Here is a 114,255-nt window from a genome sequence, read left to right on the forward strand (position 1 = left end):
TATTCTATGACCGGCTGATATTCCCACGTCCTGTTGTCATATTGCTTCTGTTCGGTGTACTGCTCGTGATTGCCAGCCTGCGCCTGGATCAGTTCCGGCTGGACGCCTCCGCAGAATCCCTGGTTCTTGAAAACGACCGATCGCTGGAACAGTATCGCGAGGTCAACCGGCGCTTTACCACCTCTGACGACTTCCTGGTGGTCACCTTCACCCCCCGGGAGGAACTGTTCAGCGACGACGGTCTTGCACTGCTGAAATCCCTCCGGGATGAACTGGAAGCGCTGGACAACGTCAGCTCCACCAACAGCATACTCAACGTCCCCCTGCTCCACAGCCCGGACCTGACCCTGGACACCGTGGACTCGGAGATCAAGAACATCGACGAGGATGGCGTTGCCCCGGAAACCGCCCGCAAGGCCTTGCTCGACAACCCCCTCTACCCCAACCTCCTGATCAGCGAGGATGCACGCACCACCGCCATCCAGGTCAACCTGCCGACCCCGGAACGCTATTTCAAACTGCTGCGCGAGCGCAACAGCCTGCGAGACAAGGTCGACAGCAACGAGGCCACCCCGGAGGATCGCCAGAAACTGGAAGCGGTAAGCCGTGAGTTTATCGAGTTCACCGAAGCCCAGGGGGAGGAGCGCGACCGCACCATTGATGAGGTTCGGGGTATTCTCGATAAGTACCGTGACGGCGCCGAGATCTACCTGGGTGGCGTGCCAATGATCGTCGCCGACATGATTCGCTTTATCGAGAATGACCTGTCCACCTTCGGTATCGGGGTGCTGATTTTCCTGCTGCTGACACTGGCGGTCATCTTCCGCCAGTGGCGGTGGGTTCTGGTGCCATTGCTATGCTGCAGCTTTACCGTCTGGCTGGTGATCGGCTACCTGAGCTGGGCCCGCTGGCCGATCACGGTGATTTCCTCCAACTTCGTCTCACTGCTGCTGATCATGACCCTGTCGCTGACGATTCATCTGATCGTCCGCTACCGGGAATTCCAGCACGATAACCCGGAGGCCGCGCCCAGGGATATCCTTCGCAACACGCTACTGGCGATGATCAAGCCCTGTTTCTACATGGCCATCACCACCATCGTTGCCTTCGGTTCACTGACGTTCAGCGGTATTCGCCCGGTCATCGACTTTGGCTGGATGATGACCATAGGCCTCGCCGTGGCCTTCCTTATCACCTTCGTGATCTTCCCGGCGTTGCTGATGCTGTTGCCACCACCGGTGGACGAGCGGGTTCGCTCGGACCGGATACCGTTTACGGATATGTTTGCCCGGTTTACGGAGAACTATGGCAAGACCGTTGTTTTCGGCTCTGTCATCATCGCCGTACTCTGTGTAATCGGCCTCAACCGCCTGACCGTGGAAAACAGCTTTATTGATTACTTCAAATCCTCCACAGAAATCCACCAGGGCATGATCACCATCGACGACCGCCTGGGGGGCACCACCCCCCTGGACGTGGTGATCACGGACGACAAGCCCCCTGAAAGCGACGGCAGCGACGACCCGTTTGCCAGTGATTGTGATCCGTTTGTAGACGACTGCGAGGAAGCGGAGGAGTACCGGGACACCTGGTTCACCTACCAGAAGATGGAGCGGCTCAGTGAGGTTCACGATTACCTGGACAGCCTGCCGGAAACCGGCAAGGTCCAGTCCATCAGCACCACGCTCGACATACTGGCCCAGGTCAACGGTGGTGAGCCTCTGGACGCACTGGAACTGGCCTTCGTGCCCTCCGCGGTGCCGGATGACCTGCAGGACATCCTGCTGACCCCCTACATCAGCGAGGAACATGACCAGGCCCGTTTCAGTATCCGCATACTGGAAACCTCGCCGGATCTGCGCCGCCAGGAGCTGCTGGACGGTATTCGCAATCATCTCACCGGAGAAATGGGCTTTGACGACGACCAGGTGCAGCTCACGGGCATGACGGTGATGTACAACAATATGCTGCAGAGCCTGTTCGATTCCCAGATCAAGACCCTGGGCGTGGTGTTCCTGGCCATCATGATCATGTTCCTGATTCTGTTCCGTTCCATCAAGCTGGCGCTGATCGGGATGGCGCCCAACCTGATTGCGGCAGGCTCGGTGCTGGGCCTGATGGGCTGGCTGGGCATTCCGCTGGATATGATGACGATTACGGTGGCGGCGATTACGGTGGGGATTGCGGTGGACGATACCATTCACTATATCCACCGTTTCAAAACGGAATTCGAGAAGGACGGTGACTACATCGCCACCATGCACCGCTGCCACCGCAGCATCGGGCAGGCGATGTTCTTTACCTCGCTGACGATCATTACCGGGTTTTCCATTCTGGTGCTGTCGAACTTTATCCCGACCATCTACTTCGGGTTGTTCACCGGCTTCGCCATGTTCATGGCCCTGATTGGTGCGCTTACCCTGTTGCCACGGCTTATCGTGCTCGTTAAACCGTTTGGTGTTAAGGGCTAGGTTTGGAGTTGCCCTCCCCACCCAGCCTGCAAGTTAAGGTGGTAGTCGCACCGGCGCCCTTCCTTCCCGGAAACGCTACAAGCACATCCCTGTGCGCTTGACTTCGGCCGTCCCTGGCCGAAGACATTCCGGGAAGGAAGGGCGCCGGCGCTCCTGCATCTTTCGTGATATCGCCTTTGAAACGCCATGGCGCTTCCACGGAGTTTGAACGAAGCGGCGGGGCAAGCGTTCAGAAACCGTGGAGCGCCAGGGATGGCGCGACCGAGCCCTACAGGGACGTATTCACGGGCGTGTTTCTGAACGCTTGCCCCGCCGCTGACGACTCCTAGCTATCAGGCTTACAAACCAGCAGGCTACAGGCAATAAAAAAACCGCCAAAGCCACAGGCCAAGGCGGTTTTCGTAAAACCCCGGATTCGATCCGGGGGATAGTCAGTACAGCAGTCGCTTACTGCATCTGCTGCTGTTGCTGCGGTTGCTGCTGCATCTGCTGTTGCTGCATCTGCTGCTGTTGCTGCTGCATTTCTTCCATACGCTTGTTCAGCTCATCGCGCTGCTCTTCAGTGAACACGGCATCTACCCTGGCCTGCATCAGAGTAGACAGTGCAGTCATCTCGCCCGTTACTTCACCCAGCTTCTCGGCGTTGTCGCGAATAGTGCCTTCGTCATAGTCCGGCTTGATCTCACCCTGGATCTGCTGCTGCAACTGCTGTGCTTCGCCCTGAAGCTCCTCAATCTCAGTCTGCATTTCCTCGATGATGCCGCGAATTTCCTTTTGCTGATCATCGCTCAGACCAACCATCTCTGCCAGCTGATCGACCTGGTCCGGTTGCCCTCCGGCCTGGCCCGCCTGGCCAGACTGCTGCTGCGCCATAGCGGTAGAAGACAGCCCAAGTGCAATCAGGGCGATTCCGAACAGTTTCACAAGCTTCATAGATATCTCCAATAATCGTTTGATTAATTCACTTCGTGTTTCCAAGCCCTACACCCTAAAACAAAACAATGAAGAATTTCACCCCGAACCCCCTTCTTTTTGTACATACTTCACATCGTCATTGCCGAAGCTCCCGCCACAGGCGGCTTCAGAGAAATGTGAAAATTTGGTCATTCACGTCCATAATGGCGCCATTCAGCCATTTCCGGAGTATCACACATGGCCATCAACTGGTTTCCAGGGCATATGCACAAGGCCCGCAAGGAGATCAAAAAAGTAATGCCCCAGATGGATCTCATCATTGAGGTGGTCGACGCACGGCTGCCGTTCAGCAGTGAGAATCCGCTGGTGCCGTCGCTGCGGGGCGATACCCCGGTGATCAAGGTGCTTAACAAGCGTGATCTTGCCGATCCGGATATCACTGACCGGTGGCTGGCCTGGCTGGAGAAGGAGCGGGGCGTACGTGCCATTACCATGACCCACAACCAGCGGGCGGAGGCGCTGGATATCCTGCGCCTGGCGGGTGAGATGACGCCAGGCCATGACCGTCAGAAGCGGGCGCTGCGGGTGATGATTCTGGGGATTCCCAATGTCGGCAAATCGACGCTGATCAATACCCTCGCCGGGCGGCCTGCCGCCAAAACCGGTAATGAGCCGGCGGTCACCCGTGCGCAGCAGGCCATCAAGCTGCCGGACAATGTATTGCTCTACGACACCCCCGGCTTCCTCTGGCCCAAGCTTTCTCCGGAAGCCTGTGGTTACCGCCTGGCCATCAGTGGCGCTATCCGCAGTGCGGTTATCGAGTTCGAGGATGTCGCCCTGTTCGAGGCGGATTATCTGCTGGAAGCCTATCCGGAGCTGGTCATGGCGCGCTACGGCTTTGAGGAAAGGCCACGGGATGGGCTTGCGCTGATGGATGGCATTGCCCTGAAACGACGCTTCCTTGGCCGTGGTGGCGTTCCCGACCTGCACAAGGTGTCGGAAATACTGCTGAATGAATTCCGGTCCGGGAAGCTGGGCCGCATTTCCCTGGAGACGCCCGAAATGATTGAGCGGGAAGCCCGGGAAGAAGCCGAACGCCAACGCGCCAGGAACGAGAGCCCCTGACCCTTCCTTCAGGCTTTCTTCGGTCCCTTACCAAGGTCAAATATCGCCCGGGCCTCAAAGCGCCTAGACTGGTGGTTATAGTCAGAGATAAAAAGGATCTGCCCGGCTCCCGGTGCAGGCCTTGTTAAGGAGGAAGGTATGAGACGGGTTGTAATCACCGGCATGGGCATTGTTTCCTGCCTGGGCAACTCCACGGATGCGGTTCTGGAAAGCCTCAAGGCGGGTAAATCCGGTATCCGGTTCAACGAGACCTATCGGGACATGGGCTTTCGCAGCCAGATTGCGGGGTCCATTGATGCAGACACCTCGGTCATCGACCGCAAGACGCGGCGATTCATGGGCCAGTCCGCGATGTACAGTTTCCTTGCCATGGAACAGGCCATCGCCTCCTCCGGGCTGACAGACGACATGATTTCCAATGACCGTACCGGCCTGATCGCCGGATCGGGCGGCGCGTCCAGTGCCAGCCAGGTGGAAGCCGTGGACATCATGCGGGAGAAAGGCGTAAAGCGCATCGGGCCCTACATGGTGCCCCGGATCATGACCAGCACGGTATCGGCCTGCCTGGCCACGGCGTTCCGGATTCGCGGCGTCAACTACTCCATGTCGTCAGCCTGTGCTACCAGTGCCCACTGTATCGGCCATGCCGCCGAACAGATTCAGGCTGGCAAGCAGGACATTGTGTTTGCCGGTGGTGGCGAAGAGGAAGACTGGAGCCTGACCATGCTGTTCGACGCCATGGGCGCCCTGTCCACCAAGTACAACGAAGCCCCTGAAACCGCCTCCAGGCCTTTCGATACCGGCCGCGACGGCTTTGTGATCGCCGGTGGCGGTGGCATGGTGGTGGTTGAGGAAATGGAGCATGCCATAAAGCGTGGCGCGCCCATCATCGCGGAACTGGTCGGTTACGGCGCCACGTCCGATGGCCACGATATGGTAGCCCCGTCCGGGGAAGGTGCCATGCGCTGCATGCAACAGGCGCTGTCCACGGTGAACACCGGGGTGGACTATATCAATGCCCATGGCACCAGCACGCCGGTGGGCGATGTGGCAGAAATGAAAGCGGTCCGTAACGTCTTCCGCGACAAAATACCACAGATCTCCTCCACCAAATCCCTGTCCGGCCATTCACTGGGTGCATCCGGGGTACATGAGGCGATCTACTCACTGATCATGTTGCAGAACGGGTTCATCGCCGGCACCAAAAACCTGGCGAACCTGGATGAAACCATTTCCGGCATGCCAGTGGTGGGGCCGGATTCAGTCCCCGCAGAGCTGAACACGGTGATGTCCAACAGCTTCGGGTTTGGCGGCACCAATGCCTCCCTGGTATTCCGGAAAGTCTGAAGCCTGCCGACCGGTTCGGACATCGCCACAGGCGTCCGAACCGGTCTTTTATATACCCGAACGGTATATGCATATCGTTGTCAAGGACATTAGTCATTGGCAAAGCCCACCGTTCGTAATACAGTACGGTTTTGACATGAATCAATAATGGATGGTTCATCTACCATGGCTCAACCTATCAGACTTCACCAGGTATCCCCTCTGAAGGCGTCTTGCCACCAGTGCAGTCTCAGCAATCTTTGCCTTCCGCTTGCGATAGAAGAAAACGAACTCGACCGGCTGGAAGATATTGTCCAGCAGGGCCGTATTTTCAACCGTGGTGAGCACATCTTTGACCAGAGCACGCCTTTCCGCTCCTGCTTTGCGGTCAAGAGTGGCGCGATCAAGACTTCCATTATCAGCGAGAACGGCGAGGAGCAGGTAACAGGATTCTTCATGCCCGGTGAGCTGGTCGGGCTGGACAGCATGGGCAGCAAACACTATGCCTGCACTGCCAGGGCCCTGGAGCGAACCAGTGTGTGCGAGTTTCCGGTCGATAAACTGGAAGAACTCACAGGTAAACTGCCTGACCTTCAGCACCACATGTATCATCTGATGAGCCAGGAAATTCAGGGCAGCCATCAGCTGGCCATGCTGCTGAGCAAGAATACGGCCGAGGAACGGATTGCAGCACTGCTATTGTCCCTGTCCAGCCGCTTTCAGCGTCGCCGGATGTCGGCCACCAACTTCAGCCTGCCCATGGCCAGAAACGACATCGCCAATTTCCTCGGCCTCGCCGTGGAAACCGTCAGCCGGGTGTTCACCCGTTTCCAGAACCAGGGCATTATCAGTGCCCGGGGGCGGGAAGTGGAACTGCTGGATGTGGAAGCCCTGCAGACGGTTACGCGGGAATTCTCACGGCAGAACAGCTGACCTCAATGCTCTGGCAATTCACGAACTGGCGAGCCTCAGCTGGCCGGTTCGTCGGTCAGTTCCTTCTTCCCGTTCAGCGACAGTAACTCCAGCTCCTCGGCCAGGCCTGAACGCCAGGGCAGTTGCTTGACGCCGAACGTGTTGCGGATTTTGGTGCAGATCATGGCAGTGTTGGCCGGTTCCAGAGCGGCCCAGGCCGGCATTTCATCCACCACACGGATCCTGTCGGGAATACCATTCAGCCCGGTGATGGCCAGGCCGAGCTCGTAAAGAGAGATATCCTCCGCGCCGGCATACTGGTAAGTACCCCACACCTCGGCACCGCAATCTATCTGCTGGACAATCGCGGTAATCACCCTGGCAAGATCACTGACCGTTACTGGCTGACCGTGGCACTTTCCGGGCAGCTTGATAACGTCGGAGCCGGCCGCCACCGACTGCACCTTGCGAATAAAGCGCCCCAGGCTCCAGCCGGTTCGCAGGATGATATGCCTGGGCAGAAGAGTCCGCACCGCCTGTTCACATTCCCATTGCCAGTTACCCAACTCGTTACAGGGCTGGCCGGGATTGGAGGCAATGTAGGGGTTCTGTTTGCGGCCATCGAACACGTAGCAGGTCGACAGCTGGAGCAGTGCAATGCTGCGGTCACGGGCGTATTCGGCCAACGCTACCGGAAGCGAAAAGGCGACCTTGTGAGCGGACTCCGGATCCTGTTCCGCAACTTCCGGGTCAGCCAGCCACAATGCGTTCACGATCAGGTCAGTATCGTGGGGAATCCAGCCTTCCAGCGCGGTGAGGTCCGCTGTTTCCAGCTCACTGATCAGCAATGGGCTGACATGAAGCGAGGTTTTTCTCAGGCGCTCCAGCAATACCCGCCCCAGGGGGCCATAATCATGAACAACAAGAACGTGCACGAGCGCTCACTGCCTCCGGTTTCGGTGGTTTATATTCATCCAACACTGTAATCGTTCACATCCGCTGTTGGAACGCATACCCGGGATTTCACTGATATGACGGACAACGGTGACCACTCAAGCCAATGGTACTTCCGCCCCAACCCATAGAATACGTATCGGAAATCAAGCAGGCCTGACGAGCATACAACAACAGGATCCCACATGCTGAAACAACAAAGCCATATCGTTGCACCAATACCGGATGAACTGCGCACCCGCGCCCTGTACACCGTCGACGAACTCCGTAAACGGGGCAAGGCCGACAAGGAGGCCATCGACAAGCTGTTCGAGCTGATCGTCGAGATGACCGATAACGGCCTCGACTTCTTCTTCCTGGAGCCCCTGCGCCGTCTCAACGCCAGCAGCATGCTCATGGGCATGGCCAGAATGGGCATCAGCAGCATGCTCAAGGGCAGCAAAATGGTCGTGCACAAGGTACTGAAGAAACTGGATGACCGCAGCCTGGCTGCCATTCTCGATTTTATCGAGGAAATCATCCACGAGCCGGAAGCCGCTTCCTGACCTACTCCACGGGATCGCTGTCGTTGCCATACAGCCTGGGCACCCGGGCTGTAACGCCGGTAAGCAGCTCGTAGGCAATAGTGCCGGCGTGCCGTGCCACTTCATCGACACTCACGTGCCTGCCCCAGAGCTCCACGGTATCGCCTTCAGAGGCCGCCGGAGCGTTGGTCAGGTCCACCGCCAGCATGTCCATGGACACCCGGCCAATCAGGCGTATGCGATTACCTGCCACCCAGGCCGGAGTATCCGTGCCGGCGTGGCGGGGATAGCCGTCGCCATAGCCGATGGCCACGATCCCCATCCGGGTGTCCTGTTCCGCTATCCAGCTGCAGCCATAGCCCACCGCCTCGCCGGGCCTGAGGGTGCGCACGGCTGTCAGCGGCGCTTCCAGTGACATTACCGGCTTCAGGCCGAGTTGCGGCCCCGTCTTCTCCAGCATGGGAGAAGCGCCGTAAAGCATGATGCCGGGGCGGCTCCAGTCAAACATTGGCTGCCCGGGCAGGAAATGGGCAGCGGAATTGGCTGCGCTTTTTTCCAGTAACGGCCAGTCAACCACGGCCTCGGCAAACCGGCGGGTCTGCTCATCGGTAAAGCCGCTGGCGGCATCGTCCGCGCAGGCAAAGTGGGTCACGAAACCAGTCACCTTTTGCGCCAGGCCCCGGCTTCCCAGCCGTGCCATGATCGACCCAAGCATCCCTGGAGGAAAGCCCAGCCGGTTCATGCCGGTGTTTACCTTGAGCCAGAGCGCCGGCACCTGCTCGCACTGCGCCAGCCAGTCCAGCTGGTAGTCACTGTGCAGCACCACCTCAAAACCTTCACGGGCACAGATGCCCACGTCATCAGCACAATGCATGCCCTGCAGCAGAACCACCGGATGATTGACACCGGCCTCACGTATGGCCAGGGCTTCTTCGAGACAGGCAACGGCAAACTTCGGTGCCTCGTCCGCCAGCGCTGTTGCCACTTCACCTATACCATGGCCGTAGCCATCAGCCTTGATAACCGCCATGACCCGGGCCTGGCCGGCCAGGCGGCAGGCCAGGCGATAGTTGTGGCGAAGTGCCTCGGTATCAATGCGGGCGAGGGTTTTCCGCGGCATCAATAATCCCCGCCGTAGTCACCGTGGGCCAGGTCCTCAAACTTGGTGTACTTGCCGATAAAGGCCAGGCGAACCGTACCAATGGGACCATTACGCTGCTTGCCGATAATGATCTCGGCAATGCCCTTGTCGGAAGTATCCTCGTTATAGACCTCGTCTCGGTAGACGAACATGATCACGTCGGCGTCCTGCTCGATGGCGCCGGATTCCCGCAGGTCCGAGTTTACAGGCCGTTTGTTGGGGCGCTGCTCGAGGCTACGGTTAAGCTGTGACAGTGCCACCACCGGACAACTGAGTTCCTTCGCCAGCCCCTTCAGGGACCGGGAGATTTCAGATATCTCGGCGGTACGGCCTTCGGTATTGCCCGGCACCCGCATCAGCTGCAGGTAATCCACCATGATCAGGCCCAGCTGGCCGTCATTCTCCCGGGCGATACGGCGGGCCCGGGATCTCATTTCCGTCGGGCTCAGGCCGGGTGTGTCATCAATATAAAGCGGTTTGTCCTTCAGCAGGCTGACGGCGGACGTCAGCCTGGGCCAGTCATCCTCCTCCAGCTTGCCGCTGCGGATCCGGCTCTGGTCGATACGCCCCAGTGACGACAGCATACGCATGACCAGCGCATCCGCGGGCATCTCCATGCTGAACACCAGAATCGGCGCCCCGGTGCTGATCAGGGCGTTCTCGACAATGTTCATGGCAAAGGTGGTCTTACCCATGGATGGACGGCCCGCCACAATCAACAGATCCGCCGGCTGCATGCCTGACGTCCATTCATCCAGGTCCTTGAAGCCGGTGGTCAGGCCCGTGGTGGTTTCGCCGGATTCAAACAGTTCCTCAATCCTGCTGAGCGCCTTGGTCAGTATCGGATTGATGGTCTGGGGACCGGTCCCCTCCTTGACCCTGGATTCCGCAATCTTGAAAACATTACGCTCCGCCTCATCAAGCACTTCACTGCTGGTGCGCCCGAGTGGATTGAACGCGGAGTCTGTTATGGCGCCGGACACCTCCACCAGCTGGCGAAGTATGGAACGCTCCCGGACAATTTCCGCGTAGGCCCGGATATTGGCGGCGCCCGGCGTCTTCTCGGCCAGTTCCGCCAGGTAGGACAGGCCGCCGGCGTCTTCAATATCCCCGGCTCTCTCCAGAAACTCGGTCAGCGTTACGACATCCAGGGGCTCACTCTCACTGGCAAGACGCTCGGCAGCCCCGAAGATAAGGCGGTGGTCCTGCCGGTAAAAATCCACAGCAGAGATAATTTCAGCGATTTCATCAAAGCGGCGGTTATCCAGCATCAGGCCACCAAGAACCGCCTGCTCGGCTTCCACGGAGTGAGGCGGAACCTTGATACGGCTGGTTTCAGGGTCGCTGTTTACCGGTTTGAAATTCGGGTTGGCCATGGAAACATCTTCATCTGGGCATCACATCCGCAACATTTTACGGGGATTGTCGATGCGATGGGAGAGCTAGGGTAACGACAAATCATACACCACAAAGCAACAGGCCCGGAATCCACCAAAGCGGATTCCGGGCCTGTATGGCTACCGACGGGCTGAAGCCCGGCGTTACCGCATGAGGAGCAATTTACTCGGCAACAACGGCCAGGTTAATCACAACGCTCACGTCGGAGTGCAGCTGAAGCTCGATCTCGTACTCGCCAACCACACGCAGCGGGCCTTCCGGCAGACGAACTTCACTTTTCTCGACTTCTGTACCGGCAGCGGTAATTGCATCAGCAATGTCGCGCACGCCGATAGAGCCAAACAGCTTGCCTTCTTCACCAGCCTTGGACGTGATGGTGACAGACGCACCTTCCAGAGCCTCGGCACGAGCCTGGGCGGCAGACAGCTTCTCGGCTGCTGCTTTTTCCAGCTCTGCACGGCGCTCTTCGAAGGCCTTCAGGTTGTCGGCAGTTGCCGGAACAGCCTTGCCATAGGGCAGCAGAAAATTACGACCGTAACCGGCCTTGACCTTGACCTTGTCACCAAGTGAACCAAGGTTTGCTACTTTTTCGAGCAGAATAACTTCCATCTCGTTAACCTCTTCGTGCTTTATTCAGCCGGGCCGGAGGGCTTTATTCGTCTCCGGATATCCAGCCAGCTATCCACAAAAGCCAGAACTACCAACAGAATCATCAGGGTTGGACCAAGCAGTACCAGCGCCAGATAGAACATGATCAGCCACTGACCGCTCAGGTTTTTACGACCCACAACGCCATGAACCAGGGCCAGGGCTGCCAGAATCAGCGGCAAGCCTCCCGCCCAGCCCAGCAGCATGGAATTCAGCCCGAGAACGGGCCCTGCCAACATGGTAATCACACAGATAACCGCGATTGCCGGTGACAGCCGAAGCGAGTGGAACTCGGTCCGGAATCCGCCCGGGTTATACAACCCGGCCTGCCAGGATCTCGCCAGCATGGTCATACCCACTCCGATTACCAGGTAGGTACCGGCCATGCTCGCGTTCATGGTCTGCCGAATGACTGTTTCCAGCCTGTCGCCAAGACTGCTTGCGACTTCGGCGTTGTACTCTTCGTAAAACCTGACCCCGGTCTGCACCAGATCGTTCAAAAGATCCGGATACAGCAGGGGCAGCATCATGCCTGTCACAATACCCAGGAAACTGCCTGCCAGGAGCGCTTTCTCCCAGGACAGGGTCGTTCGCAGAATGGAGGCAATCAACATTACCTGAAGCAATACCGCCAGTGCTGTCGGGTCCTGCCCGAACCAGCTCCAGCCCAGTGCCGGAAGCAATGCCCAGAGGCCGATGTTAAGCCCCTGGCTAATACCCAGCCTGAGAATGACCAGGCCAACTACCGCTGCACCAATCCAGAACAACAGGGGTATCGCAGTGGTAACTGCCGCAACCCCGCCTGCCTGCAGAGGACCGCGCATTACAAACTGTGCCAGTGCACGCATGGTCCCGGGTCCTGTTTATTCTGTTACTTAGTTATCGTGGCTGTCCGAATACGGCAGCAGTGCCAGGTAGCGGGCACGCTTGATAGCGGTAGCCAGCTGACGCTGATAGCGTGCCTTGGTGCCGGTGATACGGCTGGGCACGATTTTGCCGGTCTCAGTGATGTAACCTTTCAGGGTGTCCAGATCCTTGTAATCGATCTCTTTGACACCTTCTGCCGTGAAGCGGCAGAACTTACGACGTCTGAAAAAACGAGCCATAACTTAACTCCTCAACTCCGGTGATGGTTTTACTCTTCTTCGTCCTGGGTTTCAGCCTGCTGACGGGACTCGTCAGATTCAGCTGAACGACGCGGACGATCATCGCCGCCACGACGATCTTCACGGGACTCGGAAGCTTTCATCGGGGACAGGTCCGTATCGGCACCATCGCGGCGCAGGATCATGTCGCGGATGATGGCATCGTTGAAACGGAAGTTGTGAGTCAGCTCGTCCATCGCGGCCTGTGAACATTCAACGTTCATCAGCACGTAGTGAGCCTTGTGAATCTTGTTGATCGGGTAAGCCAGGTGACGACGGCCCCAATCTTCCAGGCGATGTACCTTGCCGCCATCTTCATTGATGACACCGGTATAACGCTCGATCATCGCGGGCACCTGCTCGCTCTGATCCGGGTGTACCATAAATACGATTTCGTAGTGACGCATGAGTTCTCCCTACGGTTTAAACAGCCTCCAGCAAAGCACAGAAACAGACCGGGCCAATGCAGGAAGCAAGGAGGTGGCAGACACAGCTGCCGGCTTCTGGTATCCGATGCCCCGATTTCAGGCAATACAGAACCGCCCCCTGAAAAAGGGGGTCACGTATTCTAGGCGTGTGGAGGGCACTATGCAAGCCGCTGGCGCAAAGCTTCGTAGAGGCAAACACCGGTGGCGACGGAAACGTTGAGACTGTCCACGTGGCCCAGCATGGGAATGTTGATCAGCAGGTCACAATGCTCGCGGGTCAGCCGCCGCATACCCTTGCCTTCGGCACCCATCACCAGCGCGACCGGGCCGGTAAAGTCCGCCTGGTAAAGGGTACTGTCTGCCTCGCCTGCAGTGCCGATCAGCCAGACACCATCATCCCTGATGGTTCGCATGAACCTTGCAAGATTTGTCACCCGCACCAGTGGCACTGTTTCCGCAGCCCCGCAGGCGACTTTGCGAACCGTTGGAGACAATGACGCGGACTTGTCTTTCGGCACCACCACAGCCTGCACGCCTACTGCATCGGCGGTGCGCAGGCAGGCCCCCAGATTGTGGGGATCAGTGACGCCGTCCAGAATCAACAGAAACGGAGGCTTGCCAGAAGCGGCCAGCATGGCGAACAGATCGTCCTCGCTCCATTCGCGGCTTTCGGACACGGCGGCCACAATGCCCTGGTGAACCCCGGCAACCCGCTGATCCAGCTCCTTCCGGTGCACCACCTGCCAGCGCACCCCCAGCTCGTTCAGCGCATCAGTAACGGTTTTAACCCGGCGATCTTCCCGGCCGGTCTGGATCCAGACCTGCTGCAACCGTTCCGGCTCACGCTTGAGAACGGCTTCAACCGCATGCCAGCCAAAAATAAACTCTTCAGACACGGCTTATTTTCCTGACTTGCGAGGCTTTCGTTTCTTGTCGGCTCCGGCAGCCTTGCCCGTTGCCTTCTTGCCCTTACCCTTGCCGAGGGCCAGCTTGGCGGCTTCCGCCACCAGCTTGTCACGGGCTGACAACTCACCATCATCCTCGAATGTGGGTACCGCCTCCCCGGAGCCCTGGGACTTGCCGGCTGACTTCGGCGCTGAACCTTTCCGGCGACGGGGCTTTGCCGGTGCATCCGCGGTGTTGTCGCGGCCACCCCTATCCCCTTTATCCCGGGCACTCCTGGACCCTCGTCCAGCAGCGGCTTTTCCACCCTTGCCCCTGCCTTTACCCTTGTCTCTGGGTTCGCGCTTGGTGATTTCCAGGGCATCCCGGTCCGCTTGGCGGTGCTGGGGATCACTCACCAGCTCAAGATCAATCTTGCGGTCTTCCATGCCCACCCGCACCACTTTCACCCGGACATCGTCACCCAGGCGGAAACTCATGGCGGTACGCTCGCCAATCAGGCGGTGCTTGGCGGAGTCATGATGGAAATAGTCACCGCTCAGCGTCGATACATGGACAAGCCCTTCGATATAAACCCCGGACAGCTCCACGAAGAAACCGAATGGTACGACCGCGGCAATAACGCCATCGTACTCCTCGCCGACATGATCCTTCAGGTACTCACACTTGAGCCACGCCATGACATCGCGCGTGGCATCGTCGGCCCGGCGCTCGGTCATCGAGCAGTGCTCACCCAGCTGATGCATACGGGGTGTATCGTAGGGGTAATCCGCAAGCTCCGGGTCCCGTTTTGGCGGAACAACCACATCCTTGCTGCCTTCCTCGCCATGCACCACGGACTTGATACCACGGTGCACGATCAGGTCCGGATAGCGGCGGATCGGCGATGTGAAATGGGCATAGCTGGAAAAGCCAAGGCCAAAATGACCGCCCTCATCAGGGCTGTACACCGCCTGACTGAGAGAGCGCAGCATCACGGTCTGGATTACGTTGGCGTCAGAGCGGTCGGAAATGCTGGACAACAGCTCCTGGTAATCTGCCGAGGTCGGCTTGTCGCCACCGCCCAGCTGCAGGCCCAGCTCGCTGAGAAACAACCGCACTGCATTAAGACGCTCTTCCGAGGGGCCGTCGTGAACGCGATACAGCGACGGCACCTTGTGCTTCTTGAGGAAACGCGCGGTGGCGACGTTGGCCGCCAGCATGCATTCCTCGACAATCTTGTGGGCATCGTTGCGCTGGACCGGAACAATTTCCTCGATCTTGCGGTTTGCATCGAACACCACCTTGGTTTCCGTGGTCTCAAAATCGATGGCACCCCGCTCGGTTCTGGCCTTGCGCAGCAACTTGTAGAGGTTGTAGAGATTATGCAGGTGCGGCAGAACGTGAGCGTACTGCTCCGACAGCCGGTACCCCGGCTCGGAATCCGGCCGCTCCAGCATGTCGCTGACCTTGTTGTAGGTCAGCCGCGCATGGCTGTGCATCACCGCCTGATAGAAGGTGTAACCACTGATGGCCCCGGCAGCGCTGATGGTCATGTCTGCCACCATACACAGCCGGTCCACGCCCGGGTTCAGTGAACACAGGCCGTTGGACAGCTTTTCCGGCAGCATCGGCACCACATGGTCGGGGAAATACACCGAATTGCCACGATTGATCGCCTCCTCATCCAGGGGAGTCCCGGGGCGTACGTAGTGGGACACATCCGCTATGGCCACCAGCAGGCGATACCCCCCGCGCGGACGGGGCTCGCAATAAATAGCGTCGTCAAAATCACGGGCGGATTCGTCATCAATGGTCACCAGGCGCAGGTTGCGGATGTCCACCCGGTTCTGCTTGTCTTTCTCGGTGACTTCCTCGGGAATGCCCGCCGCCTGCTCACCCACTGCCGGCGGCCAGCTGTGGGGGATGTCATAGGAGCGGATGGCAACGTCGATCTCCATGCCCGGTGCCATATGCTCGCCCAGCACTTCGACCACCTTGCCGGTGGGCTGGGTACGCACGGTGGGCTGGCGCAGGATGTCCACAACAACGTACTGGCCGTGGCGCGCGCCGTTAATATGTTCGGCGGGGATCAGAACCTCGTGGTTGATGCGGGCATTTTCAGGCACCACGAAGGAGATGCCGCTTTCCTGGAACAGGCGACCAACGGTCTGGTGGGTACGGTATTCCAGCACCTCGACAATCACACCCTCGCGGCGGCCACGGTCGTCCACCCGGTCTACCCGCGCCGCGACCCGGTCGCCATGAAAAACCTGGCGCATCTGGCGGGCCGTCAGGAACAGATCCGAGCCGCCATCATCCGGAACCAGAAACCCGAACCCGTCCTTGTGCCCTGTCACCCGCCCCGTTACCAGGTCAGCCTCTTCAATGGGCAGATAGGCTCCACGGCGGTTACAGATCAGCTGCCCGTCGCGACACATGGCGATCAGCCGCCGGCGCAGGGCCTCTATGCCCTCTTCAGAGTTCTGCCCCAGTTCCTCGCACAGGGTTTCATGAGTGGCCGGCGCGCCCCGCTCTTTCAGGTGATCGAGAATAAACTCGCGGCTCTGGATCGGGTTGTCGTATTTGCTGGCCTCACGCTGGGCGTAAGGGTCATTATCTGTCTTTTTCCTGGAAACCATTCGTATCCTTAATTCCGACTTCCCCATGGAAACCGGTCGTTATTTTGCATTTGCCGGAGAGTATAACGCCGCCAGCGGCTGCCTGCCTAACCGGCGAACAAAAATAGGTGCAAAAACCGGCATTGGCCGGCAAAAAATATTTGACAGCGTTTTTCCGAATGATTAAAGTACGCGCCATCGGTTGACGGCATTGCCTGTCGCCGGGGCAGAAATACCGGAAATTCAACAAGCTAACGCTTTTGAATCCCCACCGGAGAGACTGCAAATCACCTGCCGAGGTGGTGAAATTGGTAGACACGCTAGCTTCAGGTGCTAGTGGGGGCAACCCCGTGGAGGTTCAAGTCCTCTCCTCGGCACCACTTCCTCCCTCAGGAAGTGTTGAATTACTGTTAAATTTCCGAAATCCAGATACGCACATGTCGCAGCCTTTCCTTGGCCTTGATGCGACAACTCCCCGGTGTTACCCGAGGAGTCTCCGGCCTACTCCACCAGCCCTGTAAGATATTCGGAAAGCCGCTGATAGGTGTAGTCGACCCTGGCATAAGCTGCAGAGGGCATCCTTTCAAACACCCTGCCACAGTCCCGGCTGCCGCCATATTCGTTCAGAAAGGCGGTGGCGATCAGGTTGGGCTGGTCCTCCACATAATCATTCGAGGCTTCAGAGGGGTAGTAGAATGCCCAGTCGAAACCGTCAGGGTTGTCGACGCCCAGGGTCTCGTCCTGAAAACCGAACCGGAGCAGACGCCCCCGCTCATCGCGGTCATCAAACTCCAGCGCCAGGGAATCAAACCCGTCCGGCTGCGTGATAGAGCCTGATACGGTAAATGGCTGCCTGGCGGATACCACCAGTGGAGCATCGCGGTCATCTTCTTCAATTGTGCTCTCGCAGTCGTCCATGCTGCCCAAAGTTACAACCTCTTCCTGATCCTCTTCCCCCTCAACGCTGACGGTGCGAGTGAAGCCGAAAAAGGGGTCGCGATGCTCGTCTTCATCGGGCTCCAGCACTGAAAGGTTGTCAGGTTCCAGCACTTCAGTCTTCCCGTCTGAGGTTGCGGTCACAGACTGAACCTTTGCATCAGCCACGTCCCACTCATAGGTTATATCCGCGGGACCGCCCAGCTCCGTGGAGGAGGGCCCGAGTTCCGGATGGCAGGTGGTGGCACTTTCAAACGTTGCCTCACCCTTCTGCCAGTCAAATACCAGGCGCTCGTCGGCCCCTTCATCTTTGTAGAATATGGCACTCTGCTCGGACAGGGAGATGCCCGGGATCCACTGAATACCGGTATCGGCAATCTTTCCTCCTGCTGCGACCAGGCGGGCAATTTCTCTCAGCGACGGCTTCATGCAACCGTGCGCCGTAACAGACTTCACCCGGCCATCTTCCGAGTAATCGAATACCAGCTCCGCCGAAACGCTCAGGTTGGACATGGATGCCGGCAGGCCACCTTCATCCTCACTCTGTGCCAGCACCGTTTGCCGCTCAAGTATCACAGGATCCTCCAGCTCAATAGGCACTTCCGGCAAACCCAGGTCGTCAACATCGACGTTCTCGTAGTTACCCTGGGGCGCGGCTTCGTCAACCGCCTTGACCACGTCCAGCGCGTTCCGGACAAAAGATACGCCCAGCAAATAAGCCGCCTCCTTGCTCAAATACCACTCCAGACCGTCGCTATCGCGCAATTGTTCAGCAGTGCTCTCCGGAAACTGACTCCCCAGAAAGCGGGCGAACGCACGGGCATAGGCATGGGCCCGGTGGTCTCCGGATTTTACGTAGTCGCTGACCAGGTTCACATTCCCCAGCGCATCGGACAACTCGTTAGTCGTGGCGGTCAGATCCTGCACACCGATTACCCGGCGCTGGCGCACCAATGTGCTGAGCGGTGTGACATTACGAACGCCCGGAGGTGCGCTGAGGATGTAGGCGACGTCCACATCCACCTCGCCGATACGGGTTTGTTCCAGCGTCTGGCCGGGGAGAGTGACCGCAAACAGCGGATAATCCCGCGGATCAATGTCGGGTGATACCAGGGGATCCTGCACCAGCTCGGAGATGTCGAGGGCAAACTTGCCATCTTCGCCGGTCATGGCCGTGGGTTCGCCATTTTCAAGGGTAATTTCCGTGCCGGAGCTGTTCTCAATGGTCATCGGCCCCGCGGTGTACTGGCCGTCGCCGTCCATATCCAGCCAGACGCGGGCATTGCGCAGATAGCCGTCAATCACGCGCCCGGTATAGGGTGCCGGCTCACTGAAGTTTTCAGCGTCAAAATCGCGGCCGTCCACCGGTGACTCGTCGGATTCCTCACCGCAACCGGCCAGGGCAAGCGTAAACAGGGTAACTGAAATGGGGAGCAGGCGTTTCATTGCGGCAACCATTATCCTTGTTAGAGGTTGTGCCGCTACTTTAGGGGATGTTCACCCGGGGAACCTTGATAGGTTTGGCAATTTGTAAACTTTGGTAACGAAAACGCGTGGACGGGAACCCCCGTCCACGCGCCATCGAAACACGGCGCGGCTCAGAACGAGCGTGCAACGATCTCTTTCATGATCTCGTTGGTGCCGGCATAGATGCGCTGCACCCGGGAGTCGGCCCAGGCCCGGGCAATGGGGTATTCCCACATATAGCCATAGCCACCGTGAAGCTGGACGCATTCGTCCATGACCTTACATTGCAGGTCGGTGGTGTGCTGTTTCAGCATGGCGGCGGTGGGGATATCCAGTTTCTTTTCCAGGTGCAGCTCCAGGCAACGGTCACAGAACACCCGGGCTGCGGTGATCTCCGCTTTCATCTCCGCCATCTTGAAGCGGGTGTTCTGGAACGCGATCACCGGCTTGCCAAAGGCCTTGCGTTCCTTGACGTAATCCAGGGTCCATTGCCAGGCGGCTTCTGCTGCGGCGACCGCGGTCAGCGCCACCTGCAAACGCTCGGCGGGCAGCTCCGACATCAACTGGAAAAAGCCCTGGCCTTCCATGGAGCCCAGCAGTTTGTCGGCCGGCACCTTCACATCCTGAAAGAACAGCTCGGAGGTATCCTGGGCCTTCATCCCCACCTTGTTCAGGTTCTGGCCTTTCTCGAAACCTTCCCAGGCGCTTTCCACCAGCAGAAGACTGGTGCCCTTGGCGCCTTCTTTCGGATCCGTCTTGGCCACCACAATCACCAGATCCGCCAGCTGGCCATTGGTGATAAACGTTTTGGAGCCATTGAGCACGTAGTGGTCGCCGGTGTCGCTCTTCACCGCCGTGGTTTTTACCCCCTGGAGATCGGAGCCGGCGCCAGGCTCGGTCATGGCGATGGCACCGATCATCTCCCCCGTGGCCAGTTTCGGCAGGTAATACTGTTTCTGCTCTTCGGAGCCATAGTTGAGGATATAGGGGGCAACAATGTCCGAATGCAGAGTCCAGCCGATGCCGGACAGGCCGGCCCGGGATACCTCTTCCATGATCACCGCGCTGTAACGGAAATCCGCACCTACCCCGCCATACTCTTCCGGCATGGTGGGGCAGAGAAAGCCAAGCTCCCCGGCCTTGGTCCACAGCTCGCGGCTGACCTGGCCGTCCTTTTCCCATTGTTCGTGGTACGGCGCTGCTTCCTGCTGCAGAAACTTGCGGACGGAATCCCGGAAACCTTCAAGGTCGGCATCGAAGAGTGTGCGTGGAATCATGGTGAACCTCGGTGAATGACTGTCTTGTGGTTGTCGTTCACCAAGTCTCGGGGGAGCGGGGTTTTCGCTCAATGATGAAAAACATCAATCGGGCTGGCCAAAACCATCGCCGGGCAGATCAGTCGGAGTGCTTCGCTTTCAGCCGTTCCTCGCCCCAGCGGGGCACCAGCGCCTGGGGCAGCCCCAGGTGATCCAGCAACCGGGCGACGATAAAATCCACCAGATCATTTACCGACTGCGGCTGGTGATAGAAGCCGGGGCTGGCCGGCATGATGACCGCACCCATGCGGGTCAGGCGCAGCATGTTTTCCAGGTGAACCTCGGAATACGGGGCTTCCCGGGGTACCAGAATCAGTTGCCGGCGCTCCTTCAGGGCGACATCACCGGCACGCTCAATGAGGTTATTGCTGGCCCCGGTAGCCAGCGCGGAAAGGGTGCCGGTACTGCACGGACAAATCACCAGCGGCGCTTTCTCACCGGATCCGGAAGCCGGCGGCGAAAACCAGTCTTCCCGCCCGAATACCAGCACCTGCCCCGGATCGGCGCCGGCATAACTGGCAAGCGCTTCCTGCATGGCGGGGGTGTTTCCTGGCAGCTTCAGCTCTGTTTCAGTAGCAATGACCACCTGGGCGGCCTTGCTGACCATCACATGCACCCGGCAGCCTGCGGCTACCAGGCACTGGAGCAGGCGCAGGCCATACTGTGCGCCGGAGGCGCCGGTAAAAGCCAGATTGATCACCCGCTGGTTTTCTGATGCTGCTGTCATGCTGAGGTTTCCCGATTGGCTGGAGGCAAGCGCCCTGTCAGCCGGTTTTACGTTCAAGTTCCGCGATCAGCTTCTGATGAATGCCACCAAACCCACCATTGCTCATGATGACAATATGGCAGGGGCCAGACACCTGTTCCAGAACCCGGCCAATCAGGGCATCAACGGTGGACTCCACGCAGTGCCGCCCCGGCGCTTCCGTGGTGGCGTTGTGGCCTTCGATCAACGCGGGCAGCCAGTCCATCTGATTCAGGTTGGCCCAGATCACCCGGTCGGCCGCTGCCGCGCTGGGCAGCAGGGTTTGCTTGTGTACCCCCTGCTGCATGGTATTGGAACGGGGCTCGATCAGGGCAAGGATCGTCTCCTCCCCCACCTTGTTGCGCAACCCTTCAAGGGTGGTGGTAATGGCGGTGGGGTGATGGGCAAAGTCGTCGTAGACATGAACACCGTCGATCTCCGCCAGCAACTCCATCCTGCGTTTGACCCCGGAAAACCGGCACAGAGCGGCAACCGCATGGTCCGGCGTCACCCCCACATGGCGAGCCGCAGCGATGGCGGCCAGGGCGTTACGGACATTGTGCAGCCCGGTCTGCGACCAGCTTACCGTGGCAACCGGCTGCTCGTGGTGAACCACCATGAAGCGGCTGCCATCCTCTGCCAGTAACTCGGCACGCCAATCCGCCATGTAGGGCACTTCACTACCCACCGATGTAGCCTGGACGGGACTCCAGCAGCCCAGTTCCAGGGCCCGGTCGAGATGGGTGTCCAGTGCCGGGCGTATGATCAGCCCCCGGGAAGGAACGGTTCGGACCAGATGGTGAAACTGGCGCTCGATAGCCTCCACATTGTCGAAAATATCGGCGTGATCGAACTCCAGGTTGTTGAGGATCAGGGTGTGTGGCCTGTAGTGAATGAACTTCGAGCGCTTGTCAAAAAAGGCGCTGTCGTATTCATCCGCTTCAATCACAAAGAAGTCGCTGTTTCCCAGCCGGGCTGACACCGGGAAATCGTTGGGCACGCCACCCACCAGATAGCCGGCCTCGAAGCCCGCCTGCTCCAGGATCCAGAGCAGCATCGCGGTTGTGGTGGTTTTGCCGTGGGTGCCGGCCACTGCCAGCACCCAGCGATGGCGCAGTACCTCCCGGGCCAGCCATTCCGGACCGGACATGTAGTCGATATTCTGGTTCAGTACCGATTCCACCTCCGGATTCCCTCGGGACATGGCGTTACCAATCAGTACCAGGTCTGGCCGGGGCTTGAGGTTGTCAGGATGGTAACCTTCCATCAGGCCGATACCCTGGGCTTCCAGCTGTGTGCTCATAGGTGGATAGACCCCCTGATCGGAGCCGGTCACGGTGTGCCCGAGTTCCCTGGCCAGCACAGCCAGGCTGCCCATGAAGGTGCCACAGATTCCCAGGATATGAATATGCATTCGGTTATCGACCTCTTGGATGAAACCTGCAAAGCGTCCCGTATAGAGCACAGGTCGTCAAGCGTTCCTTACGACGTTTGATGCCATGAAAAAAAACAGCGATTGGCGTATCATCTGCCGCAATCGATGAAACTGCAGGAGGCACCAGCCGGAAATGGCCACCAGAAACGCATTCTATGCCCAGTCAGGCGGTGTGACCGCCGTCATTAACGCCAGTGCCTGCGGGGTCATTCAGACCGCCCGCAAGTACCCGGACCGGATCGGAAAGGTCTACGCCGGGCGCAATGGTATTATCGGCGCACTGAAAGAAGAACTGATCGATACCAGCCTGGAAACAGACGACGAGATCCAGGCCCTGATCCACACCCCCGGCGGTGCGTTCGGGTCCTGTCGCCACAAGCTGAAAAATTTCTCCGAGAACAGGCGGGAATACGAGCGGCTGATCGAAGTGTTCCGCGCCCATGATATCGGCTATTTCTTCTACAATGGCGGCGGAGACTCCCAGGATACCGCCTACAAGGTATCGCAGCTTGCCGAAAAGATGGGCTATCCGATTACCTGCATCGGCATTCCCAAAACGGTCGACAACGACCTGCCCTTTACCGACTGCTGCCCCGGCTTTGGCTCTGTGGCCAAGTACATTGCCACATCTACCCTGGAAGCCAGCCTGGACATCCGTTCCATGTGCGAAACTTCCACCAAGGTATTCATCCTTGAAGTCATGGGGCGCCATGCCGGCTGGATTGCGGCATCGGGCGGCCTTGCCGGCAAGGGAGAGGGCGAGCCTCCCCACGTTATTCTGTTCCCGGAAGTTCCGTTCGAGCGGGAGCGCTTTCTTGAGCGGGTGGATTTCTGCGTCAAGGAATACGGTTATTGCGTGGTGGTCGCCTCCGAAGGCGCCCAGTACGAAGACGGCCGCTTCCTGGCGGACGCCGGCGCCAAGGATGCCTTCGGCCATACCCAGCTTGGTGGCGTAGCCCCTGCCCTGGCCAACATGGTGCGCCAGGCCCTGGGCCACAAGTACCACTGGGCGGTTGCCGACTACCTTCAACGCAGCGCCCGCCATATCGCCTCCGCCACGGATGTCGAGCAGGCCTACAAGGTTGGCGAGGTAGCCGTGGAGATGGCCATGGCCGGCAAACAGGCGCTGATGCCCACGATTGTCCGTGAACAGTCACGGCCCTATCGCTGGCATATTGGCGAGGCGCCTCTGGCAGACGTTGCCAACCAGGAAAAGAAAATGCCGATCCACTTCATTACCGATGACGGCTACGGCATCACCCAGGATTGCCGCGACTACCTGGAGCCGTTGATTTACGGTGAGAGCTTCCCGCCCTTCGATAATGGCCTGCCACGCGTGGCGAAGCTGAAAAACCAGTTGATTGAAAAGAAACTGAAGGCCGACTTCCAGCTCTGACCGGCCTGCCGGCACAACCAGCAGGCAACAAAAAGGGGCGCTGCCGGATTATCCGGGGCGCCCCTTTTTTTCTGGATTGGAGCTCAGCCGGCGAAGGTGCCAGCCCTTTCCAGGTATTCGGAAAAGTGATCAAAGCCGCCTACATGCTCCTGGCCCACGAAAATCTGTGGAACCGTATAAACCGGCTTGCCAATGGTTTTCGAAAGGTCTTCCTTGCTGATCCCCTCTTCAACGATGTCGACGTAGCGATAGGGAAGATCGTTAATTTCGCAAAGCTGCCTTGCACGCGTACAGAAACCACAGGAAGCGCGGCCAAAAATAGTGACTTGCTCCATAATTCAACTCCTGGTCCGGAAAATAGGCGGGCCATCACAGCCTCGGATAAGCGCCATTATGATCGCATGTTTGGCGAAAAATAAAATTGATGGGCTGAATGATACCGATAGCAACAGACGATATACCCTCTGCTGACGCTTATCCTTCCAGCCCGGGCCTGATCAGGTCTTGAGGCGGCTCAGCTCGGAATCCAGCGTGCGCACCTGCTCATCCAGAGTTCGCCCGCTGCTGCTGACCCGTTGCGAGAGAGCCCGCAGATCATTGGCGGCATCGCCGATACGGGTGAGGTTCTGGTTGATTTCTTCGCTGACGCTGCTCTGCTCCTCTGCCGCTGTCGCCACATGGGTCACATGCTCCACGATCGTTGCGATACGCTCGACCACCGAAGCCAGTGAGTGGTCTGCCTCACGGGTACCATCAACCGCCCGGGTTGCCCGGTCAACACCACTCTGGATCACATTGACCGCACCATTCACGTCCGCTTGCAGGCCATCAATCATCTGGCTGATTTCGTCCGTCGATTCACGGGTGCGGGAAGCAAGGGTTCTGACCTCGTCCGCCACAACGGCAAAACCCCGGCCCTGTTCCCCGGCCCGGGCCGCTTCGATAGCGGCGTTCAGGGCCAGCAGGTTGGTCTGCTCGGCAATACCACGGATGACTTCAAGAATGCGGTTGATATCCTCACTGCGGGTGGCCACATGTCCGATAGCGGTGCTGGCCTCGTCCATATCCCCGGCCAGCGCACTGACACCATCCAGGGCTGCAGTCAGTGTATCCTGGGTGAAGCGGATACCGTCCTGGGCCATCTGGGCGTTTTCCGCGGCTTCCCCCGCAAACCCTGCAACTTCGCCCGCGGCTGCTGACATCTCGTTCATGGCGGTGACAACGCTCTCGATATCCTGGTGCTGACGCTCGGTCTGGTCGTCGGTTTCTCCGGCAATCGCGCCCACATCGGCGGCCTGCTGGCTGACCTGGCTGTTGACCTCTTTCAGGTCATTGATCATTTCCCGCAGCCGGCCGAGGAAGCGATTGAAGCCGCCGGCGAGCTCTATCAGTTCCTGATGGGTGTCGATATCCAGCTCCCGGGTCAGATCACCCTCCGCGCTGGCCAGATTTTTCATGCGGTCGCGAATCTCATTGAGTGGCCTGGTGACCGACCTCACCAGCACCACCAGCACCAGAATCGCGACAATCGATACCAGCACACCCACCATGGTCTGCCGCCCTGCGGTGGCATCGACCTCGCTGGACAGCAGTCCGGTAATCTCGGCCACATCCGCAAGGGCTATGTCACGGGGCAGCTCTATCAGCAGCGACCATTCGGTATCCGGCAGGGCAATTTCGATGGGGTACGACACCGCCAGGGTTTGCCCGTCGTCGTAGGTGCCATCGCCACGGTGCAGGGATGTGTATTCATCGGCCTGTTCCGGCAGCGCATCCGACAGTGGCCGGCCCAGGTGCTCGCCGTAGTGGCTGGAGGCAGCAATCAGCCCCTTGTTACTGAGCAGGGTAACCCGGGACTCACCATCATAAAGCTCCCGGCTGACCCTCTGGACGGTTTCCTGCAGCGTCGACAGGTTGATATCAACCCCGGCCACACCCGCGAACTCGTCGCCCCTGAGGATGGGCACCACCAGGCTGGTCATCAGCTCGGAATAGCCCTCCTCGATTTCATATTCGTAGGGTTCCATGATGCAGGGCTTCCCGGAATCTCTGGAGCACAGGTACCATTCCGCCTCGCGAATTCCGAACTCGTTACGCTCGTCCAGATACTTGGTGGCGGGGTCTTCGGTGCGGCTGAACCTTACATCTCCCTCCGGTGTACGGTAGTAATAGATCTCCAGCGTGCCTTCATCACTGCTGTGCTCTTCCACGCCGTCTGTGAAGTAACGGTCCTGGCCATCATAGGCATCGGGCTCGAACTGGGCGTAGATGGAACTCAGGCTGTTCTGCTCCTCCAGTATTGCCCCGATGGTTTCCTGCAGGTCGATACGGCTGATACGCCCGGAGCTGTCGGCCTGGATATTACGGCTAACCACATTGCGGACAACTTCCGGCGTCCGGTAGGCTGTTGCAAACAGGCCGCTGACCAACTCGCCATACTGGCCTGCGGTGGCGCTCAGACGTTCGATGGCCATATCCTGAACGGTTTCACGGGTTTCGGAGGTAATTCTCTGTTCCATCTGCCCCAGGGACAGCTGCGCGGTCACGACGATACTGATTCCCATAACCAGCAGCAGGGTGATAACAAGGGCGTAAAGCTTGAAGCGAAGGGACAGCTTTTTCATCGGTACGACAACCTGTCTTGATACGGAAGTACATTTTCAGCGTAGTGCCCCTGGAGGCTCCGGCGCCATTCGGGCTTGACGGTATTCATTTCGAGGAGTCACATTGGCCTATCTAACCCTTTTCATGACCGCTCTGGCCGCCGCAACACTGCTGCCGGCCTACTCCGAATTACTGCTCGGCGGTATGGTCACGCAAGGCTATTCCCTGTGGTGGATCTGGTTCTGGGCCACCGCAGGTAATACCGCCGGCTCGGTGATTAATGGGGTTATCGGCAGGCAGGTAGATCGCTTTAAGCACAAACGCTGGTTTCCCATCACTGAAATCCAGCTGGAGAAAGCCCGGGTTCGCTTCAATCGCTATGGCCAGTGGTCCCTGCTCATGGGGTGGTTGCCCATTGGTGGCGACGCCCTGACCCTGGTGGGGGGCATTATGCGCGTCCCCTGGCTCAACTTCGTGGTGCTGGTGGGTATCGGAAAGGGTATACGCTACGCCTTTGTTATCTGGCTGGTACTGGAGGCGTCCGGAGCCCCCGGGTCGCCATAGAGGTATTCACGCAGCAGGTCCTCGCCGTTGAACTCGGCGTTGAGTACAGCAATAAAGGTGTACACACCGATCAACTTGCGGTTGAGAAAGACAAATTCCTTCGGCGGCACCTTGAAGTAACGGCTGATGGCAGACTTCGCCGCCTGGCGGGCAACCCGGGATGGCAGATCGCTCTGTTTCCAGCGGTACTGCCCCTTGTCGTTGATGGCATACTCCGGCCATGCACTCCGGTCCCCCGATAGAGGCTCGAGCACGGACATACAGACCGAACCGAACTTTTCCAACACATCCGTTGGCCATTCCCGGCTCATGAAGCGGAGCTTCACGCCACCATCAATGACCGCCTCAAGGTCTCCCTCGTAGGAGGCCCGGATCATCTGGATAACCGGATCAAGAAACGTTGCCGAATAGGCCTGCACCGCACCAAAGTCCAGCAACACGATCTGATCATGCTCGTTGTCGGCGCCACTTTCACCGGCAATACGGATGCGATAGTTGCCGAAGTTCGGATCCGTCTGGATTTCTCCCCAGACAAACAGCTCCCTGAAAAACAGTTCCAGCGCAGCGCGGCCCAGCTCACTACGGCGTTCCAGGGGCAACTCCCTGACCGCCACTGAACTCACGGAATGCCCGCGTTCGTAGGTAGAGGCAATCACATGGGCCGTGCAATATTCTTCCAGGACGCGGGGCACCACAAAACGGGGATCACCCGACAACATCTGCCGGAATTTCTCCGTGGTGGTGGCCTCAAGGCGATAGTCCACTTCCCGGTGCATCATGTCCCGCACTTCTTCCAGCCAGTCGTTGAACTCCGGGCCAAAAGAAACCAGCCGCGCAACCCTGAGCAATTGGGCAACCGAATTCAGGTCACTGTCGACTGCCTCGTCGACACCCGGATACTGGACCTTCAGCACCAGCTCCAGCCCGTCACTTCGCCGCCGTGCCCGATGAACCTGCCCCAGGGAAGCGGCACCGATCGGATCGGGGTCCACCTCCAGTTCTGCCAGCCGCCGGGTACCCAGCTCGTCTTTCAGCACCCTCTCAATGGACGGCCATTCCAGCCAGGTGGTCTGGTCCTCGAGGGTGTGCAGCGCTTCGGTCACTTCTTCCGGCAGGAAGTGCTCGCCATACAGGGCCATCACCTGTCCGATTTTGACCACGCTACCTTTGAGCTTGCCAAGTTCGTCCACCAGGAATTCAGCCTGGCTGGACAGCATGGCGCGATGCCTGGCATCCCGCTTGTCCTTGCTGCCAAACCAGTTGGTGGCCATGTGGGAAGCCATCCGCGTACCGGCAAAGAGTCCGGCCCTTGTAAGGGAGAGCCGGCGCTCGAAGCTTCCGGTCTTTATACGTGCGACGGAGGTGCTTTTGGGTCTGGATGCCATCAAAAACCTGCCCGGTTCAGTAATTGTCAGCGTTATCGGCCTTTATACGCATTATACGGATACCTCCTCACTCAAACCTAACCCACGCGCCGTCAAAACCGTGACGTTGAGGCCAATGCAAACGCTTTCCCTCATGTTTACTCATGAAAAGGGCTAGCGGTTTACGTTTTTACACAGATCCTTTGATTAAAGGCGTTTAGTATGGAAACGCGGACTGCAGACGTACCGCTGATGACCAAAACAACAACAGATCCCTGAAATGACACAAGCTACCAGCAGAACACCGGACACCGAACTGTCGCAGTTCCGGGTAAAAGGTGAAATCCCTGTTCCCATGCTGATCGGGCGCCTCACACTGGCGGCCATACCAATCCTTTTGCTATTTACGTGGCGCTCTCTGGAACGCGGGCTCACCGGGTCTGCCGCGATCCTGGTCATTTTCGCGGTGCTGCTCAGCCTGAACGGTATTGCCTATCTTGCCAGCCATAACAGCACGCTACAGCGTCGCGGATTCATTACGATTATTACGGTGCTGTTTACCTACCTGGCTGTCAATGCGGTAGAAGATGGCTCCGCCATTATCTGGCTGTTTGCCTACCCGCCCATCATCTTCTACATCAGCGAGGCGAGAGTGGGCGTGATCGCCTGTGCCGGCGGGCTGGCCGCGGTAGCGGCTCTGTTCAGCCCGCTGGGTGACATGGTGTTCGATTCTCCCTACAGTACCAGTTTCCGGCTGACCATGCTGGCGGTGCTCGGCTTTGAAATGTCCACCTGCTATGTCCTGGATCAGAGCCGGCGGCGCAGCAAACTTGGATTGCTCAAACTGGCCGCCGAGTTCGAGTATGCCGCCAAACACGATGCACTGACAGGGCTGGCCAACAGGCGCGAGGCCCATGAGCAGCTGGAGGCGGAATATCAGCGCTATCTTCGTAACCGGCGCCCGTTTTCAGTCCTGCTGATGGACATTGATCTGTTCAAGTCTGTTAACGACTCCTATGGCCATCATGTCGGCGATCAGGCCATCATCATGGTCGCGCGCACACTACAGGAACAAAGCAGGAAAGTGGACACCCTGTCTCGCTGGGGTGGTGAGGAATACCTGGTACTTTTACCTGAAACCGACACATCTGATGCCGTCCAGACTGCCAACAGGATACGCCAGAAAATTGCCTCGACACCGGTGAATGCCGATGGCCACAGCATCAACACCACCATCAGCATCGGCGTTGCGACAATCGAGGGGTCGGAGTCTGTTGACCGTTTGCTGCAGCGGGCGGACGAGGCCCTCTACCGTGCGAAATCCGGAGGTCGCAACCAGGTGTGTGAGTACTAGGAAACTCTGCGAACAGTGTCGTGGCCCAGACTGGCGGCAAGTTCTCCGGACAGAACGCGGGTCACCTCGCCGATGCCTGTCCCGGGAGCGAAGTCACTGACCTGGCACATGCGCATGCCGGCGTAGCCACAGGGATTGATGCGATGAAACGGCTCCATATCCATTGCCACATTCAGCGCCAGACCATGAAAAGAGCAGCCGCGCTTCACTCGCAGGCCGAGAGACGCGATTTTCGCGTCATCAACATACACACCCGGCGCATCCGGCCGTGGTGCGGCATTTATTCCGAACTCCGCCAGGGTCTGAACAATGGATTTCTCAATCACATCCACCAGCGTTCGTACTCCAAGCCGATGCCGGGTCAGGTCGATCATCAGATAGACCACCAGTTGCCCGGGGCCGTGGTAAGTAACCTGGCCGCCCCGGTCAACCTGTATGACCGGAATATCACCCGGAGCAAGAATGTGTTCGGCCTTTCCTGCCTGCCCCTGGGTGTACACCCGTGGATGCTCCAGCAACCAGATTTCATCGGGAGTTGAAGCATCTCTTCCGGCGGTGAACGCCTTCATCGCCTCCCAGGTTTCCAGGTATGGCTGCTCGCCGAGCGTACGAACAATCAATTCGTCCATCAGTTCACAACACCATGTGCACCCGGCCACTGTCTTTGAGCTCTTCGAACAGTGCCTTGAGCTGCGGCTCGCCAGTGGCAACAATGGTCAGGTTCACTGAAGAGAAACGGCCCCCCCTGCTCTCCCTGACAAAGACATCTTTCTCGGAAATTCCGGGCGCGTGCTGTTCCACAACGGCCACCACAAACTCAACGAAATCGGGAGCGGAGTCCCCGATCACCTTGATGGTGTAGTCACAGGGAAACTCGATTTTGGGTGCCTTTGGCTCACTCATCGCAGAATTCTCCCGGCCGTTACTCAAATAACTGCATGAAGAACAGCTTGATGGCGTCCCAGATGCGCTTGAACAATCCTCCTTCTGGCACATCACTGAGGGCAAGCACCGGCAGATCAACCACCACGTCATCGTCCAGCTTCACGGTTACCTGTCCCAGTTCATCTCCTTTGGCCACCGGTGCCTTGATTACCGAGTCCAGCTCCACGGTGGAGTCCAGAGAGTCGCGGGAGCCTCTCGGAATGGTGACGTGAACGTCCTCCATAAGGCCAACGGAGAGCTTGTCGCTCTCACCACCCCAGATCCTTGCCTCCAGCAACTCCTGGCCGTCGCGGAAAAGGCGTTCTGTCTGGTAGTAACGGAAGCCGTAGTTCAGCATTTTCTGAACTTCCTGGGCACGGGCAGCCGAACTGTCGGTACCCATTACCACGGCGATCATGCGGGTATCATTACGCTTGGCCGATGCTACCAGGCAGTAGCCCGCTTCTTCAGTGTGGCCTGTTTTCAGGCCGTCAACGCTGTTGTCGCGCCACAGCAGGCTGTTTCGGTTTGGCTGTCGTATGTTATTGAAAGTGAAATGTTTCTCCGCATACAACGGATAGTTTTCCGGGTAATCGTTGATGATGGCCTTGGCCAGCAGTGCCAGGTCGTACGCGGTCGAAAAGTTATCGGGTGATGGCAGGCCGGTGGCATTGGCAAAACTGGTATCGTCCATGCCCAGGATTTCCGCCTGCTGGTTCATGATATCGACGAAGGCGTCCTCGCTGCCGGCAACGAACTCGGCCAGGGCAACAGACGCGTCGTTACCCGACTGGATAATGATTCCCTTCAGCAGGTCCTCCACGGATACCTGGGTGCCTTCCTGCACGAACGTGCGCGACCCTTCAGTGCGCCATGCGTCTTCGCTGATGGGAACCATGTCCGACATGGATATCCGGCCCTCATCCAGCTCACGCTCGACGATATAGGCTGTCATCATCTTGGTCAGGCTTGCCGGAGGCAGGCGCTCATTACTGTTTGACTCCATGATGATGCGCCCGGAAAGCGGGTCCATCAGAATGTAGGAGCTCGCTGCTATCTGGGGCGGCGAGGGAATCAGCACAGACTGCGCCATGACCGGCGTTGCCACCGTCAGGGCGAGAAGGATAACAGCGGTAAAGGCGCGTAACAGGTTGTTTATTGCCATGGGTCCATTCGATATCAAGTAGGTGACTGGTTCAATGTGTGTCGGTCAGCAATATTGACTGGCCGAATCCTTTGTTTTCAAGCAGGTTCTGGGCTCTCAGCGCTTCATCTTCATCACTGAACGGCCCGACCTGAACTCGGTGGAAGCGACCGGAAGCGGTTTCCACTTCCCTCACTCTCATGGGATCCTCAATACTCTGCCGAGCCCGCTTCAGTAACACTTCCGCCGGGCTGCGCTGGCTGAACGAGCCCAACTGGACAAACAAAGCCTTGCTGCCCTTCGCGGATTCAGCCAGGCGTTCTGCCGGAACCGTTGCCTTGCCGTCGGGAAACGGTTTGCCTGCCAGAGTCATCGAGCCATCCTGTTTGACGGTTATAGCGGCAACTTCCACCCTCGCGGTGCCCTTACCCTGGTAGCCGAGCTTCTTGGCGGCTGCATAGGACAGGTCGATCAGGCGATCACCGTGGAAAGGGCCGCGGTCATTCACCCTGACGATCACGGAACGTCCGTTATCAAGGTTGGTTACGCGGGCATACCCCGGAATCCTGAGACTTTTATGGGCCGCCGACATCTCATACATGTCAAAAACCTCTCCATTGGAGGTTTTATGCCCGTGAAACTTTTCCCCGTACCAACTGGCAACGCCCCGCTGGACATAACCGTCGTTACTGCTCCGGACAGTGTACTCCTTGCCCCAGACCTTATAGGGCGACTTGTTACCGGCGTTCCTGGGTTCCTCATACTCTGGCTTGGCGTCTTCGAGCCCGGACACATCAAAATTGCCGGGCGGTGCCTTGTCCTGGGACATGGTGTACCTGGAGGAGTGGTCCGGTTCCGGCGATGAAGCGCATCCTGCCAGAACCAGTGCGCCTATTACGACCGACAGGAAATGACGTATCCTCACGTGTTGCTACCTACCCCGTTTTGTTGTTCTGACTGACCGGCCTTTTCGCCCAGTGCATTGGCCAGCTGGAATACCGCCATGGCGTAAAGATGACTGTGATTGTAGCGGGTTATCACATAAAAGTTATGATATGTGAGCCAAAGCTCCGGCCCGCCTGCACCGGCAAGACGGACTGCCCTGGCTTTGGCATCATCGTCCATGCCTTCGTCCGGGGCCAGCCCGGCTTGCCGGTAATCATTGACTGTCAGGCCTGGCTTCAGTTCCCGGGTCAGCAGTGGCGAGTCTTCCGGCAGCACGTTCCGTACCTGTTCCGCAACGGGTTCCCCCGGTTGCCAGTGGTGGGCGCGGAAGTAATTGGCCACACTGCCGATAGCATCCACCGGATTGTTGAGAATGTCGGCGACGCCATCATCATCAAAATCGACGGCATAATGCCGGTAGCTGCTGGAAATGAACTGACCATACCCCATTGCGCCCGCATAGGAGCCAATAAGCTCTTCAGGGTCAAAGCCCTGCTCGCGGGTCATCAGCAGATACTGCGCCAGCTCACTGCGGAAAAAACGGCTCCGCGGGGGATAGTCGAACGCCAGCGTTGCCAGCGCGTCCAGAACCCTGTGCTTGCCCTTGTACCGGCCATACCAGGTTTCCACGCCGATGATCGCGGCGATAACCTCTGCCGGCACCCCGTACTCGGCCTCTGCCCGCTCGAATGCTTCCCGGTACTGCTGGAGGAATTCGACACCCTGCTCGATTCTTTCCTGCCGCATGAAGATCTCGCGGTACTGGTGCCACTCCAGCGTTTTCTCTGCCGGCCGGCTGATAGCATCCAGAATCGACTCCTTGCGCTCGGCTTCGGCCAGCAGCGATTCGACCCGACTGGCCTCAAAACCAAATTGCTCTACCATGTCCTGAATAAAGGCCTGGCCCTCGGAGGTTTCGTGATACTGGGCCATTGCCAGTGACGGCAACAGAAAAAGAGCGGCTGCCAGCCCATGACGCACCCTGTTAATGACTGATTTCATCTGTATCCCTGAGAGGCTGAGGCCGCCAAGATTACCATGGCGGCCAGGCTGGCAACCATTACCCGCTGTCCATACTGGCGCGGCTGCCCTCATGCAGTAATCATCCGTCTGTGAGTCTGTATGGACATAAGCACCCCAAAGGCAGCCATCAGCGTGACGCTGGAGGTGCCGCCAAAGCTGACGAGGGGTAGGGGAACCCCCACTACCGGAAGCAACCCGCTGACCATCCCCACATTGACAAATACGTAGAGGAAGAAAGTCATCGTCAGCGCTCCCGCCAGCAGACGGCTGAACGAGTCCTGAGCCGTGGCGGCGATATACAGACAGCGCAGGATAATCAGCAGGTAAAGCACAAGCAACGCAAGCACACCGATAAAACCGAATTCCTCGGCAAGCACAGCGACAATAAAATCGGTATGGCTTTCCGGCAAAAACTCCAGGTGGGACTGGGTTCCCTGAAGCCAGCCCTTGCCATCCATGCCACCGGACCCGATAGCAGTCTTGGATTGCATGATGTTCCAACCCGCACCCAGTGGATCACTCTGCGGGTCGAGCAGGGTTAATACCCGCTGCTTCTGGTATTCGCGCATCCCAAAAAACCACATCAGTGGCGCTGTTACCGACACCATGGCGAAAAAAGCCCCGATCAGGCGCCAGCTTATGCCGGCAAAAAATACCGCGAAAACCCCCGCGGCCCCGACCAACAAAGAGGTTCCAAGATCAGGCTGGAGGATAATCAACACCATGGGCACCAGGGCGACCAGAAGCGCTACTCCGAGGTGCCGTAGTCGGGGGGGCAGGTAATGGCGCGACAGATACCAGGCAACCATCATGGGGACCACCAGTTTCATCAGCTCTGAGGGCTGAAACCGCGGCAACCCCGGAATGGCCAGCCAACGCTGGGCACCCTTGGCGCCCACCCCCACAAGCAGTACAGCGATCAGGCCAGCGAGACCGAGCGCATACAACCAGGGCGCCCAGCGCCGGAATACAGCAGGGTCAAACTGGGCAAAGACCAGCATGACAGCCAGGGCAATACCCATACGGATCCCCTGGGCCTTTACCACCGCCATGTTCTGGTCTGCACCGCTGTACAACACCACCAGACCTCCGGCAATCAGTATCAGCAGCAACAGCATCAGCAACGGATCGATATGCAGCGCAGACCAGATGCCCCTGGAGCGGGATAAGGGATGCGTTGCAGAGTGGTTGAATATGCCGCCGGCCGCCATCAGTTCGCCCCCTCTTCAGGCTCGCCTACGATAAGCGCCTCACCTTCTTCCGGGAAACCCAGCAACCAGGCATCGAACAACGCCCGCGCGACTGGAGCTGCCGTACCACTGCCACTGCCACCGTTCTCCACAATGACAGCAACGGCAATCTGCGGATCATCCACCGGCGCAAAACCAACAAACAGGGCGTGATCCCGCAAACGCTCGCGCACCTCTTCCTCTTCGTATTCTTCATCCTCGGCAAGGCTGAACACCTGAGCCGTCCCAGTCTTGCCCGCCATGCGATAGGGTGCATCCTTGGCAGCACCGCGGGCCGTGCCTTTGCTGCCATGCATCACTGCCTCCATGGTATCCACTATAAACTCCCAGTCGCCCTGATTCTTCAGCTCAATGGATTTGTGAGTGCCGGAAGGCAGCACATCATCGGTGGCACGGTCCCCCATGACATCCCTGAGGAGCCGCGGCTCATGCCAACTGCCACGGTTAGCAATAACCGATGTTGCCGTGGCCAGTTGCAGGGGTGTTGCCAGCATATATCCCTGGCCTATACCCAGGTTGACCGAATCGCCGGGATACCAGGGCTCATTGTGCACGGCACGCTTCCAGTCCTTTGAAGGCAGCAGCCCGCTCAGGGCGCCCGAGACGTCCAGCGTAGCATCCTCACCAAAGCCGAAGGCGGAAAGATATTCGTGCATGGTGTCTATGCCCATTTCAACGCCCACCTGGTAAAAATAGGTGTCAGTGGACTGAGCCATGGAATCCATCAGGTTGACCCAGCCGTGGCCTGTGCGCTTCCAGTTCCGGTAACGCCGACCGCCCTCTTTCAACTGAAAGTAGCCCGGATCCCAGATTGTTTTCTCACGGGTAGTAACGCCACTGTCCAGCGCAGCGACGGCCAGCATGGGTTTGAGCGTCGAACCGGGCGGGTACTGCCCGCGGAGGGCGCGATTAAACAGGGGCCTGTCAATGCTTTCACTGAGCGAACGATACGCCTCGACGCCAATACCGGTCACAAATTGATTGGCATCGAATCCCGGTACACTGGCCAGGGCCAGAATCCCGCCACTGGAGGGTTCTATCGCTATGATGGCACCACGCCGGCCATCCAGCAGTTCGTGGGCCAGCCGCTGCAGCCGCAAATCCATATGCAGGCGTATGTCTTCTCCGGGGACAGGATTCTGGCGCTCCAACACCCTCAGTGTTCTGCCCCGGGCATTGGTTTCAACATGCTCATAGCCCACCCGACCATGAAGAAGCTCTTCATAGAAACGCTCAACACCGGATTTGCCAATGTAGTTGGTGCCGGCATAGTTGATCGGGTCGATTCGCTGCAGCTCCTCACGGTTGATCCGCCCGACATAGCCCAGGGCATGGGCCGTCAATTCGCTATGGGGATAGTAGCGAACCAGCTCGGCGGATACCTCAACGCCGGGCAACTCGTGACGGTGAACCGCAAGCCGGGCAATTTCCTGTTCAGTCAGGTCATATCGCAGGGGCAGTTCCTGGAACGGCCGGCGGGGCTCCAACAGACGCCGCCGGAACCGCTCCATATCTTCATCGGAAATGTCCAGCATGCGGTGGAGCTTGGCAAGTGTTTCTTCCATATCGCCAACACGTTCAGGAACCAGGGTGACACTGAACACCGGGCGGTTTTCGGCAAGAAGCTGGTCATTGCGGTCGTAAATCAGCCCCCGGGGAGGTGCGACCGACTGGACCTGAACCCGGTTTTTATCAGACAGGGTGGTGTAAATGTCGTGTTCGACCACCTGTAGCTGGTACATCCTGGCAATCAGCAGCCCCAGCGATATGACGACCAGAATCATCATCACCAGGGTGCGACGCTGGAAAAGGCGCCGCTCGGCGGCAGTATCCTTGAATTCTCCCCAGGGCATATCGGTTTCCTAGGCCCGGTGATATGGGTGATTACGGGTGACAGACCAGGCCCGGTAAAGCTGTTCGGCAAGCAGAATGCGAACCAGCGGGTGTGGCAGGGTCAGTGGAGACAGCGACCAAGACAGGTCAGCCCTGGCCCGACAGGCTTCGGCAAGGCCGTCAGGGCCGCCGACAAGGAAACTGATATCCCTGCCGTCCTGCTGCCAGTTTTCAAGCTGGCCGGCGAGTTTCTCTGTGGACCAGTTACGGCCACCGACTTCCAGAGCAATCACCAGGTCACGGGAACCCAGGGCCGACAGGATCGCATCCGCCTCTTTTTGCATCAACCGGGGAATGTCCGGGTTCTTGCCACGATGAGGCATCGGTATTTCCACCAGCTCAATGGGCAGCTCCGGTGGCATCCGCCGCGCATATTCTGCATAGCCCTGGCTGACCCACTCGGGCATCTTCTGCCCTACACAGACCAGACGTAACCGCATGTCTATTCGCTACCTGCAGCACCCAGATCCGGAGCATCGCGCCAGAGGCGCTCAAGATCATAAAATTCACGGGTTGCGGGCATCATGACGTGAACCACCACGTCGCCGAGATCAACCAGAATCCAGTCACTGGCGTTGGCGCCTTCCACATTACTGGCCTTGACCCCCTGCTCCTTTGCTTCCGACACCACGGAATCCGCGAGGGATTTCACGTGCCGGTTGGAGGTCCCGGAAGCCAGCACCATGTAATCCGTGACGCTGGTTCTTCCCCTGACATCAATAATACTCACGTCCTGCGCCTTGACATCCTCAAGCGCACCCACGACCAGTTCTTTCAGTTGCTCTGCCTGCATAATCACCCTGTTGGCGGGCAGCGGCGAAGGCGGCCACCCGAAAAGTCATATTCAGACGGGATTGTAGCACTAAAAGTTCCCGACAGGTCATGCACCGTAGAGTCTACGATGACGAATTTCCTGCCACACGCTGTCCGGCAGGAGATACCGGGGCGACCGACCGGACAGAATACGCTCACGGACACCTGTGGCCGAGATATCCAGCAGGGGCGGATCGAGCTCCAGAATATGACCGCAAGGCGCACCATAGAGCGCTTCCACACTGTCAACACGGCGCTCCTGCAACAGGCGCTCGGGTACACTCCCCGGCGCGAGACCAGGCCCGGGTCTTCGCACGACCACGATATGCGCCAGCTCGGGAATACGCTGCCATTCCTGCCAGCGGTCAAAGCCGGCAAAGGAGTCGGTACCCAGAACCATCGTCAGTGGCTCGTGCGGCCCCAGTTCTGCACGCACCTGGCGCAGGGTCTCCGCCGTGTAGGAGGCACCATCACGCCCGAGTTCACGGTCATCCAGCGCCAGGCCCGGCTCATCGGCAATGGCCAGTTTCAGCAGGGCCACCCGTTGTTCACTGGTGGCGCCAGGCTGATCACGGTGGGGCGGCACATGGCAGGGCATCAACGACACCTCGGGCACACCCAGCCGCTCCCGCAGCTCTACCGCCAGCCGCAGGTGGCCATGGTGAATGGGATCAAAGGTACCGCCATAGATTACATGCATGCAGAATCAGGTCCGGATGTGGCCGTCGCCAAACACCACGTATTTCTGCGATGTCAGGCCTTCAAGGCCGACAGGGCCCCGGGCGTGGATCTTGTCCGTGGAAATGCCGATCTCCGCACCCAGGCCGTATTCAAAGCCGTCCGCGAACCGGGTGGAGGCATTCACCATGACCGAACTTGAATCCACCTCTGTCAGGAATCGGCGCGCACGGGTGAAATTCTCGGTAATGATGCTGTCCGTGTGCTGGGAGCTGTATCGGTTGATATGTCCGATAGCACCGTCCAGACCGTCAACCACCTTTATGGCGAGAATCGGCGCCAGATATTCGGTCATCCAGTCCTCTTCGGTAGCGGCAACCACATCCGACAGGATTTCCACGGTCCGCTCGCAACCGCGCAGCTCCACGCCCTTTTCACGGAACGCGTCCGCCAGCAGTGGCAGAATGTCGCTGGCAATTTCCTGGTCCACCAGCAGGGTTTCCATGGTGTTGCAGGTTCCATAGCGCTGGGTTTTGGAGTTGACGGCCACGGCCAGGGCCTTTTCCGGGTCGGCATGGCTGTCGACATACACGTGGCAAATACCGTCCAGGTGCTTGATCACCGGTACCCGGGCATCCCGGCTGATCCGCTCGATCAGGCCCTTGCCTCCGCGGGGCACAATAACGTCCACGTACCGGGGCATGGTAATCAGCTCACCTACGGCCGCCCGGTCTGTGGTCCTGATAACCTGGACGGCGTTCTCGGGCAGCCCGGCCTCCGACAGCCCCCTGGCCAGACACGAGGCAATGGCCTGGTTGGAGTGGATGGCCTCGGAACCTCCCCGCAGAATCGTGGCGTTACCGGATTTGAGGCACAGGCTGGCGGCCTCCACGGTGACGTTCGGCCGTGACTCGTAGATAATGCCGATAACCCCGAGAGGCACGCGCATGCGCCCGACCTGAATGCCTGAAGGGCGGTAGGTCATATCGGTGATTTCGCCGATCGGATCTGGCAGGGATGCCACCTGGCGCAACCCTTCGATCATCGCGTCAATACGGGCCGGCGTCAGCTCCAGCCGGTCCAGCATGGCCGCATCCAGGCCGTTACTGCGGCCGGCTTCCAGATCCCGGGTATTCGCTTGCGCCAGCTCACTCCGCGATGCATCCAGAGCATCGGCCGTTGCCAGCAGTGCCTGATTACGGACTGCTGTTGTGGATCGGGCCACTGCGGTTGCCGCCTGCCTTGCCTGCTGTCCCACATCAGCCATGTACGCTGCTATATCCATCCGATTACCTTCAGTTTTTAAAATCGATTGTGCGAATCAGGGCCTAACTTTACCTTTCCCGTTTCAAGTACGCATCCCAAGCGATTATTATACCGCCCTGACACACGTTATTACGCGGGTCATTGAACAGTACCTGCTGTATGCTTTCAAAACACGGATGCCCGGGAGAGGACGGATACCATGGCCCATATGGCCGAAAAATTCCTGCTAAGCCGCCTGTCGAGAACGGGGTTCCTGATCCTGCTCGCAATTACCGTATTCGCGGCGATTCAGAGGGAGCCTGTAACCGCTGTTACAGCCATCGTTGGTGCCGGCCTGGTGTTTACCAGCAACGCCTTCCATCCCGGCCGCTTCCGGCAACCCTGGCCGGCCATACACCGCCTGCTGTTTGTGGCCCTGCTCCTGCTTCTGTTTACCAGCCTGTGGACAGGGCCACGGAGCCTCACCCACTGGCTATACGTGGCACCACTGGTGGGATTCGCCCTGCTGCCGGTAGCCTGGAGCGCCGGCATTACCGTTCTGATCGCCATTATGGCCATTTTCGCCAGCCACTGGTCCGGCGGCATTCCGGAACGCCATCAGCTGATCAGCGCACTGCTGCTGACCATTATGCTGTCCGGGCTGCTGGTCTTTCTCCGGGAATACAAATCCCGGCAACTGGCGCCCCTGCGCCGCACCGACGAACTGACCCAGGCCGCCAGCCGGGAGTACCTGTCCGCCGACCTGCACAAGGAAATCCAGCGCAGCGAGCGGGAAGGCACGGACATGTCTGTCATCATGATCGGCCTGGACACACACCTGAGCGACAGCAATCCGGATGCCGACATCCGCTCCATACTGCCACGAATCGGCCGTTACCTGCACTCGCAACTGCGGGATTTCGACACCTATTACCGCGTGGCGGATCTGCAGTTCCTGATCATCCTGCCCGGTATTGCCACCACCGAAGCAGCCACCCTGGCAGAGACCATTCGCCGGGGGCTCAGCACCCTGCTGGCTTCCCACCAGTTGGACCTGACCGTCAGCGCAGGGATTGCCGGGCTGAATATTGGCGATAATGCCGACAGCCTGCAGCAGTCCGCTGCCAATGCCCTGAGGCGTGCCCAGCAACAGGGTGGCAACAGGGCCCAGTCCTACAGTACCTGGTCCCACACGAGTCCAGCGGCGCGCACAGAAGAAACCGGAGGCCCCCTGTCATGACCGAAACACGCCTCCGCAGCTTTACACATCTGGCCGGTTATCTGTTTGCCAGTGTTTTTATCGCCAGCCTGGCGTTTCAGAATCTTCGCTATGGTTTCTACGAACTTTTCTTCCTGGCATCCGGCATGGCACTTCTGACCATTGCCGGTGCGGGCTATACCTTTATCTGTCGCCGCCACCAACTGTCGGCCCCGGGGCACCTTATCATCCTGTCTGCACTCAACGCCGGCCTGGTCGCCGCCATGTACGCTCTCGATCCACCGGGAATCAGTCACTGGGTCATGCCGCTGGTGCTTCTGAACCTGCTGATCCTGCCCCTGCGCCAGGGCATGATCCTGTCCCTGTTGCTACTGGCCGCCCTGATGGTGTTTCTGCTGCTGACACAGACGGTTACCCATGCCATCACTGTCAGCTCCGGAGTGTTTGCCCTGATCGCCGTGGCGGCGCTGTATATCTGGCACTATGATCACATGGCACAGTCCGCGGAAGACCTGGCGATCACAGATCCGGTAACTGGCGCCCACAACGCCCGCTTCCTGGATGAAACACTGCAGAAGGAAATCAGCCGCGCCATCGAGATGTCCCACCCGCTGTCGGTCATATCCCTGGCGATTGACTACGCCGATGAAGCCGAAGATCTCCATGGTAAAGACGGCATGCAGCGGCTTCTGCGGGATCTCACACAGCACCTGTTCGGGGTTATCCGGGCCGGAGACACCCTTTACACCCTTGAAGACGGCGAGTTTTTCCTGATTCTGCCTTTCACACCGGAGGAAGGTGTTCGCGTAATTGCCGAACGTATCCGCCGTACCATCGCAGAGCAGACCTGGCCCCCGGCGGGCAAAGTCACCGTCAGCCTTGGCTGCACCACCCGCGCCAGCTCGGATACCCGCACCGCCGACCTGCGGAAACGGGTTCGGCAGGCACTGGAGGAAGCCAGGAAACGCGGGGCCGACTCCGTCTGGTATAGCCAGGGAGAAGTTCGCCAGCCATGAGTTCCGAGTGGCTCCAGGCACTGACGGCATGGCTGGGCAGCAACCCTGGTTGGGTCTCGGTCGCTCTTTTCACCACCGCCTTCCTTGAATCACTTGCCCTGGCAGGCATTCTGATTCCCGGTGTGGCCATTATCTTTGCCGTGGCGGCCCTGGCCGGACAGGTTTCGATACCGATTCTGGAAGTGCTGTTCTGGGCGGGCGCCGGTGCGGTTGCCGGCGACAGTATCAGTTTTGCACTGGGCAGACTGTTCCAGGGCCGGCTGGACAAACTGTGGCCTCTGAACCACTTCCCCGGATTCATCGCCAAGGGCGAGGCTTTCTTCCATATGCACGGTGGCAAAAGTGTGGTCATCGGGCGCTTCGTCGGGCCGATACGCCCGATCATTCCCCTGGTCGCCGGCGCCTTCCTGATGTCCTGGCGACGATTTCTGGCTTTCAACCTGTCATCGGCCATTGCCTGGGCACCAACCTATGTCCTGCCGGGCTATCTGGTCGGCAGCGCCGTCGCCAGTGATTTCGAGCCCCCTGCACACTTCTACCCGGTCATCGGCATCAGCACCGGCGTTCTGTTGCTGATCTACCTGCTGCTGATCCGCTTCCAACTCGGGCTTGGCCACAGCAGCCGGCTGTACCATTGGCTTGCCGGCCTGATGGCCCGCTACCACACCACTCACCGCTTCTGGCGGCTTTACACCAGCCAGCGTCCTTCACAGGCCGGCGAATTCCCGCTGCCCTCCCTGTCGCTGGCACTGGGGGCCGGGGCATTGTTCATGATCCTGGGACAGCTGGCCACAGCAACCCGGGTGTTCACACCGTTCAACAACCTGACCCTGGAGTGGTTCGTACAGCTGCGCAATCCATTACTCGATCCGGTGATGCTCCTGCTGACGCTGTTGAGTGACCCGCCGGTTTTGCTGGCAGCAGCAGTCCTGGCGGCACTGGCCCTCGGTATGCGGGGCTTCTACGCAGCGGCGCTGCATATTGCCGGTGCCGCACTGCTGGCGACGGTAACAGTTTGGGCATTCAAACATCTGTCTGCCGTTCCAAGGCCAGACATTGTGCTTGGCCCGCCCGCCTCCGGTGCCTTTCCAAGCGGGCACACCACTGGCATTACCCTGTTCTCGGCGCTGACGGCCAGCTTCGTTGCCCGGGAAAGCCGGCATCGCCAGCGTTGGCGTTATTATCTGTTATTCAGCCTTCCCATTGTTCTGGTGGTGGTGAGTCGCCTGTACCTGGGGATTCACTGGTTTACGGATGTGCTTGCGGGACTGCTCCTGGGGCTGTCCATCTCCGGGCTGACAAGAGCCAGCTACAGCCGCTATGACAACATTCCCCTGACAACCGACAGTTCGACACTGGCGGCAGGTATTGCCTGGGTGCTCTACACCATCTGGTATATTGGCCATCACTGGTCGGAAGCGGTTCTTATGTACAGCCCAGCAGGCTGAGTGCGGGTCAGTTCTGCTCCAGCGCTTCCAGCAGGTCGAGCAACCGTTCCAGGCGCTCCAGAGGATCCTGCAGTTCAACCAGCCGCTGCTTTTCCTGCTTGTCCAGCGGAAGCAGCTCCGTCAGGCGCCAGCCAACATCCCTGGCGTCGTCATAGTCGACATCCATGCCCAGCTCGCGGATCACCGGATGGCGGAACAGCGCCTTGAGGACCGAGGGCAGCTCGGTAAAGCGCTCGGGAACCCTCAGTTCTTCTTCCGCCAGCAAACACTCCACATCCCCCACGTTCAGGCCGTCCGGCTGCTGCCAGGCACGCACCACGGTTACCTTGTCCTGACCTTCAACGGTAATACCCAACAGGCCATTTTCCATCTGCTGGAAATCGATAATGCGCACATACGTGCCAATATCGTAAAAGGCGGCTGCGGTGCCGGTTTCCAGCCCTTCCCTGAGCAATACGACAACAAAGCCCCGGTCTTCCTTCAGGCAACGGGTCAGCATATCGATGTATCTTGGCTCGAACAGCTGGAGGGGAATGCGCCCCCCGGGCAGTACAACGGAGTTCAGTGGAAAAAGAGGTACATTCATTGTTGGTATTGTCACCAGTAAACAGGCTCCGGAAGACTGAACATCCTGTCAATTTCTCAGTGTATGGAAAGCAGGCGATGGACTTCGTCCACCCTTGCACGGGCTTCTGTCAGCAGTTGCAGGCTGCGGGAAGCATTCAGTTCAAGTTCACCCAGTCGACGATAGGCAGGAACTTCATCAAATGGCGGCAGGCTGCCATTCTGGCTGGAGCCGATCATGGCATGCAACTGGGCCACGATCACAATATCCACCAACTGGGGGGATGGTTCACGACTCTCATGCTCCCAGTCCTCGGCATGGCGAGTGGCTTCGAGAAAGCTCGGAGGAAATGACCAGCTTTCCAGGATGGCCGTGCCGACGTCAGCACGAAGCTCGCTGATGGCATGCTCCAGGTTGGCCTGATCAGCAAACAGGTTGACGTGGTGTTCCGCCTGAACCAGCACCGGCACCACCCCGATATCATGCAGCAGACCGGCGAGCAGGGCCTCTTCCGGATTGATCGAGGTGGCGCTGTCGGCCAGCACCCAGCAAAGCGCCGCAACCTCCCGGGAATGCCGCCAGAGCTTGTCCATCTCCTTCTGCAGCGACGCCTGCCGCGTTTTGAATACCTCCCGCATGGAGAACACCGTTACAAGCTGGCGTGTGGTGCGCATACCCAGCCTGACGACCGCTTCACGAACATTCCTGACGTCACTGAAACCCCGGTAAAGCGGGCTGTTACAGGCGCGTACCAGCTTGGCCGCCATCGCCGGATCGGCGGAAATCGCGCTGGCCACCTGGTCTGCCGTGGATTCCTCACGGTCCACGGCCCTGCGGACTTTCCAGGCCACATCGGGAACGCTGGGCAGGCTGAGCTGGTTGGAGCGCAGCTCGGCATAGAACTCCATCAGCAGATGATGTTCTTCGCTGCCATCGTCACCAAGCCCCTCACCGGAATCCATCTCTACCTGAGGTACCGGTGCCGAACGCAGGAGCTGGTTCAGGATATCCTGCTGGATGACCAGAAACTCGCTGGCTTTTGTCGCCGTCACGTCGTACATGCGCGGCTGCAGCCTGGCAATGGGATTGAGGGCCTTGTCGCTGTCTGCATCGATGGTGGACTTGCGGCCGTCGATGGATTCAAGCTCCACGCTGCCGGCAATCAGGAATATATCCAGCCCATCGCGCACACCACGCTCGACCACCCGCTGCCCCGGGCCATGGGTTCTGCGCTCCGCCCGGCTTGCTAGCAACACAAGCTGGTCGTCCGTCAGCCTGTTCAGGGGCTGGAACTGTTTGAGACGACGCAGCGGCAGGCTTTCCTGGCCAGCCATAGGACTACTCCTTGATCAGTTGTTCATTAACTCTGTTACACATTGTAAGCACGGATGATCAAAACAACCATGCGATCAAGGGGTAATCTGGTATCCTTTTGCCTTCCTTTTTGACCCGGATTCAGAAGAGAGACCAGAAAACCATGCCCCAGTATCGTTCCCGGACATCCACCGCAGGCCGCAATATGGCTGGCGCACGTGCCCTTTGGCGCGCCACCGGCATGAAGAATGAAGACTTCGGCAAACCCATCATTGCCGTTGCCAACTCCTTTACCCAGTTTGTTCCCGGCCATGTCCACCTCAAGGATCTCGGCCAGCTGGTCTGCCGGGAAATCGAGGCCGCCGGCGGTGTCGCCAAGGAGTTCAACACCATCGCCGTGGACGACGGCATTGCCATGGGCCACGACGGCATGCTGTATTCCCTTCCCTCCCGGGAAATCATCGCCGATTCCGTGGAATACATGGTCAACGCCCACTGTGCCGACGCCCTGGTGTGTATCTCCAACTGTGACAAGATCACTCCGGGCATGCTGATGGCCGCCATGCGCCTGAACATCCCCACGATTTTCGTGTCCGGCGGCCCCATGGAAGCCGGCAAGACCAAACTCTCGGAGCACAAGCTCGACCTGGTGGATGCCATGGTCATTGCCGCCGACCCGAACGCGGATGACGAAACTGTCGCCGAGTACGAACGCAGCGCCTGCCCCACCTGTGGCTCCTGTTCCGGCATGTTTACCGCCAATTCCATGAACTGCCTGACGGAAGCCATCGGTCTCGCGTTACCCGGTAATGGTTCCCTGCTTGCCACCCACTCTGACCGCGAGCAGCTGTTCCTGAAAGCTGGACGACAGATTGTAGAGAACGCACGGCGCTATTACGAAGAAGATGATGCCAGCGTGTTGCCGTTGAGCATTGCTTCCTTAGAAGCGTTCGAAAACGCCATGATCATGGACATTGCCATGGGAGGCTCCACCAACACCATCCTGCACCTGCTGGCGGCAGCCCAGGAGGGTGGGGTGCCGTTCACGCTCAACGACATTGACCAGTTGTCACGCAAAGTGCCACAGCTGTGCAAGGTTGCCCCCAACTCACCGAAATACCACATGGAAGATGTACACCGTGCCGGCGGCATCATGGGCATCCTTGGCGAGCTTGACCGGGGCGGACTGATTAACACCGGCCTGCCAACAGTACACAGCAAAACCATGCGCGAAGCACTCAAAACCTGGGACATCATGCAGGAACCGCCACCCGAGGTGGTGGAATTCTACAAGGCAGGCCCCGCCGGCATCCCCACCCAGACCGCTTTCAGCCAGAGTACCCGCTGGCCTTCCCTGGACGGCGACCGGGAAAACGGCTGCATCCGTTCTGTTGAACATGCCTACTCCTCCGAGGGCGGCCTGGCGGTGCTCTTTGGCAATATCGCGCTGGACGGCTGCGTGGTCAAAACCGCTGGTGTGGATGAAAGCATCTACGTATTCGAGGGCAAGGCACGGGTTTTCGAAAGCCAGGATACCGCGGTAACAGGCATTCTCAACGACGAAGTGGAACCGGGCGAAGTTGTCATCATCCGGTATGAGGGCCCGCGAGGTGGTCCCGGCATGCAGGAAATGCTCTACCCCACCAGCTATCTGAAATCAAAAGGCCTGGGCAAGGAATGCGCCCTGCTGACGGATGGTCGGTTCTCCGGTGGCACTTCCGGTCTGTCCATCGGCCACGCCTCTCCGGAAGCCGCAGCGGGCGGCGCCATTGGGCTGATCGAGAATGGCGACCTGATCCGGATCGACATTCCCCAACGTTCCATCAATGTGGAAATAGACCAGACCGAACTGGACCGACGCCGCAAGGAAAGGGACGAGAAAGGCTGGAAGCCCGAACTGTCCAGGCCACGCAAGGTCTCCGCCGCACTGAAGGCCTACGCACTGTTGGCAACCAGCGCCGACAAGGGCGCGGTCAGAAACCTGGAAAAACTGGACTGAACGCAAAGGGCCCGGGGTTCAAAAAACCACCGGGCCCGAGCGTCTACAACTGTGCAACTGCGGTCAAAGCCTAGAAAAAGGACCAGCCACCGTCGTCATCTTCCTCAACATCATCTTCCTCTGCCCGGGCATCTTCCTGCGACTCCTCAGGCTCGGATGCAGCGCTGGCACTCTCGCCTGCATTCTGTGATCCGGCGGATCCGGAAGATGCAACCTGAACAGACACCATGCCCAGCGCTTCCTTGGTGGCGTCATCCAGCTCGCCCGAAGCTTCCAGCCCCTGATCACGCTGGAACTCCGTGAGCGCGGAACGTGTCGCCTCATCCATCTCCGGGCTGACATTGGTTATCTCGTAGCCGGCTCCGTATAGCGCATTCTTGAGCGCTACCGTGTCGTTTGCAAGTGCGTGAGGAGTGGCAAAGGTCAATGCTCCGAATACTACTGCTGCGGCCAGCCGGCTTCGCATTGCTGTTTTCCTGATCATGGTCTGCTCCGGTTATCTGTATTTTTGTTGTATTGCCAGTCTCTTTAAAGAGAATGTTGCAAAAAGGTTACCATATTCAGCCGGGTCCGGACTTTTCAGATTGTTGCGTTTCTGTAGCCGGCGGGTGCACATCATGTTCGGCTGTTGCCGGCACCTCTCCGAACTCGCGAATAAAGATCCCCCAGAATGCCATGAACAGGGCCGCCACCAGTGGCCCCATGACAAAGCCGTTGATGCCGAACATGGCGATCCCGCCCAGCGTGGACAGCAATACAATGTAGTCTGGCAACTTGGTGTCCCGCCCGACAAATATAGGTCTCAGCAGGTTATCTGACAGACCAATCACCACCACGCCGAAGACCGTCAGCACGATGGCCGAGACAATCTCCCCGGTGGCGGCCAGATAAAGCGCCGCCGGTACCCAGACAAGGGCGGCACCGACAGCCGGAAGCAGAGACGCAATGGCCATGACCACCCCCCAGAGCAGCGCCCCCTGGATATCGAGAATCCAGAAGATAAGGCCACCCAGGGCGCCCTGAATAATGGCGATTAACAGGTTTCCCTTGACCGTTGCGCGGGTAACTTCGGCGAACTTGGCAAACAACAGTCGCTCGCGCTCATCCCCCAGGGGCAGTGCGCGAATCAGAAGATCGACCAGTTTGTTGCCATCCCGCAGCAGGAAAAAGGCCAGGTACACCATCAGCGCCAGCCCCAGAAAGAACTGAAAGGTATTCTGCCCGAACCCCAGAGCCTGCTTTGCCAGAAACTGACTGCCTCCCACAAAGGCATTGACGATCCGGTCCCTGACCTCGGCGAAATCCATTCCGAACTGGGCAAAAAAGGCCTCAATTGCAGGAAACGACTGGTTCACCCTGTCAATATATTCCCCCGGCCGCAGCTCCCCGGCCTGTATTTTCTGATAGACGGACAGGCCTTCGGCGACCAGGGATGTCACCAATGCAAGCACCGGGATAACCACAATCACCATGCAGATCATCAGCGTTAGCAATGCAATCAGGTTGGGCCGGTCGCCCACTCGCTTCGCCAGACGCTCCCGGACCGGGTGGAAAATCAGCGCAATGGCCACGGCCCAGAAAATAGGGCCGAAAAACGGCTTCATGAGCAGGACAAAGGCCAGGGAGACGCCCACGAGCATGGCCAGAAAAGTCCGTGTCTCCAGTTTTCCGTACATCATAACTAATGATCCTGAATATGCCTGCTAACCGGGACACTAGCCTACCACGGTGCCGTGGCCAGTCCAGCGGCTTTCAGGTTATAGTGGACGGTTATTGGTCATTCGCTGAACAGGTCAGACATTGGATACTGAAGAGTTTGATGTTGCAACAGCGCTGGATGCAGCTACTGCCCTTCATCGGGTGCTGGCTGCCCGAACCCACCGGCGCAAAGTGATGGGGCAGGAGGTGCTGGTGCCGGGGCAACTGGGCGAAGCATTGCACCTGCCGCAGATCATCCGTCGACTCCAGGGCAAACAGCTGCGCCAGCGGGAGCAAGGGCTGGAGGAATTCCAGGAACTGTGGCCAACCCTGTCGTCTGCCACCCGCGAGAAAGTTCTCCATCGCATCGGCTGGTATGACCCGAAATCACTGGACTGGGAAGACAAGCGCTCCAACCGCCGCCCGATTGCCGACTCTGACCACTGACCGGCCACGGGAAAGTGAGCCTGAGGCTGTCTCTGACCGTATTTTTTATGAAGTGAAGGGCTACTGCCTTTGAATTGTCACAGTTCGCCCCTAGTTTTGTATTTATAGGGAGGTTTTTTATGACCCAGACAGAGCATTACCACGCAATTGCTGCTGAAAGCAGCGCTGTTCCAACACTACTTTGTGGACATTGCCGTTCCACCCTTTCCCGCAACCGCATCTTCCACAATGGGGAGGGGCAGACCTACGGTATCAACTGCCACACAATCGCCCTTTGTTCGGCGGATGACTGCGGCGCGCTGAACTGCTGTGACGCAGCATTGGCGGGGCTTGGGGGCGCTGCAGATCTGATCAGCAAGGCCTCCTGATTCAAACAGCCAACGCACTGTTACGTAAACCAAACACACAAATTTTTCATCTGCTTTATCCTGCTTCGTGAAGGCTGAAATAACCCAGCCACGCAACCACTCAGTCAGGACAGTCGATGGCATGCGTATTCTGAGAACCGATGAGGCCCGCTTCGCCGGCCTTCCGGATTACCCTTTTTCTCCTCACTATCTGGACGTCGAGCCAGGCCTGAGAGTGCACTATGTGGATGAAGGCCCCAGCGATGCATCGCCTGTGCTGATGCTGCACGGGGAACCATCCTGGTCGTATCTTTATCGACACATGATTCCACTGGTAGCAGGAGCCGGCCACCGCGTGCTGGCGCCCGACCTGGTGGGTTTCGGAAAATCCGACAAACCTGCCAGCGTGGACGACTACAGCTACGAACGCCACATCAAATGGCTGTCCACGTGGGTTAAGGCACTGGATCTGAAGAATATCACCCTGGTTTGCCAGAACTGGGGTTCCCTGCTGGGCCTGCGCCTGGCGGCAGAACATCCGCACCTGTTCCGCCGGATTATCGTTGGCAACGGCATGCTGCCAACCGGCGATACCCCCGTGCCCGCCGTGTTCTCTCTGTGGAAGGCCTTTGCCACCCATAGCCCCTGGTTTCCGGTGGGCAGAATTGTCCAGCTCGGCACGGAAAGAGCCATGAGCAAGGCCGAAATCGCCGCCTATGAGGCCCCCTTCCCGAGCGCCGAATTCAAGGCCGGTGCGCGGGCCTTTCCCAAACTGGTCCCGGTATCTTCCGACAACCCCGCCAGTGATGCCAACAAGGCTGCCTGGCGCGTACTGGAACAGTGGAAAAAACCCTTCATAACCTGTTTCAGCAGCGGTGATCCCATCACACGGGGCGGTGACCGTTACATGCAGCGGCGCATTCCCGGCGCCCTCGGCCAGCCCCACATAACCCTGAGGGGCGGTCATTTCCTGCAGGAAGATTCGCCGGACGACTTCGCCCGCATTATCATCGATGCCTGCAAGTCAGAAATGGCGGCCTGATGCACAGCGTGGCCCTGCACAGTCAGCAAGCCACCCCGGATCAGCTCTCGTGCTTGGGCCGGTAACTGCCCGCGTCAACCCGCGCACTGGAGCGTTCAGAGCCAGCCTCCTCCAGCGGCTGACACTCCTGCAGGCTCGCATGACAGCGCCGGGTCAGCCTCTGGTACTCTTCCGTTCCCTTCGCTTTCCAGGCTACCTCATCATCACTCAGCATGCGCAACACTTTAGCTGGCGCACCTACTATCAGTGACGCCGGGTCGCACTGAAATCCGGCTTTAACCAGGGCTCCCGCCCCGACAATGGAGCGGGACGCAATCACAGCATCGTCCATGATCACTGCATTCATTCCGACCATCGCTCCCTCGCCGACGATACACCCGTGAAGAATGGCGCCATGCCCCACGTGCCCATCTTTTTCAACCACCACATCCTTGCCCGGGAAGGCGTGTGCAACGCAGACATCCTGAACATTCGAACCTTCCTTTAACAGGATGCGCCCGAAGTCACCCCGCAAAGAGGCTGCCGGGCCGACATAGCAGTCAGGACCGATCCACACATCCCCGATCAGAACCGCGGTCGGGTGGACATAAGCAGACGGATGCACGACGGGCTGAACGCCCTCAATACTGTAACAAGGCATGCTTCTCTCCTTCATCAACAAGCCCAGAATGTGACGATACATTCTGATTCATTTTTCACATCACTCTACCGCCTTGGGGAGATGTTTTCATCGATTTCAAGGTCAAAACATCGACTCAATCCGCCCAAATCACCCCTCCATATAGACAATATCTGCGTTTTTATCATATTTATCAGCATCTAATGCCACATTATTAATAAAAGTCAAACGTGATACAAAATAACAAACCCACAAACCTTGACGAGTATCAATTAATAGATATACTGATTCGAAAATCAGCCCATTGACTACTGGAACATCGCCTCATGGCAATTCGGATTCCGGGCGGCTGAGATTTCTTCAGACAAAAACAAAGCCACATCGGATTGCTTATGCCAGACAACCTGCTCGTCGAAGGGCCCGATCAAGGGGTTCAAATCTTCACGCTGAACCGCCCCGAGGCGCTGAACGCCCTGAATACAGAGTTGCTGGGAAACCTGTCGAAAGCTCTGGATGATGCAGAAGCGGATCGCGAGGTACGCGCTGTTGTGATCACCGGAAGCCAGAAGGCTTTCGCAGCCGGGGCGGATATCAATGAAATGGCTGCCCGTGATCTCGTCGGCATACTCGAAGACCCGCGTGTTGCTCACTGGGAGCGAATTGGCCGTTTCAGCAAGCCCATCATTGCAGCGGTTAACGGCTTTGCACTTGGCGGCGGCTGTGAGCTGGCCATGCACGCTGACATCCTGATTGCCGGGGAAAATGCCCGATTCGGCCAGCCGGAAATCAATCTCGGCATCATGCCGGGGGCTGGTGGCACCCAGCGACTGGTGCGAAAGGTTGGCGAATCACTGGCCATGCACATGGCGCTGACAGGTGAGCCGATCGACGCCAGGCGCGCCCTTCAGGCGGGCCTCGTCAGCGAGGTCTGCCAGCCCGAGCTCACCCTCGAGAAAGCCATATCAATTGCCTGCACCGTCGCCCGCAAAGCCCCCATCGCAGCCCGGCTGACGAAAGAGGCGGTGCGCAGGGCCAACGACATGAACCTCGCCGAGGGCCTGCGCTTTGAAAGACACGCCTTCACGGTGCTTGCCGGTACGGCAGACCGCCAGGAAGGCCTTGATGCTTTTCGTGAAAAACGGAAACCCCAGTTCAAGGGCCAATAGCCCCCACCACAGAGCCATCCATCACTCCATTTACAGGATAACGCCATGACTCAACCGAGCATTCTTCTCGAAATCGATCAGGGTGTGGCTTTGCTTACCCTCAACCGCCCCGACAACCTGAACAGCTTCAATGTCGAAATGCACGAGCGCATGCGGGAAGCCATCAGCAAGGTGCGCAAGGATGAATCTGTCCGGGTGCTCGTCATTACCGGCGCCGGCCGCGGATTCTGTGCCGGGCAGGACCTGGCCGACCGTAGCGTATCTCCGGACCAGGAAGTGCCGGACCTGGGCGCGTCCCTGGAGAATTACTACAACCCGCTGATGCGGAGCCTGCGGGACCTGCCAATGCCGGTGCTCTGTGCCGTCAATGGGGTTGCTGCCGGCGCCGGCGCCAACATTGCCCTTGCCTGCGATATCACGCTGGCGGCCCGCTCCGCCAATTTTGTTCAGGCATTCTGCAAGTTGGGGCTGGTACCGGATTCCGGCGGCACCTGGACCCTGCCCCGTGTAGCCGGCATGGCCCGGGCCAAAGGCATGGCTCTTCTGGGCGACAAGATCAGCGGCGAACAGGCAGAGAGCTGGGGCATGATCTGGCGCTGCGTGGATAACGAGCAGCTCATGGAAGAAACCATGAAGCTGGCCCGCCATTTCGCGACCCAGCCCACCAAGGGTCTCGCCCTGATCAAGCGCGCCCTGCATGCCAGCGCCAGCAACACCTTTGAAGAACAGATCAACCTTGAAAGAGATCTTCAGCGCATGGCCGGGCGAACCGAGGATTACCGTGAGGGCGTCTCCGCCTTCATGGAAAAACGTACGCCAGCTTTCAAGGGGAAATAATTCATGAAACTGGACACCCAGACACGTATTGCCGTGATCGGTGCCGGCGCCATGGGCTCCGGCATCGCCCAGGTAGCGGCCCAGGCCGGCCACCGGGTTTACCTGCACGACCAGAGAGAAGGCGCCGCACAGAAGGGGCGTGACGGCATTGCCAACCAACTTCAGCGCCGCGTCGACAAGGGCAAGATGGAACAGCAGGAGCTGGACGACGTGATCAGCCGGATCCAGCCGGTGGCCAGCCTTGACGAAGTGGCAGAAGCCGGGCTGGTGATCGAGGCGATCATCGAGGATCTCGATATCAAGCGCCAGCTGCTGGAAAGCCTGGAAGAGCTGTGTGCCGAAGATACCATCCTTGCCACCAATACCTCTTCCATCTCGGTTACCGCCCTTGGCGCGGATATGAAAAAGCCCGAGCGCCTGGTGGGAATGCACTTCTTTAATCCGGCGCCCCTGATGGCACTGGTAGAGGTGGTAATGGGCCTGGCCACCAGTAAAGCCATTGCCGAGACCGTTCACGCCACTGCAACCGCCTGGGGCAAGAAACCGGTCTACGCCACATCGACTCCCGGCTTCATCGTCAACCGTGTTGCCCGCCCGTTTTACGCAGAAAGCCTGCGCCTGCTGCAGGAACAGGCAACCGATGCCGCAACACTGGATGCTCTCATCCGCGAATCCGGCCAGTTCCGTATGGGCGCGTTTGAGCTAACCGATCTGATCGGCCACGACGTCAACTACGCGGTCACCAACTCGGTGTTCAATTCCTACTACCAGGACCCGCGCTTCCAGCCGTCACTGATCCAGAAAGAACTGGTGGAAGCCGGGCGCCTCGGGCGCAAAACCGGCCAGGGCTTTTATCCCTATGGCGAAGGCGCCGAAAAGCCGCGGCCACAAACGGAAACGGAGCACCTCTGCGACGAAACCGTGGTGATCGTTGAAGGCAACGCCGGTGCTGCAGCCCCCCTGGTCGAGCGCCTGAAAGAGTCAGGCCTGACCATTGTCGAGCGCGATGGCCCCGGCCAGCTTCGCTTTGGCGATGCCGTGCTGGCCCTGACCGATGGCCGCATGGCGACAGAACGGGCCGCAGCTGACGGCATCTCCAACCTGGTGCTGTTCGATCTGGCGTTTGATTACAGCAAGGCCTCCCGGCTTGCTCTGGCTCCGGCCGAACAGAGCTCGGACGCAGCAGTTTCCTGTGCCTGCGCTTTACTGCAGAAAGCGGGTATCGCTGTCAGCCTGATTGCAGACCGCCCCGGCCTGGTGGTCATGCGCACCGTCGCCACACTGGCCAACGAGGCTGCCGACGCTGCCCTCCACGGTGTCGCCACCATCGATGATATCGACCTGGCCATGAAAGCGGGCCTGAATTATCCCGAGGGTCCTCTGAGCTGGAGCGACCGCCTCGGAGCAGGCCAGGTGTTTAACGTGCTGACAAACATCCAGAACAGCTACGCAGAAGACCGGTATCGGCCTGCCCTGCTGCTCAGGAAAAACGCATTTGCACAAAGGGGGTTTTATTCATGAGCGAGATGGACCCGCAAACACTCGCCGAGGAATGCGCAAAAGCCATGTTTTCCCGGGACCGGGCGAGCCAGAACCTGGGCATGAAGATTGAATCCGTCGCCCCAGGCAAAGCGGTTCTCACCATGACCGTGACCGGCGACATGATCCAGGGCCACGGCTCCTGCCACGGCGGGTATCTGTTCACTCTGGCCGACTCCGCTTTTGCTTTCGCCTGCAACAGTTATGACCGGGCCACCGTCGCCTCCGGTTGCAGCATTGATTATATGTCCGGCGCCAAGGAAGGTGACCGTCTCACCGCCACTGCCGAAGAGCAGGCGCGCGGCGGCCGCACCGGCGTTTACGACATAACACTAACCAATCAGGACAACCGCAAGGTCGCCCTGTTCCGGGGCCGCTCCTATGAGGTTCGCGGCACCGTACGCAATTCAGAGGAAAATTCATGAGCGCGGACAACCTTCTTAAAGACGCCTATATCGTCGACGCCATCCGCACCCCGATTGGCCGCTACGGCGGTGCTCTCTCCGCCGTGCGTGCGGACGATCTGGGCGCGATTCCCATCAAGGCACTGACCGAACGGCACCCGGACCTGGACTGGTCAAAAATCGATGACGTTCTGTATGGCTGCGCCAACCAGGCTGGTGAAGACAACCGGGACGTTGCCCGAATGTCGTTACTGCTGGCAGGCCTGCCGGTTGACGTGCCAGGCAGCACCATCAATCGACTGTGCGGATCCGGCATGGACGCAATCGGTACCGCCGCCCGTGCTATTCGTACCGGCGAGGCCAGACTGATGATTGCCGGCGGCGTGGAGTCCATGTCCCGGGCACCGTTTGTCATGAGCAAGGCAGAGTCAGCATTCAGTCGCAAGGCAGAAATCTTTGATACAACCATCGGGTGGCGTTTTGTGAACCCGGTGCTCAAGAAGCAGTATGGAATCGATTCCATGCCGGAGACCGCAGAGAACGTGGCTGCCGATTTCGGCGTTTCCCGGGAAGATCAGGACGCTTTTGCACTGCGCAGCCAGCAGCGTACTGCTGCGGCCCAGGCAGCCGGCCGCATGGCTGAGGAAATCACGCCGGTCACAATTCCACGGCGCAAGCAGGATCCGCTGGTTGTGGACACCGATGAACACCCTCGCGAGACCAGCATGGAACAGCTCGCCAAACTGCCGACGCCGTTCCGCGAAAACGGAACCGTGACAGCGGGTAACGCATCGGGCGTTAACGACGGCGCCTGCGCCCTTCTGCTGGCGGGTGCCGATGCCGTGAAAGAATACGGCCTCAAGCCCAGGGCACGGGTGGTTGCCATGGCAACTGTCGGTGTTGAACCCAGGATCATGGGCTTCGGTCCGGCACCGGCAACCCGCAAGGTGCTGGCGACAGCCGGCCTGGAACTGGCCGATATGGATGTCATCGAACTCAATGAAGCCTTCGCTGCCCAGGCTCTCGCAGTAACCCGGGATCTCGGCCTGCCGGACGACGCGGAGCATGTGAACCCGAACGGCGGCGGCATTGCCCTCGGACACCCCCTTGGCATGAGCGGTGCCCGGCTGGTGACCACAGCACTGTACGAACTGGAGCGTCGCCATGCAGCGGGCAAGAGAGCCCGCTACGCCCTGTGCACCATGTGTATTGGTGTCGGCCAGGGTATTGCGACCATTATTGAGCGGGTGGATGCGGCGCAGTAATCCTGCCGCTTTCACCAAACAATGATCATCAAAGCACAAGAACAGCGCAGGACCGAATCATGAGCTTACCACTCCAGAAAATTGGCAAACTTGACCGGATGGAGACCGCCAGCATTGACGAGCTCCGCCATGAACAGCTTCAGCGTCTGCGTTGGAGCCTGATTCACGCTTACACCAATGTGCCGTTCTACCGGAACGCCTTTGACCAAATCGGCCTTAAGCCGATGGACATCAATTCCCTGGAGGACCTGGCCAAGGTACCGTTTACCACCAAAGCGGATCTGCGCGACAACTACCCCTTTGGCATGTTCGCCACCCCGATGTCGGACGTGGTGCGGGTACACGCCTCCAGCGGGACAACCGGTAAACCAACCGTAGTGGGATACACCCAGAGCGACATCAACACCTGGGCCGACGTTGTTGCTCGCTCCATTCGTGCCGGTGGCGGCTCCCGCGGTGACAAGGTTCATGTGGCCTATGGCTACGGCCTGTTCACGGGCGGGCTTGGCGCCCATTACGGGGCCGAGCGCCTCGGATGTACGGTTATCCCCATGTCGGGAGGCCAGACCGAGAAACAGGTCCAGCTGATCAAGGACTTCCAGCCGGACATCATCATGGTGACGCCCTCCTACATGCTGAACATTGCCGACGAGATGGATCGCCAGGGCATTGACCCGCACAAGCTGCCGTTGCGTCTGGGCATTTTCGGGGCAGAGCCCTGGACCAACGCCATGCGCACCGAGATCGAGGAACGGCTCGGCATACAGGCCCTGGATATCTATGGCCTGTCCGAAGTCATGGGCCCCGGTGTTGGCATGGAGTGCGTCGAAACCAAAGACGGCCCCACCATCTGGGAAGATCACTTCTACCCGGAAATCATCAATCCGGAAACCGGCGAAGTTCTACCCGACGGGGAATACGGAGAGCTGGTCTTCACCTCGCTGACCAAGGTGGCCCTGCCGATCCTGCGCTACCGCACACGGGATCTCACCCGCCTGCTGCCGGGCACCGCAAGGCCAATGCGCCGGATCGACAAGATTACCGGTCGCAGTGATGACATGCTGATTATCCGTGGTGTGAATGTGTTCCCGAGCCAGATCGAGGAACAGGTGCTCAAGTGCGAAGCCCTGGCCCCCCACTACGAGATCGAAGTTTACAAGGAAGGCAACATGGACTGCGTGGATATCCGGACCGAACTGAAACCAGGAGCCACCGACAGCCCGGAAAGTCGCGCCGCTGCGGCCAAGGAACTGGCACACCACATCAAGTCCTACATCGGCATCAGCACCCGCATAGAAGTCGTCGAACCCAACCGCCTGGCGCGGTCGGAAGGCAAGGCCAAGCGTGTATTTGACCATCGCAAGAAATAGGTCTGCATGACCCGCGCAGAGCCAGCCGCCGCCCTTGCGGCTGGCTCTGCGCCACTCCATGCCCTGCCGCACCTGGCCCACTGACCGATTTAAATTTGCTTTCCCGTCGCTGATCTCAATAGCATTTAGTCACGTATCACATTTTTAATGATTAAAATCAACATGATAACCCCAATTAATCAATACGGCTAAAATAATATGACACACAAAGACTATTCTTGATATTTATTCAGTATCATATAATATGGACGTATTCGCCCTCTGATGTTATCCGAGGGTCCCAGTGTTCACGGAGCCACAGAACAACAAGCCCGATCCGGAGGTATTTTATGTACGCCCAGCTCGTTGAAACCGGCGCCAAGCGCCTGAAGACCATGGAAGAGATGTCGCCTGAAGAGCGCGAGTTTCAGGAAAAGGTTGACGCCGAAACCAAGATCGAACCCAAGAACTGGATGCCTGAAGGCTACCGGAAGACTCTGGTTCGTCAGATTTCCCAGCACGCCCACTCTGAAGTGGTCGGCATGCTGCCAGAAGGTAACTGGGTTACCCGGGCCCCTACCCTGAAGCGCAAGCTCCAGCTGATGGCCAAGATCCAGGACGAAGCAGGCCACGGCCTGTATCTCTACAGTGCCATGGAAACTCTCGGTGCAGATCGCGACGAAGAAATCGAGAAACTGCACCAGGGTAAAGCCAAGTATTCCAGCATCTTCAATTACCCGACTCTGAACTGGGCGGATATGGGTGCTGTGGGCTGGCTGGTCGATGGTGCCGCCATTGTCAACCAGGTGGTGCTGCAGCGTACCTCCTACGGTCCTTACTCCCGCGCCATGGTCCGCATCTGTAAGGAAGAGAGTTTCCACCAGCGCCAGGGTTACCAGATCCTGCTGGACATGATGCGTGAAGGCACCGAAGAGCAGAAAGCCATGGTGCAGGACGCCATCAACCGCCTGTGGTGGCCGGCCCTGATGATGTTCGGCCCGCACGATGACGAGTCTCCGAACTCGCAGCAGTCCATGGCCTGGAAGATCAAGCGCAAGAGCAACGATGAACTGCGCCAGATGTTTATTGACCAGACGATTCCGCAGCTTGAATTCCTGGGATGCACCGCGCCGGATCCGGACCTGAAATGGAACGAAGAAACCGGCCACTACGATTTTGGTGAGATCAACTGGCAGGAATTCTACGACGTTCTCAAGGGTAACGGCCCTTGTAACCGCGAGCGTATCAATACTCGCAAGAAAGCAATTGACGAAGGCGCATGGGTCCGAGAAGCGGCCGTCGCCTATGCCAAAAAACAAAAACAGCGCGCACAAGCCGCTTGATACCGGAGGAATGCAATATGTCTGAATGGCGCCTTTACGAAGTTTTTGTGCGGTCCAAGCACGGCCTGAACCACAAACACGTGGGCAGCGTGCATGCCTCTGACGCCGAGATGGCCATGGAAAACGCCCGCGATCTGTACACACGCCGTAATGAAGGGGTAAGTATCTGGGTCGTCCCCTCCGACACCATCACGGCCTCCGCATCCGACGAGAAGGAAGTACTTTTCGACCCGTCGGAAGACAAGATTTACCGGCACGCTTCTTTTTACGAGCTGCCCGATGAAGTCGGACACATGTAAGGAGCGGATACAATGACACAAGCAGAAGCCTTAAAGGAATACCTGCTGCGCCTGGCAGATTCCGACATGATCCTGGGCCAGCGGCTGTGCGAGTTATGCGGCAAGGCCCCGGCGCTTGAGGAAGAAATGGCGCTGATGAACGTTGCCCTTGACCTCGTTGGCCAGGCCCGCAACTGGTACGAGTACGCTGCCGAGCTGATTGATGATGGCCGCGATGCCGACAAGCTGGCATTCCGCCGCGATGCCCACAATTACCGCAACCTGCTGCTCACCGAGCAGCCCAACGAGGACTATGCGGTGACCATGGGCCGGCAGTTCTTCTTCGACGTGTGGCACTACTTCACGCTCAAGAGCCTGACCGAATCCAGTGATGAGCGCATCGCCGGAATCGCCGCGAAGGCTCTGAAAGAGGCCACCTATCACTTGCGTCGGTCCTCTGAATGGGTCAAGCGTCTTGGCGATGGGACCGAAGAAAGCCATAAGCGCATGCAGGATGCAGTGGATATCCTCTGGCGCTTCACCGGTGAGCTGATCACACCGGACGACACCGATCGTGTGATGGCCGAGGCGGGCATTGGCCCGGACCCTGACCAGCTGGCCAAAGACTGGCGCGGCATGGTCAACGAGGTGCTCACCCAGGCCACCCTGACACCGGGCGCCGAAGACGCCTGGATGTATATGGGCGGCAAGCACGGCGAGCACACCGAACACCTCGGTTTCATTCTGGCAGAAATGCAGTTCCTGCAGAGGGCCTATCCCGATGCCACAACATGGTGAGTCAGACCACAGGTCAGCAGTCGATATCCTGATTGCCAGTGATCGGGTGCCGGCAAACGCCCGCCCCGATCTGCTGACGGAGGACGACATCTGGGCACTTCTGGAGGAGGTCAAAGACCCGGAAGTGCCGGCAGTAAGCGTCGTGGAACTCGGCATTGTTCGTGCCGTGCGTTGGGACGGCAAAGAACTGTCCATTGACGTAACCCCGACCTACTCCGGCTGCCCAGCCACCGAGTTGATTGAGGAACTGATTACCGAGGCCCTGCGTGCCGCAGGCTTCCGGGATCCGAAAATCAATCAGGTGCTGACCCCTGCCTGGACCACCGACTGGATCACAGACGAAGGCAAAGAGAAGCTTCGGGCATTCGGAATCGCGCCGCCCGAGGGCAGCTCCAGCAAGCTAAGCCTGCTCGGCGAACCGGACGTCATTGCCTGCCCCCATTGTGGCAGCAAGGACACCGAACGGGTCAGCGAATTCGGATCCACCGCCTGCAAAGCCCTTTATCGCTGCAAGGAATGCCTCGAGCCCTTCGACTATTTCAAATGCATCTAGAGCCGATACGATCATGAATAAATTCTACTCACTGACCCTCAAAGAGGTCAGACCTGAAACAAGAAACGCCGTATCAATTGCTTTTGACCTGCCAGAAGATCTGGCGGACAAATTCAGCTACAAACAGGGCCAGCACCTGATTGTCAGAACGCAGATGGATGGCGAGGAAGTGCGCCGCTCTTATTCGATCTGCCGTAGCGTCAATGATCAGGAGCTGCGCATCGCGGTCAAACGGGTTGCCGGCGGCCGTTTTTCCACGTTTGCCAATGAGCAGCTGAAGCCCGGCCAGACGCTGGAAGTCATGCCGCCCCAGGGCCATTTCTCCATTGACCTGGATCCCGAGCGGGAAGGCAATTACCTGGCCGTAGCTGCCGGCAGTGGTATCACCCCGATACTGTCGATCGTCAAGACCACCCTGGAAACCGAACCCAAGAGCGAGGTAACGCTGTTCTATGGCAACAAGGCCACCAGCAGCACCATGTTTCGGGATGAGCTCCAGGACCTGAAGAACGAATACATGGCCCGCCTGAACCTGGTTTATATCTTCACTCGTGAAGAGCAGGACATCGACCTTTATAACGGGCGGATTGACCACGATAAGTGCGATGCCCTGTTTGATCACTGGATCAACGCCAAGGATCTCACCGCCGCCTTCATCTGTGGCCCCCAGCTGATGACCGAGGATGTCCGGGACTCGCTGCTTCGTCATGGCATGGACAAAAGCCGGATCCATTTCGAGCTGTTTACGCCAGTCGGTGGTGCTCCCCAGGCCCGTAAGGACAGGGCGCCGTCGAAAGTGGACCCGCAGTCCGTCAGCGAAGTGACCGTCATCGCCGATGGCCGTTCCCTGACCTTCCCGCTGGTTCGTGATACCAAGAGCATCCTCGAAGCCGGTAACGAGGAAGGTGCGGATCTGCCTTTCTCCTGCAAAGCCGGCGTTTGTTCTACCTGCCGCGCCAAGGTTGTGGAAGGCGAAGTGGAAATGGACCAGAACTTTGCGCTGGAAGACTACGAAGTGGAAGCGGGCTATGTGCTCTCCTGCCAGTGCTACCCGGTCAGCGACAAAGTGGTTCTGGACTACGACGAAATGTAGTTCCCAGCCCGCCAACAGAAAGACACTAGCAAGGCAAGCTCCGAGAAACGGGGCTTGCCTTGGTGTTTAAGTAACAAATGGAGTTACCCATGTCAGTCCTGAAAAGTTTCATTGCCGGCCAGTGGATCGGCGAAAAGCCGGCCAAGGCTTTGCCCAGTGCGGTAAACGGCGAGATCGTTGCCCACACCCACGACGACACCCTCGATTTCAAGAACGCCGTTGAGTATGGCCGCAAGGTTGGCGGCAAAAACCTGATGGCGATGGATTTCCAGGAGCGCGCCCTGGCCCTGAAGGCCATGGCCCTGTACCTGCAGGAACACAAGAAAGAGCTCTATGCGCTGTCCATGCATACCGGCTCCAGCAAAGCCGATAACGGCATTGATATCGACGGCGGTTTTGGCACCCTGTTCTCATACGCCAGCATGGGGCGGCGCGAGCTGCCTTCCGGTAACGTTGTGCACGAAGGACCGGTCACGCCCCTGGGCAAGAACAACCACTTTGCCGGCACTCACATTCTGGTTCCCCGCGGAGGTGTAGCGGTTCATATCGATGCCTACAACTTCCCGGTGTGGGGCATGCTGGAAAAGTTTGCGCCCACCTTCCTGGCGGGCATGCCCTCTATCGTGAAGCCGGCCACGTCTACCAGTTACGTCACGGAACTGGCTGTCCGTCTGATGCAGGAATCCGGCGCGCTGCCTGAAGGCAGCCTGCAGTTGATCATCGGCAGCACTGGGGACCTGTTTGATCACCTCGAGGAGCAGGACGTGGTCACCTTTACAGGCTCCGCTGCAACCGCCCGCAAACTCAAGAATCACCCGAACATCATCAACCGTTCGATTCCGTTCAATGCCGAGGCCGATTCGCTGAACAGTGCCATTCTGGCGCCGGATGTGACACCCGAGCACGAAGAGTTCGACATCTTTGTGAAAGAGGTGGGCCGCGAAATGACCGCGAAGGCCGGACAGAAGTGTACGGCTATCCGTCGTATCCTGGTACCGAAAGACCAGGTGGATGCTGTCTGTGAGAAGCTCAAGGAACGCCTGTCAAAAGTCACCGTTGGCGATCCCTCGGTTGAGGGCGTTCGCATGGGCGCCCTGGCCTCCATTGATCAGCTTGAAGACGTCAAAGCCAACATCCAGGAATTGCTGAAAACCAGCGAACTGGTCATCGGCGGCAATGGCGATTTCAAGCCGACCGGCGAAGGCACGGACAAGGGCGCATTCATCGAGCCTCACCTGCTGCTGTGCCGCAACCCTGAGAATGGTTGTGGTGCTCACGACATTGAGGCTTTCGGCCCGGTGGCAACGGTCATTCCCTACGACACCATCGAAGATGCGGTCTCCCTGTGTGCCAAAGGTCGCGGTTCACTGGTGACCACCCTGACCACCCGCGATCCGGCCATTGCCGGCAGGATTGTACCTTTGCTGGCAGCCTTCCACGGGCGCCTTCAGCTGCTGAACGCCGAAGCCTCCCGGGAGTCCACCGGCCACGGTTCTCCGCTGCCCATGCTCAAGCATGGCGGCCCCGGCCGTGCCGGTGGTGGTGAAGAGCTGGGCGGCATCCGCGCGGTACATCATTACCTGCAGAGGACTGCCATCCAGGGCTCCCCGACCATGCTGGCAGCGGTCACCCGCGAGTATGTCCGTGGTGCTGATCTGATTGAAACCGACGTGCACCCATTCCGTCGCCACTTTGAAGATCTGCAGATCAACGAATCCCTGCTGACGCACCGGCGCACGGTCACCGAGGCCGACATCGTCAACTTCGGCTGCCTGTCCGGCGATCATTTCTACATGCACTTTGATGAAATTGCGGCGCGGGACTCCCAGTTCGGCAAGCGCATTGCCCATGGCTATTTTGTGCTTTCCGCTGCGGCAGGCCTGTTCGTTTATCCGGGCGAAGGTCCGGTGCTGGCGAACTACGGTCTGGACACCCTGCGCTTTATTGAGCCAGTTGCCCCGGGAGACACCATCCGCGCAAGGCTGACCTGCAAGCGCAAGATCGATCAGGGGCGGACATCTCCGGACGGTCACCCCCAGGGTGTGGTGGTCTGGGACGTCCAGGTTCAGAACCAGAATGACGAGCTGGTTGCGAGCTACGACATCCTGACACTGGTTGCCAAGAAGCCCGAGTAACACCGGGCTTGCCAGATTTTCTCTCTGTCTTGGACCCCAGAGAGAAGGTCACAGGCAAATAAAAGGGGGACAGGTTTATCGACCTGTCCCCCTTTTATTTGTGCTTTATAAATGTCGGGCGATTACATACCCAGGTATGCTTCACGCACCTTCTCGTTACTGAGCAGTTCCCGGCCAGTGCCTTCAATCACTACCTTTCCGGTTTCCAGCACATAGCCACGGTCGGCCAGTGCCAGCGCCTGGGACGCATTCTGCTCGACCAGGAAGATGGTAATACCCTCCTCCTTCAGCTCTTTCACGATGTTGAAAATCTCTTCGATAATCAAGGGCGCAAGGCCCATGCTGGGCTCGTCCATAAGCAGCAGCCTCGGTTTGGCCATCAAGGCCCGACCCATCGCCAGCATCTGTTGTTGACCACCGGACAGCTCACCCGCCAGGTTATGGCGCTTCTGACGAAGGATGGGGAACTTGGTGTACATACGTTCCAGATCATCCATCACCTCTGGCGTCTTGCCACGGGTGTAGGCGCCGAGCAACAGATTGTCATGAACACTGAGGTCCTTGAACACCTGCCGGCCTTCTGGCACCTGAACGATGCCACTGGCGACCCGCTGATCAGCCGGGATCTTCGCCAGGTCTTTGCCTTCAAAGGTTATCGCGCCGCGATCCGTAGGCTGCAACCCGGAGATGGTCATCAGCAGGGTAGATTTGCCGGCACCGTTGGCCCCTACAAGCGAGACTATCTCACCGCTATTAATCCGGATATCCACATCGTGCAGCACCTCGATCTGGCCATAGGAAGTAACCAGCCCCTTGATGGACAGCAATTCCTGTTCAGCATGAAGCGCGGTGACCCGGTCTGCGTGCTTGAGTCCCAGCCCGCCGAACTTTTCCGGCGTATAACTGACAATCTGGTGCCGCAAATCCCGGAATTCTTCCCGCACCCGTTCCCCAAACAAGGGGTCATTTTCCACATCCCGTGCTTCTATGATCTGCTGCCAGTCTTCCTCGGTCAGCAGCTTCCGGGCCTTGGGAATAACCACACCCTCTTCCTTGCGGATGTGCTTGCGCAAGGCCTCAGTGAAACGCGCCAGAGCATGACTGAACTTCTCGCGCCCTTCCGGCCAACGCTCTTCGCACTCCATCAGTAACTGGCGCAGTTCCACCAGCTTTTCATGACCTATCACGTAGCCCTTGGCCAGCTTCTCCAGCAAGGGCGCGGTCTCCGGAGACTTCTCGCCAAGACGCTTGTAAAGCTCAATATCCGTGGGGGTGCTATGTACTCGCTGAGAGAAATGCTGAATGTAATCAAAAATTGTCGTCAGCAGCCTTTCATCCGGCCGCTGATCGTTGATATTCATATCACTCAGAAGCTGGTCAAGCAGATCAAGGATCCGCCACAGCGCCTGGTGTTCGTGCACGATAATTCTGACTGCCTGCTCACTGCGTGACCGGGCAGGCGCCATTTCAGTGTGTTGCTCGCTCATGTGAAATGTCTCCTTGCTCAGCCACCCAGATAGGCAGCAATAACATCAGGATTCTGACGGATTTCCTCGGGCGTGCCCTCGGCCAGAACGCGACCATGGTCAAGCACCAGCAACCGGTCGGATATACCCATCACCAGTTTCATATCGTGCTCAACCAGCATCACGGTTATGCCCTGATCCGCTATTTTCCGGATAAGGTCTTCCAGAGCCGCAGTTTCGGTGGCGTTCAGGCCTGCCGCAGGCTCATCCAGCAGGATAACCTTCGGTTCCGCCGCCAGGGCCCGGGCAATCTCCAGTCGCTTGAGCGCGCCGTATGACATGGCGGATGCTTCGGCACCCACGTACTGCCCACACCCCACGTATTCCATAAGTTCAGCGGCGCGCCTGTGCGCAGACTCCTCGTCCCGACGCAAAGACGGCAAGCGAAACAGGGTGGTGAACAGATTGCTCTTAAGCTGGAGGTGCCGGCCAAGCATCACATTCTCGATGGCGGTCATGTTCATACAGATCTGCATCTGCTGAAAAGTCCGGCACATACCCCGTTCCGCAAGCTGGTTCGGTTCCAGCCTGGCCGTGCTCTCACCGTTCAGCCGGATCTCACCCTTCGTGGGAATGTAGAGTCCGGTTATCAGATTGAACAGGGTGGTCTTGCCGGCTCCGTTCGGACCAATGACAGAATAAACCTGCCCGGCCTCGACGGCGAAGCTGACCCCTTCAACCGCATGGACACCACCAAAGGCCTTATCCAGCCCTTTTACTTCAACCAGCGCTGTCATGCCTCACCTCCCGCTTTCTTGCGCATTCTTCTGGAAACAATCGCAGTTAGCGTGGGTAACAGCCCCTTGGGCATGAAAATCATGGTCAACATCAGGATCAGACCGAACATCACTGTCTCCAGCTCCTGGAAGTCCGCCAGCACCTGCGGCAGCAGCTTAAGCACCACGGCCCCCAGAATCACTCCAAATGTCGATCCCATGCCACCGAGAACAACCATGGTGATAAAGAGAATGGAGAATTCGAAGCTTGCCACTGCTGGCGTAATAAAACCCTGGAAGTGGGCGTAGAGGCCGCCCATCAGGCTGGCGTAGATGGCGGAAATCACAAACACCAGGCTTTTATACTTTGCGGTGTTTACACCCACGACACTGGCCGCCACTTCGGACCCATGCACCGAGCGCAAGGCGCGACCAATCGGTGACTCAATCAGGTTCAGCGCAAACCAGACCGCCACCAGCAGCACGACACTGGCGAAGATATACCAGGCCTGGAAACCTTCAATGGTCAGCCCAAACAGTGAATACTGGCCAAACGCACTCAGCTCCCAGCCAAACACTTCAAGCGCGGGCACAGGCATACCGTCCGGACCACCTGTGAAGTCACGCTCGTTGTTCAGAATGATCGCAATTATAAAGCCCACGGCCAGTGTCGCCATGGACAGGTAATGCCCTTTGAGGCGCAGGATCGGCCGCCCGACAACCCAGGCAATAATGGCCACCAGGATAGCCCCCACCAAAAGTGCCGGCACGGAGGGCCATCCATAGGTTCCCGTTGCAATGCCGGAAAAATAGGCTCCCAGACCGAAAAACCCGGCGTGGCCGAGACTGATCTGGCCAGCGTACCCAACCAGCAGGTTCAGGCCAACGACGGTGGCCGCCAGAATCGCCATCTGGGTTACCAGCTCATAATGAAACGAGTTGGCCAGAAAGGCAGGAAGTATAATCAGAATCAGTGCGAGGACGATCAGTCCCCGGAGACGCGACTGCATAAACCGGTTCATCATCAGACACGCTCCACGACTTTGGCTCCGAACAACCCCCGGGGCATGAAGAAAAGCACCAGCAGAATCATCGAGAAGGCTACCGCGTCCTTGTAATCGGAGGAGATGTACCCCGCCGCCATCGCTTCCACGATACCCAGGGCGATCCCACCGACAATTGCGCCTACACCACTGCCCAGGCCACCAATTGCAGCCGCGACAAAGCCTTTAAGCCCCAGAATGATGCCAATGTCATAGGAGGTAAAAGTGATCGGTGCGACCACAATCCCGGCAACAGCACCAAGCAGGGCAGACACCATGAAAGCCAGCATCAGAACCATCTGGGTCCGGATACCAACCAGCCGGGCGGCTTCCTTGTTCATCGATGTCGCAAGAATGGCCTTGCCTGTCAGGGTTTTGGTAAAGAACAGCACAAGAGCCACGACCACTACAGCTCCAATGCCCAGAACCCAGAGGCTCTGGCTGTTCAGAACCGCACCAAATACCCGAATGGGCAGATCCGAACTGAAGTTCTGCATCACATGGTATTCCTTCCCCCACACCACCTGGGCAATACCACGGATAAAGATGGATGCACCAATGGTGATGATGATCAGGGTAACTACATCCGCCTGTTTGGCCGGTGCAATGGCCAGGCGCTGAAGGGCAATCCCCAGCACGCCGGCCAGAATGATGGCCAGCACGACCGCAAGCACCATGGGCACGCCCATTGCCGTCAGGGAAACTGTCGCCATACCTCCGATCATCAGAAACTCACCCTGGGCGAAGTTGATGACATGACTGGCGTTGTAAATCAGGGTAAAACCGAGGGCTATCAGGGCGTAGGTGGCACCGATAGTAATCCCGGTGAACAGGTATTGTAAGAATTCTGCGAGCATAACGGTGGTTCCGGTCGAACATCGGCTGGTGACTTACCCTGGATGAGCAGCCACCAGCCGCGAGACAGGTGAAAGGGAATCAGTTAATCAGTTTCCATTCGCCATTCTGGACTTCCAGAATGCGAAATGATTCTGCATCAAGGCCATTGTGATCCTCCGGCGACATATTGAATTCACCGGTTACACCCACATAGCCCTTGATGTTTTCGAGGGCTTCACGCACAGCTTCAGGGTCCGTGGAACCGGCCTCCTCAATAGCGCGCACCGCCAGCATCAGGCCGTCATAGGCGTAGGCACCAAAGGTAGATACCTTGGAGTCCCAGCGAGACTCATACTCTGCCTTGTAGTTCTGAACGACTTCTTTCTGGGGGTCATCATCCGGCAGGGAATCCGGAACCAGCAGCGGGGAGGCCGGCAAACGCAAACCTTCGGCAGAGGAACCAGCCAACTCCAGGAAGCCATCAGAAGCCACGCCGTGGGACTGGTAGAATGGAAGCTTCGTGCCCAACTGGGCATAGTTGCGGGTCACAATCGCAGGACCCTGGCCAAAACCGAAGTTGAGAACCGCCTCAACCCCTTTCGTGTTACGGATTTTAGTCAACTGTGCCGACATATCTGTATCAGATCCGCCGTAGGTTACGTCAGCGAGAACTTCCACGCCCATTTCCTCGGCGACTTCCAGGGTCTGTTTACGGCCAGAGCTGCCGAAGCCATCGGTGCCGGAGATAAGACCGATCTTGGTGATACCGCGGTCCTTCATGTCGGTCAGGATACGTTCTGCCGCCATCCGATCAGACTGGGGCGTCTTGAACACCCATTTCTTCACCGGTGTGGTAATAACTACTGCACCAGCGAGGGAAATGAATGGTAATCGGGCCTGCTCGATCAGCGGCACGGCTGCCATGGTCGCACCCGTAGTGCTACCACCAATGATAATATCCACTTCATCCGAGCGGATCAGGCGACTGGCAAAGTTTCGGGCCGAAGAAGAGTTGCCAACGTCATCATAGTGGATGAGCTCCAGCTCTCGCCCCAGTACACCGCCTTCTTCATTGATTTTATCGACGTACATCTCGAGCGTCTTAAGCTCGGGATCGCCAAGGAAGGATGCCGGACCTGTTACAGACAGGAACGACCCGATCTTGATTGGTTCAGCTGCCTGGGCACTCATCATCATAAGGCCGGCTGCAGCTACCGCTGCGCACTTTCCTGCGCGACGTATCATTGTTTTAAGCATTGTTTTTGTTCTCCCGAATTGTGCAGGGGCTTGAGTATGTTTTTGTTGATTCGTCCGTGACCGCAAATTTCCCGTTCTTCGCTCCCGGTAAATTCGATACCATTGACGAATATCAAACGAAGTTATTGTATCATAACTCTCGTGTCAACTGATTTCAGTGAGTCTGATGACGGCTTTTCAAGTAAAGCTGACACTGACGCAGCGCACCAGTGAGGCAAGCAAAAAGACAAACCTTTACCTGACACGTAAGACCCGGATAATACGCGCAACATGTTTCATTGATTATTATTTGCGAACCTAGGGCCATGACTGCAAAAAACCAGCTCGAGCTGCTTGTCGAAAACTTCCAGAAGAAACGGCCACTCCGCGCCGGCTCTCTTATCATTACCATCTATGGCGATGCCATCGTTCCCCGCGGTGGAAATGTCTGGCTTGGGAGCCTGATGAAACTGGTAGAACCCATGGGCATCAGCCAGCGACTGGTGCGAACCTCTGTGTATCGCCTGGTTCAGGAATCCTGGCTGCAAACCGAAAAAGTCGGGCGCTGCAGTTATTACAGCCTCACCGGCCCAGGGCTGCGTCGGTTCGAGCAGGCCTTTCAGCACGTTTACAATCTCGATACAGCAGAGTGGAACGGCAGCTGGTGCCTGGTCTACCTGAACCAGCTGACCCCGGAACTTCGCCAGAAAGTCAGGGAAGAATTGAAGTGGCTCAGCTTTGGCAGCATGGCTCCGGGGCTGATGGAGCACCCGAGGTTTACCCGCAGCGAACTGATCCCCATGCTGCAGGAATGGGGCGCACTGGAAGACACCATCGTGATGCAGACCATGCCTATGGAGCAGAAGAGCCCAAGAGCCCTTCGCCTCCAGGTTCGCGAAAGCTGGAACCTGGATGAACTCGGGGGTCGCTACAGGCGTTTTCTGAAGCAGTTCCGCCCTTTGTGGCGGGAACTCCAGTCCGAAGACACCCTCAGCCCTGAGGAATGCCTGCTGCTGAGGGTGCTGCTGATCCACGAGTACCGCAAGATACTACTTCGTGACCCTCTGCTGCCCGATGAACTACTGCCGGGCGACTGGGAAGGACGTAGCGCCAAGCAGCTTTGCCGCAACCTGTACCGTCAAATCTATGTACGCGCTGAGCAGTGGCTGGACGAGACCCTAGAGAATGCTTCCGGCCCTCTGCCAGGGCCCAATGAGAAGTTCTATAAACGCTTCGGAGGCCTGCGGGACTCAGGGGTTCTCAACGAAACCCTGACTGAAATGGAATAGAGGCATCCCGAAGCAGATTACCTCGGCCGCTATTGCCGGGAGGTTACGGACGCACCCTGCCCCCTTATTCCATTTTCCGCGCCAGATGCAGCATTACCACGCCAAGCGCCATCACAATCAGGGTCAGCCAGAGACCATTGGTGTAGTTACCTTCCACATCGGCCAGGTAGCCCACCACTGCGGGCGCCAGCATCTGAGCGATGCCATAACTGAATGTAAGCCGGCTCATAGGCCGGGACGGATTCTCGGGGAAAACCCGCCCCACCATAGCCAGCATCATACTGACAATACCGATAAAGCTGGCGCCATAAATCACGGCACTGAGTATCACGCTAGCCATTTCGGTGCTAATGATCAGCATCAGGATACTGACAGCGTTGAGGGTGTAAGCCAGATATAGTGCCAGCCATTGCCCCCATCTTCGTGAGAATACATCCCACAGCCAGCAGGCCGGTGTGGCAGCAAGGCCGACAATCAGCCAGATCAGCCAGCCGTGGCCGCTGAGCTGCGGCATGGCTTCCGCGATGGCCACCAGAAAGGTCGCTGTCACCACATAGCCCACACCCGCGCAAAAATAGGCCAGCTGTAACAGTCGAATAAAGCGGCTGCGCTCACTACCTGCGCCGTTACCCGCAGTTTGCGGCAGGGCGCAGGCCCGGTAGTCCGGCATCCAGCGCCAGGCTGGAACCAGCAGAACCAACGCCACCAGCCCGTAGACCACCCACTGCGCGTCCCAGGTGAAGGAATCCTTGATCAGCTCAGCCACCACCGCCGTCAGGACAATCCCGAGCCCTATACCAGAGAAGAAAACACCCAGTTCGGCTTTCTGATTGTTCTTGATCAACCAACTCATCAGCAGACCGGCCCCCAGCAACATGCCTGCTGAGGTGCTGAGCCCGGAAATGAACCGCAAAATGAACCACAACCACACATTGGTGGTGTACCCCATAAGAATCGTTGAAATCACTGCCACAACAAGCCCGAGCTGGTACAGCTGCACCTTGAGCCCGAGATCACTGATCCGGGTGATAAGCAGCGCGCCGGTAAGATAGCCGGCGTAATTCACCGTTGCCAGCATGCCCACCACGGAGGCGCTCAGACCAAGCGCGCCGACCATCTCGGGAATCATCGGCGTGTAGGAAAACCTGGCAATACCCACCATGACCACAACCGCGATCACGCTGGCCAACAGCACTTTCATCGTTTCAACTGGTTTCACGGGGATTCCTTGCTTCAAAAACAGGGCTGGCCGTTCGTATTGTGGTTAATCAAATACCGTTACCGTTTGCCGACTCAGAGCTACCAGCTCTCCGCGGGCGGTCCAGATACCTGCCTGGGTGTGGCCGTACCCTGCACTTGCCTGGTCAATCGAAGCCTTGTAAAGCAGCCAGTCTCCTGGCTCAAGAACCGGCCGGGGATGCACGATATCAAGCGCCCAACTCAGGGAACTGGTTTTCACCCGGGCTTTCACATAGGGCAAAACAGCAGGTGGCCACGCATCAACGAGGGCAATAATGTGGGCATCTGAAAAGGTTTCCGGGGTCTTCCTGAACTGCATCCAGCCCCCAAGCTCCCGACCACCTTTCCCACTGAACGGCAGATTACCAAAAGCCCAGCGCATTTCGATCTGCTGGATAAATTCCGGCGTAACCCCCTTGATATAATCCAGCCCCTTGCATTGGTCCACCGGCTTCGCTTCCGGAGCCGGTAAGGCGTCCACCTGAACCTCTGAATCCCTGTCGCCACCAAAACTGGCCAGAACCACCAACCTGGGCTCACCACCCTGAACAATGCGACCCAGCACCTGGCTGACCGCCTTACCTTCCCGCAGAATTTCCGCCTCGATCCTTGCAGGCTCCTCCGGCGTTACCGGGCCGACAAACGAAACCTGCATGGACCGCATCGGTCGGCCGGGAGCAACCATGTGTTCCATCCGGTCAAACACGAGCGCGGCAATCACACCGCCAAACGAGGCTCGCCCCTGGGCCCAGGAAGACGGGATGGCAACCTCTCCACCGCTTGCGGCCACTGCCAGTAACTGATCAAAATTCATCGACTTGCCTCATTAGCATCCTATTCAAACAATCCGGAGATTGCCCAATATCCGCCTGCAACGCAACCGGCGGCGCCGGCAACTACCTACAGCGGCTATGGTATTTGCCGTGTTAAAGACACGGGAAACCAGTTATAATCCCCGCCACATCATGCATTGCAATGCAATGCTCTACCCTTCGAATTCCGAGTAATTTAATGTCTGAACTGTCTTTTGCCGAACTCGGCCTGGATCCCGCTGTTCTTGAAGCTGTGACCGCCGTCGGCTACGAAACACCAACCCCTATCCAGGCCCAGACAATCCCGGCGTTGCTGGCCGGCAAACACCTGCTGGGTGTTGCCCAGACCGGTACCGGCAAGACGGCCGCATTTGCGCTGCCGCTGCTGAGCCGCATCGACGCCTCCGTCATGGAGCCACAGATTCTGGTGCTGGCACCCACACGGGAGCTGGCCATTCAGGTGGCTGAGGCATTCACCACCTATGCCAGCAAGTTCCGTAACTTCCATGTTCTTCCCATTTACGGCGGCCAGGATTTCTATCCCCAGATCAAGGGCCTGCGCCGTGGCGCCCAGGTTATCGTGGGCACCCCGGGCCGTATGCTGGACCACCTGCGCAAAGGCACTCTGAAGCTCGACAGCCTCAAGGCTCTTGTGCTGGACGAAGCCGATGAGATGCTGCGCATGGGCTTTATTGATGATGTGGAAGCGATCCTGGCAAAAACACCGGAAAGCTGCCAGCGCGCACTGTTCTCGGCAACCATGCCGCCGCAGATCAAGAAAGTTGCCCAGACCTATCTGCGCGACGCCACGGAAGTAAAAATCGAAAGCGAAACCCGCACGGTGGAGCGCATTTCCCAGTTCGTGCTGCCGGTATACGCCGAGCGCAAGCTGGATGCCCTGACCCGCATTCTTGAGGTTGAGCCGATTGATGCGGCCATCATTTTTGTGCGCACCAAGGCGGAAACCACCCTGCTGGCCGAGAAGCTCTCAGCCCGCGGCCACGCCGTTGCACCGCTGAATGGTGATCTTAACCAGCGCCAGCGCGAGCAGACAGTAGAGGATCTCAAGCGCGGCAAGAAAGACATGATCGTGGCGACCGACGTGGCGGCCCGTGGCCTGGACGTACCCCGTATTACCCACGTCATTAACTACGACGTGCCTTACGATACTGAAGCCTACATTCACAGGGTTGGCCGAACCGGCCGCGCCGGTCGTGAAGGCAAGGCCATTCTGCTGGTCACGCCACGGGAACGCAGCTGGCTGCGCACCCTGGAGCGGGCGACCAACTCGCCGATGCAGTCTTATGAGCTTCCGTCTCCAACCGACCTCAAGAAGATGCGTGAGGAACAGTTCGAGACCCAGCTGATGGGATTTGCCGAGGATGGCAAGCTGGCCAAGGCCATGGCCCTGCTGGATGAGATTGCCGAGCGCAACAACATGGATACGGCGATGGTCGCCGGTGCCCTGGCATGCTGGCTGGAAGCCTCTCAGCCGGGCTCGCTGCCTCTGGAGCAACCGGAAGCATTGCCGGTGGTTTCCGCCACCGCGCCGCCGCGTCGCGATCGCAAGGGTGGTCGTCCGGGCGGCAAGCCGGGATACAAGCCCGGCTTCAAGAAAGGCCCCAAGGGCCGTGGTGGCCCTGGCCCGAAAGGCAAGCCCCCGGGCAAGGGTGGCAAACCCGCCGGCAAGCGCCCGCCCCGTCAGGCGTGAGCTAGTCGCTCACGACTGATTCAGGCGCTGATAGACTACAAAGCTGTAGTCATACGGGTTGTTGTCGGACGCGGAGAAATCCTCCCGTCCGATTTCCTCCCACTCATCCCAGTTTACCTCCGGAAAATAGGCGTCGCCTTCCACATCAGCGTGTACCTGGGTGATGTAGATCCGGTCCACCATCGGCAGGGCTTCGGCATAAATCTGCCCGCCACCGATGATCATCACCTCATCTCCACCCTCGATTTCGGCCTGAGCTTCGGCTTTCACCAGCGCTTCTTCCAGTGACTTTGCAGCCACGGTCCCAGCAGGCGCTTCCCATTCCGGATTCCGGGAAATCACCACGTTCATCCGTCCGGGCAATGGCCGGCCAATGGAGTCCCAGGTTTTCCGCCCCATGATGATAGGCTTGCCCATGGTGGCCTGCTTGAAGTACTTCAGATCCCCTGGCAGATACCACGGCAGCTTGTTGTTCCGGCCGATGACCCGGTTCTGGGACATGGCCACTATTAACGCTTTTCTCATCGGTAGACCTCTTATTCTGGAGTTGCCAGCTTTTTATCTCGGGGGCTGCAAGAGGGCGGGATAACCTGTCCAAAAAACGCCTCGAGGCATCCATGCGCGGCTTGGGCTCCGCCATCCATGGCTCCGCACATTTTTGGACAGGTTATCCCGCCCTCTTGCGATTCGGCCATGGATTCAGCCGGCCAAAAATATACTGCGAACAATGCACTTCTAAATTTTTCTCAGTGTAAACACCACCGACCTGACCAGAGCCTCCCGGTAAGCGAACTCGACAGGTCGACCGCAGGGCAGTGGGAGGGGGCTGCCGAAAATGTGCGGAGCCATGGATGGCGGAGCCCAAGCGCACATGGATGTGCTCGTAGCGTTTTTCGGCAGCCCCCTCCCACTGCCCTGCAGCCCCCAAAGTTCCGGGCGAGCCCAGGCCAGAGGCTACTTAAATGGCAATAGGCGCCTTAATGCCGGGATACGGGTCATACCCGTCAAACTCGAAGTCTTCCAGTTCGTATTCAAAGATTGATGAAGGCTTCCGCTTGATGACCAGCTTTGGCAACGGCCGGGGCTCGCGCTTCAGCTGCTCGAATACGATATCGTCGGTCAGGTGGTTCTGGTAGAGGTGGCAGTCACCGAACGTATGGACAAACTCACCAACGTCCAGATCGCACTGCTGGGCGATCATGTGGGTCAGCAGTGCATAGGAGGCAATGTTGAACGGCACACCCAGGAACAGGTCGGCGCTGCGCTGGTAGAGCTGGCAGGAAAGCTTGCCGTCGGCCACATAGAACTGGAACAGGCAGTGACAGGGAGCCAGCGCCATTCGCCCCTGGCGGACGTTATCCTGGGGGCCGATGGATTCGTCCGGGAGTTCCGCCGGGTTCCAGGCAGAGACAATCAGCCGTCGGGAGTTGGGCTTGTTACGGATCTGGTCGATCAGGTCGCTGATCTGGTCGACGGTGCTTCCATCCGGGCATTGCCAGCTGCGCCACTGTTTGCCGTAGATGGGACCGAGGTCACCGTTCTCCAGCGCCCATTCATTCCATATGGACACCTTACGTTCCTTGAGCCAGTTGTTGTCAGTGGAGCCCTGGAGGAACCACAGCAACTCCTGGATGATGCTGCGCAGGTGGACCTTCTTGGTGGTGACCAGAGGAAACCCTTCCTGCAGGTCGAAGCGGATCTGGCGGCCGAAGACCGAACGGGTACCAACGCCGGTGCGGTCGCCGCGGTCCATGCCGTTGTCCACCACGTCTTTCATCAGGTCGAGATAGGCTTTCATTCAGCGTTTCTCCGGTAAGCAAAAACAATCAGTCCGGCACCCGCCAGGATCATCGGGAATGATAACACCTGCCCCATGGTCAGCCAGTCAAAAGCCAGGTAGCCCAACTGGGGGTCTGGCTGGCGTACAAACTCCACCAGGAAACGGAAGATGCCGTAACACATCAGGAACAGGCCGGACACCGCCATGCGGGGCCTGGGCTTTGAGGAGAACCACCACAGGATGATGAAGAACAGCACGCCTTCCAGGGCGAACTGGTAAAGCTGGGACGGGTGCCGCGCCAGGGCATCCGGAGCCGTGCGGAACACCATGCCCCAGGGTACATCCGTGGGCTTGCCCCAGAGCTCGCCGTTGATGAAGTTGCCGATTCGGCCGGCGCCAAGGCCGACAGGCACCAGCGGTGCGACGAAATCCGCGATCTGCCAGAAAGTGCGGTCCACCTTGCGGCCAAACCACCAGATGGCAAACATCACGCCCAACAGACCACCGTGGAAGGACATGCCGCCTTCCCAGACCCGCAAGAGCATCAGCGGGTCGGCCGCAAAGGAGCCAAAGTTGTAGAACAGCACATAACCGAAGCGCCCGCCCAGAATCACGCCAAGGGCGATGTAGAAAAGCATGTCACCCATCTGTGTTTCGGTGATTGGCGACCAGGGTTTACGGGCGCGGATGCGCCCCAGCCACCAGCCCACAAGAAATCCGACCAGATAGGTCAGGCCATACCAGTGTACTTTCAAAGGCCCGATGGAAATTGCCACCGGGTCAATTTGCGGATGCTGGAGCATCAATAACCCCTCAGGTCATAACAGAAAACGGATACCCACCACGATCAGAACCATGGCAAATATTTTTTTGAGTAACGCCGCATCAAGGCGGTGAGCCAGGTTGGCACCAACCCGGGCGAACAACACGCTGGTCAGGACAATACCCAGCAATGCCGGCAGATAGATAAACCCCACGCTGAGCTCGGGCAGGTGAGGGTTCTGCCAGCCGGTACCGATGTTGGCCAGCGCACCGGCAACGGCAATGGGCAGACCACAGGCCGCCGAGGTTCCCACAGCCTGCTGCATTTTCACATTACACCAACTCAGGAAAGGAACCGTCAGTGTGCCGCCACCGATCCCGAATATGGCCGACGCCCAGCCAATACCGGCCCCTGCCACGCCTAGCCCGGCGGTACCGGGCACATCACGACCCGGCTTCGGATTAACCTCCAGCAGCATCTTCAGCGCCACCAGGATGACAAACACACCGATAATCAGTTCCAGCGCATCGCCGGTGAGAATCGACGCTGTCCAGGCTCCGAGTATCGCCCCGATGACGATACCCAGGGTCATGGGCCGAAAAACATCCCAGCGCACAGCCTGGTGCAGGTGATGGGAGCGAATGGAACTGACCGAGGTGAATACAATGGTGGCCAGGGAGGTGCCCACCGCCAGATGTACCGCGATTTCACTACTGATCCCCTGCAGACCAAAACTGAAGATCAGCACCGGCACAATCACCAGCCCGCCACCGATACCAAACAGTCCAGCCATGGTGCCCGCCAGGGCACCCAGCGCCAGATAGAGACCAATTACCGCAATCAGGGTCATACTCAGCCACACCCAGAGATCAAAACAGGCTGGTATGATACACACCGATGCATCTTTGTTCACTCGCGAAGGATGAGCCCGTCTCATGTGCCTGATAGTTTTCTCCCTGCGACAGCACTCTGACTTTCCTCTGGTGGTGGCTGCAAACCGCGACGAATTTTTCCGGCGCCCTACCGCCGCCATGGACTGGTGGAACAGTGAAACCGCCGGGAGGGAAGTGCTTGCCGGTCGGGATCTGCTCTCCGGTGGAACCTGGCTCGCCGTTGACTCCCGCGGGCAGGTTTCCGCCGTTACCAACGTGCGGGAAGGCTCCCAGATGCCCGGCACCCACTCCCGGGGCGAGCTCCCGCTGATGGCCCTTGCCGAAGACAGTACTGCGCTTGAACCGCGCCTTCAGGAACACAAGGGCCTTTACTCCGGGTTCAACCTGGTCAGCCTGGACACACAGCACGGCTGGTATTTCAGCAACCGGGATGCTCACCCCGGACGCCAGGTTCACCGCGGCACCTACGGCCTCAGCAATCATTTACTGCAAACTCCCTGGCCCAAGCTGCTCAGGCTGAGGAACTCGGTCACCAGCCTGCTTGAGAGCGCTGATTCAAATCATACCGGTGAACTCCATCAACGCCTTATTGGGCGCCTGCAGGACACCACCCCGGCGCCGGACCATGAATTGCCGGATACCGGCGTCAGCCGGGAATTCGAGCGGTTTCTCTCGTCACCGTTTATCATCGGCAGCGATTACGGTACCCGCGCGACCACCATCGTCACCGTCAGTGCCCGCGGTGAAATCCGCGTCACCGAGCAGGTTTGGGGCCCGGAGGGCAAAAAGGAGGACGCCAGGGAGTTCTGCTGGCAGCGGCGGGCCTGAAGCTTTGATATAATCCGCGAAATTCCGCGAAGCAACCGGAGGCCCTGTATGGCCGGTGAAAAAAGCACGGCGTCCATCGCCGACTTTGAAAAGTCCCTGGATGAACTGGAAAAACTGGTCCGTGACCTGGAACAGGGCGAACTGTCCCTGGAGCAATCACTGACAGCGTTCGAACGGGGCGTAAAGCTGACACGGGAATGCCAACAGGCACTCAAGACCGCGGAACAGAGAGTGGAACAACTGGTCGAAAACAGCGACGGCACACTCCAGACAAGGCCCTTCAACCCGGACGAATCTGCCTGATGTCAACTGAGAACACCCGTCTGGAGACATTTCTCGAACATTGCCGCAACCGGACAGACACGGAACTCGAGCGCCAGCTCTCAGGCGCCGGCAGCGGATCCGAGCGCCTTCAGCAAGCCATGCGATACAGCGTACTGGGCGGCGGCAAACGCATTCGCCCTGCCCTTTGCATGGCCTCCGCAATTGCAGTGGGCCAGCCGGCAGACAGCGCGATCATTCCGGCGTGCACCCTGGAGCTGATCCATGCCTATTCACTGATTCACGATGACCTGCCGGCCATGGACGATGATGAGCTGCGCCGGGGCCGGGCCACAACCCATATTGCCTTTGACGAGGCCACTGCCATTCTCGCAGGCGATGCCCTGCAGACCCTGGCGTTCGGCTGGCTGGCGGACGCCCCCGGCCTTGACGATCAGGTCCGGCTGGCCATGATCCGGGAACTGGCCACTGCCAGCGGGCACCTGGGCATGGTGGGCGGACAGGCTATTGACCTGGAGTCGGTTGGCAAACGCCTGACCATCGACCAGCTGGAAACGATGCATCGCCACAAGACAGGCGCCCTGATTGCCGCCAGTGTGCGCATGGGCGCCTTGACCGCGCCGGATGTGAGCGACGACCAGCTGGCAGCGCTTACCATTTATTCACAAACCCTCGGGCTTGCATTCCAGGTCCAGGATGACCTGCTGGATATCGAAGGTGACACCACGGTCATCGGAAAACCCCAGGGCTCGGACATGGCCCGGGCAAAGCCCACCTACCCTTCATTGCTGGGCACCACAGGCGCCAGGGACTACCTGGCACGACTGCTGGACTCGGCACTGGCCAGCCTGGACGGGTTCGGCACGGAAGGCGACATGCTCCGGGAAATGGCCGGTTACGTGGTGGCCCGTACCCATTGATCCACGACGGTGCTGGGATGCACACTGACCGTGAAGGACTGAGTGGAACTGAATGGCCCAATCAGTATGAAACCGGGTCCCTTCATCCCCTATAATAGAACCCACATTTTTTGAAACATCCGGAAAAGACCCGAGCAGATGCAGGACACATATACTTTCAAGGAAATCCCGTCAAAACGGCCCAATACGCCGTTGCTGGACAGGGTTGATACTCCCGCACAGCTGAGAGAGCTGGCGGACGACCAGCTGACCCAGCTGGCGCGGGAGCTGCGTGCATTCCTGCTGTGGTCGGTAGGGCAAACCGGAGGGCACTTTGGTGCCGGCCTGGGGGTTCTGGAACTGACCGTTGCCCTGCACTACGTTTTCAACACGCCGGAAGACCGACTGGTGTGGGATGTAGGGCACCAGGCCTACCCACACAAGATTCTTACCGGCCGCCGCGAGCGTATGAACAGCATTCGTCGCAAGGGCGGCCTCGCGGGCTTCCCGAAACGGGCAGAAAGCGAATACGACACCTTTGGTGTAGGGCATTCCAGCACATCGATCAGTGCTGCCCTTGGAATGGCCATCGCTTCCCGCATGCAGGGCACCGGCCGCAAAAGCATTGCGGTTATCGGCGATGGAGCCATGACCGCGGGTATGGCCTTTGAGGCGCTGAATCACGCCGGCCATCTCCATGCCGACATGCTGGTTATTCTCAATGACAATGACATGTCCATCTCCCGCAATGTGGGCGGGCTGTCGAATTACTTTGCCAAGCTTCTGGCCAGCCGCACCTACAACCAGGTCAGGGACAGCAGCAAGCGGGTGCTTCAGGGCGCACCCCACCTTATGGCACTGGCCCGCAAGACCGAAGAACACTTCAAGGGCATGATTGCCCCGGGAACCCTGTTCGAGGAGCTCGGTTTCAACTACATCGGCCCCATCGACGGCCATGACCTGCCTTTACTGGTAGAAACCCTGGAGAATATCCGCGAACTGGACGGCCCGCAGTTCCTCCACGTTGTAACCACCAAGGGCAAAGGGTTCGCGCCAGCCGAAGCCGACCCCATTGGTTACCACGCCATCAACAAGATCGAGCCGGTACCTCCCAGCAAGCCGGAGCCGGTAGTACCCAAGCCGTCGAAGCCCAAGTACGCCAATGTTTTTGGCCAGTGGCTGTGTGATGCTGCGGCAGCCGATGAACGCGTTGTGGGTATCACCCCTGCCATGTGCGAAGGCTCGGACCTGCTGGCGTTTTCTCAACGTTTTCCCGACCGGTATTTCGATGTGGCCATTGCCGAGCAGCACTCCGTCACCCTGGCGGCCGGCCTCGCCTGTGACGGCGCCAAGCCGGTTGTCGCGATCTATTCAACCTTCCTGCAGCGGGCCTATGACCAGCTGATTCACGATGTAGCCATACAGAACCTGGATGTCCTGTTTGCCATCGATCGCGCAGGCCTCGTGGGTGAAGACGGCCCCACCCACGCAGGTGCTTTCGACATCAGCTATCTGCGTTGCATCCCCAACATGATTGTGATGGCACCGTCGGATGAAAACGAAACCCGCCAACTGCTGCACACCGGCATGCTTTACGACGGGCCTGCGGCGGTGCGCTATCCCCGGGGAACCGGGCCTGGGGCGGAGATCATCAGCGAACTCGCTCCCCTGCCAATCGGCAAGGGCCGCAGGGTCAGGGAAGGCGCAGGGATTGCCATTCTGAATTTCGGAACACTGCTGGCACCGGCGCTGGAAGCTGCGGAAGCCCTGGGGGCGACGGTGGCGGATATGCGCTTTGTGAAGCCCCTGGATGAAAACCTCATCCTGTCACTGGCAGAACAGCACGATCTGCTGGTAACCATTGAGGAAAACGCCATTGCGGGCGGCGCCGGCAGCGCCGTGACGGAATTCCTCAACAGCCACGATGTCAGCCAGCCGGTATTGCAAATCGGCCTTCCGGACACCTTTATTGATCATGGCAAGCACGGCGAGCTGCTGTCTTCCTGCGGGCTGGATGCCCAGGGCATTCAACGAACCATTGAAGGCCGCCTGGAGCGAATGAAATACAACCTGTCACTCAAGGCGGTGAAATAAACGGTAAGCGGGTACTGTCAGAAGGTCAGAGGGCGGGATCGTCGTCCTGATGGGTCTCGAACCAGTGCCCAAGCTTGCTCTGCTTGGTATTCAGGTAGTGTTCGTTGTGGGGATTGCGCCCCACGTGCAAGGGCACACGCTCGGCAATCTCGATCCCGAGCTCTGTGAGAGCATCCACCTTGCGGGGGTTGTTGGTCATCAGCCTGAGACTGCTGATCCCCAGATGCTCCAGCATGTCCCGGCACATACTGTAGTCACGCAGATCAGCCGCGAAGCCGAGCTGCTCATTGGCTTCAACGGTGTCGGCGCCCTGATCCTGCAGATTGTAGGCACGAATCTTGTTCAGCAGGCCAATACCCCGCCCTTCCTGGCGCAGATACATCAGTATGCCCCGGCCTTCCCGGGCGATGCTGCGCAGGGCCTCCTCGAGCTGGTAGCCGCAATCACACCGCATGCTGTAAAGGGCATCGCCAGTCAGACATTCGGAGTGGGTACGCGCCAGCATGGGCTCGGGGCTGCCAAGGTCGCCCAACGTCAGCGCCACATGCTCCTTTCCGGTATCAGGCTCCTCGAAGCCATGCATGTCGAAAACGCCGAAAGGGGTAGGCAACCGGCATGTCTGAATGTAACGAACGGCCACAGTGTTTCCTCGTGGTTCAGTCAATCGGGCCGCGCATTCTATCACGTGGCCACCGTCCTGGCGTAGTCTCTGCACGGTCACTCCTCCCGCAATGCTGATGTATACAGGACTTACGAACCGGAGCCCGGAGCAGACCAGTGACCACTGCGACCACCTTTCTTTTCCAACAGACGAATATTGTCCACCACCATGCCGCGGTCAACGGCCTTGCACATGTCATAAAGGGTCAGTGCGGCCACACTGGCAGCGGTCAGAGCTTCCATTTCCACGCCCGTCTGCCCCGAGAGCTTGCACAGCGTTGCAATATGTACCGATGCACCGTCATCCCCGGGCGTCAGCTCTACCTTTACCGATGTCAGATTCAATGCATGGCAAAGCGGAATCAGGTCGTGGGTTTTCTTCGCCGCCATAATGCCAGCCACCCGGGCGACAGCCAGCACGTCGCCCTTGGGGTGCTGCCCCTCGACGATCATGGCGAGGGTTTCAGGCGCCATCCTGATCAAAGCTTCCGCTCTGGCCTCACGCTCGGTAACCGCCTTGGACGTCACGTCCACCATTCGTGCGGCGCCTTTTTCATCGAGATGCGTCAGTTTGCTCACAGACTCTCCAGGGAATGTCGGATGGATCGAAGTGTATCTATCATACCAGAGGGCACATCCTCTGCGGCCTGATCAATATCAGTTGCCCGGCCACCAGAAACTGATGCCGGCAACCCCCTGGGCACCGGTGCTCCTAGCTTTGGAAACATCCGCCAGACCGAGCCCGCCGAGTGCATAAACGGGGACCGTTGCGCCTGCAACCAGTTCTCTGAAACAGCGCCAGCCCATGCCTGATACGCCAGGGTGGGAAGGCGTGGGTTTTACCGGGCCCAGGGTAATAAAATCGGCCTGCAACTGCTCCGCATGGGCTATCTCTTCGGCGGTGTGACAGGAAACCGCCAGCAGGTAATCGCCAGAGCATGGGCGCGCAGATAGCTGGCGTGCTTCAGCCCAGGGCAGATGCAGGCCACAAGCCTCGGGGAAACGCCCGAGCAGCGAAGGTGCACCGTGCAACATAAGCCTGGAATGACGGCCATTGCATTGCTCCAGCGCCCATTGCGCCCGCCGGGCGTAAGCCTCTTCGTTCAACCCGGGCGCACGAAGCAGGCACAGATCAGGGCCGGCCTGGCTCATACCTGCCAGGAACCGGTCAACGAATGCATCCTCGCTTTGTGCGGAACCGGTGATGGCATAATGGTCTGGCAGTCTCAGGGCACGGATGATCGGACGGTTGGCAACCGGAAAATCCGCATCGTTCAACTCGCTGACATCAAGCCAGCGTATTTCTTGACCTTCGCGCCCATGCGCTTCACCATCCGCCGACAACGCTCGCCACACATCCAGATACACCCGCTTGTCACCGTAGTCGTGGCGAACCTCAATGACCGGTTCCAGGTCATCCGCCGCGATCCGCAAACCGGTTTCTTCCAGGATTTCCCTGACCAGGGCCTGTTGAACCGTTTCATCGGCTTCAACCTTGCCACCGGGAAACTCCAGCAGCCCACCCTGGTGAACATGTTCCGGACGACGGGCGATCAACACTTTCCCGCTGCGGAATATAGTGCCCACCGCAACGTGTATTTCCCGAATCGTGGTCATCAGGTGCGATATTCGGCATTGATGGTGACATAGTCATGTGAGAAGTCGCAGGTCCACACCCGTTCCATGACTTCGCCCCGCCGGAGATCAATATGAATGGTGATTTCCTCGCCATCCATCACGGCCTGCCCACGGGATTCGCTGTAGTCCTCTGCCCGGCCACCGTTTCGCACTAGACAAACATCACCCAGCCAGATTTCCAGGGCATCCAGATCCAGCTCCTCCACTCCGGCACGCCCCACAGCCGCCAGGATCCGGCCCCAGTTGGGGTCGGATGCAAATAGAGCCGTCTTTACCAGGGGGGAGTGAGCAACGGTGTAGGCAACGTCCAGGGCCTCCTGAACCGAACGGGCGCGGCTGACCTCGATGGTGACAAACTTGGTGGCACCCTCGCCATCGCGAACAATGGCATGGGCCAGTTCCAGGAACACCTCCTGCAGCGCGGCTCTCAGCTCTGGCAGGCACGGGCTGTCGAAATTGATCTCGGGGCCACCATACTGGCCACTGGCAATGAGCATGCAGGCATCGTTGGTAGAGGTATCGCCGTCGATGGTAATCCGGTTGAAGGACTTCTCACCCAGCTCTGAAGCCAGCGACGACAACACCTCTGGTGCAATATGCGCGTCGGTGGCAATAAAGCCCAGCATGGTCGCCATGTTAGGGCGGATCATGCCAGCGCCCTTGCTGATACCGGAAATCGAGACCCTATGGCCATCGAGCTGGATCTGCCGTGTTGCCCCTTTTGGCCGGGTATCCGTCGTCATGATCCCGGTTGCAGCCTCGGCCCAGTGGGATTCGGACACATCCGCCAGCGCCTGTGGCAACGCATCCGCAATCTTGCTGACCGGCAGAGGCTCGCCAATCACACCGGTGGAAAACGGCAGTATTGCCCCGGCGGCCACACCAGCAAGATCCGCCAGTGCCTGGCAACAGGCCTGGGCATCTTTCATACCCTGCGCGCCGGTGCCGGCATTGGCATTGCCGGTGTTGATCAACAGGTAGCGAGGTGCGTCACTGGCGAGATGGCGTCGGGCGATATGAACCGGAGCGGCACAGAACTGGTTGCGGGTGAAAATACCGGCCACGCGGCTGCCCGGGGCCAGCTCGATGACCACCAGATCCTTTCTGCCCGGCTTCTTGATACCGGCGCTCCCGATGCCCAGCTTCACACCGGCAACCGGAAAAAATGTCGGCAAGGTTCCTGGACCAACTGCCATTTTCACTCTCCTCTTGTCATGCTCCAAACGAAAAACCCGCAGCCTGATCGGATCAGGGTGCGGGTCTCATTCTACTGGTCAGTACCGGGAATCAGCTGACCTTTCCGCAACACTGTTTGTATTTCTTGCCAGACCCGCAAGGACAAGGCTCGTTGCGCCCCACTTTACGGTCCTGTCGCACGAAAGTTTCCGGGGTACCCTGTGGCTGCGCTCCGGCGGAACCGGCATTTTCATCCGGCTTCTGGCCGGTGGCGCTGGTTTCATCGTGGCGCAGCCGTGCCTGGGCCAGCTCGCGCTCCAGCTCTTCCTTGCGACGGCGCTCAACTTCTTCCATTTCTTCACGGCTCTGCACGCGCACATGGGAAAGCACCCTCACCACATCCCGCTTCATGGTTTCCAGCATGGTTTCAAACAGATTGAAGGCTTCGCGCTTGTATTCCTGTTTCGGGTTCTTCTGGGCATAACCCCGCAGGTGGATACCACGGCGCAGATGGTCCATGTTCGACAGGTGTTCCTTCCACAAGGTATCCAGAACCTGCAGGAATACCTGTTTCTCGAACTTGCGCATGGATTCGGCGCCGGCAATTTCTTCCTTGGCTTCGTAGGCAGCAACAATTTCGTCCAGAATCCGCTGGCGGAGGTTTTCCTCAAACAGCTTGCTGTCTTCATCCAGCCACTTCTGGACTGGCAGGTTAATGGCCATTTCCGACTGCAGCTGGTTTTCAAGGCCGGTTATGTCCCATTGCTCGGGCATGCTCTGCGGCGGAATAAACTCACTGATCAGCGCGTCGACCACATCTTCACGGATGGTCTTGACCATGTCGGAAATGTCTTCTGAAGACATGACCTCGTTACGCTGATCATAGATAACGGTACGCTGGTCGTTGGCAACATCATCGTATTCCAGCAGGGTTTTACGCATGTCAAAGTTGCGACCTTCCACCTTGCGCTGGGATTTTTCGATGGCGTTGGTAACCATACGGTGTTCGATGGCCTCGCCCTTCTTCATCCCCATGGCCTGCATCAGGCTCTTTACCCGGTCCGGAGCGAAGATCCGCATCAGGTTATCTTCCAGGGACAGGAAGAAGCGCGATGAGCCCGGGTCACCCTGGCGGCCGGCACGACCACGGAGCTGATTGTCGATACGACGGGACTCGTGGCGCTCGGTACCGATAATGTGCAGGCCGCCGGCCTCCAGTACCTGGTTGTGGCGCTCGGTCCATTCCGCCTTGATACGGGCCACTTCCTCTTCCGTCGGGTTATCCATACCCGCCACTTCAAACTCCCAGTTACCGCCCAGCACAATGTCGGTACCACGGCCCGCCATATTGGTGGCAATGGTGACGGCGCCGGGGCGACCGGCCTGGGCGATAATATGAGCTTCACTTTCATGCTGCTTGGCGTTGAGGATCTTGTGGTCAATCCGGGCCTTTTTAAGCAGCATGGACAACAGCTCGGAGGCTTCAATGGAGGCTGTACCCACCAGGATCGGCCGCCCTTCGGCAGTGACATCCTTGATCTCATCGATAATCGCGTGGAACTTCTCCTCCTGCGTCAGATAGATCAGATCGTTGTAGTCAATCCGCTGGATTGGCTTGTTGGGAGGAATAACCACCACGTCCAGGCCGTAGATCTGACGGAACTCGAACGCTTCCGTATCGGCAGTGCCGGTCATACCCGCCAGCTTGTCGTAGAGGCGGAAATAGTTCTGGAATGTGGTGGAGGCCAGGGTCTGGCTCTCCGCCTGGATACGAACACCCTCCTTGGCCTCAATGGCCTGATGCAGGCCCTCGCTCCAGCGACGGCCGGGCATGGTACGGCCGGTGTGCTCGTCAACAATGACGACCTGGTCACCCTGGACGATATAGTCCACATCCTTCTGGAACAGATGGTGAGCCCTGAGGGCGGAATGAACATGGTGCAGCAGTGACAGGTTGGCAGCGGAATAGAGACTCTCACCTTCCTTCAGCAGACCCCGCTCCAGGAGCAGTTCCTCTACCTTCTCGTGACCGCCTTCGGTCAACTCGGCCTGACGGGATTTCTCATCGATGATGAAGTCACCACTGGGCTCACCCTCTTCACTGACCTCACCCTGCTCCAGGCTCGGTACGAGTTCATTGATGGCTTTATAGAGCTTTGAGCTGTCTTCAGCTGCGCCGGAGATGATCAGCGGTGTACGGGCTTCGTCAATCAGGATGGAATCCACTTCGTCGACGATGGCAAAGTGCAGACCGCGCTGCACCTTGTCGTCGGTACTGAAGGCCATGTTGTCCCGCAGATAATCAAAACCGAACTCGTTATTGGTGCCGTAGGTAATATCGGCCTGATAGGCAGCGCGCTTCTCTTCCCGGGGTTGACCGGCAACCACTACACCCACCTGGAGACCAAGAAAGCGATACAGCTTGCCCATCCACTCGGCGTCGCGGCGGGCCAGGTAATCGTTTACCGTCACCAGGTGAACGCCTTTCCCGGTCAGTGCATTGAGGTAGACGGCAAGTGTGGCCACCAGGGTTTTACCCTCACCGGTTTTCATTTCTGAAATCCGGCCCTCATGAAGCGTGATACCACCGATCATCTGCACGTCATAGTGGCGCATTCCCATGACGCGCCGGCTCGCCTCCCGGGTAGTGGCAAACGCTTCCGGAAGCAATGCATCGAGGCTTTCGCCTTCATCATAACGGCGACGGAATTCCGCGGTCTTGCCCTGCAACTCGGTATCCGACAAATTGCCATACTGCTCTTCAAGTTCGTTAATGCGCGACACGGTTTTGCGCATTCGCTTGATTTCTCTGGCGTTCTTACTGCCGAACATCTTGGTTGCAAGCTTTGTGAACATAGACCACTGCTTCTTTGATTAAACGGAGGAAGCCGGCATTCTAACCTTATTTCGCAGCAGTACAAAAGTCAGGCCTCACAGAAGCCTGTCACAACGCTGAAAAGATTGAAAAAAGGATGCCTGGCCCGTGGCGACAGGAAAAAGTCAGACGCCACCTCGGGCGCCCGACAGGCCGCTTAGCGGCTGGCGCGTTTGATATAGGTTTCCGGGTTTTCTGACTTGCCGTTACGAATGACTTCGAAATGCACGTGAGGCCCGGTGGAACGCCCTGTGCTGCCCATCAGCGCAAGAACCTGCCCCTTCTGGACAACATCGCCTACATCGACCTTGATGGTCTTGGCGTGAGCGTAGCGGGTCACCAGGCCATCACCATGGTCCACTTCCACCAGGTTGCCATAGCCATACCGTTCGTCCGCGTAGGTGACCACGCCACCGGCAACGGATATGATATCGCTGCCTTCCTTGCCAGCGAGATCCACGCCGGCATGCCAGGTACGTTTGCCAGTGAACGGATCGGAACGGTATCCGTACTTGGAAGACAGCCAGCCCCAGGTAATCGGCCGGCCTTGCACGTAACGCTCTTTCTCAAGCTTCTGGCGCGAGGTGACCATGTCCAGCATGCGAAGCTGCTGCTCCCGGTCTTCAATGCGCTTTGCAAGCTGGTCGATCATGCTGGTGAGCTCAGGTGCGGTATAGGAATCCCCATCCAGATTGTCTTCGGGACCACCCACAGCGGCTGGCTGATTGAAGTCGAACTCGTCACTGGCTACCAGGCCGGATTCCACAAAGCGCTGCCCAAGGGCATCCAGGCGAAGCAGGCGGCCCTGCATTTCACCCAGGCGAAGCGTCAGGGCATCCACTTGCTGCTGAACATTCTGCTCGATCTGTGTGAGCTCGCCCTTTTGCTGGTCGAGTTTTTCACGCCATTGCGCAACCAGCTCGGACTCCGCAGGCTCTGCCGGTTCAACCTGGCTGACGGCCACCTGGTAACCGGACCAGCCTGCCAAAACCAACATTGCGACTACAAACAACACCAGACCGGCGGCAACCGGAGCATTAATTGAAACCGTGCGGGATTTCCCATGTCGCTTGCCAACAAGGATAATGTTCATATCGTCTTCTGGTTTCATGGGGGGTGCAACCTGATCCTGTAGTGTTGCATCCCGAGTGTTCTGACTGGGCCTGCCGGGGCATCCTTTGCCAGATTGCGGAGCTCCTCTCCGACTAATCAATCCTCGACAGCATAGACCGTGTCCGAAAACGCACGTGCTATCCGTTGCAACGACTACATTTAATAAAATGGCAGTCACCCATGGACATACACGCGCCAGACAATGTAAAACGAGTGTAATACAGGCCCTGCCTATTAACCGTGCCGAAGTGTAACCAATCGTAACCGTTGTCGTCGAGAACTACTGATTGCCATGAAGAAGAAAACCGACCTCGAATTGACACCGGACAGCTTTTCCAGGGCCTCAACCCTGCGGGAGCTTATGGCGAAAGCCCAGCATCATGCCAGGGCCGAGGAACTGGTCGTCGCAGCGCTGCCCGAGAGCCTTGCCAAAGGAACGCGGTTCGTAAGCTGCAAAGAGGGCGAACTGATTCTATCCGCCGAGACTGCCACAACCGCAAGCCAGATCCGCTTCCGGCAGCACGAGATCATGGAAGAGCTACGCAGGCAGGAGCTTTTCCGCTTCGTCTGGAAACTGAAAGTGAAGGTCGCCCCACCGAGGTTCAGCGAACGGCCCAGGATGAAAATGACGCCCCTGAGTAACGAAAATGCCCGGCTCCTCAAAGAGGAAGCCGGGCACACGAAGGACAAACAATTACGCGAGGTTCTCGAAAAACTCGCAAGCCACGTCCGGGATTAAGGCGTCCTGCCTCAGCCCGCCGCCAGCACAGGTTTCATATAGGATATCGGGGCAGCGGCCTCGTCATCGAAGGTTACCACTTCCCACGCATCCTCTTCCGCCCTGAGCTTGCGCAACAGCTTGTTGTTCAGATCGTGGCCGGATTTGATACCACGGAACTCGCCAATCAGACTGTTGCCCAACTGGTACAGGTCACCGATGGCATCCAGCAACTTGTGCTTGACGAACTCATCGTCGTAGCGCAGCCCGTCTTCGTTGAGGATCTTGTAGTCATCAACGACGATGGCGTTATCCACGCTTCCGCCCAGCGCCAGGTTCATCGCCCGCAGCTTCTCGATGTCACGCATGAACCCGAAAGTCCTTGCGCGGCTGACTTCCTTCACGAAAGACGTGCTGGAGAAGTCAACGGTCGCAGTCTGGGCGCGCCCCTTGAACACCGGGTGATCAAAGTCGATGCCGAAGCTGACCTTGAAGCCTTCAAATGGCAGCAGGGTCGCCTTCTTGTCGCCTTCCTCAACCGTAACTTCGCGCTTGATGCGGATGAATCGCTTGGCCGCGTCCTGCTCGGCAATACCGGCAGACTGCAGAAGAAACACAAAAGGACCGGCAGAGCCGTCCATGATGGGCACTTCCGCGGCACTGAGTTCGACGAAGCAGTTATCAATCCCGAGACCAGCCATGGCTGACAACAAATGCTCTACTGTTGCAACCCGGACACCGTCTTTCAGCAGTGTCGTGGAAAGCATGGTCTCACCCACGTTCTCCGCACAGGCACGGATTTCGACAACCGGGTCGAGATCGGTGCGGCGGAATACGATACCCGTCTCTACCGGAGCCGGCTTCAGGGTCAGGTAAACCTTTTCACCTGAGTGCAGGCCAACACCGGTAGCACGGATGGTGTTTTTGAGTGTCCGTTGTCTGATCATCGGTACATATTTCCGTCACATAAATTCGATATAATCGGGGCAAAAAATCTGCCCGGAGAATACCAGAAGTTGATACTGAATACCATTTAACCAATCGTAACGCTTCGTAACTCCACGACTGGCCTCCGGCGCAGGGCCGGTTTGATAGTCAGCACACGTCAATCAGCGAAAATGGTTCCACTACTGAACGCACTTGCAACAGATTATCAGTCAGCCTGACGACGAAGGAATGCGGGAATATCGAGATAGTCCACGCCCTGCTCTTCGCTGTCCTTGCTCTGATCGATCGCCACGTTGCCATGAGCTACCGCCCTGCGGCGCAATACGGCGGGACGATCAAGCTGGTTATAATCTGTTGTGCCATCAAGGCTGCGGGTGTTGTCCACCACCTTGGTTGGCTTTTCGCGATCGCCACCAAGGCCGGTGGCAACCACCGTTACCTTGAGTTCGTCAGTCATTTCCGGATCGATCACCGTACCTACGACCACGGTGGCGGAATCGGATGCAAATTCGCGGACAATATCGCCAACCTCGGAGAATTCGCCCAGGTTAAGGTCCATACCCGCAGTAATGTTGACCAGGATGCCCTTGGCGCCCTGCAGGTTGATGTCTTCCAGCAGCGGGCTGCGTACCGCCGCTTCTGCCGCTTCGCGGGCCCGGTTTTCGCCGGTGGCACGAGCGGTACCCATCATCGCATTGCCCATCTCTGACATGACGGTCTTCACGTCGGCAAAGTCGACGTTGATCATGCCGTTACGGGTAATCAGGTCGGCAATACCCTGTACCGCACCCAGCAGAACATCGTTGGCCGAGGCGAACGCGTCCAGCAGGCTGGTTTTCTTGCCCATCACCGCCAGCAACTTCTCGTTGGGGATGGTGATCAGCGAGTCAACGGTTTCTTCCAGCTCCCTGAGGCCGGCATCTGCCACGCTCATGCGCTTGCCGCCCTCAAACATGAACGGCTTGGTGACCACGGCAACGGTCAGGATGCCCAGCTCACGGGCGACTTCCGCAACCACGGGAGCAGCACCGGTGCCGGTTCCGCCACCCATGCCGGCGGTAATGAACACCATATCGGCGCCTTTCAGGGCCTCGGCGATGCGGTCGCGATCTTCCAGGGCGGACTGGCGCCCCACTTCCGGGTTGGCACCGGCACCCAGGCCCTTGGTGATGTTGCCACCGAGCTGGATGATCTGTCGTGCATCCAGGTCCGTCAGGGCCTGGGCATCGGTATTGGCGCAGATGAATTCCACACCTTCAATATCACTGTTGAGCATGTGACGAACGGCATTGCCGCCACCACCGCCAACACCCACTACTTTAATGACAGCGTTCTGCTGGACATTATCGACGAGTTCAAACATTCCCCTACTCCTTCGTGCTGTTTATCAGCCTTTTCCAGACTGATTTTTCGAGATTATGATTTTCGAGATACCTTCGTGTCTTACTTCTCCCGACCCACCGTCAGAAATGACCGGTGAACCAGGCTTTCATGCGCTCAAACAGCGTGGGTGCGTCTTCACCCTTAAGCGCCGGCGCCCGCCCCAGATCCATCTGGCGGAAGCCATGAATCAACAACCCCACGCCCGTGGCGTAGATCGGGTTGTTGACCACCTCCGTCATGCCGGAGACCGCCTGCGGACAGGCAAGCCTTACCGGCATGTGGAAGATTTCCTCGGCCAGCTCCACCACGCCTTCCATGGTTGAGGAGCCGCCGGTTATTACAACGCCCGCCGGGATCAGGTCTTCAAATCCCGAGCGGCGCAGTTCTGACTGCACCAGGGTGAACAGCTCCTCATAGCGGGGCTCCACCACTTCAGCCAGGGCCTGGCGCGACAGGTCCCGCGGGGCCCGGTCGCCCACGCTGGGCACCTTGATGGTTTCGTCCGCACCGGCCAGCTGTGTCAGGGCGCAGGCATACTTGATCTTGATTTCCTCGGCATTCTGCGTGGGCGTTCGCAGAGCCATGGCAATGTCATTGGTCACCTGGTCACCGGCAATGGGAATCACCGCGGTATGACGGATGGCGCCGCCGGTAAACACCGCGATATCCGTGGTTCCGCCGCCAATGTCCACCACGCACACACCCAGCTCTTTTTCATCCTCGGTGAGGATGGCATGGCTCGACGCCAGCTGTTCCAGGATGATGTCATCCACTTCCAGGCCGCAGCGCTTCACGCACTTTTCGATGTTCTGTGCAGCATTCACCGCACAGGTCACCAGGTGCACCTTGGCCTCCAGGCGTACGCCAGACATGCCCATGGGCTCCTTGATGCCTTCCTGGCTGTCGATCACAAACTCCTGGGGCAGTATGTGGAGGATCTTCTGGTCTGCCGGAATGGCCACCGCCTGCGCTGCGTCAATCACCCGGTCGATATCCGCCTGGGTCACCTCACGGTCACGGATGGCGACAATGCCATGGGAGTTCAGGCTCTTGATGTGGCTGCCGGCAATCCCTGCATACACCGAATGAATCCGGCAGCCGGCCATCAGCTCTGCTTCCTCCACCGCACGCTGTATCGCCTGGACCGTGGTTTCGATATTGACCACCACGCCACGCTTGAGCCCGCGGGACGGATTGGAACCGATACCCACCACTTCAATGGTCCCGTCCATTTTTCGCTTGCCGACAATCGCGACCACTTTCGAGGTTCCGATATCGAGGCCGACAATCATGTTTTCCGTTTCAACCGATGACATGTATTCCACCAAACCGTAGGTCTGAATTAAGCGTTGCTATGATTTTGACCGGGAGGCCGTTTCTACCGGCTTCCACTGAACCGCTACGCCGTTGCTGTAGCGGGCATCCACCCGGCTGACTTCGTCTGCCCGTGACGCCAGCCGTTCCTGATAAACCGTAATAAACCTTTCAAAGCGCTCCTCCACCTGATCCCTTCCCAGCACCACTTCGATGCCATTGGCCATGGTCAGGGTCCAGGCACCCCGCTGCTCCAGGCTCAGTCCCGCAAATCCCAGGCTGTGCCCCGACAGCGTATCGGCCATTCCGCGGGCCATGGTGATCACTTCTTTCACCCGCTCGTCGGGACCCGCCAGCCGGGGCAGCTTTCCGGCCACTTCCGGATTACCCGGTGAAAACAGCTCGCCGTTGCGGCTTACCAACTGATCGCTGTTCCAGTAAGCCAGCGGCTTCTTCTCGCGAATCTCGACCTGTAAACGGTCTGGCCAGACGCGTTTGACCGCGGCGGACTCCACCCATGGGCGCTGCTCAAGACTGTCCTTGATGTCCGAGAGATCGGTGGCGAAAAAACTCCGCCCGATCCACTTACCCACACTGCGTTCCAGCGACGTCCGGTTCTCACCCACCAGGGTTCCGGTGACATCAATAGCCATCACCTGCCGGTCCATGGCGCTGAGAACCTGGCTGGTACCCCAGGGCACCATCGCTGCCAGCAGCACAATGAGCGCTCCCAGCATTACCTGGCCCCAGGGGGCCGCTGCCAGAATCGCTTTCAGCAAACCAAACCGGTCCCGCTCAGGCCCTACGGAAGTTGCCCCGCTACGCCTGGGAGGGTCGGACGGAACCGCCCGACTCCGGATCAGCAGCCTTTCAAGCATCGCCATCCTCCAGCGTGTCTTTGAGAATCCGCACCACCAATTCTTCAAAACTGATGCCCGCCGCCCTGGCGGACATGGGAACCAGACTGTGATCCGTCATTCCCGGCACTGTATTGACTTCCAGTAACCAGAAATCTCCCTTCCGGTCCTGCATGATGTCTACCCGTCCCCAGGTTCGGCAGCCCAGCACCCTGAACGCTTCCAGCGCCAGGTGTTGCAGTTTCAGTTCACTGTCCGGATCGAGCCCGCAGGGAATCTGGTAACGGGTATCGTCCGCCAGGTACTTGGCGTCGTAGTCGTAGAACACATGATCCGTGCTCAGGCCAATGGCAGGCAGCGCCTGATCCTGCAACAGGCTCACCGTGAATTCGGGCCCCTCAACCCACTCCTCAACAAGAACCAGCGGATCCAGAACCGCGGCCTGCTCATAGGCTTCCACCAGTTCCTGACGGCTCGCCACCTTACGGATACCAATGCTTGAGCCTTCTCTCGACGGCTTGACGCTCAACGGCAGGGTCAGCTCCTGGAGAATGCTGTCCGCCTCATCCACCGAGCCCATGGCGCGGAATTTCGGCGTGGGCAGACCACAGCCTTTAAAAACGTATTTGGTCCGCAGCTTGTCCATGGCCAGCGCCGAGGCCAGAAGCTCGCTGCCGGTATAGGGAATACCCGCCTGTGACAGGATTGCCTGGATGGTGCCGTCTTCTCCGCCACGGCCGTGCAGGGCAATGAATACCCGGTCAAACTGGGGATCTTCCACGGTTTTCAGCAGGCAACCACGGACATCCACCGGATAGGCCTCCACCCCGGCGGACAACAGGGCAGACAGCACGGCCTGACCGCTTTTCAGGGACACCTCGCGCTCGGCGGAATCACCACCCATAAAGACGGCTACCCGCCCCAGCGCCCTGAGCGTTTCCGGGTCAGCCTGATAGCCCTGTGTATCCATCCGGTTCACATCACTCATCTGCAATCACTCCTGCTGCTGCCAGGCGGGCAGCAACACCACCAATATCCCCCGCTCCCTGTGTAATCAGCAGGTCGCCATCCCGAAGGTTGTTGGCAAGCAGGGTTTCAATCTCGTTATTGTCTTCCACGAATACCGGCTCAACACTTCCGCGCTGGCGAATACTGCGGCACAACGCCCGCCCATCGGCACCGGTGATTGCCGGTTCACCGGCGGAGTAAACCTCCATCAGCAACAGGCCATCCACTTCCGACAGCACCCGCACGAAATCCTCGTAAAGATCCCGGGTCCGGGTATAGCGGTGGGGCTGGTACAGCATGACCAGCCGGCGACCCGGCCAGGCATCATGGGCGGCACGAATCACCGCCTCGACTTCCGTGGGATGGTGGCCGTAGTCGTCAATCAGCGTGATGGTGCCCTTGCGCGTCTTGTAGTCGCCGTATACCTGGAAGCGGCGGCCAACACCGGCAAAGCCCGCAAGGCCCCGACAGATGGCGGCATCGTCCACACCCTCGTCCGTGGCAACGGCTATCGCGGCAAGAGCGTTCGATACGTTGTGGCGGCCCGGCATCTTGAGCTCCACATCCAGGTCACTGCGGCCTCCGGGACGACGAACCGTAAAGCGCGTTCTGAGCCCGTCGGACTGGATATTCTCGGCCCGGTAGTCGGCATCGGGGTTGTCGATGGCATAGGTGATGATGGCGCGGGAAATCCTCGGAATAATTTCCTGCACGTAGTCATCATCCACGCACATGACCGCAACGCCGTAAAACGGCAGATTGTGGAGAAAGTCCACAAAGGTCTGCTTCAGGCGCCCGACATCACCGCCATAGGTGTCCATGTGGTCGGCTTCAATATTGGTAACCACGGAAATAACCGGGGTCAGATGCAGGAACGACGCATCGCTTTCATCCGCCTCCGCCACCAGATAGCGGGACCCACCCAGCTGGGCATTGGTGCCGGCACTGTTGAGCTTGCCACCGATCACGAATGTGGGGTCCAGCCCCGCCTCTGCCAGTATCGAGGCGATCAGGCTGGTGGTCGTGGTTTTACCATGGGTCCCGGCGACGGCAATGCCGTGACGATAACGCATGATCTCCGCCAGCATTTCGGCGCGGGGTACGATCGGTACGCGCCTGCTGCGGGCAGAGGCCACTTCCGGGTTATCTCCTGCCACTGCAGAGGAAACCACCACCACGTCTGCCCTGGCACTGTTCTCCGCACGATGTCCGATGAACACCTCGATACCCATGGCCGTCAGACGATCAGTCACGGCACCCTCGCGGATATCCGAGCCGGAAACCTCGTAACCCTGGTTCTTGAGCACTTCAGCAATACCGCTCATGCCGGCACCACCGATACCGACGAAGTGGATATTGCGGATACGGCGCATCTCGGGCACCTGATAAACCAGCGGGGGATTAGTGGGCTCAGCCATTGGCGGCCTCCAGACAGTAATTCACGACTCTCTCCGTTGCATCGGGGCGGGCCAGCGATTTTGCGGCCTCCGCCATATCAAGTATCCGGCTGCGATTCTTTCCCAGGTCGGCCAGGGTTTCCGCCAGCAATTCGGGTGACAGCTTTGGTTGTGGAATCAGAATGGCGCCTCTGGCATTGACCATTTGCTGTGCATTTCTGGTCTGGTGATCATCCACTGCATGGGGAAACGGCACCAGAACCGCACCGATGCCGGCAACACAGAGCTCGGAAACCGTCAGGGCACCAGCCCGGCACAGCACAATGTCCGCCCAGCCGTAGGCCTCGGCCATGTCCTTGATAAAAGGTTCCACGGACGCTTCCACACCATGCTCGCCATAGGCTGCCCGGGCCTCTTCGAAGTTCTTTTCACCGCACTGGTGACGAACCGTCGGGCGCTCGGCTTCAGGCATCTTCGCCAGTGCTACAGGGACGGTATCATTGAAAACTCGGGCCCCAAGGCTGCCTCCCACCACCAGTAACCTGAGCGCTCCGGCGCGACCCGACATCCGTTGCTCAGGCGCCGCCAGCGATGCCAGATCCTGCCTGACCGGGTTGCCGGTACAGCGGGTTACCACGTCCGTACCGAAACTGCCGGGGAAGGCTTCCAGCACTGTGGTGGCAAAGCGCACCAGAATCCGGTTGGTCATACCGGCAATGGCATTCTGTTCATGAATGACCAGGGGAGCCCTGGTTAACCAGGCGGCCACTCCGCCGGGCCCGGTCACAAAGCCACCCATACCGATAACGCAGTGGGGGCGAATTGTGCGGAGCACGGTAAATGCCTGCGCCAGTGCCCGCATAAGACGAAAAGGCGCCATCACCAAAGCCAGCCGCCCCTTGCCCCGCAGGCCTGATACCTGGATTAACGAAAGCGGTATGTCGGTGTCGCCAATCAATCGCTCTTCCATACCGCTCCTGGAGCCGAGCCAGAAAACCTCATGGCCCTTTTCCTGGAGCTTCCTGGCAGTTGCCAGGGCCGGGAACACATGGCCACCGGTACCGCCAGCCATCATCAGGAAACGCCGCTTGTCAGTCATAAACTGCGCCTCCCCTGGCCGCTGGCTTACGGGAGTTCTCGCTGGCGACTTTCTCGCGGTCGATCCGTTCCATTTCCACCCGGGCCAGTATTCCGATACAGATTGCCGTGATCATCAGGCTCGAACCACCATAGCTCACAAGCGGCAGTGTCAGGCCCTTGGTGGGCAGCAGCCCTGTACTGACGGACATATTGATACTGGCCTGCAAACCAATCAGCAGCGTGATGCCATAAGAAAAACAGGCGGCAAACGGCATGTCCGCTTTCTCGGCCCTTCTGGCAATCACAAATCCCGTGACCACCAGAACCGTGAACAGGCCCAGTACGATGAGCGACCCCAGCAACCCGAACTCCTCGGCGATAATTGCGAAGATAAAGTCGGTATGGGCTTCCGGCAGATAGAACAGTTTCTGAACAGAATTACCCAGGCCGGTACCGGCCCAGTCGCCACGACCAAAAGCGATCAGGGACTGGGTCAGCTGGTATCCGGTATCGAACTGGTCCTTCCACGGGTCCAGGTAACTCACAACCCGCTTCAATCGGTACGGCTGGGTAAACACGAGCACCGCGCCCATAACCACCAGCACGCCAATCAGCGGCATGAACCGGCTGAGGCGAATACCACTGAGGAAGATCATGCCGGCTGCAGCAGTAACAAGTACAACGGTGGCCCCGAAATCCGGCTCGATAACCAGAAGCACGGAGGCCACGCCAAGCACGGCCAGCGGTTTCAGGAAGCCGATCCAGGTATTAAGCAACTCGTCCCGCCGGCGCACCACATAGCCCGCCAGGTAGGCAATCAGACACAGCTTGGCAATCTCCGATACCTGCACATTGAACAGGCCGAATGAAATCCACCGGGTGGAACCGTTAACGGTAAGCCCCAGTGGCGTCAGTACCAACAACAGCGACATTAACCCGATGCCCAGCAATAACCAGCCGCTGCGTTCCCACCAGGAAATCGGCACATTGACCGCAATCAGGGCACACACGCAGCCGATGCCGGCAAACAGCAGCTGACGGATCACGTAGTGGTAGCTGTTACCCATGGATTCGGCCGCCATATCCATGGAGGCCGACGAGATCATGACAATACCCATCACCAGCAATGCGGCGGAGCTGATAACAAGCAACGGTAACGGACGCAGATCACGAAACAGGCTTTGGCGATCGGGCAGTGACAGGTCAGCGTGCATCACAGTCCCTCCACCTGTTTGCGGAAACTGTCTCCGCGCTCGTTATAATCGCGGAACATATCGAAACTGGCACAGGCCGGCGACAGCAACACCCGGTCTCCCGGCTCCGCCAGATCAGCAGCCGTGTGCACCGCCTCTTCCATACCGGAAGCGTTAACGACCCGGGTTGAATCGCCCAGTGCAGCGGCAATAACCCCTGCGTCAGCGCCAATCAGCACGACGGCCCGGCAATGGGCTGCAACAGGCTCCGCCAGCGGTGAGAAATCGGCACCCTTGCCCTCGCCACCGGCTATCAGAATCACTTTGCCACCGTCAGGTACGAGGCTTTCGATAGCGGCCACGGTGGCACCCACGTTGGTACCCTTGGAATCATTGATGTAATCCACCTTGCCAACCCGCCGGATAAACTCACAACGATGAGGCAGCCCCCTGAAATTTCGAGCAGTCTCCAGCATCACTTCCATCGGCAGATCCGCGGCATGCCCCAGTGCCAGGGCCGCCATCACGTTGCTGAGATTGTGACGGCCCATCAGGCCCAGCTCATCCGCCCGTAACAGGTTGTCGAATCCGAAGGTAATCCATGTTCCCTCGTCATCCTCCCGGGTGCTGAACGTATCCGGATTGACCCGATGGAAACCGAAACACAGGAACCGGAGATTGTCCCGCGCCATCGGCGTGCTAAGAGCATCGTCCAGATTCACCACTGCGGTCTTGCAGCCATTGAAAATCCGCTGTTTGGCCTGGAAATATTCCATCTTGGTGGGGTAGCGATCCATATGGTCATCGCTGACATTCAGAACAGTTGCCGCCAGTGCGTTGAGCTCACGGGTGGTCTCCAGCTGGAAGCTCGACAGCTCCAGCACGTAGAGGTCCGCGCCGCGTCCAAGAAGATCCAGCGCCGGCGTGCCAATGTTGCCGCCCACTTCCACCCGGCGACTGGCCGCGCGGGCCATTTCCCCCACCAGGGTGGTGACCGTGGTTTTACCATTGGAGCCGGTAATAGCGACAATGGGTGCATCCGCAGCTTCGGCGAACAGGTCGATGTCGCCGCGTATCACTGCCCCCTTTTCCGCAGCATGGAGTATGGCGGGATCGGCAATACTGATGCCCGGGCTTACAACCAGCTCGTTAAAGCCGGCAAACAGCTCGCCATCGAAGTCGCCAAGATACAGCGGCAACTCCGGCCAGTTTTCCCTGAGCTCGTCCAGGCCGGGAGGCGCACTACGGCTGTCGGCCACCGCTACATCCCGGCCTTTTTCGCACAGATAGCGCACGCAGGAGAGCCCGGTTTTACCGAGCCCCACTACCAGTGTGCGACGATCCGAAACGATGACACCCATGGTGTTATGCTTCCCTATCTCAATTTAAGGCTGGCAAGGCCAACCAGGACCAGTACAACAGTGACGACCCAGAAGCGCACAATCACGCGCGGCTCGGGCCATCCCTTCAGTTCAAAATGATGATGCAATGGCGCCATGCGGAATATCCGCCTGCCGGTCAACCGGAACGACGCCACCTGCAGAATCACGGAGATGGTTTCCATCACGAACACACCGCCCATGATAAACAGCACGATTTCCTGCCTAACGATGACCGCAACCACGCCCAGGGCCGCCCCCAGTGCGAGCGCGCCCACATCCCCCATGAAAACCTGGGCCGGATAGGTGTTGAACCACAGAAAGCCCAGGCCCGCTCCCACCAGTGCACCGCAGAAAACAATCAATTCCCCGGTACCCGGCAGGTGGGGAATCAGCAAATAATCGGCAAACTGGGCGTGGCCGGACACGTAGGCGAAAATCCCCAGAGCCGCAGCCACCATGACCGTCGGCATGATCGCCAGCCCATCCAGGCCATCGGTGAGGTTGACCGCGTTACTGCTCCCAACAATCACGAAGTAGCTCAGCAGAATGAACAGCACCGGCCCCAGTGTCAGCGATACGTTTTTCAGGAATGGCACGTAGAGCGACGTTTCCTGCGGCAGTGAGGAACTCATGAACAGCGCCACCGCCGCTGTTGCGCCGATCACCGACTGCCAGAAATACTTCCAGCGGCCGGGCAGACCGCGGGGGTTACGCTCCACCACCTTGCGATAATCATCCACCCAGCCAATGGCCCCGAAAAACAGGGTGACCAGAATCGCAATCCAGACATACCGGTTATTCAGGTCAGCCCACAACAGTGAACTGACACCCACAGCCACCAGGATCAGCGCACCACCCATCGTGGGCGTACCGGCCTTGCTCAGATGGGTCTGGGGGCCATCGTCCCGGACCGCCTGACCGATCTGGTACTGGCTCAGTTTGCGAATCATGAACGGACCGATCAGCAGGGAAATCAGCAACGCCGTCAGCACGCCGAAAATCCCGCGTACCGTCAGGTACTGGAAAACCGTCAGCGCGGAAAAATATTGTGAAAGAGCCTCTGTCAGCCAGAGCAGCATGTGTTACCCACCTTTTCTTTTATTCCCTCCACCACGCGATCCATGGCGGAACTGCGAGAACCCTTGACCAGTACCGTCTGTGAACCGGCAGGCCCCTCAAACAGACGACGCACAGCATCGTCATGGGTCGCACATACCTCAGCGGTATCTCCGTACCCGTCTGCATAACCTTCACAGCCATCGCCCACAACCAGCAGACGCTCGATACCCCGGGCCCTGGCAAATTCCCCAACCTCACGGTGGAGCGCCAGGCTATCGGGCCCCAGCTCCGCCATGGCACCCAGCACAGCAACACGCGTAGCAGGGCGGGCCGCCAGCACATCCAGTGCCGCCTTGATGGATGAGGGATTGGCGTTATAGCTGTCGTCAATAACCGTCAGACCGGCCGACAGCTCAAGAATCTGCAGGCGCCCTTTTACCGCTTGCATGGATGCGAGCCCCTGCCGCACGGCCTCATCACTGGCACCCAGATCGCGGGCTGCCGCTATTGCCAACAGGGCGTTGGTCACGTTGTGCTCACCATGCAAAGGCAGGCTCACATCACAGGCCCAGCCCTGAGGACCGCAGGCCCGGAAGACCAGCGCGCCGCCGTCACCACGGATACCCTGCGCGAAGTAGTCTCCACCGGTACCGGGCTGCCTGCTGACACTGGCGATCCGGCGGGCCCCTGCTCTCTGCTGCCATTGCCCGAACGCCGGGTCATCCCTGTTAAGCACCACCAGGCCGGATTCCACAACGCCATCAATGATTTCACCCTTGGCGCGCACAATATTCTCGTAGCCTCCGAACCCCTCCAGATGGGCCTGCCCCGCATTGGTCAGGATTGACACATCCGGGCGCACGATAGCCACGTTGTGGGCAATTTCATTCAGCCCGCTGGCGCCAAGCTCGATGACTCCGTATTCATGTTCGGGCTCCAGCCTGAAAAGGGTCAGCGGAACACCGATGTGGTTATTGAGGTTGCCCTCGGTAACCAGCGTATTACCGGTCCGGGAAAGAATTGCGGCGACCATTTCCCGCACCGTGGTTTTGCCACTGCTGCCGGTAATGGCAACGAAACGCGCAGGACTGACGTCACGATTGCCTGCCGCGAGTCGTGCCAGCGCCTCAATGGTGTCTGCTACCAGAATCTGCGGCAGGGCCACATCCGGATTGACCCGGTCCACTACCGCGGCGACAGCACCCGCCTTCCTGGCCACCTCCAGGTAGTCATGGCCATCGAAGTTCTCGCCTCGCAGCGCCACGAACAGGTCACCCCGGACGATTCTTCGGGTATCAGTGGAAACGCCCTGGAACACCAGCCCGTCAAGGCTGCCGGCTGCCCTGCCATGAAGCCAGCCCAGTGCATCGGTGAGGGCGAACGGCTGCATCATGCGACACCTCCATTCAGTGACAGAGCATGCCGAACCTGCTCGGCATCGCTGAACGGAACCCGCTGCCCTGCCATTTCCTGCCAGGCTTCATGGCCCTTACCGGCGACCAGGACGATGTCCCCTGCCACCGCTGAGTGGATGGCCTGGCGAATGGCTTCGGCACGGTCGTGAATAACGGCAACCCGCCGGGGGTGACGGAACCCGGCTACAATATCGGAAGTGATGGCAGCCGGATCTTCGTTGCGGGGATTGTCGTCCGTTACGATGACAACGTCGGCTCCGTTTTCCGCTTCCCTTGCCATCTCCGGACGCTTGCCGGTGTCGCGGTCGCCACCGCAACCGAAGACACAGAACAGGCGACCACTCACGTGAGGGCGCAAGGCTGCCAGGGCACTGTTCAGGGCATCCGGAGTGTGGGCGTAGTCCACAACCACACGAACACCGTTTGCGCCGGCAAACGGCTCGAGCCGTCCCGGCGGTGTTGACAGTCGCTCGACGGCGTTCTGCACCCGCTCAACCGGAACACCCAGGCTGAGTACCGCCGCCATGGCCGCCAGAATGTTACTGACATTGAAACTGCCCAGTACCGGCGCTGAAATTCTGAATCGGCCCCATAATCCGTCGACACTGGCCTCAAACCCATCACCGGACGGTAAAAACTCAGTCAGCCAGAGCTCGGTCTGGGCCTCGTGCAGACTGTAGCGGACACGGTCGCACTTGCCCTCAAGCTGTTCATACAACTGCCGGCCAAAAGGATCATCAAAGTTAACCACGGCAAAATGCAGTTCCTCGCGTTCGAACAGGCGGGCCTTGGCTGCACCATAGGCCTCCATGGAGCCGTGATAATCCAGGTGATCCCTGGTGAGGTTGGTGAAGACTGCCCCGGTCATGGTCAGGTTATCAATACGTCCCTGGTCAAGGGCATGGGAAGAGACCTCCATCGCCGCCGCGCGCCCACCCTGGGCAAGAATCCGTGACAGGACACGGTTGACCTGAACTACATCCGGTGTTGTGTGGGCACCTTCCTGCAATGCTCCGGGCATGCCGTAGCCAAGTGTGCCGATAACACCGCAGGGGGTGCCGGTTTCCTGCAACAGGGTGGCAATATAATGGCTTACCGAGGTTTTGCCGTTAGTGCCCGTCACACCGAGCAGGCGCAGTCGCTGGGACGGGTGCTCGAAGAACCGGTCTGCGATCTTTCCGAGCTGGGCTCTCAACCCTGCCACAGGCACAATCAACGCGCCCTCATGCTCATGGCATTCAGCCGGCTGACTCACTTCCAGCAAGACAACAGTGGCACCGGCACCGATGGCCTGTTCAATATAATGATCGGCGGGCGTTCGGGCGCTGGCCAGGGCAACAAATGCATCACCGGCCCTGACTTCCCGGCTGTCGGTTTTCAGGCCATGGATAGTGACATCAAACACCGATGGCACCGGCGCGATCCCCTGCAACAATGTGCTGAGTGATGTAATACACATAACCCTAACCCCGCTCCCCGGCGGCCCTGCGTGACGTCTTGGCCTCGCCCAGGTCCAGCTCCGGCTTTACATTCAGCAGCCGCAATGCATCTCCCATCACCCTGGCGAATACCGGTGCGGCCACTTCGCCACCGTAATACTCTCCGGACTGGGGCGCATCCACCGCCACAACTGTGACAATCCTCGGATTGTCGATAGGCGCCATACCGGCAAAAATTGCCTTGTACTGACTTTTTTCGTATCCACCTTTTCCTACCAGGTGAACCGTTCCGGTTTTGCCACCGGCCGAATAGAATCCCGGCTGTGCCCGCTTCCCGGTCCCGTTCTCCACCACTTCACGCAACATTTCTCTTACCTGGAATGAGACGTCCTCGGAAAGAACTCGTTCCCCCACCGGTGGCTCTTCTGCCTTCAGCAGGCTTAACGGATAGCGAATCCCGCCATTGGCCAGCACCATGTAAGCCTGTGCCAGCTGGAGCGCGTTAACGCTCATACCGTAGCCGTATGACAGAGTGGCCTCTTCGACAGGTCTCCATTCCGGTGGCGCTGGCAGAACGCCAACCGCCTCCCCGGGAAACCCGATACCCGTGGGCTGCCCCAGCCCCAGGCGGGCGTAAAGATCCCTGATCGCATTGCCCCCCAGCTCGGTGGCAATCTTGCTGATGCCTACGTTGCTGGATTTCGCAATCACTTCCTTCAGGCTGATCACGCCATAATTCCGGTTATCCCGGATCGTAAAACGACCGAAGCGCCGAAACCCCGGCGCCGTGTCTATTGTGCTTGAGTCCGTGAACTTTCCTGATTCCAGGGCTGCCGCCATGGAAACGGGCTTCATGGTTGACCCGGGTTCAAACAGGTCAGTTATTGCCTTGTTTCGCAACCGGTCGGGGCTGAGCTGGGTCCGGTCGTTGGGGTTGTATGACCCCTGATTCACCATGGCCAGCACTTCACCGGTGTCCACATCCAGCATCACCAGGGTGCCGCCCCGGGCGCCGTGCGCACCAACGACAGCCTTGAGCTCCCGATAAGCCAGGTACTGCAACCGCAGATCAATACTGAGCGACAGATTGCGGCCGGGTTTGGCATCGCGAATCAGGGTCAGATCCTTGATCACGCGGCCGCGATTGTCCTTGAGAACGCGCTTTCGACCACTTTCACCACTCAGCCACTGGTTGTAGGCCAGTTCAATGCCTTCCTGGCCACTTTCATCAATATCGGTAAAACCGACCATATGGGCCGTCACTTCGCCGGCGGGATAGTACCGACGATATTCCTGCCGGCCGTACAGTCCGGGGATGCCCATGGCGAGGACCTGCCGGGCAATCTCTGGCTGCAGCTTGCGGCGCAGGTAGATAAATTCCTTGCCGGCGTATGTACGCAGGCGCTCCCTGAGACGCGCCTCCGGAAGGCCCAGTAAACGGGCAACGTTTGCCAGTGCGGGTTCTTCCGCGTTGATTTCGGACGGATTTGCCCAGATCGTCTGGACCGGCGTACTGACCGCCAGTGACTCACCATGACGATCCGTGACAACGCCCCGGTGCGCATCAATACTTTCCACACGAATGGTTCGCACATCCCCCTGCTTGCGCAGGAACTCGTTATCAACAACGTGAAGATCGACCAGTCGCCACGCCAGCACACCCACCACCAGCAGAAAAACACCCAGCACAGTGCCATACCGCCAGGCTCCGAGCCCGGCAGCCAGTCGCTGGCCCCATGATGCTGTCTTTCCCTGATCGGACAATGTTGTCACCTTACGGTTTATTGTTGTCTAGCGTGCCCCGACAAGCGGCGCCATCAGTGGCACCAGAACGATGTCCTGTTTGCCGGGCACCACCATGTCAAAACGCTCTGAAGCCAACTGCTCCACCCGGCCATGTGCGCTCAGCGCACTCTGTTCCAACAACAACTGACTCCATTCACGCTGGTAGTTATCACGCTGTTCCTGAAGCTGCGACAGTGAATTGAACAGCTCTCGATTCTCGTGGGCGCTGACGACCACACCCAGCGATGACACCACCAGGAGCACCACCAGTGCCGTGGATATCAGCACGCGCTTCTGCTGAAGTGCCGCAAATACCTGCTGCGACAGCCGTAGAGCCGTAACAACACCACCCCTGACACGCTGCTTGTTCAGCCGTGCAGTCTTTGTTGGCCTTTCAATGGCTACCGCGCCCATGGCTACGCGCTCCCTAACTGTTGTGTTGCTTGTGTTGGTCCGGAATCCGTTCGAGGACGCGCATAACCGCGCTTCTCGCCCGTACGTTGTCGCTGACTTCTTCTGTATCTGCCCTGTTGGCCTTGCCGATCAGCCGGAATTCTGACGCTTCCTGCTCAGCGGTCACCGGAACCCCCTTGGGTAGTCGCGGGCCCCGGGCCAGATCGCGCATGAACCGTTTCACCAGCCGGTCTTCCAGCGAGTGAAAACTGATGACCACCAGCCGTCCGCCGGGAACCAGCCTTTCAACCGCCACACGGAGCCCGGCCTCAAGGTCCTCCAGCTCCCGGTTGATAAAAATGCGGATCGCCTGGAACGTCCGGGTGGCCGGGTGTTTGTGCTTTTCTTTTTTGGGAACCGCCTCGCTGACCAGTGAGGCCAGCTGATGCGTCGTCTCAAGTGGCGTCTCTTTACGACGCTCTACAACGAGACGGGCGATACGACGGGAAAATCGCTCCTCGCCGTATCGCCAGATCACATCAGCGATGTCTTTCTCTTCGGCCTCTGCGAGCCACTGCGCCGCGCTTGGCTCCCGGCCCGGGTCCATTCTCATATCCAGCGGGCCATCCCGCATAAAGCTGAACCCTCTCGCTGCGTCATCCAGCTGCGGGGATGAAACACCAAGATCCAGCAACACGCCATTAACCTTCGTCCATCCCTGGGCGTCCGCTGCCGCTCCAAGATCGGCAAACGACCCGTGGAAAGAACAGAACCGTGGATCTTCCGCTGCCAGGTCACCGGCAACCCGAATCGCTTCCGGGTCCTTGTCGATACCCAGCAGCTTCCCACCCTGGCCAAGCTGGCCCAGAATCAGGCGGCTATGGCCGCCCCGGCCAAAAGTGCCATCGATATAAACGCCTTCCGGATCGTTAACCAGTAACTCAACCGCCGAATCCAGCAGAACGGAGCGGTGCCGGTATTGCCCGGCCGGCTCCTGCCCGCGACCGGCGGTCATAGCGACAGTGCCTCCATCTCAGGGGGCATTTCGTCTTCATCCGAAGACTCATCCAGCCAGGCGAACCAGCGCTCTTCACTCCAGAGTTCCAGCTTTTTGCCCTGGCCGATCAACATCAGCTTTTTCTCAAGACGGGCATAACTGCGCAGCGTAGGCGGCACCAGGATACGGCCTGCTGAATCCAGTTCCAGCGGCGTTGCATGCCCCAGTAACAGACGCTGCAGCCTCCGGGCTGCCTTGTTCATGTTGGGAAGCGCTTCAATTTGTGGCCTGAGTGCCTCCCACTGGGGTTCCGGATAGACCAGCAGACAGCGCTCTTCATCGGCATTGGCCGTCAATACAATGCGGCCACCACAGGCATGCGCGAGCTCTTCACGCACCCGGGCGGGGATCGCAAGGCGACCCTTCGCATCCATATTGATGGCATGACTGCCAAGAAAATTGCTCATTTGCACCTATTCCGGGGTTCTTAAACCACAAATAACCACTAGAAACCACTTTTTCCCACTTGTGCACACTATAGAAACACGCAATACACAATGCAAGCGCCATGAATGGCGCCACACCCGGGAAAGTTCCTTTTATGACAAGAGGTTACAGAACAAGATTGGCAACAGGCCGGAGATTACGGAAAAGAAAAACCCAAAAATCAATCACCTGCAGAGAGAACTGAAGATGACAAGTGAGGTCTAAGATTTTTTGGCTATAAAAGTCTGCTGGTGAGAATGACAAATGTCACACAATGAGGAAAGAAAAAAGAGCTCGCCGGTAAGCCGGGTTCTGTCTGGGACAGTCATTCATCTAGGGCCTGCGTCACCACAGGCCTCAAGCGACCTACCCGAATCCAGCGCGGGCCGCGCCATAGGATTCCTATTTGGTCTTGCTCCAGGTGGGGTTTACCATCGCCGTGAACTGTTGCCAGTCACGCGGTGCGCTCTTACCGCACCATTTCACCCTTACCGGTGACCGTGAACATGTCACGACCACTTAGGCGGTATACTTTCTGTTGCACTTTCCGTCGGCTCACGCCGCCCAGGCGTTACCTGGCACCTTGCCCTTTGGAGCCCGGACTTTCCTCCCCCGGTTAAACCGGCGGCGACTGTCTGGCGAGCTCGGGCGAGACCATACTCCAGCATCGGGTGGCAGGCAAGGAAAACAACACTGAAAGGCGGCAATGAGCGCCCGTCACCCTGCCTTCATTTCCAGCGCACGCTGGTAAAGCTCGTTCTTGGAACTTCCAGTCAGCTCCGCCGCCAGTCTTGCTGCCTTCTTGACCGGCAATTCCTTCAGCAGCAAAGCAAGCACCCGATCCACTTCAACTGAACCTGCCGCAGCTTCGGCATCGCTGGCTCCGTGAACCATAACCACAAATTCTCCACGACTGCCGTGGGGATCCGCCTCGAGTACGTCGCCTACCGAGCTGGCAGACCCCGCATAAAACGTCTCGAAGGTTTTGGTGAGCTCCCTGGCCAGCACCAGCTCCCGCTCACCTCCCAACACCTGCCCGATATCCCTTACGGTATCCACGATTCGGTGCGGCGATTCGTAGAACACAAGGGTTGAAGATTCTCTGGCCAGACGCTCGAGTGCGGCTTTTCGCGCCCCCGGCTTTGCTGGCAGAAAGCCCTCGAACAGGAACCGGTCGGTTGGTAAGCCGGCGGCACTCAGTGCCGCGACGAGCGCACAGGCACCAGGCACCGGGCTGACGCGAAATCCCCGGGCCCGCGCTTCCCTGACCAGTACAAAACCGGGATCGGAAATCAGCGGGGTTCCGGCATCGGAAATCAGGGCAACATCCTCGGATGCCGCCAGCCTTGCCAGAACCTGGCCGGCCTTGTCCCGCTCGTTATGGTCATGCAGAGCCATCATGGGCTTGCTGATCCCCAGATGCTGAAGGAGCCGGCCGCTGTGCCGGGTGTCTTCCGCTGCGATCACGGCAACCCGTGATAGAATGGCAGCCGCCCGGGGAGACATGTCGTCCAGATTACCGATAGGGGTAGCCACGATATATAGCGTGCCAGATTGCTCTGGCCGGTCGTTCTCCGATTTCACGAGTACCTCTCTTTGCCCTGGTGCATGACACCAACGTCATGTGAATTCATGTGGGAGCTGTTAAACTTGCGGGCCTGACCAAGCAAACCATTGACAGGAAGCCCGGCGGAATCAGGGCTTCCGGCATGATGCCGCCGATTACCCGGCGCCACAAGCGTAATAACCCGGAGTATTGTGAGCCAGCCATGACCATAGACCGCCCGAACCTGAGAATCGCCGCCCTGCTGGTGGCGATGGTACTGCTTTTTGCGGGTTGCGCCAGTGTGAACCTCGAATCTCATGTCGCCGAGAATGCCAACGAGGCACTTGACGTCGCAGCAAGTGAGACCGACCGGAAGGAAGCGCACAGGTATCTGTTGGGAGCCGCGGACAGGTTCCAGAACCGGAACCAACACCGGGATGCAAGAACACTTCTGCAAAGCAGTCAGTTTGACGGCGCTGACGAAGAAACGGCCAATCAACTGATACTCCTGTCAATGGCAAGCGCGACCGCCCTGGAGGATGCCCGCTGGGCACGAGACATTGCGTCTGAGATCACCCCGGAACATTTTCTCAACTACGAACAGAATCTGATCAGCCGGGCCGCAAAGCTGCAGGCAGACACCTATCAGCTTGCCGACGACAACCTCGCGGCCGCTGTTACCCTGATACTTCTTGCCGAAGCAGACCCGGATGCCGACACCCAGTCTGTCCATGATGCTATCTGGCAGAACCTGAAAGAAACCTCAGATTCAGAATTGTCAGACAAGGAGGGACGGGCTATCGGCTATGAGGCCCAGGGTTGGCTTGAACTGGCAGGCATCCTCAGAGAACCGGGAACCAATCTGGACGAACAGGGCAGAATGATCCGCAGCTGGCAAAATAACTGGCCTGACCACCCTGCAGCGGAAACACCTCCTGCCGAGCTGCAACTCATCGCCAGCCTGGCAGAGACACGCCCGGAGAGAATTACACTGGCAGTGCCTCTGAGTGGCCCCCTCGCCAGCGCCGGTGCGGCCATCCGGGACGGCTTTTTTGCCGCTTACTATGAAGACCAGTCAGCCGATCGCGAGAAAATCAGCATCCAGGTTGTCGACACCTCCGATAACGACTTCCCCCAGCTTTACGAAGAGCTGGCCAATGAAAACCAGGATCTGATCGTGGGTCCGCTGGAGAAAGACTCCCTGGCCTCCCTTTCTGACATGGACTCACTGCCGGTTCCTGTTCTTGGGCTGAACTACCTTCCCGCCGACGCCAGCGTGCCTTCAGGGCTCTACCAGTTTGGCCTCTCCGCGGAAGACGAAGCGAGGCAGATCGCAGACCGCATGACCGCAGAGGGCGTAAAACAGGTTCTGGTACTTATTCCCGCCGGAGACTGGGGTGACAGGCTCGAAAAGGCCCTGCTTGAACGCCTGAATCAGAACGAAGGCGTAGCGCTGGACATCGAGCGTTATTTTCGCGAAGACAACCTGCGAGCGGTAACCGCCGACCTGCTGGGCATAAACGTGTCTCGCGATCGGGCCATTGAGGTTGAGCGCACGGCGGGCATCAACGTGGAGTTTGAGCCTCGGCGCCGGCAGGATGCGGACGGCATTGTGATGGTTGCCGAGCCCACGATTGCAAGGCAGTTCAAGCCACTGTTCGCTTTCTATTTTGGTGGCAACCTGCCGGTATACTCGCCTTCCATGGTCTACGAGGGCAATCCGGATCCATCCCGGGACAGGGATCTCAACGGCGTGACGTTTACCGATACGCCATGGATCCTGGCAGAAGACAATCAGTTCCGAAGCGTTGTAAAAGAGGCCATGCCGGATCTCAAGGGACAGCTTGGGCGTCTGTTCGCCATGGGCTCGGATGCCTGGACCCTGAGCAAGCGCCTTCCCCTGTTACGACAGGTTGAAGGCGCAACCATTGAAGGCCAGACCGGAGATCTGACCATGACCCCTGAGGGCAGCATTCACCGGGAACAAATGTGGGCCCGGTTCCGCAACGGAACGCCAGAGAGACTGCCAGCACTGGAGAAATCCTCCGGGACAGAAATACAGGAAGTTACGGAAATACTCCCACAGGAATAACAGGGACAAATACAAGCCATGGATGGCCCCGGAAAAACCAGAAAAGCAACCGGCAATCATGCAGAAGGTGTAGCTGCACGCTATCTTGTGAGCCGTGGCATCAACATTCTGGATCGAAATGTATTCAGCCGCGGCGGTGAGATCGACCTCGTCGGTTTTGACGAAGATACCCTGGTATTTTTTGAAGTGCGTTACCGGGGCCACGGCAGCCTGGCCGGTGCAGCCGAATCCATTACCCCCACGAAACAGAAACGACTGCTCCGGGCTGCCGCGTTCTACCTCCATAAACATGGCCTTTGGAATGCCTGCAGCCGGATAGACGTGGTTGCGATCGCACCGGGCGAAAACGCAAAATACCGGATACAATGGATTAAAAATGCCATTCAGGTCTGACTATGACGGATACCGAACAACAGATAAACCAGTGGTTCGCCAATCACATGGAACACACGGCACATGCCGCCAGCTCCACAGCCCCCGGCATAGCGAGGGCTTCGGACGCTCTGGTGGGCGCACTGCTCAGTGACGGGAAAATCATTACCTGTGCCAATGGTAACGCCAATATTCTCGCCCAGTACTTCTGTACCGCCCTGCTGAACCGGTTTGAGCAGGACCGTCCGGCACTGCCCGCCATCAACCTGGGAGCGGACGCAACCACCTACTCGGCAATCTGTCGCGACAATCGTTTCAACGACACATTTTCCAGACAGGTACGTGCAATTGGTAAAGCCAATGACCTGCTCATGGTCTTTGTGGACGACGGGCACAAGGCCAACCTGATTCAGGCCATTCAAGCTGCCCATGACAGGGAAATGAATGTGGTGGTTCTGAGCGCCAAGGAAAAGACCGATATTACGTCGCTATTGCACCCGGAAGATCATGAGATTGCGCTGGAAAACCTTTCCCCGACCGCATCAACTCCGATCATGCTGGTTATCATCAATGCCCTTTGCAGCCTGATCGACGAAAAGCTCTTTGGCGGATAATAAAAAAGCCAGCTGATAAAATCAGCTGGCTTTTCAGAACGGGACTGCACTCAACTCCAACGATGCGTTATTTCACCACCTTGAGCGTGGGCCGGCCACTCGGCCGATCGCCATTTTGTCCCTGTTCACTACTGTTGTCCGCATCCCTGCCCCCGGGACCTTCCGGATCCGGAGAGCCCGGCTCACTGCCAAACACCATGCCCTCGCCATTTTCCTTGGCGTAGACGGCCATGACCGCCTGCAGAGGGATAAACACCTGCATGGGTACTCCGCCAAAACGGGCACTGAACTCCAGCGCACCATTGCCAATAACCAGGCCACGGACAGCTCCCGGGCTGATATTGAGCACAATCTGCCCATTTGCAACGTGCTCGGTAGGCACCTGGACACCCTGCACGCCTGCATCGACGACAATATAGGGTGTGCAGTCGTTATCGAGAATCCATTCATTGAACGCCCTGACAAGATAAGGGCGACTCGATGTCATGGTTATTTTGCTATCAGGCACTGCCTTTCTCCTGAACCGGTTTCAGGCTCTGTAAATCAGCTGCGGATATCCTCTTCCAGGTCCGACAGGCTTGCTTTGAAACCTTCACGGCTGAAAATGCTATCCATATACTTTTGAAGTGGTTTTGCCTGTTTTTCATTAAGCTCTATACCCAACGACGGCAAACGCCACAGAATCGGCGCAATACAGCAATCCACAATGGTGAACTCTTCTGACAGGAAAAACGGCATCTCACCGAACAACGGCGCCGTGGCCAGCAGACTTTCACGAAGTTCCTTGCGCGCGGCATCGGACGCCTTGGCATTGGGCTGTGCAAGAATCTGATCCACCAGCCCACACCAGTCTTTCTGGATGCGGTGAATCATCAGCCGGCTGTTCGCCCTGGCAACCGGGTATACCGGAAGCAGCGGCGGGTGCGGAAAACGCTCGTCAAGGTATTCCATCATGATGTTTGGCTCATAGAGCACAAGATCACGATCCACCAGCGTTGGCAGGGCATTGTACGGGTTCAGATCGGCCAGCTCTCCCGGAGGGTTGTCCGGATCAACATTGACGACGTCAACCGTTACACCCTTTTCTGCCAGCACAATACGGACTCTGTGGCTGTAATGACTGGCCGGGTCCGAGAAAAACGTCATTGATGACCGCTTGGTCACAACGCCCATAGAACTACCTCACGATTTTGACTAACCGAATTGACCCTGAAAAACGCAAAAATCCAGCGGGCCGGCAATTGCCCGCTGGAACTCAGGGGTAAGGATTATACCTGAAATCTCAGTGCACGTCCTTCCAGTATTCG

General features: G+C 58.5%; 108 protein-coding genes, 1 tRNA gene, 1 other RNA gene and 1 pseudogene (2 of these 111 cut by a window edge). 39 read left to right on the forward strand and 72 right to left on the reverse strand.

The window, feature by feature from the left end:
- Positions 1–2,471 carry the 3' portion of an MMPL family transporter gene (locus HLUCCO03_RS14625; RefSeq protein ID WP_027831142.1) on the forward strand. It extends 16 nt beyond the left edge of the window, so only the last 2,471 of its 2,487 coding nucleotides appear in the window; its start codon lies beyond the left edge, outside the window; the stop codon is at positions 2,469–2,471.
- 447 nt (positions 2,472–2,918) lie between these two features.
- On the opposite strand, the gene HLUCCO03_RS14630 is transcribed toward HLUCCO03_RS14625, so the two are convergent.
- On the reverse strand, positions 2,919–3,404 hold the full coding sequence (locus tag HLUCCO03_RS14630; protein ID WP_027831141.1) for a Spy/CpxP family protein refolding chaperone: 486 nt from the start codon (positions 3,402–3,404) through the stop codon (positions 2,919–2,921).
- Positions 3,405–3,623: 219 nt separating this feature from the next.
- On the opposite strand from HLUCCO03_RS14630, the gene ylqF reads away from it, so the two are divergent.
- The 3 genes from ylqF to fnr all read left to right on the forward strand — a co-directional run bounded on the left by ylqF (position 3,624) and on the right by fnr (position 6,770).
- Complete coding sequence (ylqF, locus tag HLUCCO03_RS14635) at positions 3,624–4,511, forward strand: ribosome biogenesis GTPase YlqF (RefSeq protein ID WP_027831140.1); 888 nt, start codon at positions 3,624–3,626, stop codon at positions 4,509–4,511.
- Between the two features lie 138 nt (positions 4,512–4,649).
- Entirely contained in the window at positions 4,650–5,858 is a 1,209-nt protein-coding gene (gene fabB / locus HLUCCO03_RS14640) for a beta-ketoacyl-ACP synthase I (protein WP_027831139.1), read from the forward strand.
- A 165-nt stretch (positions 5,859–6,023) separates the two neighbouring features.
- Positions 6,024–6,770, forward strand: coding sequence for a fumarate/nitrate reduction transcriptional regulator Fnr (fnr, locus tag HLUCCO03_RS14645; RefSeq protein ID WP_027831138.1), 747 nt, complete (start codon positions 6,024–6,026; stop codon positions 6,768–6,770).
- Between the two features lie 35 nt (positions 6,771–6,805).
- Here the strand turns inward: fnr and HLUCCO03_RS14650 are convergent, their stop codons facing one another.
- Positions 6,806–7,684: a sugar nucleotide-binding protein gene (locus tag HLUCCO03_RS14650; RefSeq protein WP_027831137.1), complete on the reverse strand. Its 879-nt coding sequence runs from the start codon at positions 7,682–7,684 to the stop codon at positions 6,806–6,808.
- Between the two features lie 204 nt (positions 7,685–7,888).
- Here HLUCCO03_RS14650 and HLUCCO03_RS14655 point away from each other — a divergent pair, with 204 nt between their 5' ends.
- Positions 7,889–8,248, forward strand: coding sequence for a hypothetical protein (locus HLUCCO03_RS14655; RefSeq protein WP_027831136.1), 360 nt, complete (start codon positions 7,889–7,891; stop codon positions 8,246–8,248).
- 1 nt (position 8,249) lies between these two features.
- Here HLUCCO03_RS14655 and alr read toward each other — a convergent pair whose 3' ends face one another.
- The 8 genes from alr to rnr all read right to left on the reverse strand — a co-directional run bounded on the left by alr (position 8,250) and on the right by rnr (position 16,511).
- Entirely contained in the window at positions 8,250–9,347 is a 1,098-nt protein-coding gene (gene alr, locus HLUCCO03_RS14660) for an alanine racemase (protein ID WP_027831135.1), read from the reverse strand.
- Complete coding sequence (gene dnaB, locus HLUCCO03_RS14665) at positions 9,347–10,744, reverse strand: replicative DNA helicase (protein WP_027831134.1); 1,398 nt, start codon at positions 10,742–10,744, stop codon at positions 9,347–9,349. Before dnaB ends, alr begins: the two co-directional genes overlap by 1 nt.
- A gap of 184 nt (positions 10,745–10,928) precedes the next feature.
- On the reverse strand, positions 10,929–11,375 hold the full coding sequence (rplI, locus tag HLUCCO03_RS14670; RefSeq protein WP_027831133.1) for a 50S ribosomal protein L9: 447 nt from the start codon (positions 11,373–11,375) through the stop codon (positions 10,929–10,931).
- 20 nt (positions 11,376–11,395) lie between these two features.
- On the reverse strand, positions 11,396–12,262 hold the full coding sequence (locus HLUCCO03_RS14675) for a hypothetical protein (protein WP_027831132.1): 867 nt from the start codon (positions 12,260–12,262) through the stop codon (positions 11,396–11,398).
- A 27-nt stretch (positions 12,263–12,289) separates the two neighbouring features.
- Positions 12,290–12,520 carry a 30S ribosomal protein S18 gene (gene rpsR, locus HLUCCO03_RS14680; protein ID WP_007154918.1) on the reverse strand — a complete coding sequence of 77 codons (231 nt, stop codon included), beginning with the start codon at positions 12,518–12,520 and terminating at the stop codon, positions 12,290–12,292.
- Positions 12,521–12,549: 29 nt separating this feature from the next.
- Positions 12,550–12,966: a 30S ribosomal protein S6 gene (gene rpsF / locus HLUCCO03_RS14685; RefSeq protein WP_027831131.1), complete on the reverse strand. Its 417-nt coding sequence runs from the start codon at positions 12,964–12,966 to the stop codon at positions 12,550–12,552.
- Between the two features lie 179 nt (positions 12,967–13,145).
- Positions 13,146–13,883, reverse strand: coding sequence for a 23S rRNA (guanosine(2251)-2'-O)-methyltransferase RlmB (gene rlmB, locus HLUCCO03_RS14690; RefSeq protein WP_027831130.1), 738 nt, complete (start codon positions 13,881–13,883; stop codon positions 13,146–13,148).
- 3 nt (positions 13,884–13,886) lie between these two features.
- Entirely contained in the window at positions 13,887–16,511 is a 2,625-nt protein-coding gene (gene rnr / locus HLUCCO03_RS14695; RefSeq protein ID WP_027831129.1) for a ribonuclease R, read from the reverse strand.
- A gap of 25 nt (positions 16,512–16,536) precedes the next feature.
- Here rnr and HLUCCO03_RS14700 point away from each other — a divergent pair, with 25 nt between their 5' ends.
- Both HLUCCO03_RS14700 and HLUCCO03_RS14705 read left to right on the forward strand, forming a co-directional pair.
- Positions 16,537–16,677: a hypothetical protein gene (locus tag HLUCCO03_RS14700; RefSeq protein ID WP_155939885.1), complete on the forward strand. Its 141-nt coding sequence runs from the start codon at positions 16,537–16,539 to the stop codon at positions 16,675–16,677.
- 106 nt (positions 16,678–16,783) lie between these two features.
- Positions 16,784–16,870 (forward strand) — tRNA-Leu (locus tag HLUCCO03_RS14705).
- Positions 16,871–16,991: 121 nt separating this feature from the next.
- Here HLUCCO03_RS14705 and HLUCCO03_RS14710 read toward each other — a convergent pair.
- From HLUCCO03_RS14710 to mpl, 4 genes are all read right to left on the reverse strand, one after another.
- Positions 16,992–18,872, reverse strand: coding sequence for a hypothetical protein (locus HLUCCO03_RS14710; RefSeq protein ID WP_027831128.1), 1,881 nt, complete (start codon positions 18,870–18,872; stop codon positions 16,992–16,994).
- A gap of 152 nt (positions 18,873–19,024) precedes the next feature.
- Positions 19,025–20,170 carry an acyl-CoA dehydrogenase family protein gene (locus HLUCCO03_RS14715; protein ID WP_027831127.1) on the reverse strand — a complete coding sequence of 382 codons (1,146 nt, stop codon included), beginning with the start codon at positions 20,168–20,170 and terminating at the stop codon, positions 19,025–19,027.
- A 118-nt stretch (positions 20,171–20,288) separates the two neighbouring features.
- On the reverse strand, positions 20,289–20,936 hold the full coding sequence (locus tag HLUCCO03_RS14720; protein WP_027831126.1) for a flavin prenyltransferase UbiX: 648 nt from the start codon (positions 20,934–20,936) through the stop codon (positions 20,289–20,291).
- A 37-nt stretch (positions 20,937–20,973) separates the two neighbouring features.
- Positions 20,974–22,368 carry a UDP-N-acetylmuramate:L-alanyl-gamma-D-glutamyl-meso-diaminopimelate ligase gene (gene mpl, locus HLUCCO03_RS14725; RefSeq protein ID WP_027831125.1) on the reverse strand — a complete coding sequence of 465 codons (1,395 nt, stop codon included), beginning with the start codon at positions 22,366–22,368 and terminating at the stop codon, positions 20,974–20,976.
- A 154-nt stretch (positions 22,369–22,522) separates the two neighbouring features.
- Here mpl and HLUCCO03_RS14730 point away from each other — a divergent pair, with 154 nt between their 5' ends.
- Positions 22,523–23,785 carry a 6-phosphofructokinase gene (locus HLUCCO03_RS14730; RefSeq protein WP_027831124.1) on the forward strand — a complete coding sequence of 421 codons (1,263 nt, stop codon included), beginning with the start codon at positions 22,523–22,525 and terminating at the stop codon, positions 23,783–23,785.
- Positions 23,786–23,868: 83 nt separating this feature from the next.
- On the opposite strand, the gene HLUCCO03_RS14735 is transcribed toward HLUCCO03_RS14730, so the two are convergent.
- A complete protein-coding gene (locus tag HLUCCO03_RS14735; RefSeq protein ID WP_027831123.1) occupies positions 23,869–24,120 on the reverse strand; it encodes a GrxA family glutaredoxin in 252 nt (83 codons plus the stop codon).
- 162 nt (positions 24,121–24,282) lie between these two features.
- Positions 24,283–26,409 carry a methyl-accepting chemotaxis protein gene (locus tag HLUCCO03_RS14740; RefSeq protein ID WP_027831122.1) on the reverse strand — a complete coding sequence of 709 codons (2,127 nt, stop codon included), beginning with the start codon at positions 26,407–26,409 and terminating at the stop codon, positions 24,283–24,285.
- A gap of 103 nt (positions 26,410–26,512) precedes the next feature.
- Between HLUCCO03_RS14740 and HLUCCO03_RS14745 the strand changes: the two genes are divergently transcribed.
- Positions 26,513–26,953 (forward strand): YqaA family protein, encoded by a 441-nt coding sequence (locus HLUCCO03_RS14745; protein WP_027831121.1) that lies wholly within the window; start codon positions 26,513–26,515, stop codon positions 26,951–26,953.
- On the opposite strand, the gene HLUCCO03_RS14750 is transcribed toward HLUCCO03_RS14745, so the two are convergent.
- Complete coding sequence (locus HLUCCO03_RS14750; RefSeq protein WP_027831120.1) at positions 26,896–28,338, reverse strand: AarF/ABC1/UbiB kinase family protein; 1,443 nt, start codon at positions 28,336–28,338, stop codon at positions 26,896–26,898. The genes HLUCCO03_RS14745 and HLUCCO03_RS14750 overlap by 58 nt on opposite strands.
- Before the next feature lie 259 nt (positions 28,339–28,597).
- On the opposite strand from HLUCCO03_RS14750, the gene HLUCCO03_RS14755 reads away from it, so the two are divergent.
- On the forward strand, positions 28,598–29,671 hold the full coding sequence (locus HLUCCO03_RS14755) for a GGDEF domain-containing protein (RefSeq protein WP_027831119.1): 1,074 nt from the start codon (positions 28,598–28,600) through the stop codon (positions 29,669–29,671).
- Here the strand turns inward: HLUCCO03_RS14755 and lipB are convergent.
- The 11 genes from lipB to HLUCCO03_RS14810 all read right to left on the reverse strand — a co-directional run bounded on the left by lipB (position 29,668) and on the right by HLUCCO03_RS14810 (position 39,626).
- The gene (lipB, locus tag HLUCCO03_RS14760) at positions 29,668–30,300 is read right to left on the reverse strand and encodes a lipoyl(octanoyl) transferase LipB (protein ID WP_027831118.1); all 633 of its coding nucleotides are present in this window, start codon (positions 30,298–30,300) and stop codon (positions 29,668–29,670) included. The two genes, HLUCCO03_RS14755 and lipB, sit on opposite strands and share 4 nt — an antisense overlap.
- Before the next feature lie 4 nt (positions 30,301–30,304).
- The gene (locus HLUCCO03_RS14765; protein WP_027831117.1) at positions 30,305–30,574 is read right to left on the reverse strand and encodes a DUF493 domain-containing protein; all 270 of its coding nucleotides are present in this window, start codon (positions 30,572–30,574) and stop codon (positions 30,305–30,307) included.
- A gap of 19 nt (positions 30,575–30,593) precedes the next feature.
- Positions 30,594–31,760, reverse strand: a complete 1,167-nt coding sequence (locus HLUCCO03_RS14770) for a D-alanyl-D-alanine carboxypeptidase family protein (RefSeq protein ID WP_027831116.1) — start codon at positions 31,758–31,760, stop codon at positions 30,594–30,596.
- 31 nt (positions 31,761–31,791) lie between these two features.
- Complete coding sequence (locus HLUCCO03_RS14775) at positions 31,792–32,664, reverse strand: septal ring lytic transglycosylase RlpA family protein (protein WP_027831115.1); 873 nt, start codon at positions 32,662–32,664, stop codon at positions 31,792–31,794.
- Positions 32,661–33,686, reverse strand: a complete 1,026-nt coding sequence (gene mltB / locus HLUCCO03_RS14780; RefSeq protein ID WP_051603781.1) for a lytic murein transglycosylase B — start codon at positions 33,684–33,686, stop codon at positions 32,661–32,663. Before mltB ends, HLUCCO03_RS14775 begins: the two co-directional genes overlap by 4 nt.
- Positions 33,687–33,775: 89 nt before the next feature.
- The gene (rodA, locus tag HLUCCO03_RS14785; protein WP_027831114.1) at positions 33,776–34,918 is read right to left on the reverse strand and encodes a rod shape-determining protein RodA; all 1,143 of its coding nucleotides are present in this window, start codon (positions 34,916–34,918) and stop codon (positions 33,776–33,778) included.
- Positions 34,918–36,810 (reverse strand): penicillin-binding protein 2, encoded by a 1,893-nt coding sequence (gene mrdA / locus HLUCCO03_RS14790; protein ID WP_027831113.1) that lies wholly within the window; start codon positions 36,808–36,810, stop codon positions 34,918–34,920. The genes rodA and mrdA overlap by 1 nt, the downstream gene beginning before the upstream one ends.
- Positions 36,811–36,819: 9 nt before the next feature.
- The gene (gene rlmH / locus HLUCCO03_RS14795; RefSeq protein ID WP_027831112.1) at positions 36,820–37,290 is read right to left on the reverse strand and encodes a 23S rRNA (pseudouridine(1915)-N(3))-methyltransferase RlmH; all 471 of its coding nucleotides are present in this window, start codon (positions 37,288–37,290) and stop codon (positions 36,820–36,822) included.
- A 2-nt stretch (positions 37,291–37,292) separates the two neighbouring features.
- Positions 37,293–37,643, reverse strand: coding sequence for a ribosome silencing factor (gene rsfS / locus HLUCCO03_RS14800; protein WP_027831111.1), 351 nt, complete (start codon positions 37,641–37,643; stop codon positions 37,293–37,295).
- An 87-nt stretch (positions 37,644–37,730) separates the two neighbouring features.
- The gene (gene nadD / locus HLUCCO03_RS14805) at positions 37,731–38,363 is read right to left on the reverse strand and encodes a nicotinate-nucleotide adenylyltransferase (RefSeq protein WP_027831110.1); all 633 of its coding nucleotides are present in this window, start codon (positions 38,361–38,363) and stop codon (positions 37,731–37,733) included.
- Between the two features lie 6 nt (positions 38,364–38,369).
- Entirely contained in the window at positions 38,370–39,626 is a 1,257-nt protein-coding gene (locus HLUCCO03_RS14810; RefSeq protein ID WP_027831109.1) for a glutamate-5-semialdehyde dehydrogenase, read from the reverse strand.
- Positions 39,627–39,806: 180 nt separating this feature from the next.
- On the opposite strand from HLUCCO03_RS14810, the gene HLUCCO03_RS14815 reads away from it, so the two are divergent.
- Genes HLUCCO03_RS14815 through HLUCCO03_RS14825 form a run of 3 tightly spaced genes read left to right on the forward strand, consistent with a single transcriptional unit; the run spans position 39,807 to position 43,269 of the window.
- Positions 39,807–40,826 (forward strand): GGDEF domain-containing protein, encoded by a 1,020-nt coding sequence (locus HLUCCO03_RS14815; RefSeq protein WP_027831108.1) that lies wholly within the window; start codon positions 39,807–39,809, stop codon positions 40,824–40,826.
- Positions 40,823–41,821: a diguanylate cyclase gene (locus HLUCCO03_RS14820; RefSeq protein ID WP_027831107.1), complete on the forward strand. Its 999-nt coding sequence runs from the start codon at positions 40,823–40,825 to the stop codon at positions 41,819–41,821. The genes HLUCCO03_RS14815 and HLUCCO03_RS14820 overlap by 4 nt, the downstream gene beginning before the upstream one ends.
- Complete coding sequence (locus tag HLUCCO03_RS14825) at positions 41,818–43,269, forward strand: VTT domain-containing protein (protein WP_027831106.1); 1,452 nt, start codon at positions 41,818–41,820, stop codon at positions 43,267–43,269. The genes HLUCCO03_RS14820 and HLUCCO03_RS14825 overlap by 4 nt, the downstream gene beginning before the upstream one ends.
- A 7-nt stretch (positions 43,270–43,276) precedes the next feature.
- On the opposite strand, the gene HLUCCO03_RS14830 is transcribed toward HLUCCO03_RS14825, so the two are convergent.
- Together HLUCCO03_RS14830 and HLUCCO03_RS14835 are read right to left on the reverse strand one after the other, a co-directional pair.
- A complete protein-coding gene (locus tag HLUCCO03_RS14830; protein WP_027831105.1) occupies positions 43,277–43,855 on the reverse strand; it encodes an LON peptidase substrate-binding domain-containing protein in 579 nt (192 codons plus the stop codon).
- 56 nt (positions 43,856–43,911) lie between these two features.
- The gene (locus HLUCCO03_RS14835) at positions 43,912–45,168 is read right to left on the reverse strand and encodes an HDOD domain-containing protein (RefSeq protein ID WP_027831104.1); all 1,257 of its coding nucleotides are present in this window, start codon (positions 45,166–45,168) and stop codon (positions 43,912–43,914) included.
- Positions 45,169–45,311: 143 nt separating this feature from the next.
- On the opposite strand from HLUCCO03_RS14835, the gene ilvD reads away from it, so the two are divergent.
- Positions 45,312–47,147, forward strand: coding sequence for a dihydroxy-acid dehydratase (gene ilvD, locus HLUCCO03_RS14840; RefSeq protein WP_027831103.1), 1,836 nt, complete (start codon positions 45,312–45,314; stop codon positions 47,145–47,147).
- Positions 47,148–47,217: 70 nt separating this feature from the next.
- Here the strand turns inward: ilvD and HLUCCO03_RS14845 are convergent, their stop codons facing one another.
- Positions 47,218–47,631 carry a peptidoglycan-binding domain-containing protein gene (locus HLUCCO03_RS14845; protein WP_036197303.1) on the reverse strand — a complete coding sequence of 138 codons (414 nt, stop codon included), beginning with the start codon at positions 47,629–47,631 and terminating at the stop codon, positions 47,218–47,220.
- Between the two features lie 76 nt (positions 47,632–47,707).
- Positions 47,708–48,823, reverse strand: a complete 1,116-nt coding sequence (locus HLUCCO03_RS14850; protein WP_027831101.1) for an AI-2E family transporter — start codon at positions 48,821–48,823, stop codon at positions 47,708–47,710.
- Between the two features lie 124 nt (positions 48,824–48,947).
- On the opposite strand from HLUCCO03_RS14850, the gene HLUCCO03_RS14855 reads away from it, so the two are divergent.
- The 3 genes from HLUCCO03_RS14855 (at position 48,948) to HLUCCO03_RS14865 (ending at position 50,681) form a co-directional block, all read left to right on the forward strand.
- On the forward strand, positions 48,948–49,292 hold the full coding sequence (locus HLUCCO03_RS14855) for a hypothetical protein (RefSeq protein WP_027831100.1): 345 nt from the start codon (positions 48,948–48,950) through the stop codon (positions 49,290–49,292).
- 119 nt (positions 49,293–49,411) lie between these two features.
- Positions 49,412–49,660 carry a hypothetical protein gene (locus HLUCCO03_RS14860; protein ID WP_081813502.1) on the forward strand — a complete coding sequence of 83 codons (249 nt, stop codon included), beginning with the start codon at positions 49,412–49,414 and terminating at the stop codon, positions 49,658–49,660.
- Between the two features lie 121 nt (positions 49,661–49,781).
- Complete coding sequence (locus tag HLUCCO03_RS14865; protein ID WP_027831099.1) at positions 49,782–50,681, forward strand: haloalkane dehalogenase; 900 nt, start codon at positions 49,782–49,784, stop codon at positions 50,679–50,681.
- Positions 50,682–50,721: 40 nt separating this feature from the next.
- Here the strand turns inward: HLUCCO03_RS14865 and HLUCCO03_RS14870 are convergent, their stop codons facing one another.
- Positions 50,722–51,321, reverse strand: coding sequence for a transferase hexapeptide repeat family protein (locus HLUCCO03_RS14870; protein ID WP_027831098.1), 600 nt, complete (start codon positions 51,319–51,321; stop codon positions 50,722–50,724).
- Positions 51,322–51,692: 371 nt separating this feature from the next.
- Between HLUCCO03_RS14870 and paaF the strand changes: the two genes are divergently transcribed.
- From paaF to paaZ, 12 genes are all read left to right on the forward strand, one after another.
- Positions 51,693–52,466: a 2,3-dehydroadipyl-CoA hydratase PaaF gene (gene paaF, locus HLUCCO03_RS14875; RefSeq protein ID WP_027831097.1), complete on the forward strand. Its 774-nt coding sequence runs from the start codon at positions 51,693–51,695 to the stop codon at positions 52,464–52,466.
- A gap of 45 nt (positions 52,467–52,511) precedes the next feature.
- Complete coding sequence (paaG, locus tag HLUCCO03_RS14880) at positions 52,512–53,303, forward strand: 2-(1,2-epoxy-1,2-dihydrophenyl)acetyl-CoA isomerase PaaG (RefSeq protein WP_027831096.1); 792 nt, start codon at positions 52,512–52,514, stop codon at positions 53,301–53,303.
- 3 nt (positions 53,304–53,306) lie between these two features.
- On the forward strand, positions 53,307–54,824 hold the full coding sequence (gene paaH, locus HLUCCO03_RS14885; protein WP_027831095.1) for a 3-hydroxyacyl-CoA dehydrogenase PaaH: 1,518 nt from the start codon (positions 53,307–53,309) through the stop codon (positions 54,822–54,824).
- The gene (gene paaI / locus HLUCCO03_RS14890) at positions 54,821–55,267 is read left to right on the forward strand and encodes a hydroxyphenylacetyl-CoA thioesterase PaaI (protein WP_027831094.1); all 447 of its coding nucleotides are present in this window, start codon (positions 54,821–54,823) and stop codon (positions 55,265–55,267) included. The genes paaH and paaI overlap by 4 nt, the downstream gene beginning before the upstream one ends.
- Complete coding sequence (gene pcaF, locus HLUCCO03_RS14895) at positions 55,264–56,511, forward strand: 3-oxoadipyl-CoA thiolase (protein WP_027831093.1); 1,248 nt, start codon at positions 55,264–55,266, stop codon at positions 56,509–56,511. Before paaI ends, pcaF begins: the two co-directional genes overlap by 4 nt.
- Positions 56,512–56,570: 59 nt before the next feature.
- Entirely contained in the window at positions 56,571–57,881 is a 1,311-nt protein-coding gene (gene paaK, locus HLUCCO03_RS14900; RefSeq protein ID WP_027831092.1) for a phenylacetate--CoA ligase PaaK, read from the forward strand.
- Positions 57,882–58,210: 329 nt separating this feature from the next.
- Positions 58,211–59,203, forward strand: a complete 993-nt coding sequence (gene paaA / locus HLUCCO03_RS14905; RefSeq protein ID WP_027831091.1) for a 1,2-phenylacetyl-CoA epoxidase subunit PaaA — start codon at positions 58,211–58,213, stop codon at positions 59,201–59,203.
- Between the two features lie 17 nt (positions 59,204–59,220).
- Entirely contained in the window at positions 59,221–59,502 is a 282-nt protein-coding gene (paaB, locus tag HLUCCO03_RS14910) for a 1,2-phenylacetyl-CoA epoxidase subunit PaaB (protein WP_027831090.1), read from the forward strand.
- Between the two features lie 12 nt (positions 59,503–59,514).
- Positions 59,515–60,279: a 1,2-phenylacetyl-CoA epoxidase subunit PaaC gene (paaC, locus tag HLUCCO03_RS14915; RefSeq protein WP_027831089.1), complete on the forward strand. Its 765-nt coding sequence runs from the start codon at positions 59,515–59,517 to the stop codon at positions 60,277–60,279.
- Positions 60,263–60,832 carry a 1,2-phenylacetyl-CoA epoxidase subunit PaaD gene (gene paaD / locus HLUCCO03_RS14920; RefSeq protein ID WP_036197296.1) on the forward strand — a complete coding sequence of 190 codons (570 nt, stop codon included), beginning with the start codon at positions 60,263–60,265 and terminating at the stop codon, positions 60,830–60,832. Before paaC ends, paaD begins: the two co-directional genes overlap by 17 nt.
- A 13-nt stretch (positions 60,833–60,845) precedes the next feature.
- Complete coding sequence (paaE, locus tag HLUCCO03_RS14925; protein WP_027831087.1) at positions 60,846–61,925, forward strand: 1,2-phenylacetyl-CoA epoxidase subunit PaaE; 1,080 nt, start codon at positions 60,846–60,848, stop codon at positions 61,923–61,925.
- Between the two features lie 89 nt (positions 61,926–62,014).
- A complete protein-coding gene (paaZ, locus tag HLUCCO03_RS14930; RefSeq protein WP_027831086.1) occupies positions 62,015–64,060 on the forward strand; it encodes a phenylacetic acid degradation bifunctional protein PaaZ in 2,046 nt (681 codons plus the stop codon).
- A 122-nt stretch (positions 64,061–64,182) separates the two neighbouring features.
- Here paaZ and HLUCCO03_RS14935 read toward each other — a convergent pair whose 3' ends face one another.
- From HLUCCO03_RS14935 to HLUCCO03_RS14960, 6 genes and pseudogenes are all read right to left on the reverse strand, one after another.
- Complete coding sequence (locus HLUCCO03_RS14935) at positions 64,183–64,887, reverse strand: ABC transporter ATP-binding protein (RefSeq protein ID WP_027831085.1); 705 nt, start codon at positions 64,885–64,887, stop codon at positions 64,183–64,185.
- 210 nt (positions 64,888–65,097) lie between these two features.
- Positions 65,098–65,547, reverse strand: a pseudogene (locus HLUCCO03_RS14940) (hemerythrin domain-containing protein); the annotation flags it as partial.
- Between the two features lie 17 nt (positions 65,548–65,564).
- Positions 65,565–66,323: an ABC transporter ATP-binding protein gene (locus tag HLUCCO03_RS14945; RefSeq protein WP_027831084.1), complete on the reverse strand. Its 759-nt coding sequence runs from the start codon at positions 66,321–66,323 to the stop codon at positions 65,565–65,567.
- Positions 66,320–67,327 (reverse strand): branched-chain amino acid ABC transporter permease, encoded by a 1,008-nt coding sequence (locus HLUCCO03_RS14950; RefSeq protein ID WP_027831083.1) that lies wholly within the window; start codon positions 67,325–67,327, stop codon positions 66,320–66,322. The genes HLUCCO03_RS14945 and HLUCCO03_RS14950 overlap by 4 nt, the downstream gene beginning before the upstream one ends.
- On the reverse strand, positions 67,327–68,202 hold the full coding sequence (locus tag HLUCCO03_RS14955) for a branched-chain amino acid ABC transporter permease (RefSeq protein WP_027831082.1): 876 nt from the start codon (positions 68,200–68,202) through the stop codon (positions 67,327–67,329). The genes HLUCCO03_RS14950 and HLUCCO03_RS14955 overlap by 1 nt, the downstream gene beginning before the upstream one ends.
- Before the next feature lie 79 nt (positions 68,203–68,281).
- Complete coding sequence (locus HLUCCO03_RS14960; protein ID WP_027831081.1) at positions 68,282–69,439, reverse strand: ABC transporter substrate-binding protein; 1,158 nt, start codon at positions 69,437–69,439, stop codon at positions 68,282–68,284.
- 305 nt (positions 69,440–69,744) lie between these two features.
- On the opposite strand from HLUCCO03_RS14960, the gene paaX reads away from it, so the two are divergent.
- Positions 69,745–70,707: a phenylacetic acid degradation operon negative regulatory protein PaaX gene (gene paaX, locus HLUCCO03_RS14965; RefSeq protein WP_027831080.1), complete on the forward strand. Its 963-nt coding sequence runs from the start codon at positions 69,745–69,747 to the stop codon at positions 70,705–70,707.
- 64 nt (positions 70,708–70,771) lie between these two features.
- On the opposite strand, the gene HLUCCO03_RS14970 is transcribed toward paaX, so the two are convergent.
- Both HLUCCO03_RS14970 and HLUCCO03_RS14975 read right to left on the reverse strand, forming a co-directional pair.
- Positions 70,772–71,926, reverse strand: coding sequence for a YbfB/YjiJ family MFS transporter (locus HLUCCO03_RS14970; RefSeq protein ID WP_027831079.1), 1,155 nt, complete (start codon positions 71,924–71,926; stop codon positions 70,772–70,774).
- A gap of 45 nt (positions 71,927–71,971) precedes the next feature.
- Positions 71,972–72,760, reverse strand: coding sequence for a thioesterase family protein (locus HLUCCO03_RS14975; protein ID WP_027831078.1), 789 nt, complete (start codon positions 72,758–72,760; stop codon positions 71,972–71,974).
- Between the two features lie 197 nt (positions 72,761–72,957).
- Here HLUCCO03_RS14975 and HLUCCO03_RS14980 point away from each other — a divergent pair, with 197 nt between their 5' ends.
- On the forward strand, positions 72,958–74,469 hold the full coding sequence (locus HLUCCO03_RS14980; RefSeq protein ID WP_292016732.1) for a DEAD/DEAH box helicase: 1,512 nt from the start codon (positions 72,958–72,960) through the stop codon (positions 74,467–74,469).
- A 9-nt stretch (positions 74,470–74,478) separates the two neighbouring features.
- Here the strand turns inward: HLUCCO03_RS14980 and HLUCCO03_RS14985 are convergent, their stop codons facing one another.
- The 4 genes from HLUCCO03_RS14985 to HLUCCO03_RS15000 form a co-directional block, all read right to left on the reverse strand.
- Positions 74,479–74,994 carry a dihydrofolate reductase gene (locus tag HLUCCO03_RS14985; RefSeq protein ID WP_036197289.1) on the reverse strand — a complete coding sequence of 172 codons (516 nt, stop codon included), beginning with the start codon at positions 74,992–74,994 and terminating at the stop codon, positions 74,479–74,481.
- A gap of 433 nt (positions 74,995–75,427) precedes the next feature.
- Positions 75,428–76,267, reverse strand: coding sequence for a thymidylate synthase (locus tag HLUCCO03_RS14990; protein WP_027831076.1), 840 nt, complete (start codon positions 76,265–76,267; stop codon positions 75,428–75,430).
- Positions 76,264–77,052 (reverse strand): prolipoprotein diacylglyceryl transferase, encoded by a 789-nt coding sequence (lgt, locus tag HLUCCO03_RS14995; protein WP_027831075.1) that lies wholly within the window; start codon positions 77,050–77,052, stop codon positions 76,264–76,266. Before lgt ends, HLUCCO03_RS14990 begins: the two co-directional genes overlap by 4 nt.
- 15 nt (positions 77,053–77,067) lie before the next feature.
- Positions 77,068–77,862: a sulfite exporter TauE/SafE family protein gene (locus HLUCCO03_RS15000; RefSeq protein ID WP_027831074.1), complete on the reverse strand. Its 795-nt coding sequence runs from the start codon at positions 77,860–77,862 to the stop codon at positions 77,068–77,070.
- Positions 77,863–77,947: 85 nt separating this feature from the next.
- Between HLUCCO03_RS15000 and HLUCCO03_RS15005 the strand changes: the two genes are divergently transcribed.
- From HLUCCO03_RS15005 to dxs, 4 genes are all read left to right on the forward strand, one after another.
- Positions 77,948–78,733: an NRDE family protein gene (locus HLUCCO03_RS15005; protein ID WP_027831073.1), complete on the forward strand. Its 786-nt coding sequence runs from the start codon at positions 77,948–77,950 to the stop codon at positions 78,731–78,733.
- 48 nt (positions 78,734–78,781) lie between these two features.
- Positions 78,782–79,036 carry an exodeoxyribonuclease VII small subunit gene (locus tag HLUCCO03_RS15010; RefSeq protein WP_027831072.1) on the forward strand — a complete coding sequence of 85 codons (255 nt, stop codon included), beginning with the start codon at positions 78,782–78,784 and terminating at the stop codon, positions 79,034–79,036.
- Positions 79,036–79,935, forward strand: coding sequence for a polyprenyl synthetase family protein (locus tag HLUCCO03_RS15015; protein WP_027831071.1), 900 nt, complete (start codon positions 79,036–79,038; stop codon positions 79,933–79,935). The genes HLUCCO03_RS15010 and HLUCCO03_RS15015 overlap by 1 nt, the downstream gene beginning before the upstream one ends.
- Before the next feature lie 138 nt (positions 79,936–80,073).
- Positions 80,074–82,008, forward strand: a complete 1,935-nt coding sequence (gene dxs / locus HLUCCO03_RS15020; protein WP_027831070.1) for a 1-deoxy-D-xylulose-5-phosphate synthase — start codon at positions 80,074–80,076, stop codon at positions 82,006–82,008.
- A gap of 25 nt (positions 82,009–82,033) precedes the next feature.
- On the opposite strand, the gene ribA is transcribed toward dxs, so the two are convergent.
- The 6 genes from ribA to HLUCCO03_RS15050 all read right to left on the reverse strand — a co-directional run bounded on the left by ribA (position 82,034) and on the right by HLUCCO03_RS15050 (position 89,468).
- Positions 82,034–82,648: a GTP cyclohydrolase II gene (gene ribA / locus HLUCCO03_RS15025; protein WP_027831069.1), complete on the reverse strand. Its 615-nt coding sequence runs from the start codon at positions 82,646–82,648 to the stop codon at positions 82,034–82,036.
- 110 nt (positions 82,649–82,758) lie between these two features.
- Positions 82,759–83,247 carry a cyclic pyranopterin monophosphate synthase MoaC gene (moaC, locus tag HLUCCO03_RS15030; RefSeq protein WP_027831068.1) on the reverse strand — a complete coding sequence of 163 codons (489 nt, stop codon included), beginning with the start codon at positions 83,245–83,247 and terminating at the stop codon, positions 82,759–82,761.
- Positions 83,248–83,325: 78 nt separating this feature from the next.
- Positions 83,326–84,285: a Nudix family hydrolase gene (locus HLUCCO03_RS15035; protein WP_197025642.1), complete on the reverse strand. Its 960-nt coding sequence runs from the start codon at positions 84,283–84,285 to the stop codon at positions 83,326–83,328.
- Complete coding sequence (gene argJ / locus HLUCCO03_RS15040) at positions 84,285–85,502, reverse strand: bifunctional glutamate N-acetyltransferase/amino-acid acetyltransferase ArgJ (RefSeq protein ID WP_027831066.1); 1,218 nt, start codon at positions 85,500–85,502, stop codon at positions 84,285–84,287. Before argJ ends, HLUCCO03_RS15035 begins: the two co-directional genes overlap by 1 nt.
- Before the next feature lie 91 nt (positions 85,503–85,593).
- Positions 85,594–88,338 (reverse strand): preprotein translocase subunit SecA, encoded by a 2,745-nt coding sequence (gene secA, locus HLUCCO03_RS15045; protein WP_027831065.1) that lies wholly within the window; start codon positions 88,336–88,338, stop codon positions 85,594–85,596.
- Positions 88,339–88,514: 176 nt separating this feature from the next.
- A complete protein-coding gene (locus HLUCCO03_RS15050; RefSeq protein WP_027831064.1) occupies positions 88,515–89,468 on the reverse strand; it encodes a M23 family metallopeptidase in 954 nt (317 codons plus the stop codon).
- Between the two features lie 294 nt (positions 89,469–89,762).
- Here HLUCCO03_RS15050 and HLUCCO03_RS15055 point away from each other — a divergent pair, with 294 nt between their 5' ends.
- A complete protein-coding gene (locus tag HLUCCO03_RS15055; RefSeq protein ID WP_027831063.1) occupies positions 89,763–90,209 on the forward strand; it encodes a DciA family protein in 447 nt (148 codons plus the stop codon).
- A gap of 11 nt (positions 90,210–90,220) precedes the next feature.
- Here HLUCCO03_RS15055 and lpxC read toward each other — a convergent pair whose 3' ends face one another.
- The 18 genes from lpxC to rsmI form a co-directional block, all read right to left on the reverse strand.
- Positions 90,221–91,135, reverse strand: coding sequence for a UDP-3-O-acyl-N-acetylglucosamine deacetylase (gene lpxC, locus HLUCCO03_RS15060; protein ID WP_027831062.1), 915 nt, complete (start codon positions 91,133–91,135; stop codon positions 90,221–90,223).
- A 206-nt stretch (positions 91,136–91,341) separates the two neighbouring features.
- Entirely contained in the window at positions 91,342–92,499 is a 1,158-nt protein-coding gene (gene ftsZ, locus HLUCCO03_RS15065; protein ID WP_027831061.1) for a cell division protein FtsZ, read from the reverse strand.
- A gap of 100 nt (positions 92,500–92,599) precedes the next feature.
- Positions 92,600–93,835, reverse strand: coding sequence for a cell division protein FtsA (gene ftsA, locus HLUCCO03_RS15070; RefSeq protein WP_027831060.1), 1,236 nt, complete (start codon positions 93,833–93,835; stop codon positions 92,600–92,602).
- Between the two features lie 36 nt (positions 93,836–93,871).
- Positions 93,872–94,711 carry a cell division protein FtsQ/DivIB gene (locus tag HLUCCO03_RS15075; protein WP_027831059.1) on the reverse strand — a complete coding sequence of 280 codons (840 nt, stop codon included), beginning with the start codon at positions 94,709–94,711 and terminating at the stop codon, positions 93,872–93,874.
- Positions 94,704–95,678, reverse strand: a complete 975-nt coding sequence (locus HLUCCO03_RS15080; protein ID WP_027831058.1) for a D-alanine--D-alanine ligase — start codon at positions 95,676–95,678, stop codon at positions 94,704–94,706. Before HLUCCO03_RS15080 ends, HLUCCO03_RS15075 begins: the two co-directional genes overlap by 8 nt.
- Complete coding sequence (murC, locus tag HLUCCO03_RS15085; protein ID WP_027831057.1) at positions 95,671–97,116, reverse strand: UDP-N-acetylmuramate--L-alanine ligase; 1,446 nt, start codon at positions 97,114–97,116, stop codon at positions 95,671–95,673. Before murC ends, HLUCCO03_RS15080 begins: the two co-directional genes overlap by 8 nt.
- The gene (murG, locus tag HLUCCO03_RS15090) at positions 97,109–98,194 is read right to left on the reverse strand and encodes an undecaprenyldiphospho-muramoylpentapeptide beta-N-acetylglucosaminyltransferase (RefSeq protein ID WP_027831056.1); all 1,086 of its coding nucleotides are present in this window, start codon (positions 98,192–98,194) and stop codon (positions 97,109–97,111) included. Before murG ends, murC begins: the two co-directional genes overlap by 8 nt.
- On the reverse strand, positions 98,187–99,389 hold the full coding sequence (gene ftsW / locus HLUCCO03_RS15095; RefSeq protein WP_027831055.1) for a putative lipid II flippase FtsW: 1,203 nt from the start codon (positions 99,387–99,389) through the stop codon (positions 98,187–98,189). The genes murG and ftsW overlap by 8 nt, the downstream gene beginning before the upstream one ends.
- Positions 99,389–100,729, reverse strand: a complete 1,341-nt coding sequence (gene murD, locus HLUCCO03_RS15100; RefSeq protein WP_027831054.1) for a UDP-N-acetylmuramoyl-L-alanine--D-glutamate ligase — start codon at positions 100,727–100,729, stop codon at positions 99,389–99,391. The genes ftsW and murD overlap by 1 nt, the downstream gene beginning before the upstream one ends.
- Before the next feature lie 14 nt (positions 100,730–100,743).
- Positions 100,744–101,829, reverse strand: coding sequence for a phospho-N-acetylmuramoyl-pentapeptide-transferase (gene mraY, locus HLUCCO03_RS15105; protein WP_027831053.1), 1,086 nt, complete (start codon positions 101,827–101,829; stop codon positions 100,744–100,746).
- Positions 101,814–103,202 carry a UDP-N-acetylmuramoyl-tripeptide--D-alanyl-D-alanine ligase gene (gene murF / locus HLUCCO03_RS15110; protein WP_027831052.1) on the reverse strand — a complete coding sequence of 463 codons (1,389 nt, stop codon included), beginning with the start codon at positions 103,200–103,202 and terminating at the stop codon, positions 101,814–101,816. The genes mraY and murF overlap by 16 nt, the downstream gene beginning before the upstream one ends.
- Complete coding sequence (locus tag HLUCCO03_RS15115; RefSeq protein ID WP_027831051.1) at positions 103,199–104,683, reverse strand: UDP-N-acetylmuramoyl-L-alanyl-D-glutamate--2,6-diaminopimelate ligase; 1,485 nt, start codon at positions 104,681–104,683, stop codon at positions 103,199–103,201. Before HLUCCO03_RS15115 ends, murF begins: the two co-directional genes overlap by 4 nt.
- A gap of 4 nt (positions 104,684–104,687) precedes the next feature.
- A complete protein-coding gene (locus tag HLUCCO03_RS15120; RefSeq protein ID WP_027831050.1) occupies positions 104,688–106,427 on the reverse strand; it encodes a penicillin-binding protein 2 in 1,740 nt (579 codons plus the stop codon).
- Positions 106,428–106,454: 27 nt separating this feature from the next.
- Positions 106,455–106,862: a cell division protein FtsL gene (gene ftsL / locus HLUCCO03_RS15125; protein ID WP_036197285.1), complete on the reverse strand. Its 408-nt coding sequence runs from the start codon at positions 106,860–106,862 to the stop codon at positions 106,455–106,457.
- Positions 106,863–106,875: 13 nt separating this feature from the next.
- Positions 106,876–107,856, reverse strand: coding sequence for a 16S rRNA (cytosine(1402)-N(4))-methyltransferase RsmH (gene rsmH / locus HLUCCO03_RS15130; protein ID WP_027831049.1), 981 nt, complete (start codon positions 107,854–107,856; stop codon positions 106,876–106,878).
- Positions 107,853–108,305 carry a division/cell wall cluster transcriptional repressor MraZ gene (gene mraZ, locus HLUCCO03_RS15135; RefSeq protein ID WP_027831048.1) on the reverse strand — a complete coding sequence of 151 codons (453 nt, stop codon included), beginning with the start codon at positions 108,303–108,305 and terminating at the stop codon, positions 107,853–107,855. Before mraZ ends, rsmH begins: the two co-directional genes overlap by 4 nt.
- 304 nt (positions 108,306–108,609) lie before the next feature.
- Positions 108,610–108,971, reverse strand: an RNA gene (gene rnpB / locus HLUCCO03_RS15140) — RNase P RNA component class A.
- Between the two features lie 70 nt (positions 108,972–109,041).
- Positions 109,042–109,908, reverse strand: coding sequence for a 16S rRNA (cytidine(1402)-2'-O)-methyltransferase (rsmI, locus tag HLUCCO03_RS15145; RefSeq protein WP_027831047.1), 867 nt, complete (start codon positions 109,906–109,908; stop codon positions 109,042–109,044).
- 50 nt (positions 109,909–109,958) lie between these two features.
- Between rsmI and HLUCCO03_RS15150 the strand changes: the two genes are divergently transcribed.
- Genes HLUCCO03_RS15150 through HLUCCO03_RS15160 form a run of 3 tightly spaced genes read left to right on the forward strand, consistent with a single transcriptional unit; the run spans position 109,959 to position 112,948 of the window.
- A complete protein-coding gene (locus tag HLUCCO03_RS15150) occupies positions 109,959–111,962 on the forward strand; it encodes a penicillin-binding protein activator (protein WP_292016733.1) in 2,004 nt (667 codons plus the stop codon).
- An 18-nt stretch (positions 111,963–111,980) separates the two neighbouring features.
- Positions 111,981–112,355, forward strand: coding sequence for a YraN family protein (locus HLUCCO03_RS15155; protein ID WP_027831046.1), 375 nt, complete (start codon positions 111,981–111,983; stop codon positions 112,353–112,355).
- Positions 112,356–112,357: 2 nt separating this feature from the next.
- Positions 112,358–112,948 (forward strand): SIS domain-containing protein, encoded by a 591-nt coding sequence (locus tag HLUCCO03_RS15160; protein ID WP_027831045.1) that lies wholly within the window; start codon positions 112,358–112,360, stop codon positions 112,946–112,948.
- 67 nt (positions 112,949–113,015) lie between these two features.
- Here the strand turns inward: HLUCCO03_RS15160 and HLUCCO03_RS15165 are convergent, their stop codons facing one another.
- From HLUCCO03_RS15165 to HLUCCO03_RS15175, 3 genes are all read right to left on the reverse strand, one after another.
- Positions 113,016–113,435: a ClpXP protease specificity-enhancing factor gene (locus HLUCCO03_RS15165; protein WP_197025641.1), complete on the reverse strand. Its 420-nt coding sequence runs from the start codon at positions 113,433–113,435 to the stop codon at positions 113,016–113,018.
- 56 nt (positions 113,436–113,491) lie between these two features.
- Positions 113,492–114,121, reverse strand: a complete 630-nt coding sequence (locus tag HLUCCO03_RS15170) for a glutathione S-transferase N-terminal domain-containing protein (RefSeq protein ID WP_027831043.1) — start codon at positions 114,119–114,121, stop codon at positions 113,492–113,494.
- Between the two features lie 109 nt (positions 114,122–114,230).
- Positions 114,231–114,255, reverse strand: the 3' portion of a protein-coding gene (locus HLUCCO03_RS15175; protein WP_027831042.1) for a cytochrome c1. 731 nt of this gene lie beyond the right edge of the window; only the last 25 of its 756 coding nucleotides appear in the window; the start codon falls outside the window, past its right edge; it ends in the stop codon at positions 114,231–114,233.

It is taken from the genome of Marinobacter sp. HL-58, assembly GCF_001314605.1.
In the GTDB taxonomy this organism is placed as follows: domain Bacteria; phylum Pseudomonadota; class Gammaproteobacteria; order Pseudomonadales; family Oleiphilaceae; genus Marinobacter.

Coding starts and splice junctions, on each gene's coding strand:
- rpsR (WP_007154918.1), bottom strand. CDS start 12,520: ATGGCTCGTTTTTTCAGACGTCGTAAGTTCTGCCGCTTCACGGCAGAA.
- HLUCCO03_RS14735 (WP_027831123.1), bottom strand. CDS start 24,120: ATGGAGCAAGTCACTATTTTTGGCCGCGCTTCCTGTGGTTTCTGTACG.
- murF (WP_027831052.1), bottom strand. CDS start 103,202: ATGATGCAGCCGTTCGCCCTCACCGATGCACTGGGCTGGCTTCATGGC.
- lpxC (WP_027831062.1), bottom strand. CDS start 91,135: ATGATCAGACAACGGACACTCAAAAACACCATCCGTGCTACCGGTGTT.
- mraY (WP_027831053.1), bottom strand. CDS start 101,829: ATGCTGCTCTGGCTGACAGAGGCTCTTTCACAATATTTTTCCGCGCTG.
- HLUCCO03_RS14825 (WP_027831106.1), top strand. CDS start 41,818: ATGAGTTCCGAGTGGCTCCAGGCACTGACGGCATGGCTGGGCAGCAAC.
- HLUCCO03_RS14750 (WP_027831120.1), bottom strand. CDS start 28,338: ATGGCATCCAGACCCAAAAGCACCTCCGTCGCACGTATAAAGACCGGA.
- paaE (WP_027831087.1), top strand. CDS start 60,846: ATGAATAAATTCTACTCACTGACCCTCAAAGAGGTCAGACCTGAAACA.
- lipB (WP_027831118.1), bottom strand. CDS start 30,300: ATGGACGAATTGATTGTTCGTACGCTCGGCGAGCAGCCATACCTGGAA.
- mrdA (WP_027831113.1), bottom strand. CDS start 36,810: ATGCCCTGGGGAGAATTCAAGGATACTGCCGCCGAGCGGCGCCTTTTC.
- paaK (WP_027831092.1), top strand. CDS start 56,571: ATGAGCTTACCACTCCAGAAAATTGGCAAACTTGACCGGATGGAGACC.
- paaX (WP_027831080.1), top strand. CDS start 69,745: ATGACTGCAAAAAACCAGCTCGAGCTGCTTGTCGAAAACTTCCAGAAG.
- HLUCCO03_RS15000 (WP_027831074.1), bottom strand. CDS start 77,862: ATGACCCTGATTGCGGTAATTGGTCTCTATCTGGCGCTGGGTGCCCTG.
- HLUCCO03_RS14985 (WP_036197289.1), bottom strand. CDS start 74,994: ATGAGAAAAGCGTTAATAGTGGCCATGTCCCAGAACCGGGTCATCGGC.
- rnr (WP_027831129.1), bottom strand. CDS start 16,511: ATGGTTTCCAGGAAAAAGACAGATAATGACCCTTACGCCCAGCGTGAG.
- dxs (WP_027831070.1), top strand. CDS start 80,074: ATGCAGGACACATATACTTTCAAGGAAATCCCGTCAAAACGGCCCAAT.
- HLUCCO03_RS14700 (WP_155939885.1), top strand. CDS start 16,537: ATGGAAACCGGTCGTTATTTTGCATTTGCCGGAGAGTATAACGCCGCC.
- HLUCCO03_RS14720 (WP_027831126.1), bottom strand. CDS start 20,936: ATGACAGCAGCATCAGAAAACCAGCGGGTGATCAATCTGGCTTTTACC.
- ftsZ (WP_027831061.1), bottom strand. CDS start 92,499: ATGTTTGAACTCGTCGATAATGTCCAGCAGAACGCTGTCATTAAAGTA.
- ylqF (WP_027831140.1), top strand. CDS start 3,624: ATGGCCATCAACTGGTTTCCAGGGCATATGCACAAGGCCCGCAAGGAG.
- HLUCCO03_RS14950 (WP_027831083.1), bottom strand. CDS start 67,327: ATGATGAACCGGTTTATGCAGTCGCGTCTCCGGGGACTGATCGTCCTC.
- HLUCCO03_RS15050 (WP_027831064.1), bottom strand. CDS start 89,468: ATGAAACCAGAAGACGATATGAACATTATCCTTGTTGGCAAGCGACAT.
- rsfS (WP_027831111.1), bottom strand. CDS start 37,643: ATGCAGGCAGAGCAACTGAAAGAACTGGTCGTGGGTGCGCTTGAGGAT.
- HLUCCO03_RS14710 (WP_027831128.1), bottom strand. CDS start 18,872: ATGAAACGCCTGCTCCCCATTTCAGTTACCCTGTTTACGCTTGCCCTG.
- paaG (WP_027831096.1), top strand. CDS start 52,512: ATGACTCAACCGAGCATTCTTCTCGAAATCGATCAGGGTGTGGCTTTG.
- rlmH (WP_027831112.1), bottom strand. CDS start 37,290: ATGCGGTTACGTCTGGTCTGTGTAGGGCAGAAGATGCCCGAGTGGGTC.
- HLUCCO03_RS14675 (WP_027831132.1), bottom strand. CDS start 12,262: ATGCGTGCACTGGCACAGTTTGTAATGCGCGGTCCTCTGCAGGCAGGC.
- HLUCCO03_RS15005 (WP_027831073.1), top strand. CDS start 77,948: ATGTGCCTGATAGTTTTCTCCCTGCGACAGCACTCTGACTTTCCTCTG.
- HLUCCO03_RS14955 (WP_027831082.1), bottom strand. CDS start 68,202: ATGCTCGCAGAATTCTTACAATACCTGTTCACCGGGATTACTATCGGT.
- murC (WP_027831057.1), bottom strand. CDS start 97,116: ATGGCTGAGCCCACTAATCCCCCGCTGGTTTATCAGGTGCCCGAGATG.
- HLUCCO03_RS14770 (WP_027831116.1), bottom strand. CDS start 31,760: ATGGCAATAAACAACCTGTTACGCGCCTTTACCGCTGTTATCCTTCTC.
- HLUCCO03_RS14850 (WP_027831101.1), bottom strand. CDS start 48,823: ATGTACGGAAAACTGGAGACACGGACTTTTCTGGCCATGCTCGTGGGC.
- HLUCCO03_RS15010 (WP_027831072.1), top strand. CDS start 78,782: ATGGCCGGTGAAAAAAGCACGGCGTCCATCGCCGACTTTGAAAAGTCC.
- paaC (WP_027831089.1), top strand. CDS start 59,515: ATGACACAAGCAGAAGCCTTAAAGGAATACCTGCTGCGCCTGGCAGAT.
- murD (WP_027831054.1), bottom strand. CDS start 100,729: ATGGGTGTCATCGTTTCGGATCGTCGCACACTGGTAGTGGGGCTCGGT.
- secA (WP_027831065.1), bottom strand. CDS start 88,338: ATGTTCACAAAGCTTGCAACCAAGATGTTCGGCAGTAAGAACGCCAGA.
- HLUCCO03_RS14960 (WP_027831081.1), bottom strand. CDS start 69,439: ATGCTTAAAACAATGATACGTCGCGCAGGAAAGTGCGCAGCGGTAGCT.
- paaH (WP_027831095.1), top strand. CDS start 53,307: ATGAAACTGGACACCCAGACACGTATTGCCGTGATCGGTGCCGGCGCC.
- HLUCCO03_RS15165 (WP_197025641.1), bottom strand. CDS start 113,435: ATGACATCGAGTCGCCCTTATCTTGTCAGGGCGTTCAATGAATGGATT.
- HLUCCO03_RS14975 (WP_027831078.1), bottom strand. CDS start 72,760: ATGAATTTTGATCAGTTACTGGCAGTGGCCGCAAGCGGTGGAGAGGTT.
- mraZ (WP_027831048.1), bottom strand. CDS start 108,305: ATGAGCAATTTTCTTGGCAGTCATGCCATCAATATGGATGCGAAGGGT.
- fabB (WP_027831139.1), top strand. CDS start 4,650: ATGAGACGGGTTGTAATCACCGGCATGGGCATTGTTTCCTGCCTGGGC.
- HLUCCO03_RS14815 (WP_027831108.1), top strand. CDS start 39,807: ATGGCCCATATGGCCGAAAAATTCCTGCTAAGCCGCCTGTCGAGAACG.
- paaF (WP_027831097.1), top strand. CDS start 51,693: ATGCCAGACAACCTGCTCGTCGAAGGGCCCGATCAAGGGGTTCAAATC.
- argJ (WP_027831066.1), bottom strand. CDS start 85,502: ATGGCAGTTGGTCCAGGAACCTTGCCGACATTTTTTCCGGTTGCCGGT.
- rodA (WP_027831114.1), bottom strand. CDS start 34,918: ATGGCGGCCGGCGGCATATTCAACCACTCTGCAACGCATCCCTTATCC.
- HLUCCO03_RS14870 (WP_027831098.1), bottom strand. CDS start 51,321: ATGCCTTGTTACAGTATTGAGGGCGTTCAGCCCGTCGTGCATCCGTCT.
- pcaF (WP_027831093.1), top strand. CDS start 55,264: ATGAGCGCGGACAACCTTCTTAAAGACGCCTATATCGTCGACGCCATC.
- rpsF (WP_027831131.1), bottom strand. CDS start 12,966: ATGCGTCACTACGAAATCGTATTTATGGTACACCCGGATCAGAGCGAG.
- mltB (WP_051603781.1), bottom strand. CDS start 33,686: ATGAAATCAGTCATTAACAGGGTGCGTCATGGGCTGGCAGCCGCTCTT.
- ftsA (WP_027831060.1), bottom strand. CDS start 93,835: ATGTCATCGGTTGAAACGGAAAACATGATTGTCGGCCTCGATATCGGA.
- HLUCCO03_RS15015 (WP_027831071.1), top strand. CDS start 79,036: ATGTCAACTGAGAACACCCGTCTGGAGACATTTCTCGAACATTGCCGC.
- HLUCCO03_RS14945 (WP_027831084.1), bottom strand. CDS start 66,323: ATGACAGCGCTGGTTGAAGTAAAAGGGCTGGATAAGGCCTTTGGTGGT.
- HLUCCO03_RS14860 (WP_081813502.1), top strand. CDS start 49,412: ATGACCCAGACAGAGCATTACCACGCAATTGCTGCTGAAAGCAGCGCT.
- HLUCCO03_RS14730 (WP_027831124.1), top strand. CDS start 22,523: ATGGCCACCAGAAACGCATTCTATGCCCAGTCAGGCGGTGTGACCGCC.
- paaD (WP_036197296.1), top strand. CDS start 60,263: ATGCCACAACATGGTGAGTCAGACCACAGGTCAGCAGTCGATATCCTG.
- HLUCCO03_RS14835 (WP_027831104.1), bottom strand. CDS start 45,168: ATGGCTGGCCAGGAAAGCCTGCCGCTGCGTCGTCTCAAACAGTTCCAG.
- dnaB (WP_027831134.1), bottom strand. CDS start 10,744: ATGGCCAACCCGAATTTCAAACCGGTAAACAGCGACCCTGAAACCAGC.
- HLUCCO03_RS14820 (WP_027831107.1), top strand. CDS start 40,823: ATGACCGAAACACGCCTCCGCAGCTTTACACATCTGGCCGGTTATCTG.
- nadD (WP_027831110.1), bottom strand. CDS start 38,363: ATGCATGTAATCTATGGCGGTACCTTTGATCCCATTCACCATGGCCAC.
- HLUCCO03_RS14715 (WP_027831127.1), bottom strand. CDS start 20,170: ATGATTCCACGCACACTCTTCGATGCCGACCTTGAAGGTTTCCGGGAT.
- HLUCCO03_RS15115 (WP_027831051.1), bottom strand. CDS start 104,683: ATGTGTATTACATCACTCAGCACATTGTTGCAGGGGATCGCGCCGGTG.
- HLUCCO03_RS14755 (WP_027831119.1), top strand. CDS start 28,598: ATGACACAAGCTACCAGCAGAACACCGGACACCGAACTGTCGCAGTTC.
- HLUCCO03_RS14865 (WP_027831099.1), top strand. CDS start 49,782: ATGCGTATTCTGAGAACCGATGAGGCCCGCTTCGCCGGCCTTCCGGAT.
- HLUCCO03_RS15155 (WP_027831046.1), top strand. CDS start 111,981: ATGGATGGCCCCGGAAAAACCAGAAAAGCAACCGGCAATCATGCAGAA.
- mpl (WP_027831125.1), bottom strand. CDS start 22,368: ATGCATATTCATATCCTGGGAATCTGTGGCACCTTCATGGGCAGCCTG.
- HLUCCO03_RS14630 (WP_027831141.1), bottom strand. CDS start 3,404: ATGAAGCTTGTGAAACTGTTCGGAATCGCCCTGATTGCACTTGGGCTG.
- HLUCCO03_RS14740 (WP_027831122.1), bottom strand. CDS start 26,409: ATGAAAAAGCTGTCCCTTCGCTTCAAGCTTTACGCCCTTGTTATCACC.
- HLUCCO03_RS14765 (WP_027831117.1), bottom strand. CDS start 30,574: ATGAGTGAGCCAAAGGCACCCAAAATCGAGTTTCCCTGTGACTACACC.
- rsmH (WP_027831049.1), bottom strand. CDS start 107,856: ATGACCGCCGGTCGCGGGCAGGAGCCGGCCGGGCAATACCGGCACCGC.
- rplI (WP_027831133.1), bottom strand. CDS start 11,375: ATGGAAGTTATTCTGCTCGAAAAAGTAGCAAACCTTGGTTCACTTGGT.
- lgt (WP_027831075.1), bottom strand. CDS start 77,052: ATGCTCCAGCATCCGCAAATTGACCCGGTGGCAATTTCCATCGGGCCT.
- HLUCCO03_RS14655 (WP_027831136.1), top strand. CDS start 7,889: ATGCTGAAACAACAAAGCCATATCGTTGCACCAATACCGGATGAACTG.
- fnr (WP_027831138.1), top strand. CDS start 6,024: ATGGCTCAACCTATCAGACTTCACCAGGTATCCCCTCTGAAGGCGTCT.
- HLUCCO03_RS14990 (WP_027831076.1), bottom strand. CDS start 76,267: ATGAAAGCCTATCTCGACCTGATGAAAGACGTGGTGGACAACGGCATG.
- HLUCCO03_RS15160 (WP_027831045.1), top strand. CDS start 112,358: ATGACGGATACCGAACAACAGATAAACCAGTGGTTCGCCAATCACATG.
- HLUCCO03_RS14845 (WP_036197303.1), bottom strand. CDS start 47,631: ATGATCAGGAAAACAGCAATGCGAAGCCGGCTGGCCGCAGCAGTAGTA.
- paaZ (WP_027831086.1), top strand. CDS start 62,015: ATGTCAGTCCTGAAAAGTTTCATTGCCGGCCAGTGGATCGGCGAAAAG.
- HLUCCO03_RS15170 (WP_027831043.1), bottom strand. CDS start 114,121: ATGGGCGTTGTGACCAAGCGGTCATCAATGACGTTTTTCTCGGACCCG.
- HLUCCO03_RS15035 (WP_197025642.1), bottom strand. CDS start 84,285: ATGACCACGATTCGGGAAATACACGTTGCGGTGGGCACTATATTCCGC.
- paaI (WP_027831094.1), top strand. CDS start 54,821: ATGAGCGAGATGGACCCGCAAACACTCGCCGAGGAATGCGCAAAAGCC.
- HLUCCO03_RS14810 (WP_027831109.1), bottom strand. CDS start 39,626: ATGGATATAGCAGCGTACATGGCTGATGTGGGACAGCAGGCAAGGCAG.
- murG (WP_027831056.1), bottom strand. CDS start 98,194: ATGACTGACAAGCGGCGTTTCCTGATGATGGCTGGCGGTACCGGTGGC.
- ftsW (WP_027831055.1), bottom strand. CDS start 99,389: ATGCACGCTGACCTGTCACTGCCCGATCGCCAAAGCCTGTTTCGTGAT.
- HLUCCO03_RS15075 (WP_027831059.1), bottom strand. CDS start 94,711: ATGCTTGAAAGGCTGCTGATCCGGAGTCGGGCGGTTCCGTCCGACCCT.
- paaA (WP_027831091.1), top strand. CDS start 58,211: ATGTACGCCCAGCTCGTTGAAACCGGCGCCAAGCGCCTGAAGACCATG.
- HLUCCO03_RS15080 (WP_027831058.1), bottom strand. CDS start 95,678: ATGAGTGATGTGAACCGGATGGATACACAGGGCTATCAGGCTGACCCG.
- HLUCCO03_RS15055 (WP_027831063.1), top strand. CDS start 89,763: ATGAAGAAGAAAACCGACCTCGAATTGACACCGGACAGCTTTTCCAGG.
- HLUCCO03_RS14830 (WP_027831105.1), bottom strand. CDS start 43,855: ATGAATGTACCTCTTTTTCCACTGAACTCCGTTGTACTGCCCGGGGGG.
- HLUCCO03_RS14980 (WP_292016732.1), top strand. CDS start 72,958: ATGTCTGAACTGTCTTTTGCCGAACTCGGCCTGGATCCCGCTGTTCTT.
- ftsL (WP_036197285.1), bottom strand. CDS start 106,862: ATGGGCGCGGTAGCCATTGAAAGGCCAACAAAGACTGCACGGCTGAAC.
- paaB (WP_027831090.1), top strand. CDS start 59,221: ATGTCTGAATGGCGCCTTTACGAAGTTTTTGTGCGGTCCAAGCACGGC.
- ilvD (WP_027831103.1), top strand. CDS start 45,312: ATGCCCCAGTATCGTTCCCGGACATCCACCGCAGGCCGCAATATGGCT.
- alr (WP_027831135.1), bottom strand. CDS start 9,347: ATGCCGCGGAAAACCCTCGCCCGCATTGATACCGAGGCACTTCGCCAC.